113 protein-coding genes and 2 pseudogenes (1 of these 115 running past the window's edge) are annotated in these 115343 nt (G+C 39.6%); 56 read left to right on the forward strand and 59 right to left on the reverse strand.

The window, feature by feature from the left end; all coding sequences use genetic code 11:
- Positions 1-460 precede the first annotated feature (460 nt).
- The 7 genes from FTU70_RS03500 (at position 461) to FTU70_RS03530 (ending at position 5926) form a co-directional block, all read left to right on the forward strand.
- On the forward strand, positions 461-2053 hold the full coding sequence (locus tag FTU70_RS03500) for a Na/Pi cotransporter family protein (RefSeq protein WP_167845994.1): 1593 nt from the start codon (positions 461-463) through the stop codon (positions 2051-2053).
- 117 nt (positions 2054-2170) lie between these two features.
- Positions 2171-2638 (forward strand): Cys-tRNA(Pro) deacylase, encoded by a 468-nt coding sequence (gene ybaK / locus FTU70_RS03505; RefSeq protein WP_004973860.1) that lies wholly within the window; start codon positions 2171-2173, stop codon positions 2636-2638.
- Positions 2639-2877: 239 nt separating this feature from the next.
- The gene (locus FTU70_RS03510; protein ID WP_004973856.1) at positions 2878-3051 is read left to right on the forward strand and encodes a hypothetical protein; all 174 of its coding nucleotides are present in this window, start codon (positions 2878-2880) and stop codon (positions 3049-3051) included.
- A 248-nt stretch (positions 3052-3299) separates the two neighbouring features.
- Entirely contained in the window at positions 3300-3716 is a 417-nt protein-coding gene (locus FTU70_RS03515; RefSeq protein WP_004973854.1) for a YeeE/YedE family protein, read from the forward strand.
- On the forward strand, positions 3717-4133 hold the full coding sequence (locus FTU70_RS03520; protein WP_004973852.1) for a DUF6691 family protein: 417 nt from the start codon (positions 3717-3719) through the stop codon (positions 4131-4133).
- A 1-nt stretch (position 4134) separates the two neighbouring features.
- Entirely contained in the window at positions 4135-5001 is an 867-nt protein-coding gene (locus FTU70_RS03525; RefSeq protein WP_004973849.1) for an MBL fold metallo-hydrolase, read from the forward strand.
- A 163-nt stretch (positions 5002-5164) separates the two neighbouring features.
- Positions 5165-5926, forward strand: coding sequence for an alpha/beta fold hydrolase (locus FTU70_RS03530; RefSeq protein WP_180060040.1), 762 nt, complete (start codon positions 5165-5167; stop codon positions 5924-5926).
- 206 nt (positions 5927-6132) lie between these two features.
- Here the strand turns inward: FTU70_RS03530 and accC are convergent, their stop codons facing one another.
- From accC to FTU70_RS03555, 5 genes are all read right to left on the reverse strand, one after another.
- Complete coding sequence (accC, locus tag FTU70_RS03535) at positions 6133-7500, reverse strand: acetyl-CoA carboxylase biotin carboxylase subunit (protein WP_004973841.1); 1368 nt, start codon at positions 7498-7500, stop codon at positions 6133-6135.
- A gap of 17 nt (positions 7501-7517) precedes the next feature.
- A complete protein-coding gene (gene accB, locus FTU70_RS03540) occupies positions 7518-7940 on the reverse strand; it encodes an acetyl-CoA carboxylase biotin carboxyl carrier protein (protein ID WP_004973838.1) in 423 nt (140 codons plus the stop codon).
- Positions 7941-7956: 16 nt separating this feature from the next.
- Positions 7957-8412: a type II 3-dehydroquinate dehydratase gene (aroQ, locus tag FTU70_RS03545; protein WP_179994446.1), complete on the reverse strand. Its 456-nt coding sequence runs from the start codon at positions 8410-8412 to the stop codon at positions 7957-7959.
- A gap of 966 nt (positions 8413-9378) precedes the next feature.
- Positions 9379-10785 (reverse strand): ATP-binding protein, encoded by a 1407-nt coding sequence (locus tag FTU70_RS03550; RefSeq protein WP_104851943.1) that lies wholly within the window; start codon positions 10783-10785, stop codon positions 9379-9381.
- A complete protein-coding gene (locus tag FTU70_RS03555; RefSeq protein ID WP_104851944.1) occupies positions 10782-11450 on the reverse strand; it encodes a response regulator transcription factor in 669 nt (222 codons plus the stop codon). Before FTU70_RS03555 ends, FTU70_RS03550 begins: the two co-directional genes overlap by 4 nt.
- A 170-nt stretch (positions 11451-11620) precedes the next feature.
- On the opposite strand from FTU70_RS03555, the gene dsbD reads away from it, so the two are divergent.
- The 3 genes from dsbD to dsbG are packed head-to-tail and all read left to right on the forward strand — an operon-like array spanning position 11621 to position 15330.
- On the forward strand, positions 11621-13684 hold the full coding sequence (dsbD, locus tag FTU70_RS03560; RefSeq protein ID WP_180060042.1) for a protein-disulfide reductase DsbD: 2064 nt from the start codon (positions 11621-11623) through the stop codon (positions 13682-13684).
- Complete coding sequence (locus FTU70_RS03565; protein ID WP_104851946.1) at positions 13681-14511, forward strand: TlpA disulfide reductase family protein; 831 nt, start codon at positions 13681-13683, stop codon at positions 14509-14511. The genes dsbD and FTU70_RS03565 overlap by 4 nt, the downstream gene beginning before the upstream one ends.
- A gap of 60 nt (positions 14512-14571) precedes the next feature.
- Positions 14572-15330, forward strand: a complete 759-nt coding sequence (gene dsbG / locus FTU70_RS03570; RefSeq protein ID WP_004973828.1) for a thiol:disulfide interchange protein DsbG — start codon at positions 14572-14574, stop codon at positions 15328-15330.
- A 109-nt stretch (positions 15331-15439) separates the two neighbouring features.
- Here dsbG and FTU70_RS03575 read toward each other — a convergent pair whose 3' ends face one another.
- Positions 15440-16069: a class I SAM-dependent methyltransferase gene (locus FTU70_RS03575; protein ID WP_180060044.1), complete on the reverse strand. Its 630-nt coding sequence runs from the start codon at positions 16067-16069 to the stop codon at positions 15440-15442.
- A 30-nt stretch (positions 16070-16099) separates the two neighbouring features.
- A complete protein-coding gene (locus FTU70_RS03580) occupies positions 16100-16447 on the reverse strand; it encodes a carboxymuconolactone decarboxylase family protein (RefSeq protein ID WP_004973824.1) in 348 nt (115 codons plus the stop codon).
- 294 nt (positions 16448-16741) lie between these two features.
- On the opposite strand from FTU70_RS03580, the gene FTU70_RS03585 reads away from it, so the two are divergent.
- Positions 16742-18949: an OsmC domain/YcaO domain-containing protein gene (locus FTU70_RS03585; protein WP_179990440.1), complete on the forward strand. Its 2208-nt coding sequence runs from the start codon at positions 16742-16744 to the stop codon at positions 18947-18949.
- A gap of 185 nt (positions 18950-19134) precedes the next feature.
- On the opposite strand, the gene FTU70_RS03590 is transcribed toward FTU70_RS03585, so the two are convergent.
- From FTU70_RS03590 to FTU70_RS03605, 4 genes are all read right to left on the reverse strand, one after another.
- Complete coding sequence (locus FTU70_RS03590) at positions 19135-19449, reverse strand: DNA-binding transcriptional regulator (protein ID WP_004973819.1); 315 nt, start codon at positions 19447-19449, stop codon at positions 19135-19137.
- On the reverse strand, positions 19446-19754 hold the full coding sequence (locus tag FTU70_RS03595; protein ID WP_096902348.1) for a transcriptional regulator: 309 nt from the start codon (positions 19752-19754) through the stop codon (positions 19446-19448). Before FTU70_RS03595 ends, FTU70_RS03590 begins: the two co-directional genes overlap by 4 nt.
- A 112-nt stretch (positions 19755-19866) precedes the next feature.
- Complete coding sequence (locus FTU70_RS03600) at positions 19867-21162, reverse strand: Y-family DNA polymerase (protein ID WP_180060046.1); 1296 nt, start codon at positions 21160-21162, stop codon at positions 19867-19869.
- 43 nt (positions 21163-21205) lie between these two features.
- Positions 21206-21820: a LexA family transcriptional regulator gene (locus tag FTU70_RS03605; protein ID WP_179990444.1), complete on the reverse strand. Its 615-nt coding sequence runs from the start codon at positions 21818-21820 to the stop codon at positions 21206-21208.
- Between the two features lie 198 nt (positions 21821-22018).
- Here FTU70_RS03605 and FTU70_RS03610 point away from each other — a divergent pair, with 198 nt between their 5' ends.
- The 3 genes from FTU70_RS03610 to FTU70_RS03620 all read left to right on the forward strand — a co-directional run bounded on the left by FTU70_RS03610 (position 22019) and on the right by FTU70_RS03620 (position 25309).
- Positions 22019-22600, forward strand: coding sequence for a hypothetical protein (locus FTU70_RS03610; protein ID WP_004973810.1), 582 nt, complete (start codon positions 22019-22021; stop codon positions 22598-22600).
- A gap of 92 nt (positions 22601-22692) precedes the next feature.
- Positions 22693-23880: a phosphotransferase enzyme family protein gene (locus tag FTU70_RS03615; RefSeq protein WP_179994440.1), complete on the forward strand. Its 1188-nt coding sequence runs from the start codon at positions 22693-22695 to the stop codon at positions 23878-23880.
- A gap of 181 nt (positions 23881-24061) precedes the next feature.
- Positions 24062-25309: an ISNCY family transposase gene (locus FTU70_RS03620; protein WP_179988969.1), complete on the forward strand. Its 1248-nt coding sequence runs from the start codon at positions 24062-24064 to the stop codon at positions 25307-25309.
- A 190-nt stretch (positions 25310-25499) separates the two neighbouring features.
- On the opposite strand, the gene FTU70_RS03625 is transcribed toward FTU70_RS03620, so the two are convergent.
- Positions 25500-25958, reverse strand: coding sequence for a DUF2147 domain-containing protein (locus tag FTU70_RS03625; protein ID WP_004973733.1), 459 nt, complete (start codon positions 25956-25958; stop codon positions 25500-25502).
- 422 nt (positions 25959-26380) lie between these two features.
- Between FTU70_RS03625 and FTU70_RS03630 the strand changes: the two genes are divergently transcribed.
- From FTU70_RS03630 to FTU70_RS03645, 4 genes are all read left to right on the forward strand, one after another.
- The gene (locus FTU70_RS03630) at positions 26381-28240 is read left to right on the forward strand and encodes an ABC transporter ATP-binding protein (RefSeq protein WP_167846013.1); all 1860 of its coding nucleotides are present in this window, start codon (positions 26381-26383) and stop codon (positions 28238-28240) included.
- Positions 28241-28467: 227 nt separating this feature from the next.
- A complete protein-coding gene (locus tag FTU70_RS03635; protein ID WP_096902549.1) occupies positions 28468-29496 on the forward strand; it encodes an AraC family transcriptional regulator in 1029 nt (342 codons plus the stop codon).
- 71 nt (positions 29497-29567) lie between these two features.
- Positions 29568-29942, forward strand: coding sequence for a glycine cleavage system protein GcvH (gene gcvH / locus FTU70_RS03640; protein ID WP_104851960.1), 375 nt, complete (start codon positions 29568-29570; stop codon positions 29940-29942).
- A 293-nt stretch (positions 29943-30235) separates the two neighbouring features.
- Positions 30236-31426 (forward strand): MFS transporter, encoded by a 1191-nt coding sequence (locus tag FTU70_RS03645; protein ID WP_179994186.1) that lies wholly within the window; start codon positions 30236-30238, stop codon positions 31424-31426.
- A gap of 123 nt (positions 31427-31549) precedes the next feature.
- Here the strand turns inward: FTU70_RS03645 and FTU70_RS03650 are convergent, their stop codons facing one another.
- Positions 31550-32608 carry a 3-deoxy-7-phosphoheptulonate synthase gene (locus FTU70_RS03650; RefSeq protein ID WP_104851962.1) on the reverse strand — a complete coding sequence of 353 codons (1059 nt, stop codon included), beginning with the start codon at positions 32606-32608 and terminating at the stop codon, positions 31550-31552.
- Positions 32609-33125: 517 nt separating this feature from the next.
- Positions 33126-34241, reverse strand: a complete 1116-nt coding sequence (locus FTU70_RS03655; RefSeq protein ID WP_004973720.1) for an S-(hydroxymethyl)glutathione dehydrogenase/class III alcohol dehydrogenase — start codon at positions 34239-34241, stop codon at positions 33126-33128.
- Positions 34242-34478: 237 nt separating this feature from the next.
- Here FTU70_RS03655 and FTU70_RS03660 point away from each other — a divergent pair, with 237 nt between their 5' ends.
- Complete coding sequence (locus tag FTU70_RS03660) at positions 34479-36002, forward strand: phospholipase D family protein (protein ID WP_180060048.1); 1524 nt, start codon at positions 34479-34481, stop codon at positions 36000-36002.
- A 77-nt stretch (positions 36003-36079) separates the two neighbouring features.
- Here FTU70_RS03660 and FTU70_RS03665 read toward each other — a convergent pair whose 3' ends face one another.
- The 8 genes from FTU70_RS03665 to FTU70_RS03700 form a co-directional block, all read right to left on the reverse strand.
- Entirely contained in the window at positions 36080-36670 is a 591-nt protein-coding gene (locus FTU70_RS03665; protein WP_104851964.1) for a uracil-DNA glycosylase family protein, read from the reverse strand.
- A gap of 32 nt (positions 36671-36702) precedes the next feature.
- The gene (locus tag FTU70_RS03670; protein ID WP_154320746.1) at positions 36703-37155 is read right to left on the reverse strand and encodes an XRE family transcriptional regulator; all 453 of its coding nucleotides are present in this window, start codon (positions 37153-37155) and stop codon (positions 36703-36705) included.
- Entirely contained in the window at positions 37152-37295 is a 144-nt protein-coding gene (locus FTU70_RS03675) for a hypothetical protein (protein ID WP_004973580.1), read from the reverse strand. The genes FTU70_RS03670 and FTU70_RS03675 overlap by 4 nt, the downstream gene beginning before the upstream one ends.
- 80 nt (positions 37296-37375) lie before the next feature.
- Positions 37376-38086, reverse strand: coding sequence for an SGNH/GDSL hydrolase family protein (locus tag FTU70_RS03680; RefSeq protein ID WP_180060091.1), 711 nt, complete (start codon positions 38084-38086; stop codon positions 37376-37378).
- A 162-nt stretch (positions 38087-38248) separates the two neighbouring features.
- On the reverse strand, positions 38249-38992 hold the full coding sequence (locus tag FTU70_RS03685; RefSeq protein ID WP_004973576.1) for an SDR family oxidoreductase: 744 nt from the start codon (positions 38990-38992) through the stop codon (positions 38249-38251).
- Positions 38993-39002: 10 nt separating this feature from the next.
- Complete coding sequence (locus FTU70_RS03690) at positions 39003-39701, reverse strand: histidine phosphatase family protein (RefSeq protein ID WP_004973573.1); 699 nt, start codon at positions 39699-39701, stop codon at positions 39003-39005.
- Positions 39698-40819, reverse strand: coding sequence for a phosphotransferase family protein (locus FTU70_RS03695; RefSeq protein WP_179994188.1), 1122 nt, complete (start codon positions 40817-40819; stop codon positions 39698-39700). Before FTU70_RS03695 ends, FTU70_RS03690 begins: the two co-directional genes overlap by 4 nt.
- Before the next feature lie 130 nt (positions 40820-40949).
- The gene (locus tag FTU70_RS03700) at positions 40950-42191 is read right to left on the reverse strand and encodes an acyl-CoA dehydrogenase family protein (RefSeq protein WP_180060049.1); all 1242 of its coding nucleotides are present in this window, start codon (positions 42189-42191) and stop codon (positions 40950-40952) included.
- A 93-nt stretch (positions 42192-42284) separates the two neighbouring features.
- On the opposite strand from FTU70_RS03700, the gene FTU70_RS03705 reads away from it, so the two are divergent.
- Positions 42285-43202, forward strand: a complete 918-nt coding sequence (locus FTU70_RS03705) for a LysR family transcriptional regulator (RefSeq protein ID WP_104851971.1) — start codon at positions 42285-42287, stop codon at positions 43200-43202.
- A gap of 104 nt (positions 43203-43306) precedes the next feature.
- Here FTU70_RS03705 and FTU70_RS03710 read toward each other — a convergent pair whose 3' ends face one another.
- The 5 genes from FTU70_RS03710 to FTU70_RS03730 form a co-directional block, all read right to left on the reverse strand.
- Positions 43307-43798: a hypothetical protein gene (locus tag FTU70_RS03710; protein ID WP_004973565.1), complete on the reverse strand. Its 492-nt coding sequence runs from the start codon at positions 43796-43798 to the stop codon at positions 43307-43309.
- A gap of 375 nt (positions 43799-44173) precedes the next feature.
- Positions 44174-44557: a type II toxin-antitoxin system HicB family antitoxin gene (locus FTU70_RS03715; protein ID WP_004973564.1), complete on the reverse strand. Its 384-nt coding sequence runs from the start codon at positions 44555-44557 to the stop codon at positions 44174-44176.
- 2 nt (positions 44558-44559) lie between these two features.
- Positions 44560-44748: a type II toxin-antitoxin system HicA family toxin gene (locus FTU70_RS03720; RefSeq protein ID WP_004973562.1), complete on the reverse strand. Its 189-nt coding sequence runs from the start codon at positions 44746-44748 to the stop codon at positions 44560-44562.
- 133 nt (positions 44749-44881) lie between these two features.
- Positions 44882-46276: a class II fumarate hydratase gene (fumC, locus tag FTU70_RS03725; protein ID WP_096902814.1), complete on the reverse strand. Its 1395-nt coding sequence runs from the start codon at positions 46274-46276 to the stop codon at positions 44882-44884.
- Between the two features lie 173 nt (positions 46277-46449).
- The gene (locus tag FTU70_RS03730) at positions 46450-47454 is read right to left on the reverse strand and encodes an SDR family NAD(P)-dependent oxidoreductase (protein ID WP_096902815.1); all 1005 of its coding nucleotides are present in this window, start codon (positions 47452-47454) and stop codon (positions 46450-46452) included.
- A 61-nt stretch (positions 47455-47515) separates the two neighbouring features.
- Between FTU70_RS03730 and tusD the strand changes: the two genes are divergently transcribed.
- From tusD to FTU70_RS03750, 4 genes are all read left to right on the forward strand, one after another.
- Positions 47516-47884, forward strand: coding sequence for a sulfurtransferase complex subunit TusD (gene tusD, locus FTU70_RS03735; RefSeq protein WP_104851975.1), 369 nt, complete (start codon positions 47516-47518; stop codon positions 47882-47884).
- Positions 47885-47927: 43 nt separating this feature from the next.
- The gene (locus FTU70_RS03740) at positions 47928-48278 is read left to right on the forward strand and encodes a hypothetical protein (RefSeq protein ID WP_004973555.1); all 351 of its coding nucleotides are present in this window, start codon (positions 47928-47930) and stop codon (positions 48276-48278) included.
- Between the two features lie 65 nt (positions 48279-48343).
- Positions 48344-48628 (forward strand): DsrH/TusB family sulfur metabolism protein, encoded by a 285-nt coding sequence (locus FTU70_RS03745; protein WP_004973553.1) that lies wholly within the window; start codon positions 48344-48346, stop codon positions 48626-48628.
- A gap of 58 nt (positions 48629-48686) precedes the next feature.
- Positions 48687-48998 carry a TusE/DsrC/DsvC family sulfur relay protein gene (locus FTU70_RS03750; RefSeq protein WP_026438386.1) on the forward strand — a complete coding sequence of 104 codons (312 nt, stop codon included), beginning with the start codon at positions 48687-48689 and terminating at the stop codon, positions 48996-48998.
- 31 nt (positions 48999-49029) lie between these two features.
- On the opposite strand, the gene FTU70_RS03755 is transcribed toward FTU70_RS03750, so the two are convergent.
- From FTU70_RS03755 to FTU70_RS03775, 5 genes are all read right to left on the reverse strand, one after another.
- On the reverse strand, positions 49030-49518 hold the full coding sequence (locus tag FTU70_RS03755; RefSeq protein ID WP_179990623.1) for a helix-turn-helix domain-containing protein: 489 nt from the start codon (positions 49516-49518) through the stop codon (positions 49030-49032).
- 197 nt (positions 49519-49715) lie between these two features.
- Positions 49716-50174 (reverse strand): hypothetical protein, encoded by a 459-nt coding sequence (locus FTU70_RS03760; RefSeq protein WP_225530225.1) that lies wholly within the window; start codon positions 50172-50174, stop codon positions 49716-49718.
- Positions 50164-50541 carry a hypothetical protein gene (locus tag FTU70_RS03765; RefSeq protein ID WP_180060051.1) on the reverse strand — a complete coding sequence of 126 codons (378 nt, stop codon included), beginning with the start codon at positions 50539-50541 and terminating at the stop codon, positions 50164-50166. The genes FTU70_RS03760 and FTU70_RS03765 overlap by 11 nt, the downstream gene beginning before the upstream one ends.
- A 140-nt stretch (positions 50542-50681) precedes the next feature.
- Positions 50682-51569: a DMT family transporter gene (locus FTU70_RS03770; protein ID WP_167846019.1), complete on the reverse strand. Its 888-nt coding sequence runs from the start codon at positions 51567-51569 to the stop codon at positions 50682-50684.
- Positions 51570-51755: 186 nt separating this feature from the next.
- The gene (locus FTU70_RS03775) at positions 51756-51905 is read right to left on the reverse strand and encodes a hypothetical protein (protein ID WP_004973540.1); all 150 of its coding nucleotides are present in this window, start codon (positions 51903-51905) and stop codon (positions 51756-51758) included.
- Positions 51906-52112: 207 nt separating this feature from the next.
- Between FTU70_RS03775 and FTU70_RS03780 the strand changes: the two genes are divergently transcribed.
- Positions 52113-53537 (forward strand): PLP-dependent aminotransferase family protein, encoded by a 1425-nt coding sequence (locus tag FTU70_RS03780; protein WP_179988976.1) that lies wholly within the window; start codon positions 52113-52115, stop codon positions 53535-53537.
- 76 nt (positions 53538-53613) lie between these two features.
- On the opposite strand, the gene FTU70_RS03785 is transcribed toward FTU70_RS03780, so the two are convergent.
- The 3 genes from FTU70_RS03785 to FTU70_RS03795 form a co-directional block, all read right to left on the reverse strand.
- Entirely contained in the window at positions 53614-54972 is a 1359-nt protein-coding gene (locus tag FTU70_RS03785) for a DcaP family trimeric outer membrane transporter (RefSeq protein WP_179988977.1), read from the reverse strand.
- 108 nt (positions 54973-55080) lie between these two features.
- Positions 55081-56454, reverse strand: a complete 1374-nt coding sequence (locus FTU70_RS03790) for an MFS transporter (protein ID WP_163145796.1) — start codon at positions 56452-56454, stop codon at positions 55081-55083.
- A 288-nt stretch (positions 56455-56742) separates the two neighbouring features.
- Positions 56743-57657, reverse strand: a complete 915-nt coding sequence (locus FTU70_RS03795) for a LysR family transcriptional regulator (protein ID WP_179988978.1) — start codon at positions 57655-57657, stop codon at positions 56743-56745.
- Between the two features lie 116 nt (positions 57658-57773).
- Here FTU70_RS03795 and FTU70_RS03800 point away from each other — a divergent pair, with 116 nt between their 5' ends.
- The 12 genes from FTU70_RS03800 to pcaD all read left to right on the forward strand — a co-directional run bounded on the left by FTU70_RS03800 (position 57774) and on the right by pcaD (position 69008).
- The gene (locus tag FTU70_RS03800; RefSeq protein ID WP_180060053.1) at positions 57774-58883 is read left to right on the forward strand and encodes a muconate/chloromuconate family cycloisomerase; all 1110 of its coding nucleotides are present in this window, start codon (positions 57774-57776) and stop codon (positions 58881-58883) included.
- 13 nt (positions 58884-58896) lie between these two features.
- Positions 58897-59187, forward strand: coding sequence for a muconolactone Delta-isomerase (gene catC, locus FTU70_RS03805; protein ID WP_096901615.1), 291 nt, complete (start codon positions 58897-58899; stop codon positions 59185-59187).
- 149 nt (positions 59188-59336) lie between these two features.
- Positions 59337-60257: a catechol 1,2-dioxygenase gene (catA, locus tag FTU70_RS03810; protein ID WP_180060056.1), complete on the forward strand. Its 921-nt coding sequence runs from the start codon at positions 59337-59339 to the stop codon at positions 60255-60257.
- A gap of 74 nt (positions 60258-60331) precedes the next feature.
- Positions 60332-61720 (forward strand): benzoate 1,2-dioxygenase large subunit, encoded by a 1389-nt coding sequence (gene benA / locus FTU70_RS03815; protein ID WP_180005949.1) that lies wholly within the window; start codon positions 60332-60334, stop codon positions 61718-61720.
- A complete protein-coding gene (gene benB / locus FTU70_RS03820) occupies positions 61717-62208 on the forward strand; it encodes a benzoate 1,2-dioxygenase small subunit (protein ID WP_131261937.1) in 492 nt (163 codons plus the stop codon). Before benA ends, benB begins: the two co-directional genes overlap by 4 nt.
- A 95-nt stretch (positions 62209-62303) precedes the next feature.
- Positions 62304-63320: a benzoate 1,2-dioxygenase electron transfer component BenC gene (benC, locus tag FTU70_RS03825; protein WP_180060058.1), complete on the forward strand. Its 1017-nt coding sequence runs from the start codon at positions 62304-62306 to the stop codon at positions 63318-63320.
- Positions 63321-63358: 38 nt separating this feature from the next.
- Complete coding sequence (gene benD, locus FTU70_RS03830; RefSeq protein ID WP_180060060.1) at positions 63359-64144, forward strand: benzoate diol dehydrogenase BenD; 786 nt, start codon at positions 63359-63361, stop codon at positions 64142-64144.
- Between the two features lie 59 nt (positions 64145-64203).
- Entirely contained in the window at positions 64204-65424 is a 1221-nt protein-coding gene (gene benE, locus FTU70_RS03835) for a benzoate/H(+) symporter BenE (protein WP_004973520.1), read from the forward strand.
- A gap of 27 nt (positions 65425-65451) precedes the next feature.
- Positions 65452-66138: a 3-oxoacid CoA-transferase subunit A gene (locus FTU70_RS03840; RefSeq protein ID WP_104851986.1), complete on the forward strand. Its 687-nt coding sequence runs from the start codon at positions 65452-65454 to the stop codon at positions 66136-66138.
- Between the two features lie 22 nt (positions 66139-66160).
- Complete coding sequence (locus FTU70_RS03845) at positions 66161-66814, forward strand: 3-oxoacid CoA-transferase subunit B (RefSeq protein WP_104851987.1); 654 nt, start codon at positions 66161-66163, stop codon at positions 66812-66814.
- Positions 66815-66952: 138 nt separating this feature from the next.
- Positions 66953-68158: a 3-oxoadipyl-CoA thiolase gene (gene pcaF / locus FTU70_RS03850; RefSeq protein WP_070155120.1), complete on the forward strand. Its 1206-nt coding sequence runs from the start codon at positions 66953-66955 to the stop codon at positions 68156-68158.
- Between the two features lie 70 nt (positions 68159-68228).
- Entirely contained in the window at positions 68229-69008 is a 780-nt protein-coding gene (pcaD, locus tag FTU70_RS03855) for a 3-oxoadipate enol-lactonase (protein ID WP_180060062.1), read from the forward strand.
- Between the two features lie 92 nt (positions 69009-69100).
- Here pcaD and FTU70_RS03860 read toward each other — a convergent pair whose 3' ends face one another.
- The gene (locus FTU70_RS03860) at positions 69101-70270 is read right to left on the reverse strand and encodes a thiolase family protein (protein ID WP_004973508.1); all 1170 of its coding nucleotides are present in this window, start codon (positions 70268-70270) and stop codon (positions 69101-69103) included.
- Positions 70271-70708: 438 nt separating this feature from the next.
- Here FTU70_RS03860 and FTU70_RS03865 point away from each other — a divergent pair, with 438 nt between their 5' ends.
- On the forward strand, positions 70709-71317 hold the full coding sequence (locus tag FTU70_RS03865; protein WP_004973506.1) for a TetR/AcrR family transcriptional regulator: 609 nt from the start codon (positions 70709-70711) through the stop codon (positions 71315-71317).
- A 180-nt stretch (positions 71318-71497) separates the two neighbouring features.
- Here FTU70_RS03865 and cysK read toward each other — a convergent pair whose 3' ends face one another.
- Positions 71498-72496, reverse strand: coding sequence for a cysteine synthase A (cysK, locus tag FTU70_RS03870; protein WP_180060064.1), 999 nt, complete (start codon positions 72494-72496; stop codon positions 71498-71500).
- A gap of 242 nt (positions 72497-72738) precedes the next feature.
- On the opposite strand from cysK, the gene plsB reads away from it, so the two are divergent.
- From plsB to FTU70_RS03905, 7 genes are all read left to right on the forward strand, one after another.
- Positions 72739-75243 carry a glycerol-3-phosphate 1-O-acyltransferase PlsB gene (gene plsB / locus FTU70_RS03875; RefSeq protein WP_096901604.1) on the forward strand — a complete coding sequence of 835 codons (2505 nt, stop codon included), beginning with the start codon at positions 72739-72741 and terminating at the stop codon, positions 75241-75243.
- 191 nt (positions 75244-75434) lie between these two features.
- Positions 75435-75746: a metalloregulator ArsR/SmtB family transcription factor gene (locus FTU70_RS03880; protein ID WP_154320733.1), complete on the forward strand. Its 312-nt coding sequence runs from the start codon at positions 75435-75437 to the stop codon at positions 75744-75746.
- Positions 75747-75864: 118 nt separating this feature from the next.
- Complete coding sequence (locus tag FTU70_RS03885; protein ID WP_179995730.1) at positions 75865-77589, forward strand: SulP family inorganic anion transporter; 1725 nt, start codon at positions 75865-75867, stop codon at positions 77587-77589.
- 212 nt (positions 77590-77801) lie between these two features.
- Positions 77802-78998, forward strand: a complete 1197-nt coding sequence (gene sstT / locus FTU70_RS03890) for a serine/threonine transporter SstT (protein WP_179994194.1) — start codon at positions 77802-77804, stop codon at positions 78996-78998.
- A 37-nt stretch (positions 78999-79035) separates the two neighbouring features.
- Positions 79036-79710 (forward strand): YoaK family protein, encoded by a 675-nt coding sequence (locus FTU70_RS03895; RefSeq protein WP_180060067.1) that lies wholly within the window; start codon positions 79036-79038, stop codon positions 79708-79710.
- 15 nt (positions 79711-79725) lie between these two features.
- On the forward strand, positions 79726-80259 hold the full coding sequence (locus FTU70_RS03900) for a DUF2058 domain-containing protein (RefSeq protein WP_004973493.1): 534 nt from the start codon (positions 79726-79728) through the stop codon (positions 80257-80259).
- A gap of 273 nt (positions 80260-80532) precedes the next feature.
- Complete coding sequence (locus FTU70_RS03905; protein ID WP_096901601.1) at positions 80533-81819, forward strand: mechanosensitive ion channel family protein; 1287 nt, start codon at positions 80533-80535, stop codon at positions 81817-81819.
- Positions 81820-82306: 487 nt separating this feature from the next.
- Here the strand turns inward: FTU70_RS03905 and FTU70_RS03910 are convergent, their stop codons facing one another.
- Positions 82307-82789 (reverse strand): hypothetical protein, encoded by a 483-nt coding sequence (locus FTU70_RS03910; protein WP_004973490.1) that lies wholly within the window; start codon positions 82787-82789, stop codon positions 82307-82309.
- Between the two features lie 230 nt (positions 82790-83019).
- On the opposite strand from FTU70_RS03910, the gene FTU70_RS03915 reads away from it, so the two are divergent.
- Positions 83020-84453 carry a GGDEF domain-containing protein gene (locus FTU70_RS03915; protein WP_207973578.1) on the forward strand — a complete coding sequence of 478 codons (1434 nt, stop codon included), beginning with the start codon at positions 83020-83022 and terminating at the stop codon, positions 84451-84453.
- Positions 84454-84504: 51 nt separating this feature from the next.
- The gene (locus FTU70_RS03920; protein WP_180005956.1) at positions 84505-85995 is read left to right on the forward strand and encodes an amidase; all 1491 of its coding nucleotides are present in this window, start codon (positions 84505-84507) and stop codon (positions 85993-85995) included.
- A gap of 99 nt (positions 85996-86094) precedes the next feature.
- Here FTU70_RS03920 and FTU70_RS03925 read toward each other — a convergent pair whose 3' ends face one another.
- The 3 genes and pseudogenes from FTU70_RS03925 to FTU70_RS03935 all read right to left on the reverse strand — a co-directional run bounded on the left by FTU70_RS03925 (position 86095) and on the right by FTU70_RS03935 (position 88207).
- A complete protein-coding gene (locus FTU70_RS03925; RefSeq protein WP_180060093.1) occupies positions 86095-87276 on the reverse strand; it encodes an MFS transporter in 1182 nt (393 codons plus the stop codon).
- Positions 87277-87464: 188 nt separating this feature from the next.
- Positions 87465-87665 (reverse strand): annotated as a pseudogene (locus FTU70_RS03930) (I78 family peptidase inhibitor); the annotation flags it as partial.
- A 236-nt stretch (positions 87666-87901) separates the two neighbouring features.
- Positions 87902-88207 carry a DUF4298 domain-containing protein gene (locus FTU70_RS03935; protein ID WP_096901595.1) on the reverse strand — a complete coding sequence of 102 codons (306 nt, stop codon included), beginning with the start codon at positions 88205-88207 and terminating at the stop codon, positions 87902-87904.
- A gap of 263 nt (positions 88208-88470) precedes the next feature.
- Between FTU70_RS03935 and FTU70_RS03940 the strand changes: the two genes are divergently transcribed.
- Positions 88471-88824: a hypothetical protein gene (locus tag FTU70_RS03940; RefSeq protein WP_096901594.1), complete on the forward strand. Its 354-nt coding sequence runs from the start codon at positions 88471-88473 to the stop codon at positions 88822-88824.
- A 196-nt stretch (positions 88825-89020) separates the two neighbouring features.
- Here the strand turns inward: FTU70_RS03940 and FTU70_RS03945 are convergent, their stop codons facing one another.
- The 4 genes and pseudogenes from FTU70_RS03945 to FTU70_RS03960 all read right to left on the reverse strand — a co-directional run bounded on the left by FTU70_RS03945 (position 89021) and on the right by FTU70_RS03960 (position 93222).
- Entirely contained in the window at positions 89021-89494 is a 474-nt protein-coding gene (locus FTU70_RS03945; RefSeq protein WP_180060069.1) for a hypothetical protein, read from the reverse strand.
- A 25-nt stretch (positions 89495-89519) separates the two neighbouring features.
- Positions 89520-91888: pseudogene (locus tag FTU70_RS14450) on the reverse strand (TonB-dependent receptor domain-containing protein).
- Between the two features lie 409 nt (positions 91889-92297).
- Positions 92298-92459 carry a hypothetical protein gene (locus tag FTU70_RS03955; RefSeq protein WP_004973471.1) on the reverse strand — a complete coding sequence of 54 codons (162 nt, stop codon included), beginning with the start codon at positions 92457-92459 and terminating at the stop codon, positions 92298-92300.
- A 532-nt stretch (positions 92460-92991) separates the two neighbouring features.
- Positions 92992-93222: a hypothetical protein gene (locus FTU70_RS03960; RefSeq protein ID WP_026438431.1), complete on the reverse strand. Its 231-nt coding sequence runs from the start codon at positions 93220-93222 to the stop codon at positions 92992-92994.
- Between the two features lie 212 nt (positions 93223-93434).
- Here FTU70_RS03960 and FTU70_RS03965 point away from each other — a divergent pair, with 212 nt between their 5' ends.
- The gene (locus FTU70_RS03965) at positions 93435-93929 is read left to right on the forward strand and encodes a CinA family protein (RefSeq protein ID WP_096901591.1); all 495 of its coding nucleotides are present in this window, start codon (positions 93435-93437) and stop codon (positions 93927-93929) included.
- Between the two features lie 7 nt (positions 93930-93936).
- Here the strand turns inward: FTU70_RS03965 and FTU70_RS03970 are convergent, their stop codons facing one another.
- The 4 genes from FTU70_RS03970 to prpB all read right to left on the reverse strand — a co-directional run bounded on the left by FTU70_RS03970 (position 93937) and on the right by prpB (position 96765).
- Entirely contained in the window at positions 93937-94212 is a 276-nt protein-coding gene (locus tag FTU70_RS03970; RefSeq protein ID WP_004973465.1) for a type II toxin-antitoxin system RelE/ParE family toxin, read from the reverse strand.
- 5 nt (positions 94213-94217) lie between these two features.
- Entirely contained in the window at positions 94218-94439 is a 222-nt protein-coding gene (locus FTU70_RS03975) for a hypothetical protein (RefSeq protein WP_004973462.1), read from the reverse strand.
- Positions 94440-94739: 300 nt separating this feature from the next.
- Positions 94740-95876 carry a 2-methylcitrate synthase gene (gene prpC / locus FTU70_RS03980; protein WP_004973461.1) on the reverse strand — a complete coding sequence of 379 codons (1137 nt, stop codon included), beginning with the start codon at positions 95874-95876 and terminating at the stop codon, positions 94740-94742.
- Positions 95877-95880: 4 nt separating this feature from the next.
- A complete protein-coding gene (gene prpB, locus FTU70_RS03985; protein WP_004973459.1) occupies positions 95881-96765 on the reverse strand; it encodes a methylisocitrate lyase in 885 nt (294 codons plus the stop codon).
- 337 nt (positions 96766-97102) lie between these two features.
- On the opposite strand from prpB, the gene FTU70_RS03990 reads away from it, so the two are divergent.
- The 3 genes from FTU70_RS03990 to FTU70_RS04000 all read left to right on the forward strand — a co-directional run bounded on the left by FTU70_RS03990 (position 97103) and on the right by FTU70_RS04000 (position 99423).
- Positions 97103-97753, forward strand: coding sequence for a TetR/AcrR family transcriptional regulator (locus FTU70_RS03990; protein WP_096901590.1), 651 nt, complete (start codon positions 97103-97105; stop codon positions 97751-97753).
- 112 nt (positions 97754-97865) lie between these two features.
- The gene (gene argF / locus FTU70_RS03995; protein WP_004973455.1) at positions 97866-98786 is read left to right on the forward strand and encodes an ornithine carbamoyltransferase; all 921 of its coding nucleotides are present in this window, start codon (positions 97866-97868) and stop codon (positions 98784-98786) included.
- Positions 98787-98934: 148 nt separating this feature from the next.
- Positions 98935-99423 carry a hypothetical protein gene (locus FTU70_RS04000; protein WP_004973445.1) on the forward strand — a complete coding sequence of 163 codons (489 nt, stop codon included), beginning with the start codon at positions 98935-98937 and terminating at the stop codon, positions 99421-99423.
- Between the two features lie 75 nt (positions 99424-99498).
- On the opposite strand, the gene FTU70_RS04005 is transcribed toward FTU70_RS04000, so the two are convergent.
- The 7 genes from FTU70_RS04005 to rpiA all read right to left on the reverse strand — a co-directional run bounded on the left by FTU70_RS04005 (position 99499) and on the right by rpiA (position 106229).
- Positions 99499-99852 carry a YnfA family protein gene (locus FTU70_RS04005; RefSeq protein ID WP_004973443.1) on the reverse strand — a complete coding sequence of 118 codons (354 nt, stop codon included), beginning with the start codon at positions 99850-99852 and terminating at the stop codon, positions 99499-99501.
- A gap of 115 nt (positions 99853-99967) precedes the next feature.
- Complete coding sequence (gene clpA, locus FTU70_RS04010; protein WP_004973441.1) at positions 99968-102244, reverse strand: ATP-dependent Clp protease ATP-binding subunit ClpA; 2277 nt, start codon at positions 102242-102244, stop codon at positions 99968-99970.
- A 9-nt stretch (positions 102245-102253) separates the two neighbouring features.
- Positions 102254-102670 (reverse strand): ATP-dependent Clp protease adapter ClpS, encoded by a 417-nt coding sequence (clpS, locus tag FTU70_RS04015; RefSeq protein WP_004973438.1) that lies wholly within the window; start codon positions 102668-102670, stop codon positions 102254-102256.
- A 19-nt stretch (positions 102671-102689) separates the two neighbouring features.
- Complete coding sequence (locus FTU70_RS04020) at positions 102690-103463, reverse strand: DUF6776 family protein (protein ID WP_096901621.1); 774 nt, start codon at positions 103461-103463, stop codon at positions 102690-102692.
- Positions 103464-103542: 79 nt separating this feature from the next.
- On the reverse strand, positions 103543-104598 hold the full coding sequence (argC, locus tag FTU70_RS04025; protein ID WP_171287379.1) for an N-acetyl-gamma-glutamyl-phosphate reductase: 1056 nt from the start codon (positions 104596-104598) through the stop codon (positions 103543-103545).
- A gap of 187 nt (positions 104599-104785) precedes the next feature.
- A complete protein-coding gene (locus FTU70_RS04030; protein WP_180060071.1) occupies positions 104786-105466 on the reverse strand; it encodes a M48 family metallopeptidase in 681 nt (226 codons plus the stop codon).
- Between the two features lie 91 nt (positions 105467-105557).
- Positions 105558-106229 (reverse strand): ribose-5-phosphate isomerase RpiA, encoded by a 672-nt coding sequence (gene rpiA / locus FTU70_RS04035; protein ID WP_179995374.1) that lies wholly within the window; start codon positions 106227-106229, stop codon positions 105558-105560.
- 106 nt (positions 106230-106335) lie between these two features.
- Between rpiA and ilvA the strand changes: the two genes are divergently transcribed.
- From ilvA to FTU70_RS04050, 3 genes are all read left to right on the forward strand, one after another.
- Entirely contained in the window at positions 106336-107874 is a 1539-nt protein-coding gene (ilvA, locus tag FTU70_RS04040) for a threonine ammonia-lyase, biosynthetic (RefSeq protein WP_019837302.1), read from the forward strand.
- 129 nt (positions 107875-108003) lie between these two features.
- Positions 108004-108660, forward strand: coding sequence for a TrkA family potassium uptake protein (locus tag FTU70_RS04045; RefSeq protein WP_004973425.1), 657 nt, complete (start codon positions 108004-108006; stop codon positions 108658-108660).
- Positions 108657-109997, forward strand: a complete 1341-nt coding sequence (locus FTU70_RS04050) for a TrkH family potassium uptake protein (RefSeq protein WP_004973423.1) — start codon at positions 108657-108659, stop codon at positions 109995-109997. The genes FTU70_RS04045 and FTU70_RS04050 overlap by 4 nt, the downstream gene beginning before the upstream one ends.
- 96 nt (positions 109998-110093) lie before the next feature.
- Here the strand turns inward: FTU70_RS04050 and FTU70_RS04055 are convergent, their stop codons facing one another.
- The 3 genes from FTU70_RS04055 to FTU70_RS04065 form a co-directional block, all read right to left on the reverse strand.
- Positions 110094-111236, reverse strand: a complete 1143-nt coding sequence (locus tag FTU70_RS04055) for a phospholipase A (RefSeq protein WP_180060073.1) — start codon at positions 111234-111236, stop codon at positions 110094-110096.
- A 34-nt stretch (positions 111237-111270) separates the two neighbouring features.
- The gene (locus FTU70_RS04060; RefSeq protein WP_180060076.1) at positions 111271-114210 is read right to left on the reverse strand and encodes an insulinase family protein; all 2940 of its coding nucleotides are present in this window, start codon (positions 114208-114210) and stop codon (positions 111271-111273) included.
- Between the two features lie 148 nt (positions 114211-114358).
- Positions 114359-114808 carry a GNAT family N-acetyltransferase gene (locus FTU70_RS04065; protein ID WP_004973417.1) on the reverse strand — a complete coding sequence of 150 codons (450 nt, stop codon included), beginning with the start codon at positions 114806-114808 and terminating at the stop codon, positions 114359-114361.
- Positions 114809-114947: 139 nt separating this feature from the next.
- Here FTU70_RS04065 and FTU70_RS04070 point away from each other — a divergent pair, with 139 nt between their 5' ends.
- Positions 114948-115343 carry the 5' portion of an adenosine kinase gene (locus tag FTU70_RS04070; RefSeq protein ID WP_180060079.1) on the forward strand. It continues 609 nt past the right edge of the window, so only the first 396 of its 1005 coding nucleotides appear in the window; the start codon lies at positions 114948-114950; its stop codon lies off the right edge, out of view.

Consider the following 115343-nt stretch of genomic DNA (forward strand, 5'->3'; position numbering starts at 1 on the left):
TGTTCAAATGGCGATTCAGCGTTTAATTGGTTTTGGGAAAAAAGAAGAGTTTAAGGAAATTTTGGCAATTTTAAGAAAGCAGAATCCTGATAGGATAAGGGTTCTGTGAAATTTGTCGTGTACAGAGAAAAATCATATTAAAACTATATCTGTCATTTTGGCGTATGTGAGTATATATACTGATTTTGAGGTGAGCGATTGACCTAGTCAAGCCATTCACAGATTTGAATTGTATCGTGTCAGCATAATACAGAGGTTTCGTTTTGTTTTATCGAATGATTGGATAAACCAATGGAGTCCGATCTATCCTTAGGTTTAATAATATGTCAAATTGATGACAAGTTTTTTATTTAATATAAACTATTGGAATAGAACAAATAAACTGCAATTTTAAGATAAAAGTACGTACAATATCGGCTTTTTAGCACTTTGAAAATTGCTTATTGCACAGGGAGTAAGTGTGTTAGAAGTCTTTGTACAATTATGTGGTGGTATTGGTCTATTTTTGATTGGTATGACCATGATGACAGACAGCTTAAAAAATATGGCAGGGGAAACTTTGCGTATTTGGTTGTCTAAATTTACAGGCTCACCCATTAAAGCTGTGCTTTCAGGCATCGGTTTAACCTTAATTGTACAATCTTCTACAGCAACGACTTTAGCCACAATTGGTTTTGTCAGTGCGGGTATTCTTACTTTTGCTCAGGCAATTGGTGTCATTATTGGCGCGAATATTGGCACAACCAGTACGGGTTGGATGGTGGCATTTTTAGGTGTTAAATTTTCCATCACCAGTTTTGCATTACCTTTGCTGGGTTTGGGTGCAATGCTCAAATTATTTAGTCAGGGGCGAGTTGCATTATTTGGAATGACATTGGCAGGTTTTAGTCTGATTTTCCTTGGCATTGATATGTTGCAAGTTGCCATGTCAGGTTTTGCTGAACGTGTCGATTTATCAGTATTTTCAAGTAGATCTTTGATTGCGCAACTCAGTTTGGTTTTGGTCGGTATTATCATGACCATTCTGTTGCAATCTTCAAGTGCTGCAATTACCGCGACCTTAGCAGCATTGGCCAGTGGTGCGATTGATTTGCAACAGGCTTTAGGTTTGGTGATTGGACAGAATATTGGTACGGTGGCGACAGCCATTATTGCTGTAATTGGTTCAACTGCAAATGCCAAACGTACTGCAGCGGTTCATGTGATTTTTAACATCATTTCAGCCATTTTTGCTTTTATTATTTTAAAACCGTTATTTCTTGAGCTAACACAAAATCAACGTCTTATGGCAACATGGGACAATGTGGTGATTGTTGCTGCATTTCATACAGCATTCAGTATTTCTGGTACTTTGATTATTTTGCCTTTTATCCGTCAGTTCGAAAAACTGATTATGAAAATTATCCCAGATCAAACTCAATCGGTTTTATGTTATCTCGATCAAGCGAGTTTATCTGTGCCCGCCTTGGCTATTCATGCTGCATCAAAGGTGATTTACCATAGTTTGTATGACGTTTTGGTGATGCTAAAACTGGCTATCCAAGAGGGAAGATTACCTTCAAAAGTACGTTTATTACAGCTAGATGAAGTACTCATTCAAGTCCAACGCTATTTGGAAGAAATGTCGATTTCAGAAAATGAAGCCGATCAACAGCGTTTAATGGCGATGCTTCGTTTGATGGTGTATTTACGTGTTTTACGAAGTGATTTGGAAAATATTACTTTAGCAAAAGAAATACGCACCCAACCTGCAATTTATCAAGTTGGCTTAGATTTTGTACAAATTCTTGATGAACATCTAAAAGAAATGGATGATTTTGATGTGCATAAACATGTACTAAGTCTAAATACCGAATTATCTAATTTGAAAAAATGGACAGAAGATCAACGTGCCGAAAACCGTGAAAAAGTGCTGCAATATATTGCCGTGAATCAGCTCAATGCTGCGACAGGTTTAGAGTTGTTGGCGGCACAACGTTGGTTGGATCGCGTGATTGCGCATGCACAGCGCTTAGCTAACGTGTTGGTTGAAAATTCACGTAAACCAAGTTAATGATTTTAGGCTATTTTTTCGATAGTTACTTCTATATTTAAAAATGGCCTAAGCGAATTCACTTTTAATCTCAATCAAGCGTATAATTTGAGCATCGTTTTTTACAGTATTTTTTCAATGACTCCAGCAGCTAAACTTTTAAAAGCCAAGAAAATTCAATTTTCTATGCATGAATATGAACATGATCATAATGCTAAAAGTTTTGGTTTAGAAGCTGCGGAGAAGTTAGGCTTAGATGTCACAGAAGTATTTAAAACTTTATTGGTCAGTGATGATAAGCATTATTTTGTGGCGATTTTACCTGTCCATTACCAATTAAATCTTAAAAAAGTTGCGGCTGCTTTTCAGTGTAAAAAAGTACACATGGCTGATCCTAAAGATGCTGAGCGTTTGACAGGTTATTTGGTTGGGGGCATTAGTCCAATTGGGCAGAAGAAACAACTGAAAACAGTGATTGATGCATCCGCTCAACAGCTTGCAACTATGTATGTGAGTGGAGGGAAGCGGGGATTAGATATTGGTTTAACACCAAGCGATTTGGCAAAAGTTTTAAATGCTAATTTTGTAGATATTGTAGATGCATGATATGTTGAACTTTATATTGTTTTGAGTCCAAAGCACACAGATGCTTGTTCTTGTATGAATGTAGCAACTATTCCTATTCGTTTCATCTCAGTGATTCTTGTTCCAAGCGACCATTTAATAACAAAAAAAGTTATCTTTAAGCAATAAATAGGGTAATTAAAAACTCGTATTGATGATTTTTTAACAAACTAAATTTTATGTTATATTAGTGAAAGTTAAGAAATTCTGAGAGGTGCAGTATGGGTAAGCGTCTTAAAGACTACACAATCGAAGATCGAAAAGCTCGTCCAATGTGTCCAGCTAAACCTATTGACTTTGGTGATGATGAGACTACCAATCGCATTATGTTAGATGCTGCTAAACGTGTAATTCGTCGGCATAAAAAAGAACTTATTGCGCTTGCTCACAAATGAGTCTAATGCCCTCAACTTTTGTCGTTGCTGTCTATTTTGATATATCTTTATTACGTTATGAGGCAGTCATTTAGAATGACTAAATTTTCTGCCTTATGACTTAATATCAGCCAAAAACTTGCGAAATCTCTCTCACATCGCAAACATAGACGAATAGTCAGATGAAGTTTACAAAACTTACAAGAGAATAGTTGAATAATAATTACAATAATATATTATAAAAACATATATTGTTTTGGGTGTTCAAAATGCATGATTATCTGCTGGCATTAATCGGTGGTGGATTGCTTGGTCTTGCAGTCGTGGGCTATTTATATGTTCATGGTCGTATTGCAGGCATTAGTGGTTTACTGGCTCAAGTATTAAATCCGCAAACGCTGTTCAAAACGCCTGCATTGTGGTTTGTGTTAGGTATTTTCATTGTGCCTTTTTTCTATGGCATCGTGGCTCAACCTAAAGTTGAATTGAATGCAAGCCCATTGATGATGATTGTGGCGGGATTGTTGGTTGGTTTCGGTACTCGTTTGGGTTCGGGTTGTACCAGTGGACATGGTATTTGTGGCATGAGTCGTTTATCTAAGCGCTCCATTGCAGCAACAGCTACCTTTATGTTAGCTGGCTTTATTACCGTTTATGTTATCCGCCATATCACAGGAGCATTCTAAATGAAAAATTTCTTAGCCTTTGTTTTCGGTGGTATTTTTTCAGCTGGATTGATTCTTTCTGGTATGTCGAATCCTGAAAAAGTTTTAAACTTCCTCGATCTTTTCGGTACATGGGATGCAAGTCTGGCATTTGTTATGATGGGTGCAATTGCGGTTGCCTTTATTCCATTCCAAAGAATTATGCGCCAAGCTGAACCAAAAACCATTTTAAATGAACCAATTGATTTGCCTAAACAAACTCAAATTGACTCTAAACTGATCACAGGTAGTTTTATTTTTGGTATCGGTTGGGGCGTTGCAGGAATTTGTCCAGCGCCAAGTCTAACCTTGATTGGTTTAGGTTATTATCAAGCAATCTATTTCATTGTTGCAATGTTGGTGGGGATTCTCATTCATCGTAAGGTTGCAGGAGCATAAGATGCACGCAGATATTCAGCATTTTTTTGATGAAAATACTAATACATTCAGTTATGTGGTAAGTGATCCTGTAACGCGTCAATGTGCCATTATTGACAGCGTGTTGGATTATGACCCTGCATCTGCGACTACTTCAACAATTCATGCCGATGAAATCATTGCTTACATCCAAAAAAATGAATTAACGGTTGAATGGATTTTAGAAACGCATGTGCATGCCGATCACCTGACAGCTTCTCAATATTTAAAAGAGCAGTTGGGTGGTAAAATTGCCATGAGCCATAAAATTTCGATTGTGCAAGAAACATTTAGTGCTATCTATAACTTGGATATCAAGTATTTCAATTCACATCAATCATTTGATTATCTGTTTGACGATCATGAAACTTTTACGATTGGTGAATTACAAGCCTATAACATCCCTACACCGGGGCATACGCCTGCTTGTTTAAGCTATGTGATCGGTGATGCTGTATTTGTAGGTGATACTTTGTTTATGCCTGATTATGGTACGGCACGTTGTGATTTCCCGAAAGGCAGTGCAGGGCAGTTGTACGATTCTGTGCAAACGCTATACGCATTGCCTGAAGAAACACGAGTGTTCTTATGCCATGATTATCTACCAGAATCACGTGAACAATATGAACATGAAACACTGCTCAAAACTCAAAAAGAGCAGAATATTCATATTCATACAGGGGTAAGCAAAGCTGAATTTATTGAGATGAGAACTCAGCGTGATGCTACTTTAACGATGCCTAAATTGATTCTGCCATCAATTCAAATCAATATGGACGCAGGTAAGTTCCCACAACCTGAGGCCAACGGCATTCGTTATTTGAAGTTGCCTTTGAATTATTTTAAATAAAATTTTAAGAAAAGTTCATCTTGTATGTTATTGCTTAGGCTCACACAAATAGCCTAAGCAATATTATAAGTTTCACCGTAAAAAGCACATATAAAATTTGATTTATAAACTCAAAACTCATTAAATAGATCAATCATTTGAATTCAAGTTTAGAGTCTATTTTATGTTGTTAAATTATCAAATCACGCAAAATCAGCCTGAATCTACATTGCCACCTTTGGTTTTTATTCATGGTTTATTTGGTAGTTTGAGTAATTTAGGCATGCTCGCACGTGCATTTCAAGAACAGCGCACCGTAATTCAATTAGATGTGCGCAATCATGGTAAGTCTGCGCATTGTGATGACATGAATTATGCAGCAATGGCACAAGATGTTTTAGAAACGTTGAACAGCTTGAATATCGAACAGCTTTCTGTGGTTGGGCATTCAATGGGCGGTAAAGTTGCAATGACTTTAGCTCCTCTGGCTGCTGGGCGTTTACAGCAATTGGTTTTATTGGATATTTGTCCTTTTGCTTATCCTGAAAATCGTCACGATCAAATTTTTACAGCCTTGTTTGCTGTGCAAGATGCACAAGTTGAAAGTCGCCAAGCGGCAATGGAAATTATGCGTGAGCATCTTCAAGAAGAAATGGTTGTGCAATTTTTGATGAAGTCATTTAGCAAAGGGCAATGGTTATTTAACTTAAATGCGCTACATGAACATTATGCCGAAATTTTGTCATGGCAGACGGTGCATAGTGATGTCAATACTTTGTTTATTCGTGGCGGTAATTCACCTTATATTGAGTTACCTGAGCATTATGCCGCTATTCAAGCACAGTTTCCTCACGCAAAAGTTGAAACAGTTGCTCATGCAGGGCATTGGTTGCATGCTGAAAAAACCGCAGAAGTATTGGCATTAATGACTGAGTTTTTAGATTAATCTTGTCTAGTATTTTGCATCATTCGATGATCTAAAATGATCTCAGTTTTTAAATCAATTTTTAAACCAATACTCCATTTGGAGTATTGGTTTTTTATTCATACTGATCTGCATAGATTAACGGTTTAGCTTTTATTCTCAACAATAAAAAAGAGCTGACGTTGAATCATCAGCTCTTTATTTTAAACTTAAGCAACCTTAATTACTTATGCTTTTTCTTCTTCATTGCCAGCAAGTTGCTTTAGCAAATGCTTTTCAAGATAGTGAATATCCATTGCTTGTTTGCAGAAGTTTTTATCTTGCAGAATCAAGTCTTTGTGCAAAGGAATGTTGGTTTTAATTCCTGTTAAGATAGTTTCATCCAAGGCTTGACGCATACGCGCAATACTGGTTTCACGATCTTTACCATGCACAATCAGTTTAGCAATCATTGAGTCGTAATACGGCGGAATGCTATAACCTTCGTAGATGTGTGAATCTACACGAACACCTGCACCACCTGGGGCATAGAAGTGTTCAATTTTACCCGGTGAAGGTACGAAGGTGGTTGGGTCTTCTGCGTTAATACGACATTCGATTGCGTGACCACGAATTTCAACCTGATCTTGCTCAATGTCTAAACCTAGACCTGCAGCAATACGCAATTGTTGTTCAATGATGTCAATGCCTGTCACCATTTCAGTTACAGGATGCTCAACCTGAACACGTGTATTCATTTCAATGAAGAAGTATTCATCATCTTCAAATAAGAATTCGAAAGTACCTGCACCACGGTATTGCATTAATTTACATGCATTAACACACGCTTCTAAAATATCGGCACGTGCTTGTTCTGGTAAGTTAGGTGCAGGCGCTTCTTCAAGAACTTTTTGGTGACGACGTTGTAAAGAACAGTCGCGGTCATAAAGGTGAATCGCGTGACCATTACCATCAGCCAATACTTGTACTTCTACGTGACGTGGCTTTTGTAAGAAACGTTCCATATAGACCGTGTCATCACCAAACCACATTTCTGCATCACGTTGAGCCGCTTGAACTGATTCAAGCAGGGTGTCTACGCGCTCTACAATACGCATACCACGACCACCACCACCAGCAGCCGCTTTTACAATGAGCGGGAAACCAATTTCTTTGGCTTCAGCTAAAGCATTGTGTGGTGTAACGGCGTGTGCTGAACCCGGTACAGTTGGTACGCCAGCTTTACGCATTGCAGTAATTGCAGAAACTTTGTTACCCATTAAGCGAATATGCTCAGGGCGTGGACCAATGAAAATGAAACCTGAACTTTCTACAATTTCAGCAAATTCGGCATTTTCGGCAAGGAAACCATAACCAGGGTGAATGGCATCTGCACCTGTAATTTCTGCTGCAGTAATAATTGCAGGAATATTCAGGTAACTTTCACTGCTCGCACCCGGACCAATACACACGGCTTCATCACAAAAGCGTAAGTGCATCAGGTCTTTATCGGCATCTGAATAGATACCCACGGTTTTGATCCCTAAAGTTTTGCAAGCTCGGGTGATGCGCAGGGCAATCTCACCACGGTTTGCAATTAAAACTTTTTGCAACATTGTGAATCCCCGAGGTCTTAAGCGCGGTAGCGGAAGAGTGGTTGACCAAATTGAATCACTTCGCCATTTTTAACTAGAATTTCTTCAATCACGCCACTTTGAGTTGCTTCAATTGGGTTCATGATTTTCATTGCTTCGATAATGCCAAGCGTTTCACCAGCAGAAACAGTTTGACCCACTTTAATAAATGGTGCTTCACCTGGGCTTGGTGCTGCATAGAACACGCCAACCATTGGAGAAGTTTCAACAGCACCACGTGGTGAAGATTTAGGTGCAGATGGTACTTCTGCAGAAGGTGCAGGCATTGCAGGAACTGCTGCCGCTACTACTGGACTGCGACGAGTTAATGCAATCGACTGATCGCCTTCTTTAACTTCAATCGCTTGTAAGTCAGATTCAATCATCAAGTCGATGAGTTTCTTGATTTTACGAATATCCATGGACAGTATTCCTAGTTTAAGATTGTGTAGTAGGTTGAATTTTTTCAAGAACAAAGTCGAGTGCTGCGGCATAGCCTTTTGCGCCTAAACCGCAAATCACACCAATGGCTTTGTCTGATAAATATGAATGATGTCTAAACGCCTCACGTGCATGCACATTCGACAAATGGACTTCAAGAAATGGAATAGCGACCCCTAACAAGGCATCACGTACCGCAACAGAGGTATGCGTTAATGCAGCAGGGTTAATAATGATATATTGTGTGCCATCTAACGCGGCTTGATGAATTCGGTCTACAATTGCGCCTTCCCAATTACTTTGGAAAGTATCTATAGAAATTGATGCTTTTTGCGCTTGTGAAATGAGCTGTTGATTTATATCCTCAAGAGTGAGGTAACCATAAACTTCGGGTTCACGCTTTCCTAGCAAATTTAGATTCGGTCCATGAATAACCAAAATGGTCGAAATCATTCCGCTTGCTCCAATAAATAATTGCAATAATACTTTGCAAGATGTCTGCAAAGTTTGCTAATTATGGCATAAAATTCCACATTTTTTTTGTAATTTGTTTAATTTGACGTAGAAAGCGTGTGCCAAAATGAGGCTCTATAATGAAAACTTTGCAGGGAATTCGCAATGTTAAAAAATTACATTTTTAGTTTTTTTTGCTGATTTTTATATTCTAAAACAACTGACCAAATCTATTCATTTGTTTTCTGTAACGACTGATCAAGCGAGTGACTTGAACTGGTTTGATTCGGAATGTCAAAGCCAGAAAACAACCAACATCAATATCGCATTTCTTTATAGTATGTAATTCCTTGCTGTTTATAAAAAATGGCGATTCCATTTTTTCAGTTCATTCAAAGTAGATGACCACACAAACTGCAGTGGATCATCTAATACGTTTTGTGATCATCGTTCAAGTGGTTATGGATTCGATAGAAAGATCATTTCGATAATAAGATATTTTAAAAATTCAACTTTATTTAAATAAAACATGAGCTTAAATGGAATGCTTTGATTGATATATTTATCTATATTTTAGTCTGGAATAGATGCTCCTACGCTGCGTATTATATTTTGAGTGGGGTGCTGTTGGTTTTATGTACACTTTAATTAAGTTGTAGATTGATCACAAGACCAAGCACATGCACGATCTGCACGGATATCTACCTCATTTAAAAATATGACGTGGTATCGAACAAAAAAACGGTGATGAAAGTTTCAGCAATTTTTTTCTAGCCAATGTTCTTCTACTCAATAGCCCGCAGCATCTACATCATAGATAAAATTTTAGAACGCATTGACCTTTTATTTCAAAAATCACCTTAAAAATGGCGTTATCGTAAAGTAGAGCAATATGTTCGGTATTGGCAAAAGTTAAGTGATCTTGTTCTGAATCTTGCTTTATTTGCTGTTAAAGCTCAGAAAAGCTTAATCCGTCTGTTGTTTCTCTGTTGCAGAAGGTGCTGCATCAAAACTGACAATCACTTTTAAACCTTGCGGTTGGTTAGCCTGAAATTGAAGTAGGTAGCCATATTGCTCTAATAATACTTTGACTAGAGTTAGACCTAAGCCATAGCCTTGTTTATGCGCAGATTTACGCCAAAAACGCTGAGTCAGAATGGTAAAATCATCTTCATTCAGGCTTTTGCCTTGGTCTGCAATGATCAATTGCAGGTCTTGCATATAAATTTGAATGTTTGGCGCATCCTCTGCATGCAAATAAGCATTTTGAATCAAGTTTTTCAGTACCATGTGCAACGCAGGCGCTGGAATATTAATGTGTTGTGCTACCAAACTCGCCCAATCAATCTGTAATTTCGCTGATAAATTGGGATATTCCACAGTCAGTTCCGACAAGACTGTTTCTAATACGCTACGCATATCTGCATGGCTATGTGCCGCTTGAATACCTGCTTCAGTTTGACTGAGCAATAACAGTTGTTCCAAAAGTTGTTGATAACGTTGGATGCTGCGTTCTGCGTGTTTTAAATTGTCGATGACTTTGGCTGTATCTTGGGCAGATGCGGTTTGATTCAACATCAATTGGCTCAGTTGCACATGCGTTTTAATAGCCGTTAACGGCGTGCGCAGTTCATGCGCAGCAAATGCACTAAAGTTTTTTTCGTGTTCCAGACTTTTATGTAGGCGTTCAATCAGCATCAATAAGTTATCGACAAAAGGCTGAATTTCTTTAGGAATTTTTTGTGATCTCAGTTCAATTAAATAACGAGAAGCTTCATCTAAAGATTGTTTTTTCTGAATTAAGTGGCGGGTGATGTGATCGAGCGGTAAAAACTCCAGACGGATAATCCACAAAATTAGCAAAATACAAATAATCAAAGTAAGCAGTAAAGGAATCAGTACCGACTGTAAAATTTGTTTAAGTAGGTTTTGCCGTAACTGAATTTTTTCAGCCACCACCACCTGAACTTCACCTTCACGCAGTACATAACTACGCCATTGCAGTCCATTTTCTGTCCATGTGCTGAAACCGACTTGTTGGTTTTTTAAATTTTTCGGTGCGCCTTGAGTGCGTGCAATCACATGCTGTGGTAATGAAACATCGGCACGGAAAATAGAGACTTCACAAGCAATTAAACTATGTAGCAAGGCATTTTCTGATTCGGCATGCAAACTTTCTGTGAGTTGTTCTAGGGGCAGTTGCTGAATCAGGCGGGCGACCATACGGGCTGAGGTAGAAAGTCGTTCATCCAGCGTATTTTGTAAGCGTTGTTCCAAGTCATGGTAGAGCCATGCAAAGACAATCACCCACAGCAAAATAAATGCACAGCTGATGGTCGATACCAAACGCCATTTCAGACTGTAGTTTTTCATGTCAGCAGCTCAGGTTTAAAGATGTAGCCGACACCACGCACCGTTTGAATAAAATCGGGGTGGATTTTATGCCGTAAATGGTAGATATGCACATTTAAGGCATTGCTTTCGATACTGTCTTGAAAGCCATACACTTTATCTATCAGTTCTTCATTTTTTAAGATTTGGTTCGGATGCCGTAAAAAGGTTTCCAATAGGCTATATTCACGGCGTGAAAGCTGAATGTTTTGTGAATGCCAACTGACTTCTTGTGTATCGAGGTTCATGTGTAACTGACCACTTTGCAGTTGGTTCGATGAATAACCACGATGACGGCGGCTTAATGCATATACACGGGCAATCAGTTCATTTAATTCAAAAGGTTTAGTTAGGTAGTCATCTGCTCCTAAGTTGAGCGCCTGTACGCAGTCTTGAGTATGATTCCGCGCGGTTAATACCAATACTGGAATATGAATGGCATCTTTACGCCAGTTTTCGAGTAACTGTAAACCATCTTGGTCAGGCAGACCTAAATCGAGCAGGCACAGATCTACCGCACTATGACGTATGAAGTAATCGGCATCGCGCGCGTTATTCACGTGTTCGACTGAAATACTTAAAAATTCGAGTGCTGCCACAATACTTTGGGCAATATAAGGATCATCTTCCACCAAAACGACGAACATATTTGCTCCTATACCACAGTCAGCCCAATATATGACACATCTCGATCACGCCACAAATTTAGATTAGGCACCTACAATGCTCAAGTTTACAAAGAAAAATCTTTATTAATGTTCTCTTAATCTACACTTACCGATAATACAGTCAGTTTTTTAATTTTTAGTATAAATACATGATTTTTATTCGCGTCATTGCTTATTTTGTGTTGAGTCTGTGTGCGGTGTGGGTCAATGCTGCCAATGAATTTTTAGCGTCCGATCAAGCTTTTAAGTTTCAGGCGACGTCATTGTCTGAACAAACGGTTGAACTGAAATGGGATGTCGCACCGCATTACTATTTATATCACGATCAATTCAAAGTCAGTCAGGCTCAAAAGCCGCTTGCTTTTAAATTGCCTGCAGGGCAGGAAAAAGATGATCCGACTTTCGGGCTGACACGTGTGCATTATGGGCAAGTGACAACACAGATTCAGGTGAAGCCTAATCAGCAATATCAAATTACTTGGCAAGGCTGCGCTGAAGATGGTTTGTGTTATCCCGTACAGCGTAAAACGATTCAAACCGATGCCGATGGTTTATTGCCACAGCATAATTTAAGTGCGGGCAAAGGTAATTTACTTCAGCAACTCAATCAGAATAATCAGGCTGCTTTAAACACTAACTTAAATGATGCAGATAAGCATCAAGCCAATGGTTCTAGTACACAAAAACAAGTTACGACAACTGCAAATACTGTAACGACAAAAGAACTCAAACTTGAACAGCAAACGCTAGAAAACAAAGCACAGCTTGCTGAAAATGCGGTTGCTGTAACACAAGCTGATCCTAAACTTACCCCTGAATCAGTAGAAAACGTTGATTTAGCAAATTCCTTAGAGATTGAAAATACAGATACGGCATTGACAGACAATACATTCGCTGCATCAGCCAATTCAAGCAATACGGAAACAGCCAGTAGTACGAGTCTGAATCAGCAATGGAACAATGATCAATTTTTCCTGAATTTATTGTCTGGGCAAGGGTTGTTACTGAATGCGTTTATCTTTTTAGGTTTTGGGGTATTACTGGCTTTTTTACCGTGTTCATTGCCGCTGATTCCAATTCTTTCTGGCATTTTGGTGCAGCTCAATACAGGCTATAAAGCGGCAGCAATTGCGATCACCTTTATCGTCAGTATGGCGCTAGTCTATGGCTTGATGGGCGTTGTTGCGTCACACATTGGTTATAGCGTACAGCGTTGGTTCCAAAATCCCGTAGTGATTGCAGTTTTTGCTATGTTGTTTGTGCTCTTTGCTTTAAACCTGTTTGGACTGTATCAGTTGTCATTACCACAAGCAGTGTTACAGCGTTTAGATCGTATTCAGCAATATCAAAAAGGCGGTACTTTATTGGGTGCGGGCGTTATGGGGGTGATTTCTGCACTGATTGTCGGGCCATGTATGAGTGCGCCTTTAGCGGGAGCATTGCTGTACGTCTCACATTTGGATCAAGCAGCATTGGGTGGTTTATATTTATTCCTGCTCGGTTTAGGTATGGGAATTCCTTTACTTATTGCCAGCGTGTTTGGCGCGAAATATTTGCCAAAGCCAGGTTTGTGGATGGAACGGCTAAAATTTAGCTTTGGTTTTATCATGTTGGCAATGGCTTTGTATTTTGCTCGTCCGCTATTTTCTGTGACTTGGTACTATGTTGCTTTTGCTGTGGTGTTATTTGCCTTCGCTGCATATTTAATTGCAATTTTGCGCCACGTGTTACATCGTCCACAGCGTTTTTCGTTATTGGCTTTGGTGGCAGTAATCGCCAGTAGTGGAATTTGGCATGTCAATCAGAGTATTGCCAGTGTCAATGCGCAGGTACAAGCAGACCAATTACAGCCATGGATCAAAGTACGCACAGAACAAGAGTTGAATGCAGCTTTGGCCGCACATGCTCATCAAAAGATTGTGATTGATGTCTATGCCGATTGGTGTGTGGCGTGTCAGCCGATTGAGCGTGATGTGATTCCTCGTACCGATGTGCAAGATGCTTTAAAGCATGTGGTGCGGATTAAACTCGACTTAACCGAACAGCATCCTTCACAAGATGCCTTATTGAAAAAATGGCAGATTTTAGGGCCGCCAACGTTGTTATTTTTGGCAGATCCACAACGGGAACAACGTGAATTGCGTCTAACAGGTGCTTATAACGCAGCGCAATTGATTCAAAATATTCATCAACTGCAAGAGGCTGCGCCATGATTCAATCCGCAGTCTTGCAGTTAGGCATGTTGATGATTCCATGGCCATTGGTGTTTTTATTGCTAGGACTGATTGTCGTCTTTGCAATGGGTAAATTTTTTCAGCGTCGTTATACATGGAATGCACAGACTTGGACAGGTTATCAGGATGCATTATGGAATGCGCTGTGGATTGGTGCTTTAGTTGGGCGGGCAGTTTTTGTGTTGCAGCATTATGAGCTGTACTTTGCCAACCCGATTGATATTTTAAAAATTCAGGACAAAGGCTTTCATCTGATTGCCGCAGTTATGGCAGGTGTGGCGTGGTTTGTCTGGAAAAATCGCGCTATTCAACGTGTTGTTCTGGCATGGGCAGTTGCGCTCTTTATTACAGTACAAGTTGTAGGTTGGAGTCTTATCCAACCTTTGCAGACGCAGCATGCCTATCCCAATCTAGTATTGCACAACCTAGCGCAACAACCTCAAGATTTAGCTCAATTTTCAGGGCAGCCCACGGTGATTAATCTCTGGGCGACTTGGTGTCCAGTTTGTCATCGTGAAATGCCTGTTATGCAACAAGCACAGCAAGATTTCCCTGAGGTCAATTTTGTATTTGCCAATCAAGGCGAATTTGCAGCAGAGATTCAAGCCTATTTACAGAAACATCGATTTCAGTTTGAACACGTGTTATTAGACCCTGCAGCTCGTTTAGGACAACACTTCAATATGTTCGGTTTGCCAAGTACTTTGTTTTTTAATGCACAAGGAGAATTGGTCGATCATCACATGGGTGAATTGACCAAGCCGATGCTGCAGCATTATCTGAAAAAAATACAAGCGAATCCATAAACGCGCTCTTAACGATTTGAAAGAAAACCCGCCGTGAAGCCAAAATTAAGGACAATCAATATGACATCAAACATCAAAAATAACATGCTGAAACTGGCGATAGGTATGAGTCTTGCCAGTAGTGTGAGTATGCTGCAAGCACAGGACAACCTCAAACAGCACATTGAAAAAGAAGGTTTTAAGTTTGTGCAACAAATTCAAGCACCTGCACAAATGACAGGTTGGGCAGGGCATATTGAACAAAGTCCTGCGACAGTGTTTATTTCCAATGATCAGAAATACTATATTGTAGGCACTTTGTTTGATGCACAAGGCAATAATTTAACCGTCGATGCTTTAGACCGTTATGTGAAAAAGTCGGTACTTGAAGATGTGTGGCAAAGTCTGGAACACGCTACTTGGATTCAGGATGGGCAAACCAGTGCTGAAAAAATTGTCTACGTGTTTTCAGACCCGAATTGTCCGTATTGCCATACCTTTTGGAAGCAGGCACGTCCGTGGGTAGAATCTGGCAAAGTTCAGTTAAGACATATTATTGTGGCGGTGATCCGACCTGAAAGCAAAGGGCAGGCCGCGACTTTATTAATGGCGAAAAACCCACAGCAGACCTTTAATGCGTTCCATCGTCAATACGGACAAAAAAAGCTGATCGAGCAAAAAACTGTGCCTGTACATGTAGAAAAAACCTTAGAACAGAATCAGGCACTGATGGATAAATACGAGTTCTTTGCCACACCTGTTGTGCTTTGGAAAAATAAACAGGGCGAATTACAGTCGGTACAAGGAATGCCAAAATCTATGAAAGATGTGTTTGAGTGATTTTAAAAATTTCCGAGCAAATATCTAACTGAATATTCAAATCTAAAGCGCAAAAAAGCTTGCTCTAATTGCATTGGAGCAAGCTTTTTGATGTAAAAGATTCAGTCTTTTATTTCTGAATACGAATCGCAAATTGAATGACGTGGGATTTGCCCTGATGCAGTTTGCCTTCTGAGCGTTCTACATCGCCCACAAAGAAATGAATCAGATGATCGTGTTTAAAATGGCTTAAAAACTCGATAGGATCGTACAGCATTTCTACTGCACGTGGGCCGCCCGTTTTATATTCTAGCTGACGAGTAGAATACAGCTCACCAACAAATAAACCGCCGTTGACCAAAGTTTCGCGCACGCCATTTAACACTTTTTGCTGTGTTTCAGGGTTAAAGTGACCAAATACGCAAATCACGTTGTCATATTGATTCGCTGGCCAATTCACCTGACTTAAATCTTGCTTTCGTGTATTTAGACTTAAACCACGTTGCTGTGCATAGCCTTGGGCCTTATCTAAAGCAACTTGCGAGTAGTCCCATAAATCTGCTTCAAATGCTTGCTCATTGGCTTGTGCCACAGCTGCCAAATATAACAAGTTACGACCTTCACCTTCGGCCAAGCCCAAAGTTTTGCCGTGAATAGACAGTTTTTGCGTAATGTCCTGAATGAACGCATTGGCTTGTTCACCATAAATATGGTCATGTTGGCTGTAGCGTTCATCCCATTCATTATGGATATTTAACATAGTTTCGACTCGGTAAATAATTTGATGCTGTTATTCGGCTGTAGATGGAGAAAACTCTTTAAATGCTGCCACGGCGTTTGCGGCATACATGAGTGATGGGCCACCGCCCATATAAACAGCAATACCTAAAATTTCATTCAATTCTTCAAAAGTCATGCCCATTTTGACCAAAGTTCTGACGTGAAAACCGATACAACCATCACAGCGTTGTGCCACACCAATTGCAAGCGCAATAAACTCTTTGGTTTTGGCATCAATTACGCCGTCTTTCATCGCAACTTGTGATAGGGCATTAAAGCTTTTAAGTAAATCGGGAGATTGTTCTTTAATGGATTTGATATTAGACGAAATTTCAGCAGTGAGTTCGGTATATTTCATGTTGTTTCACCATCAAGCAGATTAGAACCTAAAGACAATATACCATACATTTAAATATATTATGTTTGTATATATTAATTAGCAACTTTGCTTAAATTCAGTAAATCTGTATTTATAGCATTATCAATTCACCCAAATCACTTTATAATGTTGCCGCATATTCTGGAGTCGCTGTTAAATAGTTGCGATGACTTCAAACCTCATTTTTTAAGTCTTATTCTCCCTCTTGATTCGGCTTATAAATCAATATTTTATAATTTTGTGTCTGAGTAGGCACATACAATAGGTGCCTGCATGGAAATTAAAGTCAATTATTTAGACAACTTGCGTCTTGAAGCTAAATTTGACGATTTTACCGTCATTGCCGATCAGCCCATCCGTTATAAAGGCGATGGTTCTGCGCCAGGCCCATTTGATTATTTCCTTGCGTCATCTGCATTGTGTGCTGCGTATTTCGTGAAGGTTTATTGCCAATCACGTGATATTCCAACCGATAATATCCGCTTATCTCAAAACAATATTGTCGATCCTGAAAACCGTTATAAACAGATTTTTAAAATTCAGGTGGAATTGCCTGCAGATATTTCTGAAAAAGACCGTCAGGGGATTTTACGTTCTATTGACCGTTGTACCGTAAAGAAAGTCGTGCAAACAGGCCCTGAGTTTGTGATTGAGCAAGTCGAAAGCATTGATGCCGATGCACAAGCTTTGCTGATGCCGAACTTGACTTCATCTCAAGCGACTTTTATTGCTGGTAAAGATTTACCGCTTGAAGAAACTATTGCCAATATGTCGGGTATTTTGGCAGGTTTGGGCATGAAAATTGAGATTGCCTCATGGCGTAATATCGTGCCAAATGTCTGGTCATTACATATTCGTGATGCGCAATCGCCAATGTGTTTTACCAATGGTAAAGGCGCAACCAAAGAAAGTGCATTAGCATCTGCTTTGGGTGAATTCATTGAACGTTTGAACTGTAACTTCTTCTATAACGATCAGTTTTGGGGTGAAGAGATTGCCAATGCCGAATTTGTGCATTATCCAAATGAAAAATGGTTTAAGCCTGGCCCAAATGGTGAATTGCCTAAAGAAATTTTAGATGAATATTGCTTAGAAATTTATGATCCTGAAGATGAGTTGCTGGGCACACATTTATATGACACCAACTCAGGCAATACTGAACGTGGTATTTGTTCATTGCCATTTGTGCGTCAATCCGATGGTGAAACGGTATATTTCCCATCAAATTTAATTGAAAACTTATATTTAAGTAACGGGATGAGTGCAGGTAACACGCTTGCAGAAGCTCAAGTGCAGTGTTTATCTGAAATTTTTGAACGTGCAGTGAAGCGTGAAATTATTCAGGAAGAAATGAGCCTGCCTGATGTACCGCAAGAAGTTTTGGCAAAATATCCAAGTATTGTGGCAGGTATTCAGGCTTTAGAAGAACAAGGTTTCCCAGTATTGGTGAAAGATGCGTCTTTAGGCGGTCAATTCCCTGTCATGTGTGTGACCTTAATGAACCCGCGTACAGGCGGTGTTTTTGCTTCGTTTGGTGCACATCCAAACTTTAAAGTCGCTTTAGAGCGCAGCTTAACTGAACTATTGCAAGGGCGTAGTTTTGAAGGTTTAAATGATTTACCACAGCCGACCTTTAGCACGAATGCGGTAACTGAGCCGAATAACTATGTTGAACACTTTATTGATTCTAGTGGTGTAGTGTCTTGGCGTTTCTTTAGCGCGCAGGCAGACCATGAATTTGTAGAGTGGGATTTCACCAACAATGGTCAATATAGCAATGTCGAAGAAGCTGAGGCTTTATTTGCGATTTTAGAAGAAATGGGCAAAGAATCTTATATGGCGATTTATGAACATTTAGGTGCGATTGCTTGCCGAATTTTAGTCCCTGATTATTCAGAAGTGTATTTGGTAGAAGACCTGATTTGGGATAATACCAATAAAGCTTTGCTGTACCGTGAAGACATTTTAAATCTGCACCGTTTGGATGATGAGCAACTTGAAGCTTTAGTTGAGCGTTTGGAAGAATGTGAGCTAGATGACTATACCGAAATCAAAACCTTAATTGGCATTGAATTTGATGACAATACCGTTTGGGGGCAGCTCACCATCCTCGAATTAAAATTGTTGATTTATTTGGCATTAGAACAGTTTGAAGAAGCTAAAGATTTAGTCGAAGCATTCTTACAATACAACACCAATACCGTAGAACGTGGCTTGTTCTATCAATGTATGAATGTCGTGCTTGAAGTTATTTTAGATGATGAAATGGATATTGCCGATTATGCTGTCAATTTCCGCCGTATGTTTGGCAATGAACGTATGGATGCAGTCATGGGTTCTGTTGAAGGCACAGTACGTTTCTATGGTCTAGCCGAAACCAATATGCAGCTTGAAGGTTTAGATCGTCATTTACGTTTAATCGACAGCTACAAAAAACTGCATAAAGCACGTGCCAAGTTTGTTGGGCTGAATAAAGACTAATCTTGCAGAAGTAGAACGCTGTTCTGATTTGAATCACCGTCCAAGAAAAAGACTCGGCTTTAAAAGTCCGAGTCAGGTATTATGGCAACAACATGGTGTTGCATTTCAAATGCTAATCTAAGATTTGCTGTTATTATTGAAAAGGCAAAATAATAAATAGCCCTTGTTGTTGAGGGCTATTTTATTTAAGCGAGATGGTCACGAACAAATTGAGGATCTAAAATAAACAATTTAATCAGTGATTGAGCTGCTCCTGAAGGTCTTCTAACACCTTGCTCCCAAGATTCTAATGTACGTTTAGAGATACCTAAAATTTTAGCAAATTGATCTTGAGTGAGTTCAGACTTTCTTCGTGCTAGAGCAACATCTGTTTCATTGATCACAGTTTTTCTTGCTGCGTTATTAGCAAGCATTTGTTTAACGCCTTCTAATAATTCAACATTTAAGTCTCGTTTTGCTTCTCGAGCTTCCAATTCTTTGTCACTTAATAAACGACTCATTTCAGTAACTCCGCTAATTGTCTAAGTGTCTTTTTCTCAAGTTGGGTAATTGTGTCTTTACTATATAAGGTCAATAACCAAATTTCGCCATTTGCTAAACGGTTATAGTAAATTACACGAACACCACCTTGTTTACCTTTACTCTTTCCACCCCATCGAATTTTACGAACGCCGCCAGTACCAGGTTCTACATCTCCTGCTGTAGGGTTCTCAGCAATGAAAATTTTAAAGTCATTGTATTGTTCTTCAGTCCAATAGTAGGGATATTCATTGGTAAAAAAAGTAGTCTCACAGATGGTATACATCGAACACCTTTATACTACTTTGTAGTGTTTAATTGTATACTACTTTGTAGTACTTTCAAGCATTAAATTAGGTCTCATATTGTGAGCTTTTTTTAACCCAATCAAATCACTGCTAATCGCCAAGTGCCAATAAACCTTCCCAACTAAAATAATTCGGGCTTAAATGACTGCGCTGCATCGCCCAAGTTCGATCTTGCAATTTACATGCACCAATGGCGAGTTTTTGCATACCAAATTTACTTTTCACCGTATCTAATACTTGCTGTAATTGTTCCTGTTTTTCAATGGCGTCAGTATCTGCAAGCAGGTCGTGAATATAACTTTGTTTAGGTTCAAGTCCCGTTAAAATCACACCACATTTTTTAAAGGCAACACCTTCTTGAAAAAGCGTTGTCACATGCTTCATTATGGCCTTATTCATGAGCAAAGCAGAATCTGTTGGCTCATTGAAAGCAATAGTGACCGATTGATTGTAAAAAACTTGGCGCGGATCAAAACGGTTAGATTGCGCAAAAATGATCATACAACCACATAAACTTTTTTCAGCTCTGAGCCTTTGCACAGCAGATTGTAAATAATCGCTCAAAGCTTCTGAAAGCGCATGAATATCTGTTACACGCTGCCCAAAAGAACGTGAGCTGATGATTTGCTGCTTACTTACGGTATTGTGCTCCAGTTCAATACATGCTGTACCTGTGAGTTCAAGAATGGTTTTTTTCATCAAAATAGAAAATTGGCGCTCCATTTGGTCTGGATTGCTTGTTGCTAGATCAAATACAGAACGGATACCCAATGATTGTAATTTTTTAGCGTTTTTGCGTCCCACACCCCAAACTTCAGCGGCATCAATGTGTTGAAACAAGGCTTCTTTGCTGCATAAATCCATATCCAGTAAATTACATACGCCGTTGAAATAGCGGTTTCGCTTAGCAAGATGATTGGCTAGTTTGGCTTCAGTTTTACTTTGACCAATACCAACACAAACAGGAAGAGCCAGCCATTTCCACAAGGTTGTTTTAATTTCCTGTGCAAGTGCGTTTAAATCGCGCTGAGAATATGAACTCAACTCAATAAAAGTTTCATCAATCGAATAAATTTCAACATCTTTGGCACTGACAAATTCTTGAATAATATTATTAAAACGTCTGGACATTTCTGCATAGAGCGCATAATTACTTGAAAAGACCGCAACATCATGTTGTTGAATTAATTCTTGAACTTGGTAAAAGGGCACAGCCATTTTAATGCCAAGTCGTTTGGCTTCTTCGGAACGTGACACCACGCAGCCATCGTTATTGGAAAGCACCACCACAGGACGATGATTCAGGTGTGGTTGAAACAACCGCTCACAGCTCACATAACAATTATTAATGTCAATGAGCGCAAAAACTTGCTCTAAAGCTTTCATGACTATTTTACTTATTCGGCTTTTTTATGCATTATTGTGGTGTTTAAACCATCAGGTTTTTCAAATTCCACGTGACCACAGCAAACACTTCAAAAGTTTGCCCATCTTTCAGGTAAATGCTGTCGTAGTCGGGGCTTTCTGCCTTGAGCCAAGCTTCGGGCAAAGTGGCAGGGTCGTAGTCTTCACCAAAATGTTCGGCCAATTCACTTTTGGACATTTTGGCTGTAATCATCAGGCGTTTAATAGTCAGGTCTTTTTGGTCGATTAATGCAACCACAATGCTGCGGTGTTTGGCTTCTTTACTGCGATCTACCAGTACAATATCGCCGTATTCAAGCCCTGCATTCACCATAGAGGTAGTGCGTACCACATTTAAAAAGGTCGCATTTTCATTAGAAATAAGATATTCATTCAGATCAATATTTTTATCAATATAGTCTTGAGCAGGCGAAGGAAAACCTGCAGGAATGGATTCTATTGTTACGGGAAGATGCAGCGTTTTTCTTTTAGCAAGCGCTTGAAAATCATGCTGATTCAGCAATTCAATTTGTTCAAGCAGGGCATTCAGGCTAGGGCTGGGTTTACCATCCGCACCCATGATTTTTTGTAATGACGCCCAAGCAGCGTCAGAGAAGTAAATAGGTAACTTCTTAGACATGAGATTACTCCTACGCAACGAGGCGTGTTTGAAGTGAAATTTGATGTGTTGATAGCATAGCTGAAAACATGATTAAGATTCAATCTACGTGGATAATTGATTGCTAGATATAGATCACACTCTACGATTGCATAGCTATACAAACACAAGCCTTTCCGTTAGGATTTTTCTATCGCAGCAGCATATTTAGAGATTGGCATGCATATTGTTGAAGACATTTATTTAACGAAAGAAGAAGTTGAATCTTTACTGTTGGGATTAATCAATTCACAACTTGAACCTGAGTTTTTAATGCAGGATTTCATTAAACATCAGGTCTGGTCTTTGGCTGAATATTTTAAGCAAAATACTGAACATGAAATTGATTTTGCGCAAATCAGTTGCCCGATTAAAGTCAAAGCGGAATATCAAAATCATCGTTTAAAACGTCATTTTCTGGTTGAGTTTCATCTGACCACCACACCTTTTTTTAATTATGAGCCAGAAGAAAATAGCGTGGCTTACTCCTACATGATGAAAGATTTTTATCTGACCGATATTATTTTTTATGATGCCTATACGGGTGAAAATTTGCAGGCTTGGATGCAAAAAAGATTCGTGATTTTGCAGGGTGAACGTGAAATAGAAGTGAATTCATTGTCATGGTATGCAGATTACAATTTGCCGCAAGTTACACAAAATATGGTGTCTTTTGTGAGTGAAGCTGCTTATGACACAGGTTTAGATCAGATTGTAGATGAAGTGAATTTGCGTTTACGACAAGCCAAGACCGTTAATTAAATAGCTATCATCTATCTAAAAAATGATTATTTGAAATGGATGGCAGGGAATATACGATTACACAATGCTGATCAGGTTAAGGAATATCGAAAATGACCACAATCACACATGATTTAGGTCATGGCATGGGGAATGACTGGGAATATAAAGATTGGGCACATCTGACTGTCTCAGAATTACACAACCTGCAACCGTATTACCCATGCTTGCAAGGGGGTATTCAAATTCTGTGGTGCAGTCCGCGCCCATTTTCATCAGCCGCAGTGATTGAAGTCACGCAGGATGCAGTCAGTACAGATAAAATAGGAAGTCGCTCGTATTTCATTAAACGCAGTCATCGTTCATTTCGTAATGCGCAAGATATTTTGCAAGAGCATGCTTTTTTGCGACATTTAGCCAGTAAAAACATTCCTGTTGCGACATTAATTGCCTCGAATTGCGGACTGACCGCTTTAGAAATGGGCGACTGGACTTATGAAGTCTACGAAAAAGCAGCAGGTTTTGACTTATATGTCGATCAGCAATCTTGGACGCCGTTTTTCTATACAGAACATGCTGCAAAAGTGGGAAGTTTGCTTGCCAAATTGCATGTCGCCATGCAGGATTTTCCTGAGTTACATGGCAGATCGGCGCGTTATTTAGTATCAAATCAGCAGCTTTTAGAAAGTGAAAATATTGTAACGGCTATTCAGCAACGTATTCAAAATAGCCCTGAATTGAGCCGTTATTTTGCCGATAAAAACTTAGACGCCGTTTTTTTAGAGCGTGTATCTCAGACGCATCATAAAATTAAGCATATATTGCAGCAGACCACTAAAATTTGGACGCATAATGATTTGCATGCTTCCAATCTGTTTTGGTCTGCGCAAAGTGCCGATGCCAATATTACAGCGGTAATTGATTTTGGCTTATCAGATCGAAATTCAGCGCTTTATGACCTTGCGGTCACGATTGAGCGTAACTTTATAGATTGGTTAGCTTTAGAACATACATTACAAATCAATATTGACGAAGCGGGTTTAAGCGCGTTTTTACAGGCGTATTTTGCAGAGATACATCCACAACAAGACTTTAGCATTTTGCCCGAATTGCTAAAAATTGTGCATTTGGATTTCGCATTTTCAGAGCTTGAATATTTTGTCGGAATTACCCAAAACCTGAAACATGCCGATGCTGCTTATTATGATTGGATTGTTGGGCATGTAAATTGGTTTTTTGCAGAGCAAGGACAGCAATTTACCCAGACTTTTACTCGATTAATTCAACGCGAATTGTCATAATCTGCACAGCTAAATGCAGGGTGCTGTCTTCAGATATCTTATTTAACATAATATAGATTATACGCAATTGAATTGTAACTCCAAAATAGAAATGTCCGGTTTCTCCAAAGTAAAAATGTCCGCTTTTAGAATACGCACTTTTTGCGATTTTCTTAGCGGACGGTTTGTTATGTTGGTATCTATGTCGGATAAAGAACTTAAAAGATTGTCGGTCTTGCAGGAAATCTGTGATCAACGCATAACCCAGTCCCAGGCTGCTCAGTTATTACATATCTCAGAACGTCAGATCAGACGCTTATTGCAAAAATATAAAGCTCAAGGTCCTGCTGCATTAGCACATGCTGCTCGTGGTTTCGGTCCCACTTTAGCACATGAAAAGCTGACTACCATTCATGGATTTGATATTTCGGTAGAAACCCTGCGTTCTTGGATGATTGCAGCCAATTTATGGATTCCTCGTCATAAACGTCTGAAACGCCCGTATCAGCCTCGTTATAATCGAGACTGTTATGGTGAATTGGTCCAAATCGATGGCTCACATCATGACTGGTTTGAAGGACGAGCACCTAAGTGCTGTTTGCTGGTATTTATCGATGATGCAACTGGTAAATTGCAGCATTTACGCTTCTGTGAATCAGAATCAGCCTTTGACTATATGATTTCAACACGCCTGTATGTCGAACAGCATGGTAAACCTTTAGCATTTTACAGTGATAAGCACTCAGTTTTTAGAGTCAATCAAAGCAGCAAGAAAGACACCAAGATTACGCAATTTGGACGCGTACTCAGTAGTCTCACTATTGATATTATCTTTGCCAACTCACCACAGGCCAAAGGACGTGTGGAACGCGCCAACAGAACTCTGCAGGATCGCCTGATCAAGGAAATGCGTTTGGAAGGCATCTGCTCAATTACCGAGGCCAATGCTTGGCTGCCCTGCTTCATTGAGCAGTTCAATCAGAAGTTTGCCAAGTGTGCGAGAAACTCGAAGAACTTGCATCGACCTTTAACGGAATCTGATGCTGAGCTAGAGGATATTTTTACCTGGCAGGAACCGCGTAAGGTCACGAAGAATCTGACTATCACGTATGACAAGTGTATTTATATGCTTGAGCCAACACCACTGAACCACAAACTTGTTGGGCAATACATAACATTTTTAGAGTATCCAGATGGTACTGTGGCCATCATGCACGAAGGACGGAAGATCAACTACAGTATTTTCAATAAACTGGCTAGACTGCAGCAGAATGAAGTAGTTAAGAATAAAAGATTAGGTGCGGTTCTGGCCCATATCCAGCAACAACATGAAGAGTTGGAAAAACAAAATAAAAGTTCCCGTGCCAAGAAAAGTATGCCGAGTCGTAAAGCTCAGAAAGTTGTTATTGAACAAAGAAATTTAAATCCTGTTCTTGACTCTTGCAGTTAAAAACAGGCCATTTTAAATGGTTTATCGCATAGACATTTTAATTGGTGAATAACATGAATATATTAAGCAATTGATATATATGGGTTTATTTTGAGTGTTCGGTGTCTCAATTTATCTTATCATTCACAAAAAGATAAAAAGCTACTCAATCTTTCAATCAAGTAGCTTCAAAAATACGCCGTACAATCTGTTAAAGTTTTTTCCAAGTCATCGTGCTAATCGCATTCGCGCTCTTGGCTTTGCCATATACTTTCATTTGATTATTCGCCGCATTTAATTGAGCATCAATTTTATAGACATAACCATCTTTCGGGTTAATCCATTGTCCTTGCGAAAATTGTTTTGGATTTGAATTTGCTACCAAGCCTTCTAATGCCTGCATGCCTTTTATGGGCTGATTCTTTAAGTTGCCTTGGCATTTACTGCATACCTCTAATTGAATTGTGCCTACCGATAACAAATTTCGAGTAATTACAGCACTATATTCCGAAGTTTTAGAGTTCTTACGAATCACAATTTCTGCAACATAATGCCCTGTATGATCATCAATGACTTTCCATGTACCAATCAATGGATCAAATGGCATGGCTTGAGCAGGAAAAATAAATCCCAAATATAGTGCAATTGCACCTAAAAAATTACGCATCATAAAAATATCAACTTAAAACCAATTTACAGCACGGTTGTGCTAAAAATGGGCGTGATTATAGCAATCAATGTTGAATTTAAATTAATTTTTTCATTAAAATTAAATGTTTATATGCTATTGGCTCGATGAAATATCATTAAAAATGTGAACCAATACGCTTTTTGTGGATGGATAATTTTTGATGTGTTGCAGCTTTATGTATAAAAGTGAATCTATAACGTGATTTTGTATGCAAATTAATCATCTATATTTCTATTTTCAACATTTGCTGTGTTATGGCGTAAACTAGACCTACAAGCTGTATCACTATAAGTTAAGAAATATTCACAGGAATGCTCTTAACTTTATCCTAAGTTTTTTGTTTTTACTGTCTTAAATTTATCTATCTTTAAATTTAGGTTTAGTCATCAAGGTAACATCGTATGCTCAAGTGGTTCGAGAAACTTATAGATCCTTATCCAAATAAAGGTTTGACCGAACCCTTGCCAACCACGTTTTTTGCCTTTGTTTGGCAAGCAGCTTCAGGTGTACGTCCATATTTATTGTTATTGGTTTTATGTACTGCAGGCGCTGCCAGCTTTGAAGCTTTGCTATATGCAAAAATTGGCGATTTAGTCACATGGCTTAGTCAAAGTCAGCCAGATACTTTCCTTGCGCAACATCAGCAGAACCTTACTTTGCTGTTTTGTATTTTATTGGCCAATATCTTTTTTGCCAGTGCGCAGTCAATTGTGAAGCATCAAATGTTATACAGTGGTTTTCCAATGCGTTTGCGTTGGCGTTTCCACAATTTAATGTTGCAACAAAGTCTGGATTTTTTCCATAATGATTTTGCAGGAAGACTCTCTGCCAAAGTCATGCAAACCGCCTTAGCAGTACGTGAGTTTTGGGTCATTTTGGGCGATATGCTTGCCTATGTATTCATTTACTTTATTACGATTAGTCTGGTATTGGGCGCAATTTCTCCAATGCTCATTTTGCCGTTATTGCTATGGTTGGCTTTATTTATTCTTGCAGCAGCTTATTTTATTCCGCGTTTGAGCAAAGTATCTAATGAACAAGCCGATGCACGTGCGGTGATGACAGGACGCGTGACCGATGCTTATACCAATATTCAAACCGTAAAATTATTTGCGCATGCAGGTCGCGAAAGCCAATATGCCAAAGCGTCGATGCAAGAATTTATGTTGACGGTTTATAAACAAATGCGTTTGGGCGCTCAATATGAAATCAGCATCAATTTATTAAGCGTGGTGTTGTATGTGGGCGTTTTAGGTACAGCAATTTGGCTCTGGTTAAATGGCCGTGCAGAATTGGGGATTATTGCTGCCACTACAGCCATGATTCTTAAACTCAACAGTATTGCCGAGTTTATGATGTGGCAAACCTCTGCCCTGTTTGAAAATGTCGGCACCATTCAAGATGGTATGAAAACTCTCGGACGTCCAATTGCGATTCAAGACAAAGCCGATGCAAAACCATTACAAGTTGCTCAGGGCGAAATTCAGTTTAAAGATGTCAGTTTTGCTTATAACAGTAAAAACGTGATTGATCAGTTTAATCTGCATATTCGTGCAGGCGAAAAAATTGGTATCGTGGGACGTTCAGGCGCAGGTAAATCGACCTTAATTCAATTGCTTTTACATTTTTATGAGCTTAAACACGGCTCAATTATGATTGATGGGCAAAATATTGAAGATGTGACCCAAGACAGTTTGCGTAAAAATATTGCACTTGTGACTCAAGATACTTCGCTATTACACCGTACTGTGGCTGAAAATATTAAATATGGTCGTCCTGACGCGACTGATGCAGAAATGTTTGAAGCTGTACGCAAAGCCAAAGCCGAAGAATTTATTCCACAATTGACCGATTTACGTGGCAAAAAAGGCTATGAAGCCTACGTGGGCGAACGGGGTGTTAAACTTTCAGGTGGACAACGTCAACGTATTGCCATTGCCCGTGTTTTCTTAAAAGATGCGCCTATTTTAATTTTAGATGAAGCCACCAGTGCGCTCGACTCTGAGGTTGAAGCGGCAATTCAATCGAGCCTCGATGAACTCATGCAAGGTAAAACTGTAATCGCGATTGCACACAGACTATCTACCATTGCACAAATGGATCGTTTAATTGTGCTCGATCAAGGACGTATTGCAGAACAAGGTACGCATGATGAACTGGTGGCTATGAACGGAATTTATGCACAACTTTGGCAGCGTCAAACAGGTGGTTTTTTAATTGAACAAGATAAAATCGTAAAACCATCGACTGATAAAAATTAGCATCTCCAGCAACTTTGCTGTAACTCAGGCTTTGATGAAATGCAGATTTATCGCATATAGTCAAAGCCTGTTTTGTCTAACAATTTCCATAGAATTTCTTTAATTTTCATGCCAAGATGCAATATGTCATCTACGTTCTTATGTCGCCGTTTGGCAAACTAAGATATGCATAGATGACAGTCGCTAAGGCAAATTAAAATAAAATTAGCAAATGCAATGGAACATGCATGAAAACAATATCAGCACGTCAGGAACAAGGTGTTCCAGGGGTTTATGGCTTATTGGTTTTGGATGTTGTATCCCGTTGGGGTTATAACGCAGATACCTTATTTGCACCATTTCAACTCAATAGCGAAATGTTGGCAGACCCAGAATGTCGTATTCCTACACCTATTGCCAATGAGTTGGTTAAACATGCTTTAAAACTTACAGGCGAATCGACGCTCGGTTATCATCTTGGTACGCAAATGCGCATTTCTATTCATGGCTTTATTGGCTATGCGATTATGACTGCGCATGAAATTAGTGATGCGCTGATTTTAGCCAATCGTTTTATTCAACTGCGTATGCCCTTTTTACAATTGTTTTTCTCGACTTTTGGCGAAAAAGCCAGTCTGCAATTGCAGTGTGATATTCACATGGAACCTTTACGCACAGAAATCGCCATCGCTTTAATTATTGGCATGATCACCATGAGTAAAGCCATGACAGGTACAGAACACTTTACGGGCGAAGTCGATTTTGACTTCCCAAAACCTGCGGGTTTTGATCAATATTTTGCGAAATTTCCTTATCATCAATTCCGTTTTGATCAGCCGTATTTAGGTTTAAGTTTTGATAAGCAATATCTGGGCTTAAAAATGATTAATGCCGATCCTATTGCCAGTCAAATTGCGATTAATCAATGTGAAGCTGAGCTTTCAGCTTTAGGTGAACGTCGCCGAATTTCTATGCGGGTGCGTGATATTTTAACTCATGCAGAACAGCATTATTTAAGCATTGAAAATGTTGCCGACTATCTACACATGTCCGACCGCACACTCAAACGTCAACTGGCTGCAGAAGGTACTTCATTTTCAAACTTGGTCGATGAAGTCCGTTATCGACATGCGACTTCCCTGCTTTCCCGTACCGACTACACGCTAGAACAAATTGCCGATGAATTGGGTTATAGCGATGTGGCTAATTTTAGTCGTGCTTTTAAACGCTGGAGTGGACGCAGTCCGAGCAATTGGCGTAAAGATCCGTATTTATAAACTTTTGTTTTTGGCAAAAAGCATGTATAAAACATGGCAAAAAGATTCGATACAATTTAAGGAGTTATCAAATGAATCACCCTGCTGAATTAAAATATGCAAGAACACATGAATGGGTGCGTATTGAAGGTGATTTGATCGTCACAGGTATTTCAGACCATGCACAAGATGCTTTAGGCGATTTGGTCTATGTAGAAGCACCTGAAGTTGGTCAAAAAGTAATTGCGGGTGAACAAGCAGGTGTGGTTGAGTCTGTTAAAACAGCTTCAGATATTCACGCCCCTGTTTCAGGCGAAGTAGTTGAAGTGAATAGCAATTTAGAAGATGACCCTGATTTTGTGAATGATGAACCGTATGGCAAAGGCTGGATTTATAAAATCAAACCAGACAATATGGCAGATGTAGAACAGCTTTTATCAAGTGCAGACTATGAATCTGGCTTATAAGCCTTAAATTTGCAGCGTTTAATCGCTCAAATTCAAAGAAATCAGCTTCGGCTGATTTTTTTTGTATTGCAACTTTAGAAAATAAACCTAATTATCTTTATTTGATAAAATAATTAAAATAATTGCATTAAAATCTAATTTTAAGTTCAATTTTATTGAATAGCTGTACTTTTCACATAAATGGGTTTATTATTTTTTGCATGATCTCGCGGTGTGATGATTTCCAATAACAAAGCATCTGTATAACAAAGTACACATTACACGCTGCTCCACTCACCATATAGGTTTAAATTATGTCTGCTATAAATGCTGAACATTTATGGAATAAGTCGTTTATTCTCTGCTTATTCAATAACTTGTTCTTATTCATATTTTATTTTGCGCAAACGACAGTTTTGCCTATTTATATTGTGAATGAGTTGGGTGGTAGCTTGTCACAGGCAGGTTTAGCCATGACTTTGTTTATGTTATCTGCAATCGCGATTCGCCCATTTAGCGGTTTGATTATTGAAAAATTTGGTGTAAAGAAAACCTTATATGTTTCTGAAATCATGTTTTGTCTGTGTAGCGTGGCATACATTTTTGTAGATAGTTTACTGTTTCTACTCGTACTGCGTTTTTTACATGGGATTTGGTTCAGCATTGTCACCACAGTTACCGTCCCTATTGCCAATAACTTTATTCCAGACAGTCGCAAAGGTGAAGGTATGGGCTATTTTTTGGTGTCAGTAAATTTAGGGATTGTATTGGGACCTTTAATTGGTTTAAGTCTGATTCAAAGTGTTTCTTATGCCAGTATTTCTACCTTACTATCCGTCAGTGTTTGGGTAGGTTTCGCCTTCTGTTTAATGATTCCAATTGCGACCCAAAAAGTAAAAACTGAAACAACACCTAAACGTAAATTAGGGCTTCAAGATTTTGTAGAGAAAAAAGCAATTCCTGTATCACTCATGGCGATGATGGTTTCTTTCGCGTATGCCAGTATTATGTCATTTATTTCCACCTTTGCAGAATCACGCAATATGCTGTCTTATGCGAGTTTATTCTTCGTGATATTTGCAGTTTCGATGATGATTTTGCGCCCAATTACAGGCAAAATTTATGATCGTAAAGGGGCGAGTTATGTGATTTATCCTGCAATTATATTATTTGCTTTAGGATTAATTGTCTTGAGTCAGGTACACAGTGTATTCGGTTTTATGTTGGCTGCTGCATTAATTGGTGTAGGGTTCGGGTCTGCCCAACCTTGCCTGCAAACCATTTCAATTCAACGCTCCCCTAAAGATCGTATTGGTCATGCCACATCTACGTATTTTTGTTGTTACGATATTGGTATCGCCTTAGGCGCGTTAATTCTAGGTTGGATTATTGCGGGTTATGACTATACCGCAGCGTATTTGCTCTGTGCTGTTGTGACCTTAATCAGTTTAATTTTCTATAAATTTGTTGTGGCTAAACAACCTAATGCAGATATTCAGGCTTAGTTTTTAATAGCAGCAAAAGAATTGTTATTTTAAAAACTAATCTAAGAAGAGTTGATTTTTAAATACTCTCCCACCCAAAAAACCTGAAATTTCAGGTTTTTTGGGTTTCTGGAGTTTTATTTTTTATGCAGTTTTAGCCAAAACCTGACGATTTAAGCTTTCAGCGACCTCAATAAGCAGTTGTTCAGTCTTATCCCAACCCAAGCAGCCATCGGTAACAGATTGACCATAAGTCATCTCGCAAGAAATCTTTTGATTTCCATCCACCAAATGACTTTCTAACATGATGCCACGGACTTGCGTCTGTTCACGTTCTGCCACAATGGTACGCAAGACTTGCGGTTGTTGTTGTGGGTCTTTATGGCTGTTACCGTGACTACAGTCAATAATCAATGCAGGCAACTGCCCTTTGGCTTTGTGCTGAATTTTCTCAATTTCTGCCAATTGATAATTTGGCCCTGAATTTGCGCCACGTAAAATTAAATGCGCGTGTGGATTACCTTGTGATGACAAAATAGCAGGTAAACCCGACTGGCTCATTCCCATGAATTGATGTGGATGACTTGCCGATTGAATTGCATCTAATGCAATTTGAATTGAGCCATCAGTTCCGTTTTTGAAACCAATGCTATACGGCATGGCGCTAGAAATTTCACGGTGAATTTGTGATTCACTGGTACGTGCGCCAATTGCACCCCAAGCCAGTACATCATCAAAATATCCCGTTGCCATTGGGCTTAAAATTTCAGAAGCAATTGGTAAACCCATTTCTATAATTTGTAGATACAGTTCACGTGATTTTTCTAAGCCTAATTGCATGTTTGCAGAGCCATCTAAGTCTGGGTCATACAAAAAGCCTTTCCAGCCTACCGTAGTACGTGGCTTTTCGATATAGGCGCGCATCACCAAGAAAATTTGATCTGAAACTTGGCTTTGTAATTGTTTTAATTTTTCTGCGTATTCGAGTGCTGCTTGCGGATCATGAATTGAACAAGGTCCTGTAATGACCAATAAGCGAGGGTCTGTGCCCGCTAAAATGTTCTGAATAATCTGTCGATGTTGTGCGATTTGTTGTTTTAGCGCAGATGAAAGTGGGAGTTGCGCTTTGAGTTGATGCGGTAAACTTAAACTAATTTCAGTATTGTTGGTCTGTTGTTGTAAAGCAGTATTTAAAGCATTCATTGGTCTGTTCCTTTGGACTGTTTCTCTTTTTTACAGTCCGATCATTTATTTCAGCGTTATGGGTCTAATGGATTGCAAGGTTTGAGTCATAGATTGACTAAAGTAAAACCAATAAAAGTTGCTAAAGTATGAATAATTAACGTTGTACATGATTAAATCTCCGAAAAACCTATAAAATTCAAAACACCAGACATAAAAAAACCTGATCAGGGTTGCCGATCAGGTATTAACTGGTGGGCAACCTTTTGCCCGAACGCGACTCAGGCAATCATTGAAACTGCCAAAAGTAATAGTAAGCGTTTGCGATTAAAGGTTGCTTTAACATCTTGTTTTCATCAAAAAATGAGCTGTTAAAATTAAAATACGCCGTATTGTTCCGTTTGGCAATCCTTTTTGTAAAATAATTTTTATTGGATGTATTTATTAAAATTAAGCTGCTGTTTTAGCGAATCCAGGGGTTAAAAAAACCAAGCCGAAGCTTGGTTTTTGTTGGGTCTTTATTTAAGCGCGTTACTCATCATTGATCAAAATGAATCACACTACGAATAGATTTACCCTCATGCATTAAATCAAAGGCTTCATTAATTTGGTCTAGCCCCATGGTGTGCGTTACAAATGGTTCGAGTTGAATATCACCCTTCATGGCTTCTTCAACCATGCCTGGCAATTGCGAACGACCTTTTACACCACCAAACGCAGTTCCTTTCCAAGTACGACCTGTCACCAATTGGAATGGACGAGTTGAAATTTCCTGACCTGCACCTGCAACACCAATAATAATGGATTGTCCCCAACCACGATGCGCACATTCCAAAGCGGAACGCATCACATTGGTATTTCCAATACATTCAAAAGAATGATCTACGCCCCAACCTGTTTTTTCCACAATGACTTCCTGAATTGGGCGGTCATAATCTTTTGGATTTAAGAATTCGGTTGCACCAAATTGTTCTGCCAATTTGAATTTCTCTGGGTTGGTATCAATGGCGATAATACGGCTGGCTTTGGCTTTATGCGCACCTTGCACAACTGCTAAACCAATACCACCTAAGCCAAATACCGCAACGGTATCGCCTTCTTGGACTTTTGCAGTATTTTTAACTGCACCTAAACCAGTTGTAACACCGCAACCTAATAAGCAAACTTGCTCATGATTGGCTTCAGGATTAATTTTTGCTAAAGATACTTCAGCAACTACCGTATATTCACTAAAGGTTGAACAGCCCATGTAGTGATAAATCGGTTGTCCATTATAAGAAAAACGTGTCGTGCCATCAGGCATTAAACCTTTACCTTGTGTCGCACGTACGGAAACGCATAGGTTGGTTTTACCAGATTTACAGAATAAACATTCGCCACATTCTGCTGTGTAAAGCGGAATCACATGATCGCCTGGTTGAACACTGGTCACACCCTCACCAACTTCAACCACAATACCTGCACCTTCATGGCCAAGAACTGCAGGGAAAACACCTTCAGGATCTTCACCCGATAAGGTAAATGCATCGGTATGGCATACCCCTGTGTGGGTAATTTTGACCAAGACTTCTCCAGCCTGCGGCGGTGCAACATCAATTTCAACAATTTCAAGCGGCTGACCTGGGCCGAATGCGACGGCTGCACGTGATTTCATGAGCAAATTATCCCTAAAAAATACATTAACAGATGATAAGGGGCTGCTGACAATTCGTCTATGTTTGCGATGTGAGAGAGATATCTCGCAAGCTATTTATAAAATATCAACAGACTCTCACAATACCCTCTTTCTATTCAGAGTTTCAAGCATTAACATGAGGATAATCTCCATGTATAAATACAGAATGACTTAAGAATAATCATGAAGATCCAAAGACCTTGTTGCTGGCTTGGAATGTTGGCTTTTTTCGCTATTTTACTGACAGGATGCAGTTTACCGATGAATCAAGCGAGCAAAGATAGCCCTGTTGAGCATTATGTAGATCATTGGCTGAATGGTCAGGAAATTGATGCACATTTATCCCAAAATTTAACAGCGTATCTTTCTCTAAATGATGCCTTTAGTAGCATCGCCTCGCGTTTATATTTGATTCAAAAAGCACAGCACCATTTAGATTTACAATATTACATTTGGGAAGATGATTTAATTGGTCAGTTGATGTTGGCTGAACTGCTCAAAGCAGCAGATCGTGGTGTAAAAGTTCGTTTATTAATTGATGATCAAAATGGTACGCAACTTGATCCAACCTTAAAACGGCTTGCTCAGCATCCTAATTTTGAAATAAAAATTTTCAATCCGTACAAATATCGGCATTTTCGTGTGATGGATTATTTGTTTCGTTTTAAACAAATCAATCGCCGTATGCACAATAAACTAATTATTGCCGATGGGGCGATTGCCGTGACAGGTGGGCGTAATATTAGCCGTGAATATTTTGATGCCAGTGAAAATTTTCAATTTACTGATATGGATATTCTATTCTATGGCAGTGCTGTCCCCCAAACCAATGCCGTGTTTTTAGAGTTTTGGAATGACGAACTAAGCTATTCAGTAAAGCAATTATTAGGCACAGGCAACGCGTTGCAATTGAGAGAATTGCGTAATCGCTATGAATTAAATGCCAAATATAAAGATAAAATTCGTGAACGTGTGGCTAACGCGCAAGAAGAAGTCAGCATCAAATTAGAACAACATCCTGTACAGTGGGTATGTGCGCATTTTGTGGCAGATTCTCCGAATAAAATTCGGGGTACAGCTCAAGGCGAGCAACTGATTTACAAACAAATGTTAAAGTTAATGGGTGAGCCCAAACAACATTTAGAACTGGTTTCTGCCTATTTTGTCCCAACAGAAGATGGTCTTAAAACACTCACTCAACTGGCTGAAAAAGGAATACAGATACGTGTATTGACCAATTCATTTTTAGCCAATGATGTGCCTTTGGTACATGCATTTTATCAGCAGTATCGCGTAGATTTACTTAAATCAGGTATTCGTTTATATGAATTTAAGCCTTATATTGAACGAAAAAAGCGTACTTGGTATGAAGTTGCAACGGGTAACGTAATTCCTGCCAAAGGCAAAAACGCCTCGAGTTTACATGCCAAATTCTTTGATATAGATGGCATGGTCTTTGTAGGTTCTTTTAACCTTGATCCTCGTTCTGCAAAATTAAATACCGAAGTTGGCTTGGTGTTAGAGTCTGAACAATTGCAAAACGATGTTTCTCAATCTTTAGACCGCTATTTGCCACAAATTGCGTATGAACTGCAATTAGACGAAAACGGTCAAATTATTTGGTTAGATCATCAGGCAGATGGCAGTATTCAAACGTATCATCATGATCCTGAAACCACACAGTTTCAGCGTTTTATGATGAAAACAGTTTCATTATTCCCTATTGAATGGATGATGTAATGACAATAGATAGACATTAATTATGGAAGCGTATTTTTCTTTCTCTGCCATCACTGTCTACAATTATTTAAAGTTACTTATAGTAAGCCTATTTCTTTAAATAAGTTAAAATACGCTTCTGCCTTTTTCTCTAAAGCTAAAGGATAGGCTCGTGAAGATGAAGGCATCCGATATAAATGCAGCTCACGCTTGGCAAAATAGCAATGTGTCGCCTGCCCAATTTGAGGTTTTTCGGCAGATTCAGGCATAGATAACATGAGTGTATCAGTCGCTTTATCGCCTGTGGTCATAATGCTTTGACATAAAGGTATCTTGCTTAAAAGTGCTGCAATATCCATTGGTTTTTCAATCTGTAAAAATTTGTCTGATGCATTGCCTTTTAAGCGAATCACCTGCTGCGCCGTATCTGAAATAGCAATGCCAGTGGTGTTTAAAAAATCAATAATTTTATGAAGATGAAAATTTTTAGCTTCTAAATCTAAAAAGTAGTTTTTATCTTGAAAAAAGCATAAGCCCAAAATTCGCCACATATCATTTTGATAATTCGGATAATAAAAATCCATTTTCCAACGGCTTTTAGGTGGTGGAAAACTCCCAAGCATTAACAGCTTGGCATTGGCTGGTAAAAAGGGTTCGAGTGGATGGGTTTCTATTTTAGAATCAGACATTTATAGATTGAACCTTTGGTCTTTAAATTAAGCTAAGACATTGCAGTACGAGCAACTTCATAATGATTTTTATGTAACTTCCCTTGATTGAATAACCATGTCGCAACTTCTGGCCAAAAATACATTGCAGATCTAGATGCAAGTCCATACATCGGACGTGGAAAGTTTCCGTCACCACGTTTATTTTGCGCATATAAAGATAATGCTTGACGAGTCATTCCAGCACGTTCAGCCATTACTGCCAAAGTTGAATAACCTTGCTCTTCTACTATCAGATCATGAAATCCTAATGAGCGAATATTGTCTAATGCTGAGTGAATCGCTTGTTCTGCATTTTCAGCTTCACGGTCAAACTCAAGATAAATTGTATCGTTATAACTGCAAACTAATGCATCATCACAACCCGCTTCAAAGAACTTATCTTCTAGCACAGACAGATCAGAACGTGCGTCACGTACCACAACAGTAAAGTGATAGTTATTCATAGTTCATCTCCATGACATTGCTTTACTTTACGCAAGATTTGTTTTGCATGTGCTGATTTACCTGAATCGACAACATCCCAGCCGTTTTCAATCGCATATTCAATTGCTTCGCGAATATGTTTATTGGGATGTTTCTTCATATTTTCATTCTGCTTGATGATTTAATTATAATTTAGTGTTGACGATTGTTAACACTATACCATTATTTAAGTTAATTTACCTAAAACCACTCCAAAATCCTATCCGAGACTTCTTTCCCCCAAATCTGGTAAATTTCTTTACTTGGATGAAAACCATCTTTTGCCATTTCTAAATTCATGGATTGATATTTTCGAATATCATATTCAATCCACTGCATATCTTCTTGTTGTGCAATCATTTTTTCTAATTGTAAGTTCATTTGTTTTACGTATTGTCCAAATAGCCAAGATAATGGATTGGGCAATGCGGGAAATAAATGCATTGGTGGAACCCCCGTAGCAATGATTAATTCAGGTTGGAATTTCGCTTGAATAAGTTGATAAAAATGTTGCTGTTGTTTAATCCAAGTCTGTGCCGACATTAAGCGTGTTACATCGTTGACACCAAAAGAAGTAACCACAACATCATATTTTTGATTTACCAGTTTTTTCGTTTTTTGAATGACTTGTGAGGTAGTATCTCCAGACTGCGCCTCTAAACGCCAATGTACTTGGTACTGATGCTGCAAAGCAGAAATCACCGCACCTAAAAGCGCATCATTTTGATGTGCTACCCCAACGCCTGCAGCGGCAGAATCGCCTAAAATCAATAATGACAGCGTTTGCCCTTGCCCTGTAATACCTTCTCGTGCGCCTTCGGCTTCAGGCAATCGGATCGTGTTCTTTTTAACACGACTTCCCTGAATCACCAAAGCGGGAATTAAGGCAAGGGTTGCTGTTCTAAGCCACATCACATTTCACTCTTAAATACGAAAACCGAAAATACAAATTTTAAACCCAAACAAAAGTAGAGACTCAAATATAAAAATAGCATCGTGTCATTTAAAGTGATTGCATTCATCATCAGCTTTAAATTTCAGGATGCTATTCAAATACTATGATATCGCTGCTATTTAGCCGAGTTTATTGACCAATTTTAATGGTAAAACTTTCATAGCTAAGCCCAATGGCAACCATGGCCATTTAGGTACATAGGCTTTAATTGGCGCTTTTTCAATTTCTGCAGCAAGTAAGCGTGAACCTGTTTTTTCATCAACTTCAAAAGGCAGTTTTTTTGCACCTTCGTTGATTTCGGTACGAATATAACCAGGGAAAATAGTCGTAACTTGAATAGGTGTATCAATTAATTCTGCACGAATTCCTTCTGCTAAATGTGCTACTGCAGCTTTACTTGCACCGTAAGCAGTAAGATGTTTTGGCATACCACGAATGGCACTCATAGATGAAATCATCACCAAATGCCCTGAGTTTTGCTCACGGAAAATTTCAACCGCGGCTTCACACTGCGCCAAAGCTGAAATAAAGTTGGTTTCTACTGTGGCTTTGTTGATGGCAAAATTACCTTTACCAATGCGACGTCCTTCGCCCACGCCTGCATTGACAATAATGCGGTCAATTTGTCCAAAATCTTGTTTAAATTCACGAAACACCTGAAACACCTGATCATAATTGGTGACATCCAGCGTTTTTGCAATAACACGAATACCAAACTGGCTTTCCAGTTCTTGTTTCAGCGTTTCCAAACGCTCTAAACGTCGGGCGCAAATTGCAAGGTTATAACCCATTTGAGCAAATTCACGTGCCATACCCGCACCAATACCTGAACTTGCACCTGTAATTAGAATTGTTTTTGTCATGGTTTGATCCTTAAATCCAAGTCAATAAATTTGAGTTTTCAGCTTTAATAAAATGATGTTCATTCAAGCTTAACAGTTGTGGTTCACTGCCGACCAAACGTAAAGTGGTGATACTTGAGTTAGTAATTGCCCAGTTCAATGCAAAGGTTTTATTGGGCGTTAAGCCTAAAATTTTACCTGCAGCCACAGAAATCACACCACCAGAAGTAAATACCACAGCATATCGTGGTTGTTTTTGGGCTAAGTCATCACATAAATGCTGCAATGCATCTTCGACACGCTGTTTAAAATGCGGCCAAGATTCTTCATATTCATGGTGATATTCACCGCCCGTCCAGCGTTCTATCGCACCTTCAAAAATTTTTGCCAAATATGCACGAGGATTGACCTCTTTGGCGACATCTTCTTTCATCAATTCAGGTTGATTAAAACGCGGTTCATACTGCGCGAAAACCTGTTGATGATTAAACTCGTTCCATGCGCTGTCGGTATGAATTTCGACCTCAGGAAAACATTCTGCCAAAGCCAGTTGTGCAGTTTGCTGATGGCGCTGCATTGAACCAGCCACCACATAGGGTGCTTCTTTTAAAATGCGATCAAAATAACGTCCGAGCAATTTGGCTTGTAACTCACCATTAGGCGAAAGTTGATCATAACTTTCTGCCCCAAAAGATGCTTGCCCATGACGAATTAAATAAATGGTGGTCATTTCGGCATCAATTCCTTAAATTTGGCGATATATTTTTGTGCTAGTTCATTTGCTTCCAGTTTTTGTAAACCAATTAACTTTAAGGCACGAATATGCAAAGCATGAATGACAATCCAGAAATCCTTAAATGCAGGATTATTGGTTTGCTTGTGGAAATAACGATAATAAATTTGCTGGGCGATCACCGCTAAACGGAAAATTCCAAACACTTCATAGAATGTCCAGTTATCGGTGCTCAAGCCTGTTTTTTGCAAATAATAGTCCACCACTTGCTGACGTGTGAACATGCCTTTTAAGTGCGTTGGTTGACGACGGGTGGCTTTAAAAATTTGATTATCGGTATCTTCAACCCAATATGCCAAAGCCGAGCCTAAATCCATGAGTGGATCGCCCAGTGTTGCCATTTCCCAGTCCAAAACGCCAATCACTTGAGTCGGATGTTTCGGGTCTAAAATCACATTATCAAAACGCCAGTCGTTATGAATAATGCAGGTTTTTGAATCTACAGGAATATGGTCTAACAACCATTTACGCACATATTTAAAAGATGGCACGTTGATGGTATGTGCTTTGGCATAGCGTGCATCCCAACCTTCTACCTGACGTCGGCAATAACCATCACCTTTCCCTAATTTTTCTAGCTCAGTTCCTGCATAAGGTACTTGATGCAGCTCAATCAGTTTATCAATGACATTTACACAAAGTTCATGTACTTGAGTTTCGCTAAAATCAAGCTCTGGTGGCAATTTTGCACGTGGGATAATGCCTTCAATACGTTGCATCACGTAAAAATCGCAGCCAATTACAGCTTCATCCTGACACAACGCCACCATTTCAGGTAACACAGGATAAAACGGGGCTAAATTCTTTTGCACATGATATTCACGCGCCATGTCATGTGCAGATTTAGCTTTAGTACCTTTGGGCGGACGACGCAAAATTAAATCAGCATTGCTGTACTTAAGGCGATATGTCCAGTTCGATGCACCGCCTGAATATTGTGTGACTTCTACAGGTTCTACGACATCGACATTTTGTTGTTTTAACCATGCTGTCACTGCCTGAATATCGAGTTCTTCGCCTTCGCGTACTGTGCCGCCTACATCAATAACTGACATTATTTTTCCCTAATTTTCCAATTTTTTTAATCTAACATAGATTTTCCGTGTTCTCTTGAGATGTATCGGCAATATCAGAAATATTGCCGAATACACTACCAAGCGACACAATAAAAAATTCGCAACTGACTTATTTTTTGCGGCTGCTACGATAACCACGTTTAGCCAACTCAAGTTTGGCAATCATGCCTTTGTGTACTTCGTCTGGTCCATCGGCAAGACGTAAACTACGCGCTTGGGCAAAGAAACCTGTCAACGGTGTATCTCTAGATACGCCTGCACCACCATGAATCTGCATCGCCATATCAACTACTTTTTCCAAGACACTTGGTGCAACCACTTTAATGGCAGAAATTTCGGTAAGTGCTGCCATATTGCCTAAAGTATCCATTTTATAGGCTGCATAGAGAGTTAATAAACGTGCTTGATCAATCGCCACACGCGCTTCCGCTACGCGCTCCAAATTGCCACCGAGTTTCAGAATTTCCTTGCCAAATGCGGTACGGCTCATGCCACGGTCAATCATCAATTCCAAAGATTTTTCTGCTGCGCCAATACAACGCATACAATGGTGAATACGCCCCGGCCCTAAACGACCTTGTGCAATTTCAAAACCTTGTCCTGCACCGCCAATAAAGTTGGCAACAGGCACACGCACGTTATCAAAACTAACTTCGCCATGACCGTGTGGCGCATCGTAATCACCAAATACAGGTAACATACGTTCAATTTTAACGCCCGCAGTATCTACAGGGACTAAAACCATAGAGTGTTGATGATGACGGTCTTTAGTTTCATCGGGCGTATGCGCCATAAAAATAATAATTTTGGCATTTGGATCGCCCAAACCTGAAGACCACCATTTACGACCATTCAAGACAATTTCATCGCCGTCTACGACTGCTGTTGCCTGCATATTGGTCGCATCACTTGAAGCCACTGCAGGTTCAGTCATACAAAACACAGAACGAATTTTACCTTCAAGCAGCGGTGTCAGCCATTCTGCCTTTTGTGCTTCAGAACCATAGCGCCATAAAACTTCCATGTTGCCGCTGTCGGGTGCATTACAGTTAAATACGGTTGGCGCAATCAAACTGCGTCCACTCAACTCTGCAATGTGTGCATATTCTTGTACCGACAAACCTTGTCCTAATTCTGGACAAGGTAAAAACATATTCCATAAACCTGCAGCTTTGGCTTTGGCTTTTAATTGTTCTAATTGTGCTGGCCATTGCCATTTAGTCCAGTCACCACCCTGATTTAATTCGTGAACTTCTGCCCAGAATTCAGCTTCAATCGGCTCAATTTCTTTGGCAATAAAGGCTTTGGTACGTTCTATATAGTCTTTGGCGCGTGCAGATAGCTCAAACATGGTTCAAATCCCTTAAAATATTGTATTCATTGCTTTACAACACCTTAACTTGAAAAGTAATATGAACAAAATGATTTAATTCAATAAAACACTATGAATCATGTTCATAACAATGCAAAAGTTGATCTTACCGTTTTTCATCGTTTAGACATCAATTTATACCCGATGTTTGTTGCAATTTATGAGCAGCGCAGTATTTCCAAAGCTGCACAAATTTTGTGTATTAGCCAATCTGCCGCCAGTCATGCTTTGCAGCGTTTAAGACAACATTTACAAGATGATTTACTGGTGCGAAGTGGCAATAAAATGCTGCCTACGCCTTTTGCCGAGCAAATTTATCCGACTATTAAAAATGCCTTGTTGGCGATTCAAAGTATTGCAATACAGAAACAGCAATTTGAGCCGAATATGTTGCAATCGCTCAAAATTGCTATCCATGATGAAATTGAACCGATTATTTTTCCTAAATTGGTGGCGCATTTTCAAAAGTTGAACTTGGATATTCAATTTCTGAGCCACAAATTAGACCGCAAAACGGTTTTGGCAGATTTAGCAACACAACAAATTGATTTTGTAATTGATTTAGAACAAAACTTTGGCGATAAAATTCAGTTTCAATCCTTAGTTCAAGACCAATTTGTGGTCTGTAGTTCACAACAAGAAATGAATACTGCACTTTATTTATCTTCTGCACATATTGGGGTTTCATCACGGCGTACTGGTATGTTGCTAGAAGATATTTATTTGCATCAAAAGCAATTATCACGGCAGGTTTTTTTACGTTGTCAGCACTATTCTACGGCGTTACAGATTTTACAGCAGCATCCTCAAGCCATACTAACTATTCCTAAAATGATTTTAAAGCATTTGAATATGAGCCAAAAATTGAATATTTTTGATGTGCCTGTAGACTTGCCTGTAATTAATATGGGGATGTATTGGCATAAAGATTTACAGGAAAATTCAAGGCATTATTTCTTAAGAGAGGAAATTTCTAAAATCTTTGCTTAGGCTATTTTGAATTAATCTTGAATTTGCAAGTGGTTGCTAATCGTCTTGTATGATTCTATAAAAAATAAAAGCCGCCGAGACAGCTTTTTAATATGGGTTTGTTCTTAAAACTTCGCTTCCAATACTTTTGTAGATACTTTGCCTTTCCATAAATCACGCAAAATTGGCAAATAGAACTTTTCACCTACTTCTACCAATTCAGCATCAATTAAGGCATGTGTTTCATGCATAAATAAGTAATCTAGCTCCACAGTTTGTAATTGTTGTTGTGCTTTGGCGAAATCTTTACGTTTTTGTTGGGCTTGTTTCACTAACTGATCTGCAAATGTCTTGCCCTTGAACTGACTGAGCGCATTTAAACGTAATTCAATCACGCCCCACCCACTGAGCAGCAATTTAAATAACTCTAAATCTGCAGTGGTTGATTCCCACGTCATTTCTTCCAGATTTTCATTTTCAGGCAATACAGGTAGTAAAAGCTCCATTACACTTGGAAAAATCTTTTTAAAATTCAAGATAAATTTAACAGGCTGCTCACCCGGGTAATCTTTAAATTGCACGTGTTGCTGAACATCTGTTAAATAAATTGAGAGCATTGAAAATTTCCGTAGTTAAGATATTGAGTTGCTTATAAAAAAATTAAATTTTGCAAAATAAATGCAAAACTTTAGCAAAACAGTATTTTGAAGTATTGCGTATTCTAGCAATTATGGCAGCTTAATCAATGTAAGTTGAATAAGGAACGGACATAAAAGAAAGCATCTAAAAGTGGTTAATGCGACTAAATGACGGGTTTTTAACTATTACATTTAGATAGCACCTTGTAGCAGCCTATTCTGCCGTTATGCAAATTATGTCTTTAAACCAACACATAAATTTAAAATCGTATTAGGATGAATTACCCCTCTACATTCAAATTAGGTGCAATAGAAAACCCAGCATTTAGGCTGGGTTTAGTATATTTTACTTGATTAATGCAACGCCATTTCCGCGCTTTTAGCTAAGAATGCCGAACGGCTTAAATGTTGTTTTTTTGCAACAGCATCAATACGTTTCACTAAAGCTTCTGGCATGCTGATATTAATACGAATAGACTTTGTATTTACTTTTGTTGTATCAATATCAACTAACAACCAAAAACCCCCCTCAAATCGCTCATCACCTAACCATTGCTCTGGGCTTGATGGTTCTGGTAACGGAATATCTTCACCATCAAAGTGAACTTCAACCGCTTCCTGTGCCATGCGCTGAATATCTTGCATCTCATCTGCTGCGCTAAAGCATCCATCAAAGTCAGGAAAGGTTAAACCGTATGCGCTATCTTCATCTTTGTGAACATATACTGGATATAACATTTTTACCTCCACTCCCAACCAGCCTGTTTATATATATTGCGTAGAGTTCCTATTGGCATATCTTTACGTGGATGTGGTACCACAACATGTCCAGGCTTTTCAGGATGCTTATACTTTTCATGGTCGCCTTTACCACCCACTTTGTACCAGCCTTCCTGCTCAAGACGCTTAATAATGTCTTTGCTGTTCATTGTGTAATTATACACAACATAATTTTAATAAGAAAGAATACTTCAAAGTTTCACTGATTTTTATAAACAAAGTCTGTGTTTATCTGTCATCTTGAGCAGACAAACACAGACCTCTCAATTTACTTAAAACTGACTATTTGGTATTCGGAGCAATCATCTGTTCAGGACGTACCACTTCATCAAACTGCTCTGCTGTGACCAAATTCAGCTCTACTGCAACTTGCTTTAAGGTTTTATTTTCCTTATAAGCTGTTTTTGCCACCTCCGCTGCATTCTCATAACCAATTACAGGATTCAAAGCGGTCACTAACATGAGTGAATCATGCAAAAAGTGATCTATTTTTTCACGGTTTGCTTGAATGCCAACGGCGCAATGCTCATTAAAGCTATTACATGCATCGCCCAAGAGTTGAATAGATTGCAATAAGTTATATGCAATTACTGGCATAAATACATTCAGCTCAAAATTGCCCGATGCACCAGCCACGTTAATTGTGGTGTCATTGCCCAATACCTGTGCAACTACCATGGTCATTGCTTCGCTTTGTGTTGGATTAACCTTGCCCGGCATAATACTTGAACCAGGTTCATTTTCTGGAATACGCAGCTCACCAAAACCACAACGCGGGCCACTGGCTAACCAGCGAATATCATTCGCAATTTTATTTAAACTCACCGCCAAAGTTTTTAATGCACCTGAAGCAAATACCGCAGCATCACGCCCCGCCAAAGCCTCAAACTTATTTGGTGCAGTCACAAATGCTAAGCCTGTTAGCTGTGCCAATTGCTCCGCTGCCTGTACCGCATAATCAGGATGTGCATTTAAGCCTGTACCGACTGCTGTACCGCCCAATGGCAACTCATACAAGCCTGTTAAAGCCTGTTCTAGACGTTTTAAACCATGATCTAGCTGCGATACATAGCCACTAAATTCCTGCCCTAAAGTTAATGGTGTCGCATCTTGTAAATGTGTACGTCCAATTTTGACAATTTCAGAAAATTCTTCACTTTTCGCATGCAACGTATCGCGCAAACTCTTTACTGCAGGAATGAGCAGTTCATTAATTTGCAAACTCGCTGCCACATGAATTGCAGTTGGAAAAGAATCATTGGTCGATTGGGCGCGGTTGACATGATCATTCGGATGTACAGGCTTTTGTGCACCTAAAGGATTCCCCAGTTTTTGATTGGCGATATTGGCAATCACTTCATTACAGTTCATGTTACTTTGCGTACCCGAACCTGTTTGCCACACCACCAAAGGAAATTGACTGTCCCACTGCCCTGCAATGACTTCATCTGCTGCACCGACAATGTACTGCGCCAACTCTTGAGGGATTTGCCCTAAGTTTGCATTGGTTATTGCCGCAGCTTTTTTAACCAAACCCATAGCGCGAATCATGGCGCGTGGTAAACGCTCATTGCCGATTTTAAAATTTTGTAAGCTGCGCTGAGTTTGTGCGCCCCAAAGCGCGTCATTCGGAACTTCAACCTCACCCATGGTGTCATGTTCAATACGTGTTTGCATGTTCAGCCTCATTCCTTCGTGATTTCAATGATGTCATGTGCTCTTATCTCGATCTTATAAAAAACAGACAGCCTAGTAAATGATAATTATTATCAATAATTCCGTTGCATTGTATCTGTTTCAGCTATGAGGCTTCGTGAATCGCATCTCAACGAATTTTATAGCGCTTACTTTTAATGCTTAAGCGTATTTTGATAAAAACGCCATTCATCCTCTAGCATTTTTTCCAGACTACGTTTTGGCTGCCAGTGTAAATATTGTTGTGCCTTATCTACGACTGCACCTAACTGATCTAACTCAGGATATTCATAATGAATTGCAGGAACTGTAGCAATTTCAGTGTCAGTGACTTCACTAATACGTGCAAGTAATTGTTGAATTGAAACCACTTCTCCCGCAATATTAAAAGCTTCACAGCTATGCGTTTGCTCAAATAACCAATGCAGGCTTGCAATCACAGCATCACAGGCATCGAGTACGTGCACAAAGCTACGTTCTACAGTTTGATCTGCAGTATTAGCTTGCTGACGTAATTCAATCGCTTCACGCTGCTGTACTGCGACTTGCATCGCCAAAGGAATAATATTTTTAGGTAACGGAGCAACGACTTCACCTAAAATGCCGTGTTCAAATGCACCTGCTATATTACTCAAGCGCAAAATAGCAATATTCCATTCATTATCGGTTCTAAAAGTATCGCGGATGATTTCTTCAACCATCTGCTGAGATTTCACATACGGATTGGCATAGGTGTAATTAAAACTCTGGCTTTCTTCCAGATTCAATCCTGACTTGCCATAGACCGCTATACTTGAAAGATGCACTAAACGACGCACACCTGTACGTTGCATGGAACGCAATAAACTCATAATACAACTGACGTTATCGTTATAATATTCCAGTGGTTTAAGCACCGATTCTTCTAAAGATTTAAACCCTGCACAATGCACCACCGCAATAATCGAATATTGTTCAAAAACTTTGTTCAGCGCAGGCGTATTTCTTACATCCAGTTTGGCAAAAGGCACATAACGCCCTGCAATATATTCAAGTCGCTCTAAAGTCTGCATACTTGCATTGGATAAATTATCTACAATAATGACCTCTTGCCCTTGAGCCATTAGGCTTAATGCAATGTGTGAGCCTATAAAGCCTAAACCACCAGTCACTAAAATCATTTATACTACCTTTTTTTATAAAGTCTGAATGCGCCTTGGCACATTGCATTAGTGAATTTTGATGAGCACCTTATTACTAATAACCTCCGCACCAACCTCTATTCATGCATGGCATGCACTCGGTCTTGCTCAAGCCTTACAACAGAAAAATGAGGCTTTTCGTGTGTTTTTTTATCAAGATGGCGTTGCTGTAGCGAATGAGTTGCAATGGGTACCCGATGATCAACGCAACCTCAAAACAGAATGGCAAAAATTGTCTATTCGTTTACCCGTATGTGTAAGTGCCGCACTGGCACGTGGTATTAGCGATGCAGACAATGCCAAACGCCATCAACTGAGCCAACACAATTTAGCCGCAGGCTTTGAATTGGTTGGCTTGGGCGAACTGGCCGATGCAGTGCAAAGCACAAAACGCCTGATTCAATTTTAAGCGATTCATTTTGTAAATCTGTTGCATTTAAAAGGTAAATTGTGTGAAAACTGTACTCGTGGTTTTACGTCAGGCCAATTTAAACAGCTTACAAGTGCATGAAAGCTTGTCTGCAACAATGGTACTGGCAACTTTTGGTTGTGAAGTCAAAGTGTTATTACAAGATGCGGCATTAAGCCTATTACAGTCGGAACTGGCATTTGATTCACTAAAACATGCTTTTAAAGTGGCATCCAATTTGGTCGATAGCTTTGAGTTTTATGACCTCAGCCCAATTTTGATTGAAAATAAACATGCTAACTCGCCGTTTATCAAAAATACGGTACATGAAATTGAATGGGTGGAACTGAATCGGGAGCTGATTCAAACCTTTGATCGAGTTTTATATTGGTAGGTTGATCGGTGGTTTAACAATCTGATTGATCATTTGACCATATCTAAACATCTAAAGAGAAAAGCATGTCTGACGCAAATTTATATTTAATCCAAGCGAGCTTTGATAGCACCGCAACAATTTTAGCAGAGCTAAATGCCTTGTATGCTCCGCAAGACAGCGTTGTACTTATGGGTGATGCGGTATTGCATCAGCAACATCCACTCTGTGCCCAGCTAGACAAAATATATGTACTGGAAAATGATGCAGAAATATTGAATGGTCATTTGGCGGAAAATGTACAGCCGATTAATTATGCAGCTTTTGCAACGCTGTGTTTAGCACATCAGCGCTGTATCAGCTTAAAATAGCAAGCCGTAATGATATGAAACCAATGCAAAGCATTTTTAAGGGTGAATGAAACAAGAGATGACACTAGAATTAGATCAAGATGGACATTTGCTGGATTACACTGTCTGGAATGAACAAGTGGCGCAAGAATTGGCGCAAAGTTTAGAGCTTGAACTCACAGCTTGGCATTTTGAAGTTTTGCACGCTGTACGCCAATTTTATCAGCAATTTGGACACTCACCTGCAACCCGTCCTTTAATCAAATTTTTAATGAAAACTGTAAGCCCAGAGATTAACAACGCTGTTTTGCAGGAAAAATTTAATACAGGTTTGGTGGCACGGCATTTAAGTCGTTTAGCGGGTATTCCTAAACCAGCCAACTGCTTATAGACAAACTGTTGCTGATTAATACGGCACTGATTTAGGTTTGTTTTAAATTTTGCTGTGCTTGGATGTACTGATAATACACTGGGGTAAAATGTGGTTTTACTTGCTTGGCATGCAGTTCTTCACCACATTCCGAACATACCACCACAGGCTGAAACGTCTTAGCACAATTTTTATGGATGTATTCCACAGGCTTACCTAAACCTTGATCCATCCATTTATCTGCCCAATTTGCCATAGACAGCATTAAGGGATAAAGCTCCAAGCCTTTCTCAGTCAATTTATATTCAAAACGTTCTTGGCGCTCTACATAAGGCACTTTGACTAAAATTTCATGTTCCACCAAACGCTTTAAACGATCTGACAATACATGCCGCGTTACGCCTAAATGTTGTTGAAAATCATCAAAGCGACGCATACCCATAAAGGCATTACGAATAATCAGCATCGTCCAACGGTCACCAATCACCGACAAGGTTCGTGCAATCGAACAAGGCTGCTCGCCAATTTCATCCCATTTCATCTATGTCGCCTATCCCTCAGTTCACTACCTGCAAGTTAAAAGATTCTACAGTCTTTGCAAAGTCAGTTTTGCATGAAAATTGATAAAAAATGAAGTATGACTTCACAATCTGCTTAAAAGGGATCCCCAGTTTTGGGGTTTTATATGTCTGCATCTTCAATCTTCAGATTTGCTATTCACTTATAAGGCAGATCACACTATTTAGATGTAGCTCCTGCACAAAAAACTTGTTCAGTCATACCTGAAGCCGTGAAACTGTTGTGCTGCTGCTCTAAATAACGCCTTGCCACCATTAACATCACAGGTGCAGGATACAAGTTTGGATTGTGCTCGGAAATTTCAGCAATATTTTTATAGGCGTGATAGCGTGCACAAAATGCCTGTTTTTGTTGTTCTGCCGTTGCTTGGCTAGCTGGGTCATCCAGTATTTTTTTGCTGTCATTCACAATTTGCGTGTATTGATTTAACAAATATTGATATTGCGTTTGGGTCAATCCATCGACTGCGTGTTGGATTGTAATAGGCATCGATGATGCTTCAAGTGCCAACTGCTGCGCTTGAATACCTTGTGCCATTACGCTCAGACTTTGCAGTCCAAGCATAATGCTCACCGATATTTTTGCCATGTTCGACATGCGCATAGGCTTAAGACTCATCGCCTTCTTTCCAGACATCTTCATAGTCATCAGCATCAATCATAAAGCGGTAGCCTTGTTCTAAAGCCAAGTATGGAAGCACATCGGGCAAAATATCTTGTAGCTCGCGTACAGGCATGGTTTCAAAGTTCACGTCATCTTCACCCAATTCACCGCCATAAATGTACCACGCGACTTTTTCTTCACCTTCTGGCGCTTTACGCAAGCCCACAAGTGGATCTTTATTTAAGGTCTGGACTACAACTGCGACAACATCATCGCCACTCACAGCAATATAGGCTGAACCAAATTCTTCACAGAGCAGTTTTTGTTCTTCTATCAATTCTGCCAAGGCTGAGTTTTTTTGCTTTTGCTGTGGTTTAGACATGACAATTCTCTAAGATAAGCTGTGAGTATTCTAACGAGATTGTACGGATAGAGAATCTTTATTTTTATATTTCTGAGATGCTCAAATGAAGTCAACGGATTTGACATAAGTTTGAAACTACATAGCTGTGAAATATAACACTATGCCCAAATGACCAACATTGCTGCAAGCACGACCAATCCCAATCCCCAATGATCGGTACGGGCAAGTTTTTCTTTAAAGAAATACGCTGAAATAAGTAAGCTGAATAATATTTCAATTTGTCCGAGTGTTTTCACAATCGCCACAGTTTGCATACTCATGGCACTAAACCAGCCCAGTGATGCTAAAAAACTGCAGACGCTCACTTTAAAAGTTAATCCAACCCGCTGCCACATGGCATATAAGGTATGTCGTTTAAATATACCTAAAAAAGCCAATAAGATAAAACATTGTAAGCCAATGACCCACACCAAAACCCATGCAGCACGGTGAATAAACGGTAAGAAATCCAGCTCTAGACTGGCTTCACGCACCAATAAAGAAGTCACCGCAAAGCTGAGTCCACTACCGATTCCAATGGCTAAAGTTGTGAATGAAAAATCACTACGTTGATTGCCTTTACTCAGTAGAAATACCGCAATACCGCCTATCGCAACACCTAACCAAGCCAATGCGCTTAAATGTTCTTGTAGGAAAATCACGCCTACAATTGCGGCTAAAACTGCTTCACTTTTGGCAAGTCCGACACCCACCGCATAATTTTTCTGTTGAAACAGTTTTACCATTAAAGCTGTGGCTAAAATCTGACACACTGCTGCAATAATGATATACAGCCAAAACATCGAACTAAAATGCAGTTTTGCTTGTACAGGCTGCTGCCATTGTAAAATGCTTAAATACGCCAGTGCAAAAGGCAAGGCAAAAATAAAACGTGCCAAAGTCACGCCATAAACATCTACACTTGTGCTGAGTTGTTTTTGAAAGGCATTGCGCCATGCCTGCATAAATGCAGCCATTAAGGTAAAGAGCACCCAACTCGAAATCATTGCAACCACAAATGCTTTACTGATAAAGTTATAATTTACGCCTATTCCGTTATTTTTGCGATCTTTATTGCTTTTGAGTTATGCGCTTACGATCTCTTTTATAAACAAAAAAACATTCATTAAAATTCAAATGAATGTTTTTCATATCTTGAAGCGATTATAGGTGTGCTGTTATTCAAAAACTGTTTAGAACTTATCTAAATTCACCACAACAGCCACTCCGATACAAAATAAAGCTACATACACGGTAAACCAAATAATCATGTGCTTAAATGCTTTGTCTGAAATACTGCTATCGGCATATTTCTGTGGTTTGCGTGAGTTATCTTCTTGCATATCGACTCCAATCTAGCCAGATTATGGGGATATACAGATTATGTAAAATTCTAAAGCATTGCTGTAGATACAAAATATTCATTAAAAACTATAACAGTTGATTTTAGATACATGCCAATCTGTTATAAAAACAGAAATTATTTAATGTTTTAAACCTAAAAATAGATCAAAATAAGTAACAGCTGCAAAAAATGCTTGAGTCATACCATGTATAAATCTGAACAATTGGCGTTGAACATTCGGCAACTCATTGAAAATGGTGCATGGAAAGCACATAGCAAGTTACCTTCGTTAAGAGAACAATCACAAATCAGTGGTTATAGCTTAATGACCGTGCTAAACGCTTATCAAGAACTTGAAGCTCAGGGATTGGTTTACGCTAAACAAAAGTCGGGGTTTTATGTCGCAGAACGTCTCAATCAAACTGAACGACCTGTACCAAGCAGTTTGAGTTTAAATGCACATATTCAAATGAACTCTTTGGTCTTTGGCTATTTAAAATCAATTCAGTCTGCAGATGTCAGTCCTTTAGGCTCTGCCTTTCCCAATGCAGAATTACTGTTTAACCCAAAGTTAATGCAAATTTTAGCGCAGCACGCCAAGCGAAAAAGCAGTTATTTTAGCCACGACCACATGCCACCGGGCAATTATGAATTAAGAACCATAATTGCAAATCGCTACTGTTTACAAGGCATACCCACCCATGCAAATGACATTGTCATTACATCTGGCGCATTAGATGCGCTCAATTTGTCATTACAAGCTTTGACCAAACCTGGAGATTTTATTCTATTACAAGAAACTATTTTTTATGGTGCATGGCAAGCGGCTGAACGTCTTGGTTTACAGGTGATTACCATTCCAGAACACCCTGTTTCAGGTTTCGATTTAGACTCATTTGAACAAGCCTTAAAACAATACCCAATTAAAGTCTGCTGGTTGATGTTGAATATTCATAACCCTATTGGCTTTAGTGTCAGAGATGAAATTAAGCAACGTATTGCGAGTTTGCTTGAAGAATATCAAGTGTATTTAATTGAAGATGATGTCTATCAAGAATTGTATTACGGAACGCAAAAACCGCTACCCATGAAGTATTTTGACCGACAACAACGGGTACTGCACTGCGCTTCTTTTTCTAAAACTTTGGGTTCTGCTGTGCGGGTTGGTTGGGTTTATGCAGGACAATTTTCCAATGCTATTCAGCATTTGCAACTCATGAGCACGGTTTCTGCAAGTCCCTTACTGCAAAACACTTTGGTCGATTTTCTGTCACATCATCATTATGAAAAACATTTGCGTCAATTACGCAAGCAATTAGAAAAACACAAAAAAGTGTTTTATCAGCAGTTGAAACAACGCTTAAACCCAACCTGCAAAATTCACTACTATTCTAGTGGATACTTTTTATGGATTGAACTGCCTGCATATATAGATGGCTATACGATTTATCAGCTATTGATTCAAAACAAGATTGGCATTGCGCCAAGTCAGTTATTCCGTTCTGAACAGGTCAGCCAGAACTTTATCCGTTTAAACTGCTCTTTTGCTTGGAACAGTGATATTGCTGCTGCATTGGATGTTTTGTCTGAGGTGATACAACAGCACATCACGCAATATACTCATGCCTAATTGCCAAGCCGATCACCCGACAATAAAAAAAGAGCTGAGTTTTTGGCTCAGCTCTTTTGTGGTTTACAGTACAATTTTAGAAGTTATAAATTGCGACTGCATTGATTCGGTTATCTTCACCTGTTTTGCTGCCATTTGCTGCTTCACCAAATGCTTCACGCTCACCATAAACATATTCTAAACCAAAGCTTAACGGTTTACGTGGGCTATAGAATACGTTTGCCCAAGCTTGCCATAAGTCTTTGTTAATCGTGGTTGTGTCTTTCGTTGCTGCAATGTAGTTAGGGTCTTTGTCAAAACTCATATAACCATAACCCAAAGTGCCATGCACTTTGTCACCAAACTTTTGTGTAATACCGACCATAATTGAATCGAATTCACTTTGCGCTGCGATAGCACTCGTTGCAGTAATCGCACCTTTGTCATCAAGGTTAGTAACAGCAACACCTTTGTTGGTAAATGATACAAAGCTGCTATCACCTTTTACATGGTAATAATCGGCTTTTAAAGTCGTGCCCGGTACAACATCGTATTTAGCACCTACACCGACACCCCATGCCATTTCTTCATCAGAATTGACACGTTTTTCATGTCCCATCGCACGTACGCTGACATTTAAATTATCTGCAAATTGATGATTTAAACGCGCAGTTAATGCAGGTAAACGCTGGTTGATTGAACTGTCTTTAGGGTCTTCAGCTGCAACCACCAAATTGGTTTGTGGGCTAAACTTTGTTGTATAGCGTACTTGTGGTGTACGTTTCACCGCACCACCAACATACGCCAAAGCATCAATGGTTTCTGGCATATAGTCTGGAATCGCAAAGTTTGACCAAGTTTGACCAATTAACCAGTTGCCGTAGTTCAAGTAAGCATGACGAATACGTAAGTTATCAAGATTTGCTCCACCCAAGAAGTCAACTTCAAGTTTACCTTTTACGTCTTGTTCACCCACAGGGCTTTTAAAATCTAAACCTAAACGGGTTGCAGAAAGTGTTGATCTTAAACGATCACTTTGTTCTTTATTGCCTTCAAGTGGTACACCGTTAATTTGGTTATACGGCATATCTTTAGCGCCACCTTCTACCTGATAAGAAGCATCTAAACGCACATTACCATATAGATTAAATTCGGCACCTTTGGCAGTTTTTAACACAGGATTAGCAACTGGCGCTGCTGCAGTACGTTGCACATTGGCAATTGCTGTTGCAGTTTGTGCATTTTGTACTTTTTGCTGCTCAATCAAACCACGTAAAGCCTGAACTTCTTGTCTAAGTTGTTCAATTTCTTTTTGCTGTTGAGTTTGCGCTTGTGCTGCAACACTCATACCGCCCATGCTCAATGCAATCATGCTCATCATGAGCGTACGCTGCATTGTTGGTCGAACCGTTGTAGATTGAAAATGTGTAGATTGGGTTAATATTTTCGCGTTCATCCTAAACTCGCTTGTTATTGTGCCATCAAATTCTAGCAACAGATCACCATCTCTTACGATGGCGATCTATATCATTGATGACTGTAGATTAATGGAAAGGTAAAGAAATTATTGGGTTGCTTTTTGTGCGACTGGATTGCTTTCTACAGCAGGCTCCGCAGCGGCTTTAGCTTCTACAGACGTTTTTAAATTCACCATGAAGATTGCTAAGGCAGCAATTACACCTGGAATCGCAATAGCAAAGAAGTTCATTTGGTGCGGTAAATTCATGGTTAATAGTGCACCTGTGAGTACTGGCCCAACGATTGCACCGATGCGACCAATACCTGACGCCCAGCCCATACCTGTAGAACGTACAGTAGATGGGTAATATTGTGCGACGAAAGTATAAAGCAAGATTTGTGAACCAATTGTCGCTGCACCTGCAACTGCAATTAAGGTGTACAACACAATTTGTGGACTGTTAAAGCCAAGCAGAATTAATGCTGCTGCACCACAGATAAACATAATGGTGAGTACTTTTTTGATATGGAAGCGGTCAGCCAATGCACCACCACCAATTGCGCCAATCATGCCACCAATATTCAGTGCGAATAGGAAGATCATACTTGCACCCAATGAATAACCCGCTTGGATCATTAATTTTGGTAACCAGCTGCCCAAAGCATAAACCATTAACAAGCACATGAAGAATGCGATCCAGAACATGAACGTACTGAACATACGGCCTTGCTGGAACAATGCTTTTACAGGTGCTTCATCGCCTTTAGTCACTTCATTCAGTACAAACTCAGTGTCACCATTTAATTGTTGGCTTGGTGAAATTTTTTGCACAATACTACGGGTTTGCTCAATTTCTTTCTTGTTGGTCAAATACATGAGTGACTCAGGCAAGAATTTCCAAATTAATGGTAAAGCCACCAATGGAATAATTGCGATGTAAAACATGATTTTCCAACCAAACTCTGGCACTAACCATGCACCCAACAATGCTGATGTCATACCACCAATCGCATAACCACTGAACATAAGTGCAACTAAAGTACTACGAATACGCTTTGGCGCATATTCAGTCATTAATGCCACTACGTTTGGCATTACACCGCCAATACCTAAGCCTGCAAGGAAACGTAAAATACCAAATTCAACAGGGTTAGTCGCAAATGCGCCAAAGAAGGTAAAGCCACTAAAAATAGCCACACAGATCATAATGGTTTTTTTACGACCCAACTTGTCCGATAACGTACCGAAGGTCATGGCACCAAACATCATGCCAAACAATGCCGTACTGGCCAGTAAACCTGCTTGTACCGCACTGAGCGCCCACTCTTGCATAAGTAATGGTAATGCAACCCCATAAATGACCAAATCGTAACCGTCAAAAATAATGATCATCAAACACCAAAACAATACGCCCCAATGGAATGGCGTGAACTTGGCCTCGTCAATCAAGGTATTAATATTAATTTTATTGCTTTGCATCTTGCTTCACCTCCTAATTGTGAAGTCCGTTACTCCAACTCAGATGCACACAATGAATAATAAGTTAAAATTTGTCCAAAACTGAATAGGCATGGATACATACCTAAAAAGTCTATAATTTGTAAGATATTGATTTTAAAATAGATAAAAATAACAAGGCGAAAAAAATACTGTAATGTGATGCTTAAAAAAGTTTTTTCAGGCAATTCACATAACAGTATTTTGTTAAAAATATCTGTGCTTTTATATAAAAAATATAGTTATAAATATTTGTTTTATATGGCTTTACTAGAATACATTGCGATCATAAGTAAATGCTTCCAAATCATAAACTTGATAAATGCAGTCAAACAAAGATCGAATGTCTTCACTTTCATCCATATTACGAATTGCCATAAACACAGGACTTACAGCCGAGTCATCTAATAAAGGTATAAAGTGCAAATGTGCCAAATGAATACTTTGTGCGCTTTCTGGCACGATACACAAGCCCTCACCTGCAGCAACAAAACCCAACGCCAATTGTAATTCACGCACTTCACGAATTTTGCGAGGTTCTAAACCATACTCAGAAAACACGCCACGAATTTGGGTAGAGAAGTTTGGCTTGTTGTGATTTGGATATAAAAATACTTGTTGATCAACAACATCCGCCAAATATACACCTTCTTTTTGTGCCGCAAATGGGTGGCTCGAATGTACTGCAACCATCAAGCGTTCTTCACGTAATAAGATACGTTTAACTGCAGGATCAGAAATTCTTAAGCGTCCAAATCCAACATCTATGCGCCCTTCTTTAAGTGCCTGAATTTGGTCATTGGTGGTCATTTCCACCATTTCTATTTTTAAATGCGGATGCTGCTGCTTAAACAAATACACAATTCTTGACAATAATCCGAACAATAAAGAACCAACGAAGCCAATAGTCACAGTACGACCAGCAATACCGACACGTTTTGTCATCGACTTGATTTCTTCCGCATTAGACAAAAGTTTAACGGCATGTTGGTAAAAGAATTGGCCTGCTTCGGTGGTCTTAAGCGGTCTACTTCCACGCTCAAATAGTTGAATTCCAAGCTCTTGTTCTAAATTTTGGATCTGTCTGCTCAAAGGTGGTTGAGCAATAAAGAGTTTTTCTGCTGCCTTGGTGAAACTTTGCTCTTCTACAACAGCAACAAAATAACGTAAATGTCTGAGTTCCATAGCTCAAAATACCTTTTAAGTATAAAAAAATGCATATTTGATCTTCGACCAATGCAATTTATTCTTTTAAGGTATATCACATAACTGTAATAAAGCAATGATATGAAGGGCAAACCATGTATAAGTCAGTAGAAACTTTGCTGGTGGAAATACCAACCATCCGTCCACACAAGATGGCGGTTGCAACCATGCAAACCCAAACCCTTGTATTAGTCAAAATCACCACTGAAGATGGTTTTATTGGCTGGGGCGAAGCAACCACGATTGGCGGCTTGGGCTATGGTGAAGAAAGCCCAGAAAGCGTAAAAACCAATATCGAAACATATTTCGCATCATTGCTAAAAACTTTAGCTGGCTTGAATGTTGCGCAAACTTTACAGGTCATTAAAAAGAATATCAATGGCAACCGTTTCGCGAAATGTGCCATTCAAACTGCTTTATTAGATATTCAAGCGCAGCGCTTAAACCAACCTTTAAGTGAAATTTTAGGTGGTCGCCTACGCAACTCGGTTCCTGTGTTATGGGTACTTGCATCTGGCGATACAGAAAAAGACATCGCTGAAGCACAAAAAATGATTGCGGCTAAACGCCACAACACATTCAAGCTCAAAATCGGTTCACGCCCAGTAGAGCAAGATGTAGAACACGTATTGGCAATCAAACAAGCATTGGGTAAAGACGTTTCTATTCGTGTAGACGTAAACCGTGCTTGGTCAGAACTTGAAGCAATTAAAGGCATCCAGCTTTTACAAGATGGTGGTGTCGATTTAATTGAACAACCATGTGCAATTGACAACATTGATGCCATGGAGCGTTTAACACGTAAATTTGATATTGCCATCATGGCAGATGAATCATTGATGGGCCCACAAAGCGCTTATCAATTGGCAAAACGTAATGCTGCATCTGTATTTGCAGTTAAAGTTGCCCAATCTGCGGGTCTAATCGAAGGTTGTGAAGTTGCAACAATTGCACAGTTGGCAGGCATCGACCTATATGGCGGCACAATGCTTGAAGGCCCTGTCGGCACGATTGCATCTGCGCATGTGTTCTCGACCTTCCAGAATTTAGCTTATGGCACAGAATTATTTGGTCCGTTATTGCTGACCGAAGAAATTTTAAAAACTCCACTTCAGTACCAAGACTTTGAATTACACCTTCCAACAGGTGCAGGTTTAGGTATTGAGTTGGATGAAGACAAAATTGACAACTTGCGTCGTCAGTAATTAGGAGAAACCCATGCTTTTCCACGTACGTATGGATGTAAACATTCCATTGGATATGCCAGCAGAAACTGCTAACGAAATTAAAGCCGTTGAAAAAGCATATTCGCAGGAATTACAGCGTCAAGGTAAATGGCGTCATATTTGGCGTATTACTGGCCAGTATTCAAACATCAGTATTTTTGATGTTGAGAGCAATGAAGAACTGCACAACATTCTGCAAGGTCTTCCGCTCTACCCTTACATGAATATTGAAGTGATGGCATTGAACCGCCACCCTTCATCAATTCGTGAAGATGACACCTGATTTAATTCGGAAACTGGAGTAAGCACCTTACTCCAGCACCAAAGTAAACATTTAGCAAACCAAGTAAACAAGGAAAGTGGCAGCCAATTATCTCGTTTTTAGTCCAGAGATATTCGCCACCACAGCGCACACCCCTAAGGAGTAACAAAATGGATCGTCAAACCATTGAAAATGTAGTTAAAGCTTGTAACGTGGACACTTCAGAAGGTCCAGTAAATGCACGTGTACAACAGGTACTTGTTCGTTTAGTTACAGATTTATTCCAAGCGATTGAAGACTTAGATTTAAGCCAATCAGAAGTTTGGAAAGGTATTGAAACTATCATTGATATTGCAAAAGCTGATGAGTTTGCATTGATGGGTTCTGCTGTAGGTCTTGAACACTTCCTAGACTTACGTGCTGACGAAGCTGACGCGAAAGCAGGCTTGACTGGTGGTACGCCACGTACAATTGAAGGTCCATTGTATGTTGCAGGTGCGCCTGAATCTACTGGTTTTGCTCGTATGGACGATGGTTCTGAAGAAGGCAAAATCCCGACTTTAATCATTGACGGTACAGTAACTGACACTGACGGCAACATCATTCCTGGTGCTAAAGTTGAAGTATGGCATGCAAACAGCCACGGTAACTATTCATTCTTTGATAAGTCACAAAGCCACTTCAACCTACGTCGCTCAATCTTAGCTGACGAAAAAGGTCAATATGTTGCTCAAACAACTATGCCTGTAGGTTATGGCTTAAACCCTGAAGGTCCACTTCAAGGTGTATTGAACCAAATCTCTCGTCACGGTCAACGTCCAGCTCACGTGCACTACTTCATCTCTGCACCTGGCTACCGTAAGCTTACGACTCAGTTCAACATCGAAGGTGATAAATACCTTTGGGACGACTTCGCATTCGGTACTCGTGAAGGTCTAGTTGCTGAAGCTGTAGACGTAACTGACGAAGCTGAAATCGCACGTCGTGGTTTGAAAGGTCCTTTCAAATACATCCAATTCAACGTTATTCTTCAGAAAGATAAAGAAGGCGCTCCTTCTACTGAAGTTGAACGTCGCCGCGCAAGCGCATAATTTGAATGGAATCGGGATGTAATCATTAGATTCATCCCGATGACTTCCCCTCCTTGGAAAGTCGGAGAAAGGACATGCCTCGTATTCCTGTAATTAACACCAGCCACTTAGACCGCATTGATGAGCTATTGGTTGATGATTTTGAATCTGGTGAATTTAAACTACACCGTTCAGTATTCACAGACCAAGCCCTGTTTGACCTAGAAATGAAATACATTTTTGAAGGCAACTGGGTTTATTTGGCACACGAAAGCCAAATTCCAAACAACAATGACTACTACACCACTTACATTGGCCGTCAGCCAATCATCATTGCACGTAACCGTAATGGCGAATTAAATGCCATGATTAATGCGTGTTCACACCGTGGTGCACAGTTATGTCGTTACAAGCGTGGTAACAAAGCAACTTATACTTGCCCATTCCACGGTTGGACTTTCAACAACTCTGGTAAGTTGTTAAAAGTGAAAGACCCTGCCGATGCGGGTTATTCAGATTGCTTCAACAAAGACGGTTCACACGACTTGAAAAAAGTTGCCCGTTTTGAAAGCTATAAAGGTTTCTTGTTTGGTAGCTTAAACCCAGATGTTCCTTCTTTAGAAGAATACCTAGGTGAAGCAACTAAAATCATTGACATGATTGTGGGTCAATCACAACAAGGTCTTGAAGTTTTACGTGGTTCTTCTACTTACACTTATGAAGGTAACTGGAAGTTAACTGCTGAAAACGGTGCCGATGGTTACCACGTATCTGCAGTACACTGGAACTACGCTGCAACAACTCAGCAACGTAAAGAAAAAGAAGCTGGCGACAATATTCGTGCTATGAGTGCAGGTTCATGGGGCAAACAAGGCGGTGGTTCTTACGGCTTTGAAAATGGTCACATGCTACTTTGGACACAATGGGCAAACCCTGAAGACCGTCCTAACTTTGCCAAGAAAGATGAATACACCGAGCAATACGGTGAAGCGATGGCGAAATGGATGATCGAACGTTCACGTAACTTGTGCATCTATCCAAACGTGTACTTCATGGATCAGTTCGGTTCACAAATTCGTGTGTTACGTCCGCTGTCTGTAGATAAGACTGAAGTGACTATTTACTGTATCGCACCTGTGGGTGAAGAGCCAGAAGCACGCGCACGCCGTATCCGTCAATACGAAGATTTCTTTAACGCATCAGGTATGGCAACCCCAGACGATCTTGAAGAATTCCGTGCATGTCAGGCAGGTTACGCAGGTATCGCACTTGAGTGGAACGATATGTGCCGTGGCTCTAAGCACTGGATCCAAGGTCCAGACGATGCAGCCAACGAAATTGGTTTAAAACCAAAACTTTCAGGTATTAAAACTGAAGACGAAGGTTTATACCTTGCTCAGCACCAACACTGGTTAGAACTCATCAAACAAGGCATCGCAACTGAAAAAGAAATTGCGGCATCTACTGAAGGAGAAAACGCATGAGCGACATCACTTTAGAAAAAGTTGCACAGTTCCTTTATCAAGAAGCTCGCTTTTTAGATGATGAACAATGGGATGAGTGGTTACAGTGCTACGCTCCCACTGCTTCTTTCTGGATGCCAGCTTGGGATGACGATGACCAATTAACTACAGATCCACAGTCTGAAATCTCTTTGATTTACTACCCAGACCGTCAAGGTTTGGAAGACCGTGTGTTCCGTATCAAAACTGAACGTTCGTCTGCAACCATGCCAGACACACGTACGAGCCACAACATCAACAACATCGAAATTGTTGAACGTGATGGCGATAAAGTGACTGTACGTTTTAACTGGAACACCTTGAGTTTTCGTTACAAAACCAACTACAGCTACTTTGGTATGTCACGCTACGAAATCGACTTTTCTGGCGACAAACCACAAATTTTAAGCAAGTACGTGGTGCTGAAAAACGATTACATCAACCAAGTAATCGACATTTATCACCTCTAAGACTGTATTCATTTACAGCAAGGTAAAAACCTTTCAGCCAGATGGAATCTTGGCTGAAAGGTCTAGTTTCAAAGATTTATATAGGATATTCAGCCATGTCAAACCACAATGTTGCACTTCAATTTGAAGATGGCGTTACACGTTTTATTTCTGTTACAGATGGTGAAACACTGTCAGACGCAGCTTACCGTCAAAAGATCAATATTCCTTTGGACTGCCGTGACGGTGCATGTGGAACGTGCCGTGCGTTTTGTGAATCAGGTTCGTATGACATGCCTGAAGAAACTTATATTGAAGATGCATTGACACCAGAAGAAGCTGAACAAGGCTACATTCTTGCATGCCAATGTAAACCAACTTCTGACGCAGTATTCCAAATTCAAGCAACTTCTGATGTATGTAAAACTGAAATTCATGCATTTGAAGGTACTTTGGCTCGTGTCGAAAACTTATCTGACTCGACCATTACTTTTGACATTCAGTTAGATGAAGGTCAACCAGACATTCACTTCCTTGCAGGTCAATACGTGAATGTGGGTATTCCTGGTACAACAGAAACCCGTTCATATTCTTTCAGCTCTAAGCCTGGTAACCGCTTAACTAGTTTTGTAGTACGTAACGTACCAAACGGCAAAATGAGCGAATTATTAAGCCAAAATGCCAAAGCTGGCGACAAAATGACCTTTACGGGTCCATTTGGTAGCTTCTACTTACGTAATGTAGCACGCCCTGTAGTGATGTTAGCAGGTGGTACAGGTATTGCACCATTTATGTCTATGCTGCAAGTACTTGAAGAAAAAGGTTCTGAGCACCCTGTACGTTTAGTTTTTGGTGTGACCAATGACTTTGACTTGGTTGCAATTGAAAAATTAAACGAACTACAAGAAAAATTCTCTTGGTTCGAGTACCGCACTGTAGTGGCAAATCCAGAATCTGCACACGAGCGTAAAGGTTACGTGACTGGCCATATCGAAAACGAATGGCTCAACGGTGGTGATGTAGACATCTACCTATGTGGTCCAGTGCCAATGGTAGAAGCGGTACGTGGCTGGTTAGATGCAGAAGGTGTTAAACCTGCAAGCTTCCTATTTGAAAAATTCTCTGCCAACTAAGTTTGTTATACAGTCTAGAAACATAGTCGGAGAATACAATGAATCGCACAAAAAGATTTGAAAACAAAGTTGTAATCGTGACTGGTGCCGCTCAAGGCATTGGTCGCGGTGTGGCTTTACAAGTGGCAAGTGAAGGTGCCCAAGTGGTTATGGCAGACCTTTCTCCCTATGTAGAAGAAGTGTTGGCCGAAATTGAAGAACACGGTGGCGATGCAGTAACCGTAAAAGCCAACCTTGAAACTTTTGCAGGTGCAGAATCTGTGGTTGCTAAAGCACTTGAAACCTATGGTCGTGTTGATGTGCTCATCAACAACGTAGGCGGTGCAATTTGGATGAAACCTTTTGAAGAATTTTCTGAAGAAGAAATTATCAAAGAAGTGAATCGTTCATTGTTCCCTACTATGTGGTGCTGCCGCGCAGTATTGCCTGAAATGGTGAAAAACCAGAAAGGTACCATTGTAAACGTATCTTCAATTGCAACACGTGGTATTAACCGCGTGCCATATTCGGCGTCTAAAGGTGGTGTAAACGGTTTAACCGCTTCCCTCGCCTTTGAACATGCCAAAGATGGTATTCGTGTGAATGCTATTGCAACTGGCGGTACAGAAGCGCCACCACGTAAAGTGCCACGTAATGCCAACCCACTTTCAGAATCTGAAAAAGAGTGGATGAAACAAGTGGTAGATCAAACCATTGATCGTACCTTCTTGGGTCGCTATGGCACCATTCAGGAACAAGTGAATGCGATTCTGTTCCTTGCTTCTGATGAGTCATCGTACATGACAGGTACCGTTGTACCTGTAGGTGGTGGTGATCAGGGCTAAGCCAAGATCATGACCAACTTCAACAGGATCATTGCTTGACGCAAGGAGGCAAATCGTCAATGAGTCACCTGTTCCAAACTTTAAAAAATGACTGGTCAATTTCAGCCACTGTTGCAGGATTCTTAGCAGTGCTGATCTCCTATTCAGGGCCATTGATCATCTTTTTCCAAGCGGCACAGCAAGCCCAAGTTTCCCCAGACATGATGATTTCATGGATTTGGGGAATTTCTATTGGTGCTGCTGTCGCAGGTATCTTTTTGTCCATTAAATACAAAGTGCCTGTGGTCACCGCTTGGTCTGCACCCGGTACCGCATTGCTGGTCACACTGTTTCCCGATATTACCCTGAATGAAGCAGTTGCAGCCTACATCACCTCTGCTGTGGTGATTTTTTTGATTGGAATCACAGGTTATTTTGACAAACTCCTGTCTTGGATTCCGCAAGAAGTCGCAGCAGGCATGATGGCAGGTATTTTGGTTCAATTTGGCTTAGGCTTATTTACTGCAACCGATACCCTGCCATACATTGTATTTGGGATGCTAGCGGTATTTTTATTGGCAAAGCGTTTTAGTCCACGTTATGCCATGATTTGGGTGCTTGCTGCAGGCATTATACTCAGCTTAATGCTCGGTAAAATTAACCCTGTCACCACCAATTTTAGTTTGGCAATTCCACAGTTTATTGCACCTGAATGGACGTGGAATTCAACCTTAAACTTGGCATTACCTTTAATTTTAGTCAGCTTGTCTGGGCAGTTTTTACCGGGTATGGCAATTATTAAAATTAGCGGTTATGACATGCCTGCTAAGCCTATTATTAGTGCGACCAGTATCGCTTCTCTTGCCGTTGCGTGTGTGGGAGGAATTACCATTGTACTTGCCTCTATTACTGCAGCATTATGCTTAGGTAAAGATGCGCACGAACTGAAAGAAAAGCGATATATTGCAGGTGTTGCAAACGGTATTTTCTATATTTTAGGTGGGTTATTTGCGGGTAGCATCGTCATGCTATTTAGCCTATTGCCCAAAGAACTGATTGCAGCTTTGGCTGGACTTGCACTTTTGGGTGCAATTGCCACCAATATTTCAGTTGCAATGAGTAAAGAATCACAGCGTGATGCAGCCCTCATCACCTTTTTAGCAACTGCCTCTGGCATGCAGTTTTTAGGGCTAAGTTCTGTATTTTGGGGCATCTGTATTGGTTTGATCGCACATTGGGTATTAACCAAACGCGACAACTCAGCAGCACCCCTACCTTCAACTCAAAGTTCCAAAAGTTAATGGACAGGCAATTGTCTAGGACACATTATGATTGATAAAAGTCAAACTTCTTTAACAGAAGTCCTTTCGCAAATTAAAGATGGTTCAACCATCATGATTGGTGGTTTTGGTACCGCAGGTCAGCCAGCGGAACTCATTGATGGTTTGATTGAACTTGGCATCAAAGATTTAATTATTGTAAACAACAACGCAGGTAATGGTGACTACGGTTTAGCGAAACTGCTAAAAGCTGGCGCGGTACGTAAAATTATCTGTTCATTCCCACGTCAGTCTGACTCTTGGGTATTTGATGAACTTTACCGCGCAGGCAAAATCGAGCTTGAACTGGTGCCGCAAGGTAACTTAGCATGCCGTATTCAGGCTGCAGGTATGGGTCTAGGTCCAATCTATACCCCTACAGGTTTTGGTACTTTACTTGCAGAAGGCAAACCAACCTTAAATTATGAAGGTAAAGACTACGTACTAGAAAACCCAATCCGCGCAGACTTTGCTTTAATTAAAGCACAGCAAGGCGACCGTTGGGGTAACTTGGTGTACCGTAAATCTGCACGTAACTTTGGCCCAATCATGGCGATGGCTGCCGATGTGACAATTGCACAGGTTTCTGAAGTGGTTGAGTTAGGCGCGTTAGATCCTGAACACATCATCACTCCGGGTATTTTCGTTCAGCACGTTGTTGCCGTTGGCGCAAAACAACCTGAACAATCTGCATAACTGTCACGTGAAGGAGAACATCATGAGCTATACCAAATTAACACGTGATCAAATCGCTGAACGTGTGGCACAAGACATTCCAGACGGTGCTTATGTCAACCTCGGCATTGGCTTACCAACTAAAATTTCAAACTACCTGCCTTCAGACAAAGACGTATTCTTACACTCTGAAAACGGTTTATTGGCTTTCGGTCCACCACCTCCTGCAGGTGAAGAAGACCCTGAGTTAATCAACGCAGGTAAAGAATTCGTGACCATGCTAACAGGCGGCTCATTCTTCCATCATGGTGACTCTTTTGCCATGATGCGTGGCGGTCACTTAGACATCGCAGTATTGGGTGCATTCCAAGTGGCTGAAAATGGCGACTTGGCAAACTGGCACACAGGTGCGCCAGATGCGATTCCTGCTGTTGGTGGCGCAATGGACTTAGCCGTTGGTGCGAAAAAAGTCTTTATCACAACCGATCACGTCACCAAAAAAGGTGAACCAAAAATCGTGGCTGAATTGACTTACCCAGCAACTGGCTTGAAATGTGTAGACCGCATTTACACTGACTTATGTGTGATTGACGTAACTCCTGAAGGCATGAAAGTTCTTGAAAAAGTTGAAGGCTTGAGCTTTGAAGAATTACAGTCATTGACTGGTGCAAAGCTGATTGATGCGACTCAGGCTTAATCGTCTTTAAATATAATTTTTAATCCCCCTAAATCCCCCTTTTTCAAAGGGGGACTTCCATCAAGTAATTTTAGGTGGGAATCTCCTCCCTTTTTTAAAGGGAGGTTGGGAGAGATTAAGATATTTGGAAAATAAAATATGAAAAACGCATATATCGTCGATGCCATCCGTACCCCATTTGGTCGTTATGCAGGTGGTTTAGCTCCAGTCCGTGCTGATGACTTAGGCGCATTACCGATCAAAGCACTTATGCAACGCAATCCATCTGTAAACTGGGAACAAGTTGATGACGTGATTTACGGCTGTGCCAACCAAGCAGGTGAAGACAACCGTAACGTGGGTCGTATGTCTGCACTTTTAGCAGGTTTACCGTACCAAGTGCCAGCAACCACTGTAAACCGTTTATGTGGTTCATCGCTAGACGCAATTGCAATGGCCGCACGTGCAATTAAAGCAGGTGAAGCAAACCTGATTATTGCAGGTGGTGTTGAATCAATGAGCCGCGCTCCATTTGTGATGGGTAAATCAGAATCTGCTTATGGTCGTAGTCAAAAAATTGAAGACACCACAATGGGCTGGCGTTTCATTAACCCGAAACTCAAAGAAATGTACGGCGTAGAAACTATGCCGCAAACTGCTGAAAATGTAGCGGAACAGTTCAATATTAACCGTGCCGATCAAGACTTGTTTGCTCTAACCAGCCAACAACGTACTGCTGCTGCACAAGCACGCGGTTTCTTTGACAAAGAAATTATTGCAGTGGAAATTCCACAACGTAAAGGCGAGCCTGTCGTTGTTGCTGCAGACGAACATCCACGTGCATCAACCACAGCAGAAGCATTGGCAAAATTAAAGCCAGTGGTAAAAGCAGACGGTACTGTGACTGCAGGTAACGCGTCAGGTATTAACGATGGTGCGGCTGCCCTACTGATTGCTTCTGAAGAAGCGGTTGCACAACACGGCTTAAAACCACGTGCCAAAATCATTGCTTCAACTGTTGTTGGTGTTGAACCACGTATTATGGGCTTTGGTCCTGCGCCTGCAATCAAAAAATTGTTGGCACAAACAGGTTTGACCATTGAACAAATGGACGTGATTGAACTGAACGAAGCCTTTGCTGCACAAGCATTAGCATGTACTCGTGACTTAGGCATTGAAGATGGTTCAGAGAAAGTCAATCCAAACGGTGGTGCAATTGCTTTAGGTCACCCACTTGGTGCATCTGGTGCGCGTTTAGTCACTACAGCACTGAACCAACTTGAACAAACTGGCGGTAAATACGGTTTATGTTCAATGTGTATCGGTGTTGGTCAAGGTATTGCTTTGATTATTGAACGTGTTTAATCCTCATTAAAAGTTCCCCTTTCATAAAGGGGGATTTAGGGGGATTTATAAGATTAAGGATTTAAAAAAAATGCCAACTTTTACCTCAAATGATGCGCAAATCAATTACCAAACTTTTGGTGATGCTACAAAACCTGCACTGATTTTTTCAAACTCGCTGGGTACAAACTTCAAAATGTGGCAAGCACAGATTGATTTTTTCCAGCAAGACTTTTTTGTAATTTGCTACGACACACGTGGTCACGGTGCATCATCAGCTCCGCAAGGTCCATATAGCATTGATCAATTGGGTCAAGATGTTGTAAATCTACTCGATCACTTAAATGTTGAAAAAGCGGCATTCTGTGGTATTTCTATGGGCGGTTTAACAGGTCAATGGTTAGCGATTCATCGCCCTGAACGTTTTAATCAGGTGGTGGTGTGTAATACTGCGGCAAAAATTGGTCAAGAACAGGCTTGGAATGACCGTGCCGCATTGGTACGTGAACAAGGTTTACAACCGATTGCTTCGACTGCAGCATCACGCTGGTTTACTAAACCCTTTATCCAAAGCAACGCGACAGTGGTCAACAATCTTCAAAACGACTTGGCAGCTGGCAGCGCCGAAGGTTATGCGAGCTGTTGCGAAGCTTTGGCTAAAGCGGATGTACGTGAACAACTTAAAGACATCACTGTGCCTGTTTTAGTGGTTGCAGGTCAGCAAGACCCTGTGACAACAGTTGTCGATGGTCAATTTATGGTTGAACGTATTGCCAATAGCCAATTGTTTGAAATCAATGCATCGCACATTTCTAACGTAGAATTGCCAAATGAATTTAACCAAGCAGTGAAGCAGTTTATCCAAGCATAAAACTTCATTGTTATTGTTAATAAGTTAAAAAAATAGAGTTCTTTCGAGAACTCTATTTTTTATAGATGAATCTGCAGTTAGACGAGCTGGACTTAAACTAACTCCACCGCAATCGCTGTGGCTTCACCACCGCCAATACATAAAGATGCCACGCCTTTTTTCGCGCCTATACGTTGCAATGCATGAATGAGCGTCACAATAATACGTGAACCTGAAGAACCTAGAGGATGCCCCAAAGCACATGCACCACCCTGAATATTCACTTTGGCAGGGTCTAAATCAAAAGCATCTATCGCAAGCATGGTTACCATGGCAAAGGCTTCATTAATTTCCCACAAATCTACATCGGCAACCGACCACCCTGCTTTATCTAGCACTTTTTGAATCGCCCCTACAGGAGCAAGAGTAAACTCAGAAGGATGTTGTGAATGTGTCGCGTATGCCACAACTTTTGCAAGCGGTTTTAAGCCACGCTCTGCCGCAACCACATCTGATGTAATCACCAGAGCAGATGCGCCATCTGAAATAGAGCTGGCATTGGCGGCTGTAATCGTGCCATCTTTTTTAAATGCGGGACGCAAACTGCTAATTTTATCGACTTTGGCATTTAACGGTTGTTCATCCTGATCGACAATCACATCACCTTTACGTGAATGAACAGTGACAGGCACGATTTCATTTTTAAAATAACCGTTTTGAATGGCTTCTACCGCGCGGTTTAAAGAGCGAATTGCGTATTCATCCTGCTGCTCACGGGTATAGTTTTTCTTGTCTGCCATGTCTTGCGCCAGCACGCCCATCGACAAGCCTGTTTCAGCATCTTCTAAACCTTCCTGAAACATGTGGTCTGTGACTTTGCCGTGTCCCATACGGAAACCTGCACGTGCTTTATCTAGCAAATACGGCGCATTCGACATAGATTCCATACCGCCAGCGACCACAATCTGCGCTGAACCTGCCTGAATAGCATCGGCTGCCTGCATAACAGCTTTCATGCCAGAGCCACAAATTTTATTGATGGTGGTTGCACCTGTACTATCGGGTAAACCCGCTTGACGCATCGCCTGACGTGCAGGGCCTTGCTTCAAACCTGCAGGCAATACACAACCAAAAATTACTTCATCAATGTCAGTCCCACTTAAACCTGCACGTGCAACTGCGTGTTGAATTGCAACCGCGCCTAAATCGGGTGCTATACAACTTGCCAGTGAACCTTGAAAGCCGCCCATTGCGGTACGTACAGCATCTACAATTACAATCATTTTTAGTCCCTTATTACCGTCTTTTTAAAGTGATTACCGTAAAAGCCATGCTTTTTAAAATTACAAATAACATCCCTGTGAGTTAGCAAGTAATTCACGTTAAATGTAAATCAAAAGATGAGCATTGCAATCTCGCAAAGTGCTGAATTGCTATGCTTGATTGATCTTAGACTTTTAGGCCTTGCTTATGAAAAATAGAATAAAAGTTTTAGAAATCCAATTTTATTTCACTAAAATGACCTGTTTGGTTCAGTTTTATTGACAACCGATTTGGCTTATGGATTGTGCTATTTTTCACATGATATTTTTTAAATTCATTGGTTCACTGATGAACATACGTTAAAACTTACCTTTTCAAGACCTTGGTGCTATTTTCAAGTTGCTCAAACTGCACTAGACTCCAACATGCTTAATTGGTTGTAATTGGAATATTGATTGATGACGACTCTACGCCAAGAAAATTTCCGACGTCGTAAAGAGAAAATTTTGGCAATGGCTGAGGTTTTATTACTGGAAAATCATAATGATATTACATTAAGTGAGTTGGCTGCAGAGTTAGATATTGCCAAAGGCACAATTTATAAATATTTCAAAAGTAAAAATCAGCTCTATTTAGAGTTAATTATTTTAAATGAACAGCGTTTATTGGATATTTCCAAACAGTATCACCATAACTTTCAAACTTATGTTTCGCAGTACATGCTGTATAACATGCTTAATTCCAACCGTACGATTTTGCTGCACTCGATTGAAGAACGCTTAACCAATAATGAACGTAAACTAAATGAATTGTTTGAACAGTTATACGATATTCGTGAGCAGCGTATTTTAGAAATTAAGGACATCACCCAAGCCTATTTAGAGTCCTTTAACAGCGCGATGTCGATCCGTGATTATCTGTCTTATATTTGGACAGTAACTTATGGTGCGTCGTTATTACTCAATTCTACCCATTATCAAAAAGCTATTGGGTCACGTGAACGCTTAATCAAGCTATATATTAATCAAGCACTGATGACGCCAGATAAAGTATCTGCGATTGTTTGATTTTTACATAGTTAGCTTCGTTGGATTCATTGCTGATCCCGCTAAATATTAGCGTCTAAGTAGAAAGAAATTTGCTTTTCAGAACGTATTAACTCACCTCATAAATTTATTCTCTAAATAAAAAATCCCAAAGTTCAAACTTTGGGATTTTTCAAATTCTTTTGACTGTCTAAAGACACATCATTCTGCACTAATATCTTCAAATAATACTGAAGATAAATAACGCTCACCACTGTCAGGTAAAATCACCACAATATTTTTATCTGCATTTTCAGGACGTGCCGCCAATTTTGCAGCAGCAGCCATTGCTGCACCACTTGAAATACCGACTAAAATACCTTCTTGGGTTGCTGTTTTACGCGCCCAGTCAATTGCTTCAGCACTTTCAATCGCAATCACTTCATCCACCAAATCTAAATCTAGGTTTTTTGGAATAAAGTTAGCGCCAATCCCCTGAATTTTATGTGGTGCAGGCGTAATGGCTTCACCACGCTTGGCCTGAGCGATAATTGGAGATTCAGCAGGCTCGACTGCAACAGTATGCAATGCCTGACCTTTTACCTTTTTGAAATAACGCGAAATACCAGAAATCGTACCGCCTGTACCTACACCTGCAACAAGAATATCGACCTTGCCGCCTGTTGCTGCCCAAATTTCTGGGCCTGTGGTTTCTTCATGAATTTGCGGATTGGCAGGGTTATTAAACTGCTGCGGCAAATAATAAGTTTCAGGATGTTCGGTTGCCAAACGCTCTGCTTCATCCACCGCGCCTTTCATACCTTTTGCAGGCCCAGTCAGCACCAAATTTGCACCCAACGCTTTCAACACCTTACGGCGCTCAATACTCATGCTTGCAGGCATCGTTAGTGTAATCTCATAACCTTTTGCTGCAGCTACAAATGCCAAAGCGATTCCTGTATTACCACTGGTTGGTTCTACAATATGCATACCTGCTTTTAACACGCCACGTTTTTCAGCATCGGCAATTAAAGCAGCACCAATACGGCATTTCACAGAAAATGCAGGGTTACGGCTTTCCACTTTGGCTAAAACCGTTGCATCGCCAGAAATTAAACGGTTAATGCGTACCAATGGCGTGTTACCAATCGCTTCTGCATTATTGCTATATACGGCAATCCCTAAATTTGCTGGTGTTGAAAAAGCTGCATCTGTGGTCATGATTATTCCCTAAGTTATATCTATATAAACAAAATTTAAATTATCATACCTTTTTATAAAATTTTTGCCGATGTTTCACGAAAATTGTTTTATACAAAAATATGATTAGCTTTCAACAAAATGCGAATTAGAATAAAGAGATGACGACCTCAGTTTAATTGTCGATTTTCTCGGCACTTGGGTTTGAAATTTGCTATTTATTTTTTGACAATAGCAACACATAACAAAATGTAGGGAATGCAATGTCTAATAAACGTTACAGTCAGCTTTATCGTAATTTCACTAAAAAAATCTTAGATAAGATTGTGACGCCACAAGTATTAGGCACGACTGCAGAATTAGAACATCGTGTTGCACAAAGCTCTGAAAAAACACAATTTTGTTATGTGCTGCAAGATGCCTCTCTCAGCAATACCGTATTGATTGATCAGCAGACGCAATCTCGTGGTTTACCTTCTGTGTATGCGCCTTTAAACATTGCCGAGCATCAGGAAGACGATTCCATTTTGGTCTTGCGTGAGAAAAACCCACAGCACAGTGCTTATCACTACTCTGCTAAATTGATTCGACTCATTGAAACCTTAGAGCAACATCCTGAACATGATGTGTTGTTAGTTCCCGTAACTGTACTTTGGGGACGTTCACCCGAATACGAAGACTCTTGGTTTAAAGCATTATTTGCCGATGCATGGTCTACGCCAAACAAGCTTAAACAAACCATTAATATTTCGCTCTATTCACGTGATAACTACATCGAGTTTCATAAAGCAATTTCCTTACGTCAGCTTATTGAACAAGCCACACAACAACAACCACACTTATCGCCTGCGCACTTTATTGAGCAACATCTGGAACACAATTTTAATCAACACAAAGAAGCGATTTTAGGCCCAGACTTATCTGACCGCCGTAATTTGATTCATGCGTTGATGAAAAGTGAAGCAGTACAACAAGCTATTCGTAAAGAAAGTATCGAACAAAAAGTCAGTATGTTTGAAGCAGAAAACCGTGCTAAAAGCTATTTAACTGAAATTGTATCGGACTTTTCTTATTCGACTTTGCGTTTTGCTGAACTGGCACTGACCAAGCTTTGGACACAGCTCTATGATGGCATTGAAGTGCATCACTTTGACACGGTACGCGAACTCGCCAAAGACTATGAAATCGTCTATACCCCTTGTCATCGTAGCCACATCGACTATTTGTTGCTGTCTTATGTGATTTTTAATCGTGGCTTGATGGTGCCGCATATTGCAGCAGGTATTAATTTAAATTTACCAATTGTGGGTCAATTAATGCGTGGTGCAGGTGCGTATTTTATTCGCCGTACTTTCAGCGGCAATGAATTATACACCTCGGTATTTAAAGAATATTTACACAGTTTATTGTCACGCAACACCCCACTCGAATACTTCATTGAAGGTGGACGCTCACGTACAGGTTTATTGTTACCGCCGAAAAAAGGCATGTTGTCGATGACCATTCAAAGCCATTTACGCGGAGCAACCAAACCAATTGCATTTATTCCAACGTATTTTGGTTATGAAAAACTGATTGAAGGCACATCTTATTTAAATGAATTAAACGGCAAACCGAAAGAAGCCGAATCTTTATGGGGTATTTTAAACTCTGCCCGTAAAATTGAAAAAGTCTTTGGTCAGGTCTATGTCAACTTTGGCGAACCTGTATTTTTAGATGATGTTTTAACTGCCAACCAAGCACGCGATGTAAAACTGAACATAAATGATGAACTACCGACCTCTGTGATTCACACGGTAGATCATACTGCGCATGCAATCTTGGAAAATATCAATAAAGCGGTGGTGATTAACCCAATCGCCCTCATCTCTCTGATTTTATTAAATGCCGATCAGCATGCATTGAAACAAGATGAGCTGCTCGCCCGAATTGAACAATATCGACGTTTGCTCAAACAATTGTGCTACGACCCACGTATGATTATTACGGGTTTAAATCCACAAGAAATTATTGAATATGCGCTAAAACTTAAACAAGTTGAGCGTTATAACCAAGATGGTGTAGAACAGATTCGAGTCGCAGAAAGCCAAAAAATCTTATTGAGCTATTTTAGCAATAATATTTTGCACTGCTTTATTTTGCCTGCGTGTGTAGCATTAATTGTGCAGCAGTTTAATGAACAAAATTTAGCATTATCATGCGCAGATTTAATGCAAAAACTGCAGGCGATTTATCCATATTTGAAGCAAGAGTTTTTCTTGGCATGGACGGCGCAAGAACTTTCTCAAGAAATCGAAAAAATTGTGGCGTACTTTATTCAGCAAAATTGGGTTACAGAAGCAAATCTGCAATTACAGCCGAACCCAGCTACACAGCATGAACTCTATGCCTTAGCTGAACTGGCAAAACCAAGTTTAAATAATTTCGTATTGATTCAAGGGCTTTTGCAGCGTTATAGCGCACACATCCCTTTAAATCTGAAAGTTTTGGAAAAAATGACCAAAACCGTATTACAACGCGCTGCAGATTCTGCACAATTTAAGTCTGCATATTATTTTGATAGTGCCACCTTAAAAAGTTTTATCAGCAGTTTAGATCAGCAAGCCTTGTTGCAACACAATGCTGCGCAGATAAGCCTAGATGATACTTTTAGTGCCAAAATGTCTGAATACTTTGCTTGGTATAACCCAGAAATTCACGAGTTATTAGCTGCATCGAGTGAATTTAGTGAGAAAGAATTAAAAAGTTTTGAACAGGTGAAAAAATAGGTTTTATTGTAACTCAGCCACTTTTTTATCAATTTTTTGATTAGAATATCAGGCCATTATTTATGATTGGCTGATATCTTTTCTTAAATGATACTTGTTCTCATATATAAATAATGATTTATGTTATATAATTTATCTTCCACTCCCGCCTAATATATATTGGGTTAGCTGTAAATTAAGAGAATAAAACAATGAACGATGGTCTTGAAATCACATCAATGCGTGAATCTGCGGATACCGTTGTTGGAATTTTAAAATCTTTGGCGAATAGTGACCGTCTTTTAATTCTTTGTCATTTATCTCAACAAGAATTAAACGTATCGCAAATTGAAGAAATAACTCAAATTCATCAGCCTACTTTATCGCAACAATTAATGATGCTGCGTAAAAGTGATGTGGTGAATACCCGCCGTGATGGCAAGCAAATTTTTTATTCAATTAAAGATGAAAAAATGGTGCAGGTACTTAATACCCTATATGCACTTTATTGCCCGCAGGACTAAATGATAATGCCTGTATTATCAGGCATCACCATAAAACTTGAATACTCTCCTGCTATTTCAAAGACTTCTTAGCATTTTTTGTTCATAATATATCTAAATTTATGATTTAGATTTCAGTATGTCAGATTTCAATTCACGTTTGGCTCGTGTACTGCCTGCTTGGCAATGGCTGCGAAAATACAATGCAGAAACATTGAAATCTGATCTGCTGTCTGCGTTTATCGTCATTGCCATGCTTGTACCTCAAGGGATGGCTTATGCCATGCTTGCAGGTTTACCTCCTGTCATGGGTTTATATGCCAGCGTGATCCCCATGATCATGTACGCCTTGGTTGGTGGCAGTCCAACCTTGTCCATTGGCCCAGTCGCCATTATTTCCATGATGACCTTTGCGACGCTCAATCCATTATTTGAAGTCGGCTCGGCAGCTTATATTCAAGCAGCCTGTTTACTTGCTGTGATGGTCGGCATTATTTCGCTACTTTTAGGGATTTTTCGCTTCGGTTTTTTAATTCAACTCATTAGCCATCCTGTTATTAAAAGCTTCATTATTGCCTCTGCATTAATGATTGCGATTGGACAGCTTAAATTTGTGTTAGACATCCCCCTTAAAGCCAATAACTTACCTGAGTTCTTATACAGCTTTTGGAAATATATGGGACAAACCCATTTTTATAGCGTGCTCTTGGGTGTTGCTGCCATTTTATTTCTAATTTATGCCCCTAAAATCATCAACAGTAATGCCATTCGTGAGCGTGTTCGAGGTAGCGGCTTTATCTTAAAAGCCTTGCCATTGGTATTGGTGATCGGTTCAATTGCTTTGGTTTATTCATTGCATTTGCAACAAATCGGCATTAAAACAGTCGGAGAAATTCCTTCAGGATTTCCGCCTATTCAATTCCCTGAATGGAATGCACAACTTGTTCTACAACTCCTTCCTGGCGCAGCCATGATTGCCATGATCAGTTTTGTGGAATCTCTGTCTATTGCGCAAGCCACCGCCTTACAACAACGTAGTCACTTAAATAGCAATCAGGAACTGATTGCACTCGGTTTAGCCAATTTTGGCGCAGGTGTTAGCTCCTCTTTTCCCGTCACAGGCAGTTTGTCGCGTACCGTGGTCAATGCCGATGCAGGTGCAAAAACACCAATGGCAGGTGTATTTACCTCCATCGTGATTGTTATTGTCAGTTTATACTTCACGGGATTTTTCCAAGACTTACCACTGGCTGTTTTGGCTGCAACCATTATTGTTTCAATTTGGAAACTGGTCGAGTTCCAATCTTTTAAAGAAACTTGGCGTTATTCCAAAGCCGATGGTCTGGCCATGTGGGTGACGTTCTTTGGTGTTGTATTCATTGATATTTCGACAGGTTTAATTATTGGGATTGTGTCCACCTTTATTCTAATGTTGTGGCGTATTAGCCGACCACATATTGCGGTAATTGGTTTACTTGAAGGCACACAACATTTTCGTAATATTCAGCGGCATCAAGTGCGTACCGCGCCACACGTGCTATCCATGCGAATTGATGAAAATCTAACCTTTTTAAATGCCAATACTTTAAAAGGCTTTTTTATTAATCAAGTCAGCCAAAACCCTCAGTTAAAGCATGTAGTGGTGAATTGTTCGAGTATTAGCAGTATTGATTTAAGCGCACTCGAAATGCTGGAAGATTTAAATCTTGAACTAAAAAAATTGAATATTTGTCTGCATTTTTCTGAAATTAAAGGCCCGGTAATGGACAAATTACAACACTCAAAACTTTTGCAGCATTTAAATGGAAAAGTTTTTTTTTCACATTATTTAGCCATGCAAGAGCTTGCGCCTGAACTGACTTAAAGATCAAGAAATTGATCTTTAATTTTATCTTTAAAACTGGATGTTCAACACACATACTTTTTGATCAATGAGTACTTTTATCTTGCTGAAATTTAAACAGTTTAATAAATATCACTTTTAAAAATATAGACTTAACTTTTATATCAAAATTATTTTTAAGCACATGGACATTTCAGTATAAAATAGCCGCTTTTCTTTTACCTTATTTTCGTATGTTTTCAGCTTTTTTGCGTTTGAGTTTAGTCTCCCGAATTATGATTGCAATTGTACTCGGTGTGGCTGTTGCAATTTTATTTCCAGAATCTGCGCCCTATTTAAGCCTTTTGGGTGATATATTTATTAAAGCCCTGAAGTCTGTTGCGCCAATTTTAGTCTTTATTTTGGTCATGGCATCGATTGCCAATTTTAAAATTGGAAGCAGCAATGCTTATATCAAACCGATTATGCTGATGTATGCGATTGGTATGTTCTTGGCTGCGCTCAGTGCAGTTATTGCAAGTACGCTTTTCCCAAGTACATTATTTTTAGATGTTGCAACACAGTCAGAATTAACCCCGCCGGGCAGTCTTGCTGAAATTTTGAAAAATCTTTTACTTAGTTTTGTTGCTAACCCTGTAGTTGCCATTGCCGAAGCCAACTTTATTGGTATTTTGGCTTGGGCTGTGGCTTTAGGGATTGCCTTCCGCCATGCTACAGAGTCCACCAAAGCATTGTTGAATGATGCAGCCAATGCAGTCAATCGCGTTATTCGCTTGGTGATTAACTTTGCGCCTTTCGGTATTTTTGGCTTGGTTGCCGTGACATTTGCCGATGCAGGCTTGAGCACCTTAGCCAGTTATGCTCAATTATTGGCAGTCTTGTTAGGTACGATGTTCTTTGTCGCGTTGGTCATCAACCCAATCATGGTGGCATTTGTGACCCGCAGCAATCCTTATCCTTTAGTTTTTCAATGCTTACGCGAAAGTGGCATTACTGCTTTCTTTACCCGTAGTTCTGCAGCCAATATCCCTGTCAATTTAGACTTAGCCAAGCGTTTAGGCGTACAGGAATCAACCGCGAGTGTTGCAATTCCGTTAGGTGCAGTAATTAACATGGCAGGCGCATCGGTCACCATTACCGTTTTGACCTTAGCTGCGGTAAATACTTTAGGAATTTCTGTCGATTTTAGCACCATGCTGATTTTATCTGTGGTTGCAACGGTGTCGGCCTGTGGTGCTTCAGGCGTTGCGGGCGGCTCGTTACTGCTGATTCCTGTAGCGTGTGGCTTATTTGGTATTTCTTCAGATATTGCCATGCAAGTTGTTGCAATTGGTATGGTCATTAGCGTATTGCAAGATTCAACCGAAACTGCACTTAACTCATCTACCGATGTGCTATTTACTACTGCGGTTGACCGTGGTTTGAGTTAAGATACAATGCGTTAGGAAACTTACGCAATCATCCATTATGCCTTTTCAAACTTTACCCCTTTGGGTGCAATTTGGTGCTTTTTTTCTAGCCGTCAATGCTGGAATTATTAACGTACTCGGATTGGTGACCGTATTGCACCAGTCCGTTTCGCACATGACTGGTAACGTTAGTATCTTGGCGATGGCGCTAATCGACTGGAAACCAGAAGCCATGATTTTCTTGTTTCTGGTGATTTTGTGCTATGTGATTGGCTCATTTTATAGCGGCGTCATTTTAGGAAATAGCAATTTTCGCTTAGGGCGTCGTTATGGTTTGCCCATGAGTTTGGTGGCATTTTTTATTTTAATCTGCTGGGTATTATTGCCTTATTTCCCACGTTATGCCCTGCTTTGGGCGTCAGTTGCCATGGGCATACAAAATGCCATGATCAGCTACTATAAAGGCACCATCATCCGCACCACACATTTATCTGGGGTATTGACCGATTTAGGCTTAGCTCTCGGTTATCGAGTGCGGGGCTTACAAGTTGAAAAAAGGCGTATTGTTTTACACCTACTGATTTTAATTGGTTTCTTTGTGGGTGGATTACTCGCTGCAGCCATTTATCCTACATTTAAACTGAATTCTTTTCTGGTACCTGCAGGACTCAGCCTAAGTTTGAGTTTGGTGTATTGGATTATTTATTTTCGCTATCGACATCTTCAACATTAAGTTTCGGAAATTATCATGGTTAAAAATGCACTACAGGCACAATTGCTCAAAGCGGGTTTAGTGGATAATAAAAAAGCAAAAAAACTGTCTAAACAAACCTTACACGAACAGCGCACAGGTGAAAGTAAAGATGCTGAAGTGAAAGCCAAAATTGCACAGGCACAGCAAGAAAAACTCGCCAAAGACCAAGCTATTGAGCAAGAAAAGAAAGCCGCTTTACAGGAAAAAGAACTGAAAGCAGCAATTATGCAAATGATTCAGCAGCATAAAATTCGTGATACCGATGGTGAAGTGGCTTATCAGTTTTTAGATGGCAAGATTAAAAAAGTGTATATCAATCAACAAATTTACAATGCACTCGTGGCAGGTAGTTTGGTGATTGCCAAAGAAAATGACAGTTATGCGTTCCTGCCTAAAGCTTTAGCTGAACGTATTAATAGCAAAATGGAAGGCTTTATTATTGTCAATAATGCCGAGAAAAATGAAGCCACGACAGATGAAGAAGATCCATACGCAGCCTATGTGATTCCAGATGATTTAATGTGGTAGATCACGCAAGTATTTATGCAAATATTTATGCTAGGTATCTATTCAAAGCCAGTATCTGTACTGGCTTTTTTATTATGACTGCAACTTGATTGAAAACTTTCAGTAAAAACAAATAATTGAAATGTAGCAAAAAGTTACTCAGCCTTCAAATTTAAACTTTAGTCGATACACTATCTAACAATTTCATACATCAATGAAGAATTAAGGTGAATTGCAGGCCAAAATTCTAAGTGCCGTGCAGACGAAAATCAGCAACCTTAAAGCGAGGACCTTTTGCAAGAATTTAATTTTATTCAAAATATTCAGGAATGGTATAACCAATACCCTTGGTTAGAAATGCTGACCTCACTCAGTATTGTGATTCTACTGGCAATTTTAGCCAACTTTATTGCCAAGCAAATTGTAGTGCGCGGGATTCGCAAACTGATTTCTAAAATGACCTTTGCCAATAGTGAAATTATTTCACAGCATAGTGTCATCCGACGTATTGCCAACATTGTCCCAGCTGTCGTGATTATGAACGGCATCACCACCGTACCGCATTTGTCAGATAAAGTAGAAAGCTTTGTGCAAATGGGTGCGCAAGCCTTTATATTCCTGACCATTGCATTGGCAATTTCTGAATTTTTAAATATTTTTAACCTGTTCTATCAACGCAACCCTAAGTCACGCAACAAGCCAATTAAGGGCTATTTGCAGTTAGTTAAACTCATTATTTATGTGGTCTGTGCCCTCATGATTTTAGGCACTTTCCTGAAAAAAGATGTGTTTACCTTACTCGCAGGTTTTGGTGCGATGGCTGCTGTTTTGATGTTGGTTTTCCAAAATACCATTTTATCTCTAGTGGCTTCGGTACAAATTTCTTCCTACGATATGGTACGGATTGGTGACTGGATTGAAATGCCTTCTTTAAATGCCGATGGTGATGTCATTGATATGTCATTACATACTGTCACCGTGCAAAACTGGGATAAAACCCTGACCACTATTCCAACCAATAAACTCATTACCGATACCTTTAAAAACTGGCGTGGCATGCAGGAAGCTGGTGCCCGACGTATTAAACGTGCCATTTTAATTGATCAAAGTTCTGTGCACTTTATGACTGAACATGAACAAAGCAAACTTAAAGAGTTTTTGTTATTGGATCAATATTTACATAGCAAAAATGAAGAAATTGAGCAGTTTAATCAGCAGTTAGCAAATCAATCACAATACAACCAACGCCGTTTAACCAATTTAGGGACTTTCCGCGCCTATGTTGAGTTTTATCTGAAACAACATCCAGGTATTAATCAATCTCAGTCATTGATTATTCGTCAACTACAGCCAAGCAGTGAAGGTTTACCGCTAGAAATTTATGCCTTTACCAAAACCACTGCATGGAAAGAATATGAAAGTATTCAATCCGATATTTTTGATCATTTGCTGGCAATTATTCCGGAGTTTGGCTTAAAAGTGTATCAAGCCCCATCGGGTTCAGATTTAAAGCAAATTGCTGCACCATTTAAAGCAAGTTCTGTCCAAAGTCTAAATCCTTTAGAAATTGACGAGGCATAATTATGGATTTATTGCTGAGCCATGTGTCGCAAAATGCTTGCATGGCTCAGTAGCCGTTTTTATTTTCAGCAAGACGATAAAATTTTCATTAAATTAAAATGCACTCGTACACTCGTATATGAATAAGAGAAAATAAAGTCTTATTTGTAAGAGTTTTGTTGAAACAAATATCTAACACTATGTTTTAATTATATTTAAATTTCCTCAAACCTTTAAATCACAGCTTGCTCCAAATTTATGTAATAAGGTCATTGCCGGTTGAAAAAGTCTAATGATTCTAAGAATTCACCTAACTTTTCAACTCACTAAAATGTGTCGCTCTTGTTAATTGATTCTGGATTCGAAAAATGATCATCAATAATTCGTCTAATGAAAGATTGAAATTCACTACTTTTGTGCTTTAGCGCTCTAGATGATCAATACACGCGCTACAGGATGAGGGGTACGAGTTTATAAAAGATCTCTAATAGACCAAATAATGAAAAGTTTAAGGCAGGACGCGGTACAACGTCGCAAAACATTGTTCTGCTTTTTCATTACTACAGAAATTAATGGTGTGCGCATTTTTCCATTTTACAAAATATTGTGAAATGTCCCCTGTTTGGTCTTCCTGATATCCAGAACAATCCACTTCATTATTGTCATATTTAACTTGCAAAATTAAAGCCGGTAACGAATTTGCAGGGTCTTGTGAAGGTTGATAATCATATACACCTGCAGACCATTCTTGACCGCTTTTAATCACCACATCGCTATTACTTTTAAAGTTGTAATATTCAATACATTTACGATTATTTGGGATTTGCATGCCCCACAGCCCCACAATTTCTGGACGGGTCACCACACGAAATTTATTGGTCGTTTCTGCTGCTACTGGCGTTAACTTGGCTGAATCTATTGTTGTATTTTCATTCGCAATCGCGCAGACAGAACATAAGCTTAAAACTGTGGTTAGATATATTTTTTTCATACATTTATTTAAAGATATAAACCGTTTAGACAACTTAGCATATTTTTAATCCAAATCTGCAAGCATAAACATAAGACAACAATTTTATTTAACGAAAATGTGACTTAGTTTACATTTAATCGACTTTGTAGGTAATGGTTATTTGATATGATCGCCTTTCTGTTGTGAACGTCACACTCATTCAAGTTTTTTTCTTAATTATCAACCCATTGCAAAAGTGAGTTTAGTACTTGCAAAACTTTAGCATACCGCAAACTATATCTTCGACTCAAAAGCAAATATTTGCCTTTGGACTGCTAGCCGTTGTGGTATTTTTTTCTTGTTTATTGGGTATTTTTACTCGCCCACTTAGCTACTTTTCTTTTTTTTGGCCAAGCAACGCCCTCTTGTTGGGGCTACTCATTCGCTTTCCATCTTTAAAAAGTTTTGGTGGAATTTTGGGTGCTTTTTTTGGCTATATGGGCGCCGATTTGGTCACAGACAATACTTTCCTGATGACGCTAGGTTTAACGCTTTCCAACTTTGTAGCTGTTTTTAGTGGGTTGTTTTTCTTTAATTTTGCCCGCGCTAAACTTCCAGCGAGCAATAATAATGTGTCAGAGCTATATCCACATATTATTGCTGTAACTTTAGGCTGTTTCTTTGGGGCTTTATTTGCCATTCTTCTGCTGCCAAATTTGCCGCACACCTTTATGTTAAAAGAAAATCGTTGGATTGATTTTTTTACTTGGTGGTCTGGTGAAATTTTAAATGCGGTAATTGTCTTACCTTTAATTTTGGCTGCCCCAGGCTGGTCTAAATTCAAAAAACTTATAAATAATCAATATGCTAAAGAAACTCAAATTCAGGATATCTTGCCCTTTTTTGCATTACTGATCTCTATCGCCTGCACCCATATTTTTTATGGACCAGGTGCATTGTTGTATCCATTGGCTGCATTAATTTGGGCAGCTGCCAGCTATCAACTTTTTAATTTGGCACTGATTAATAGCTTGGTCTGTTTAACTCTGTATCACAGCGTCACAGGCTTGTTTATAGATCAAGTGAATTCGAGTTATTTAACTACCATTATTTCTATTCGTGTGGGTTTAATTATTTTAGGTCTTGCCACGTTAATTTTATGTGTGATTAGCCAAAACCGAAATCAGTTGTATAGAGAAGTATTGTATTTGGCAAATCATGACAGTTTAACCGAAACACTGAACCGCCGTAGTTTTACTCAGTTAAGTGAAAAAGCTTTAAAGCATAAAAACAATCATTCATTGTCTTTAATTATGTTAGATATCGACGATTTTAAAAAAATGAATGATCAATATGGGCATTATGTCGGTGACCGTGCTTTGCAACATCTCTCTAACATCGTTAAAAGCAATTTACGTGATCACGATTTATTTTGTCGCATTGGTGGTGAAGAGTTCATTATTTTGCTGAACAATAATAACTTAAATAAAACTCAACGCATTGCAGAACGTATTCGTATGTGTATTGAACATCAAGCGTTAAATTTAGAAAACCTTGAACCCATTCATTTTACAGTAAGCATGGGCGTGTCACATACACACTTACCCACCAATCTCCCTTTACAAGATTTAATTATTCAGGCAGATCAGGCGCTATATCAGGCAAAAATGCAAGGTCGTAATCGGGTCATTCTTGCTTCTTAAACAAAAATAGCATACAACATCAATTTGACAATACAGATTTTCAGGATTGAAATGAAACTTGCAGAATACCTCCAATATGATGCTTTAGGCTTGGCAGAGCTCGTTGCCAAAAAGGATGTTCAGGCCTCAGAATTATTAGATATTGCGTTACAACGTGCTGAACAAACCAATCCACAATTAAATGCCATTATTATTCCTATGCATGAACATGCACGGCAGCGCACACAAACAAAATTAACAGGCCCATTTGCAGGTGTGCCCTTTTTAGTCAAAGACTTATTTCAACAATATGCAGGCTATCCGACTTCATTTGGTTGTCAGGGTTTAAAACGTGCGCATCATCTTGCAGAACAAAATGCAGAAATTGTAAATCGTTGGGAAAATAGCGGAATCGTTACCTTTGGACGTACCAACACGCCTGAATTTGGGATTAAAGGGATAACCGAGCCAGATGCTTGGGGTGCATGTAAAAATCCATGGAATTTGAAACACAATAGTGGTGGTTCTTCTGGTGGTTCTGCGTCTGCAGTTGCGGCAGGTATTGTGCCGATTGCAGGGGCAAGTGATGGCGGTGGTTCAATTCGTATTCCTGCGTCTTACTGTGGTTTGTTTGGTTTAAAACCAAGTCGTGGACGCACCCCGTGGGGGCCACAACTCAGTGAAGCCATGCATGGTGCAGCGATGCAACATATTTTAAGTAAAAGTGTACGTGACAGTGCGGCAATGCTCGATGCAACGCATGGCGCAGATGGTCATTCACTTTTCAAAATTGAAGCTCCTGAACGCAGTTATTTAGATGCAATTCAGCAAGCGCCAAAAAAATTAAGAATCGCATATTCGACCCAATCTCCGATTGGTACAGCTGTTTCACAAGATGCCATCAATGCCATTCAAAAAACCGTACAGCTTTTAGAATCTTTAGGGCATGAAGTGGTTGAAGACCGTCCTGCTATTGATGGCATGCAATTGGCCAAAGATTTCATTACCACATGGTTTAGCCAATTTGCTTATTTAATTGCTGAAATTCAAACTCGCCTGCCAAATCATTCCGATAATTTTGAGCTAGACTCTTTGGCTTTGGCTGCCTTTGGCGCAAAAACCACGTCAGTAGATTACATTCGCAATTTGAATAATTGGGGGGTATATGTCGCACAAATGAATCAATTCTTTGAGCGTTATGATTTATACCTCATTCCTGCAACAGCTTCAGTTGCACCAAAAAATGGCGAAGTGAAAACCCCTGCATGGCAAAAACCAATTTTAAAAACACTATTACATGCAGGTAAAGCACATTGGTTAGCGCAAGGTAAATTGGTCGACCGCATTGTCAAAGAAAACCTAAAATGGGTGCCATTTACTCAACTTGCCAATATTACAGGGCTGCCTGCAATGTCTGTGCCTTTGTATTGGAATAAAGATAACTTACCATTGGGTTCGCAGTTTATTGCGCCTTTTGCACGTGAAGATGTGCTTTTACAACTGGCTGTACAACTCGAAGCAGCTCAACCGTGGTGGCAGCAATACGCTAAAATCCGTATTTAATGTAGCAATCAATTAGTAAGAAGCAAGCAAACTATACCCATCCAACTTTGCTTGCTTCTATTTTTGATAAAAGAACGGTATCACTGCAAAATCACCAATCTAGGCTTTCGTATCGCTCAACATTAACTGCGATTCTAATTGCTTTGGCAATCCCCAAATAAAACACAGACCAATCAGTGTAGATAATCCTGCAAAAATAAAAATCCATTCGCCTGAAACAATATCCCAATAATGCCCTGCCAAAATACTCCCCAGTGCAACCCCTAACCCCCACATGGTACTGTAAAGTGCTTGCCCGCGACCTTGTTGCCCTGCAGAAAAGTTTTGAAAAATCACCCGCATGGCAATGATATGAAATAAGCCAAAACTAAAGGCATGAACACTTTGTGCAAAAAATTGCGCAAAAAATATGGATGGAAATAAACCGACAATTACCCAGCGTAAGCCTGTCAAAATTAAACATACAGCAACCAGTGAACGCCAAGACCAACGCTTTAAAAACAAACTTGCGTAGGCAAACATAATAATTTCAGCAATCACTCCGACAGACCACAAGAAACCGATCTGACTTGTGCTAAAGCCTGCCTGACTTAAAAAATTACTGTAGAAACTATAAAATGGCGCATGCGAAAACAGTAAAATCAATTCAATTATAAAAAATGAATAGACTACTGGGCGCTTTAAAATAGGCAATAAGGGTTCAAGTTGTTTTTGTGCAATGGGTGCGGAGCTTGGTTCTTGAATACTGAATGACCATAGAAATGCCAGTAAAGAAATACTGAGTAGCAACATCGGTAACATGGAGATTGGTATAATTTCCAAAATAGCACCTATGCCAAAAACCCCGACAATAAAACCTATAGAGCCCCATTTACGCACTTTGCCATAGAGTTCCGCACGTTTCTCGCCCAACCAAAACAAAGTCACGCCTTCAAATTGTGCCAAAATTGCGTTTTGGAAAAAGCTAAAAATTAGCATGAGTAATGCAACAGACTGAAAGCTATTCGGAACAATAAAAATCAGTAACCAAATACTGGCTTCCATCCAAGTTGCGATGCGCACCAAAAGCATCCGTTTGCCTGATTTATCGGCAATCCATCCCCAAATAAAAGGCGCGAAAAAGCGCGTTAAAATGGCAATAGAAGATAAAACACCAATTTCCTGATAATTAAAGCCCTGATCTTCTAAATACAGGCTCCAAAAAGGCAAAAACGTCCCAACAATTGCGTAGTAGAAAAAGTAGAATCCACCTAAGCGTGTCGATATATTCAAGGCTTGCATCAATGTGTATTTCCTTGATTTTTCAAACACATAAATAAGTGCATTATCTGACCTGATCTAAAATTTTAAGACAACCGATATATTAACACTGTAGTCCTTTAATTTTGAGTGATTGGCTGATTAAAACGCAAAACCCTGAAAATCAGAGCAAATTTTCAGGGTAATATTGAGAAAATTTCTTAAAATTTTTAGCCGCAAGAAGCTTGTATAATAATTTTAGTTTTCGGATCGACCACCACAGTGACTCGATTCATACGATAATCCATTGTTACAGGCTGACCTGGTGTAACCATTCTCACAATTTCAGCTCGGGTAAGCGCTTTAATTTGTGTTTCAGTCAAACCTGTTTTACCAACTAACTGCGCAGCAGATTCTGGGACACAATTTTGCATGGTCTGTGGCACCTGAGTTTGTTCATTGATAGGCTGATTACTACACGCAGCTAAAGTTGCCACACTTAAAACAGCCAAAACACTATATAACTTTTTCATGTTGATACTCGTTTTAATTTCTTCAAACCAACTCAAAATAACATAACTGATTAAATATGCAGTAAATTTACTGAATAAAACTGTGATGATAGTTTTATTGATCAAAATAAATTAGATGTAAGTTTGAATTAAGTTTAATTCTCAATCACACTTAAACTCAGTTTCATCCAATCAATTGCCTGTTGGCGACGCTCTTCTAAAGCATTCCATAGCGTATCTTGCGATAATATAGAATATTCCCCTTCGCGGCAGCTAAGTTCAGGCGCATTTTCATAGTCCTCAAGCCATTGTTCACTTTGATAATAGGCCTGTAATTCTTGCCAGAGCTTTTCTGCAGCTTGCCATTTTTGCTGCGCTTCTCGCATCTGTCGATGTAAATCATGCCATTGCTCATATTGTTGCTGTAAAACCTGAGCATCGTACATTTTATTTTTACTCATAGCTGAAATTCAAAAATTAAGATGACATGAGCGTACAATAATTCAAGATCAAGGAATGTGAGTGTATGTAGGTTTTATTTAAAGAAACATATATTGCTATATTTTTTGCATTAATTTTTAAAGAAGACAATTCCTGATTTATTTAGTCAACTTTAGCTTCATTACTTTCAGTAAAATTTAGTATAAAAGTGTAATTCTATCTTTTTATCAAAAGTTAAAGTCATTAGTATAAGTTTGCTTCAATTTTTTAGAAAAGGTACAAAATGAAATATTTTTTAGGGGCAACATTACTTGCATTCGGTTTAATGGGATGTAACTCAAATTCGAATAATGAAGTGAGCCAAGAAAAAGTACAAAGTAATGCACCTGCAGAAACACAAGTTATTTATTTTAATGGCCCACAAGACTTAACCATTGAATTAAAATCTTCAGATAATTTTGAAACTGCAGAAATGGTAGATAATTCTGACACAGTGTATCATTTAAAACGTGCTGTATCTGGTAGCGGTATTTTACTGAGCAATGATGATGGTGTATCTATTCATTTTAAAGGTGGTGAAGGTGTACTTGAGTTAGTCAAAGATCAGCCTATTAATATTACTGAATTTAAAAAATAGATTTTTGCTGATCTATACTTAAAAACATCATTCATATTATTTATGATTGATAAATCATTCTATTTGTTATATTGATGATGCTTTTATTTATACAAGCAAGCTTTAAAATAAATACTGAATTAAAAAACCACCTTTTGAGCGATATGCCGAAAGGTGGTTTTTTCTATACTTTTTTAGGGCTTAAATTCTAAGAAAATTAGGTATCTGCTGTTGGAACAATACCTGCAACAGCACAGCCTTTGAAAACTTGATCGCCATAATCTAAGGTCACAGAAAATTCAGCCATTGTACCATCTGCATCTTTACACGGTGTCGAATTAATATTCACATTCACCGCTTTATTGTCATGTTGCCCCATAAACTCAACCCCTTTTGCATACGCTGAACGTTCAACTGGAATTTTAAAGTTTGGCAACGCTGTTCCTTCAACCTCAATCTGGTCGCCATCTACAAGTACACGCCATGATTGTGTTACACCATAAGCTGTAAATTGTTGGATTGGACCATCATTTACAACCTCAGAGGCTGCTGCGTCATTCGTGGTATTTTGCACAGCAGGCTGTTGAGTTTCTACTTTTTCAGCTGGATTTTCAGGTGCTTTAGATTGATTACATGCACTAAGTAATATTGCTGAACACACTACTGAAAGAACTAAATAATTTTTTTTCATGTTTGCTTCCTTCTAAGCGTAAAAACTACAAATGTATATTGATGCCAATTTGAAATCCGCGACCAGGTAATGGTGCAATATATTTCAATGGTAAATTTTGTGGGCGTGCCTCTTCATTTAATAAATTTGAGCCATGTAAGAAAAAGTCAAAACTGGCATTTTTTAATGCAACTTTCTTTTTAATAGACATATCTAACAACTGATAACTTGGTAAAGCAACCTCATCAAAAATATTTTTACCTAAATATTTAGGCTGATCATAATAGGTACTCGTCACATTTACAGACCAATCTAACCAATCCCAAGTTAAGCTCGCCCCATAACGATTTGTTGGCATATTGGAAAAATACTGCCCTTCATTATTAGAGTCTGTATTGTCTGTATTTAATTGGGTCTTATTCTTCACTAAATCAGCGAAAGCTGAAACACTTAAATCACCGTATTTTTGTAGTGAAAATGTATGTGCTGCATCCACCTCAAAACCAGTAATTGTCGTATCTGTTTGCGTCCAATATTTTAACGGTAAACGATTACGCATCGACATTCCTGTATTGCGTAAATATAAATAATTATCAAAATTCATTTCATACACTGTGGTTTGTAAACGTGATGCAGAATTAGAAAAAATTGCCGTTAATTCTTTCGCTTTTAGTTTCTCAACTTTTAAATCTTGATTGCCTTCTTCTTGAGCTAAAACCGAATAATGCGGCTGACTACTATATAACTCATTAATTTCAGGTGCACGTTTAGCTGCACTATATTTTGCTTTTAATTCTAAATAATCTGTTAATCTAGTCCCCACACCAACAGAAAAACTGTTTAAATCAAAATCTCTATTTTCTAATGTTGTATTTTGTGCATTCCGTGCCAATTTAAAGCTTTGATCCTGAATTTTATGCTGCAATCGCTCGGCGCGATAACCTGCATCCAAGTAAAAACGATTAAAATCCAGCTTTTGTTGAATAAAATACGCAAAAGTTTCACTTTTGACATTCGGTAAATACTTTAAATCCCCTGCTCCTGTTACATCACTGTTAAAGTAAATCGTTCCTATTTCACCACTCAAGGTATAATTATTCAACAACTTCAATGGCGTTGTTGAATACTTAATTCAGCCTGTTGAGTATTAAATTGATACTGATTGGCATTTTCCGCCGCAATATATTCACCCGAACTATTATTGAGTTTTGCTGCTTTAACTTGTATCGACTCTACAAAATTTGCAGGCTGCTCCCATAGTGCATCTAGCGCAAAACGGTTCTGCTTGGTGTGTACACTAACTGGTAACAACTCAGTATAGCTACTTTGAAATGACTCATTTTCTAAAGAAAAACCCGGCACACCATATTGACTGCTTTTATGATCTGCACTGAAACCAATATAGCCTTGCACCATAAAATAAGTTGTGCCAATCGCATAATGATCTTGTGTTGAGGCTGAATTGGCCAATTTTTTATAATAATTGGGTGTAACATCCTGGTTTATTTTTTGAATTGCTTCCTTACTCTCACCTGCAACATAGTCGGGATTTGGTGTATTGACATAATCTACATATCTGCCATTTACATACCAAGTTGATACAGGTTTATCGGTATATTTAGCCGACTCCTGACTATCATAATAATCTGATAAATTACTTGGATTTTGTTGAATATGTTCAAGCACATAATTATTTAAATAAGGTTGATAACGCGTATTAAATATTTTTTCGATACGAGTATCTTTTTGACACTGGCTGGCTAAACCTGTGTTTACCCCACCACGCTCACCAAATACTTGCGTTTCACACACAGCCGCCTTACTTGCGCCAGGAATATCATACACATCTATTTCCTGCTGTGAAAATTGCAACGTGGTTGCCCAGTTTTTTTGATTATTCAATTCTATACGCATGTCTTTTGCATCAAACTGATTGAATCCTTTACGCAAAACAACTTCCATATAATCTAATTTGTTGGCAATTTCTTTGGGTATTAAACCTGTATCAATATCAACACTCCCACCAATTGCCTGCCCACCATGTCTCACTACATCCGACCATTTATTTACAGTGATGTTTTGGCTGAATAAAGAATCAAACGGAATGGCTATATCACCACTCATGGTATTTAAACCTTGAATACTTAATCCATTTTCCATTACACCAACACGATGCCCGCTCAAACTACGAATGACTGGCGTACCTGCATGTGGCCCAAAAGCACTGCTTTGTACACCCGATAAATGCTTTAAAGCATCTCCCAAAGTATTTGCCGTTTGAATTTTTTCTTTTCCCACAACATGGTCTGAGTTTTCTTGTTGTGCCTGCAAGCTTATGATTTCAAGTACAGTTGTTTCAGCATGAGCTGTATGCATCATATAAAAAATGGATAAGCCGAGTAGCGTCAAACGCATTTAAAAATCCCCCAATACAATCTATTGTTATGTTATAACATTTCTACAAAGTGGTGTGATTTTTTTATCAACGGTAAATTTTTTATGCATCTAAATGCTGAAAAACAAATCGAATTTTAATAGTTTTTTTATACAATTCGCCTTATTTTGATCTTTATAATAAAGGTCACTTTTGTACATAAAAATAATGACTTATCTTAATAAATACTGCGCTAGTCTAAATTTTAGACAAAAAAAATCCCACATGGGAATGTGGGAAAACTAAGAAACTACAGCTATGTTTCGTTCATTTATTTTATCGTCATCTGACCGACAAACAGTGGCATAAAATTACTTTTTTAAGTCTATTTTTCACCTTTAACATATCCCATTGGATCCGCATCGAAGTATACGATTTACACCTAGATTATTATTTCCGATCTAACTCTACTAGACCCTGTCTTGCTTCTGTAATGATCAGCTGAATTTCTTCATTTTGCTTTCTCTTTTGTTCAAAATACACATAAATGCCTAGAGAAAATCCCACAGCTAAAATGATCAGCGTCATCATGATAATTGCATTATGATTCATTATATTTAGCCCCTTTAAACTTCCTCACTATTGTGAGATGCAAGGACTATACACAGCAATAACAAAAATGCTCAATTCCAATAAAGAAAATACACTGTTTTTTTTAATTTTATCTAAGAAAAACACTTTATTATTTAACAATATAATAAAAACCAAAATGTAACACGCATTCAAAAAATACGTTAAAATTCAATTATATTTTGTTCTATCTGTCATGATTATATTTTTAAGATATTTTAATTAATTTTCTCTCTATCTCAATTATCAGTCTGTTAAAATAAAAATTGATCTAAAAAACATAAGCTTATTTAAGCCATTACAGCCCGTTTGAAAAATGCTAATCTACAAAAATACCAACACAAATATGTGACGTAGTTAGCATTTTTAATCAATTCTTCAATTTTTTCTTGTAATGTGAAATACAATTTTTTGCATCCAGTGACTAAAAAAACACCAACTTCGATACGCTCCACTGATGCTCAATCATTCTGCTGTTATATTGAAGCTCTGACTAATCTAGATTGAAATGACTTTAAATCACCAAAACTCTGACAATGATGGTTTGATGTTCTTCATTTTCCTCAATCAACTGTAAACGCTTTTGTTCTTTACTCACCACTTTAAAGCGCAAGTTTTGATATTCAATAATGCTTGGAATTTGGTCAAAATATTGTGCATCAGCATCAATTTCATCCTCAAATAATGATGTACCAAGTTGATAGTCCAAACTTTTTAAAACGATATATTTCACCGTTGTTTTCATCACAGCATCCTTTTTATTACTTTTTGCTTTACTTTTATTTGTATCACCGTTCATGCCACGATTAAACCTATAATTGTAAATTTTGCTGTATTTATAGGCAGTTAAATCGTGAACATTCTTATTTTAACATTGCACTTTTTGATGTTTTTTCGCACAAGTCGACAAAATTCAGTACACTTGAGCAACTTATTCTATTCACTTGCAGATTTATCATGCTCAAACAATGCTGTGCCATACTTGAACAACGCCAACAGACTGTGGCTTTTATTGAAAGTGCCAGCTCAGGTTACTTATGTAGTCAGTTTTCTATTTATAAAAATAGCGGTGCCAATATTTTACTTGGTGGATTAGTCAGTTACGACCCAAGCATTAAACGTGAGATTTTGCATGTGAATAGTGACTTAATTGCCACCTATACCGCTGAATCCGCAGAAGTCACACAAGCCATGGCAGTTCAAGGCAAAAAACTATTTCAACATGCAGATTTTATTGTGGCATGCACAGGGTTACTGAAACCAGGCGGCAGTGCCACACCAGAAAAACCTGTAGGGACATTTTTTATCGCCATTCATTATCAGCAGCAAACTTTTCAGTACAAATATTTTTTAGATGGCAATCCATTACAACGACTAGAACAGCTCACTCTGTTAGTCGCTCAAGACCTGATTGATCTAATGCAAGATACAAACACTTGTACTGCACCCTGAAGTAAACCTATCTTTTTAAGTCTCTATAAAAATTCTCATGACTGCCCAATTTTAAAAGATAGAGTGTCATGATTTCGTCATCACTCACAGAGTAAGCCAGTAGCACAAGCTGTTTGTCCATTTTAAATTTATAAACAAATACTCCTGCTAAATCCCCCACTTTAGCTTCTCCGATATCAGGATTATTCCAAACGGTTATTACGGCATTATCAACATCTTTTTTCTGCTGCTTGGTTAGTTTTTTCACTGTCCGTTCAAATAAGGGAGTTTGTTGTATATTCATTGAACTCAACCAAAGCTATATGGTGTTGTATTCCCTGCTTTGACATGCGCCATACTAAGCAACAAATCTGCTATATCTTGAAAAGTTAAATCGGGATTGTCTTGTGCGATTTTTCCAATTTTAGCCCAGTACTCAATTTGTTTAGTTGCACTTCTACTTTCAGCCATCCCGTAAATCTTTGCTGATTCAACAATATCGCTGTCGATTTTAACTGCTACATGTGACATTGCTTTTTCCTCATATTAATTGTGGAATAAATTTTAGCCAATCATGCAACAATTTACAACCTTAAGAAACAAAATACAACAACCTTCTTTTATGATCAAATACTTAAAAATGCGCTATCGTACGCCCGATCTTTTTTAATTCTCTAACGCTTCAATAATTACTCATTGTATTTTTGACTACCCTCATCCAAACCTCAAAAAAAAAATAAGGTTCCATTGCTTAACAATGAAACCTTATCTTCAGCCTAAACTGCTGCATCACATGATGTTCATGCACGGTACAGCTTTTTAGACAACCAATTAAGCAGCCGAACGCTCTGCAATTGGTACAACTTTACGCAATTCTGGGCCTGTATAATCTGCACTTGGGCGGATAATACGGTTATCTGCACGCTGTTCCATCACGTGTGCTGCCCAACCTGTTACACGGCTCATCACAAAGATTGGTGTAAATAGTTTGGTCGCAATACCCATAAAGTGATACGCAGACGCATGGAAGAAGTCAGCATTACAGAATAATTTCTTCTCACGCCACATCACTTCTTCACAACGCACCGATACAGGATAAAGTACTGTATCACCTACATCTTGCGCTAAACGCTCAGACCAGATTTTGATGATGCCGTTACGTGGATCATTGTCTTTATAAATCGCATGACCAAAGCCCATGATCTTTTCTTTACGTTCCAACTTGCCTAGCATTTCACGTTCAGCTTCTTCTGGCGATGTCCAATTTTCAATCATTTCCATCGCTGCTTCATTCGCGCCACCGTGTAATGGGCCACGTAATGAACCAATCGCGCCTGTAATACATGAATGCATGTCAGACAAAGTTGATGCGCAAACACGTGCTGTAAATGTTGATGCGTTGAACTCATGCTCTGCATACAAAATTAATGACACATTCATGACTTGTTCATGCAATTCATTTGGTTTTTCACCACGTAATAAATGCAGGAATTGTGCGCCAATTGAATCATCATCCGTATTTTCTTCAATACGCACGCCATCGTGGCTATAACGATACCAGTAGCAAATAATAGCTGGCAAAGTCGCCAAGATGCGGTCTGCTACATCTTGTTGCTGTTCAAATGACTGTTCGGTTTCTAAGTTACCTAGCATTGAAACACCTGTACGCATCACATCCATTGGGTGTGAATCTGCAGGAATACGCTCAAGCACTTCTTTGAGTGCTTGAGGCAATGCACGTAAAGATTTCAATTTTGCTTTATAGGCAGCCAATTGCTCTGAAGTCGGCAATTCACCAAAGAAAATCAAGTATGCAACTTCTTCAAACTGACAGTTTTCTGCCAAGTCTTGCACATCATAACCACGGTAAGTTAAGCCTGCGCCACTTTTACCAACAGTTGAGAGTGAGGTTTTACCTGCCACTTGTCCACGCAATCCTGCGCCTGTGAGTACTTTTCCTTCAGCCATTTTTTTAATTCTCCTGTTTGAACAGCTTGTCTAATGTATTTTCAAAAGTATGATAATCAAGGAATTCGTATAATTCTTTACGTTGTTGCATTTTGTCTAAGACATTCACTTGCGTGCCATCTTTACGAATGGATTGCATCACTTCAAGTGCTGCTTTTTGCATAGCACGAGTTGGTGAAAGTGGATACAACACCATGCGAATGCCCTGCTCAGCCAATTCTTCAGTGGTGTAATAAGGGGTATCACCAAACTCGGTAATGTTTGCCAATACAGGTACACCTACGGCATCACATACAGTTTTATACATGGTAATATCAGTCATAGCTTCTGCAAAAATTGCATCTGCACCCGCTTCCACACATGCGCAAGCACGGTCAATAACCGCCTGTAAACCTTCTTTTTGCAAGGCATCAGTACGTGCCATGACTACAAAGTTTGAATCGGTTTTCGCATCAACAGCCGCTTTAATACGATCAACCATTTCTTGCTGGGTTACAATTTCTTTGTTTGGACGATGTCCACAACGCTTTTGTGCAACCTGATCTTCAATATGAACTGCAGCAGCACCCGCAGCAATCATTTGTTTAATACTGCGGGCAATATTGAATGCACCGCCCCAACCTGTGTCAATATCCACCAATAATGGTGTATCAACACGCTCAGTAATACGACGTACATCTTCCAAGACGTTGTCTAAACTGGTCATGCCCAAGTCAGGTAAACCGTAAGAATAGTTGGCAACACCTGCACCAGATAAATAAATGGCTTTATAGCCCACTTGTTTTGCCATCATGGCAGCATAAGCATTTACCGTGCCGATAATTTGTAATGGCTTTTCGACTTCCAAGGCTTGTCTGAATCTTAAGCCCGCAGATGTTTGTTCTGTCATCTTCCTTTCCGCTTTTCTTACTATATTTTTCGAGATTCGAGTATATCGAGAATGCGAGATCACGCCATGGCTTTTTAGAATCTATACTCTAAAACTTTAGTCAAATAATTTTCAAATTTATTGCACAATAAATTTTCGTGATGTTGGTTATTCTTTATTTTTGATAAACACAGCTTTTTAGTACACTAAATAAGCAAAATTTAAACTATTTTCTAAAAATATGGCTTTTTCAGCTCAAATCATGCCATGTGCAAGTACACTTCGACACAGCACGCTGTACATATATTTGTTATAATGACAATCTCCCTTCTATTTAATTGATGATTTTTTACTCAACATGCACGAACTCGCCCATTTCGCTCCTTTAGGTAAAGATATACCACCAACCAAGCGTGGTCATGAGCGATGTGTAGCGTTATTAGTCAGTGCAACTGAGCTATTTTTAGAGCGTGGTTACGATGCCGTATCCTTAGATGATATTGTGCAACACGCAGGCGGTTCTAAAGCGTCGATCTATAAATACTTTGGCAATAAAGAAGGGTTATTCAAAGCTATTTGTGATTATCGCCGTGATAAATTTTTTCAGGATATTCACATTCCCTTTGAACAAATTGATTCAAATTTACGTGGTTATTTGATTCAAACCTTATTGAATTTTTATCATCATATTTTGGAACCAGAAAATGCAGCCTTTATGCGTCTGGTATTAGAGCAAAGTCAGCGCAATCCTGATATTGCCTTACACATACATGAGCGCGGCCCTTTGCATGTGCAACTTTGTATTGCCAAAGTATTGGAACATGCCAGTCAGCAAGGTTTAATTTGCTGTGAACAGCCTATTTATTCTGCACAACTGTATTTCGGTATTTTAAGAAATTTTGAATGGCGTATCATCATGGGTATTCCAAAACAAGAAACAGAACAAGAAACAACCAATTATGTAAGTTATTGTGTAGATCGCTTTCTAGACGCTCATCAAAAAGCTTAGATTTTTTGCAATTTCTGCATCCTATAGTATATTAGCCGATTCCCTTTTTCACTTAACCAACCAACAACTAATTGTTGTTTTTTCTCATTCAGCAATTATTGTGGAGTAACGAATGGCTCTACGTCACTTTCTAACATTACGCGATTTATCGACTTTAGAACTGAATCAAATTTTGCAACGCGCCATTGAGCTCAAGCGTAAACAGCATAACAATGAAGTTTTCCAGCCTTTTCCTGGCAAAGTCATGGGTATGATTTTTGAAAAATCCAGCACCCGAACCCGTGTATCGTTTGAAGCTGGCATGAGTCAGTTTGGTGGTAGCGCGATCTTCTTATCATCACGTGACACACAATTAGGTCGCGGTGAGCCAATTGAAGATTCTGCACGCGTCATTTCAAGTATGCTTGACATTGTGATGATTCGTACCTTTGGTCACGACATTGTAGAACGCTTTGCTTCTTACTCTAAAGTTCCTGTGATCAATGCCTTAACTGACGATCATCACCCATGCCAACTCCTTGCAGACATGCAAACCTATGTTGAACACCGTGGTTCAATTGAAGGTAAAACTGTGGCGTGGATTGGTGATGGCAACAATATGTGTAACTCATATATTGAAGCAGCACACATGTGGGGCTTTAATTTAAAAATTGCGACACCGAAAGGTTATGAGCCAGAACAGCGCTTCCTGTCTGAATTTGCACACTGCGTAGAATTGGTCGATTCTGCTGAGGATGCAGCAGTGAATGCTGATCTGATTGTGACCGATGTTTGGGCAAGCATGGGACAGGAAGAAGAACAAAAAATTCGTGAAAAAGCGTTTGCAGACTATCAAGTGAATGAACGCCTGATGGATTTAGCACATCCTGATTGTTTATTTATGCACTGCTTACCTGCGCACCGTGGTGAAGAAATTTCTGAAAATATGCTCGATCACAAAAATGCTGTAGTGTGGGATGAAGCAGAAAATCGCTTACATGCTCAAAAAGCATTGGTTGAGTTTTTATTGAATGAAAATCTTAAAAAAGACTAAGCTTTAAAACCCGTCTTAAATATTCGCAAAACTTTGATGAGTTTTGTTACAAACAGCACCAAAAGGTGCTGTTTTTTTATTTGGCTCGCTATAATCTTGAGTTATGGTCTATTTTTCTAAAATTTCTAAAAGAGCCTAGATAAACAATATGATTGATAAAACACTTGCCACAATTACGCTGTGCACTACTACACTGATCGCGAGTGCTTCACTCTATGCCAAAGCCAGTGAATTAGATCAATATTTAGTCCAACAAAAGATTCTAAGTGCAGATTATAAAATTCAAAATATCGTCGCTTTAAATGAAATTTTAGATGTCATTAGTGATGAAGATTCTCGTACTATGCCTTATCAGGTCGATCAAAATACAGTGATTGAACAAAGTACGGCGACAGACAAACAAATCAATATTCGTGGCATGATTATTTCACCTGACTTCACGCAGTTTGTAGAAAGTACGGGTTATAACAATGTCAAAAATATGATTAAACAAAACTTAATTCATAATTGTGAATCTATTTTTGAGCATCAGTTCCAACGGGTAAATCCCTATGTATTGAACTTAAAACTCAGTGCAGAAAAAACCCAGTTTAATGTGCAATTGGCAAATAGCGAGTGCCAATTTAAAGCAGACTGAACTGTATTTAAAACTAAAACAACCTCAGCTTTAAGATTTAATGCCTAAGGTTTAATGCGTAAACCCAAATATAACCTAACGTATTAAACCTTGCGGTTGTAAAATAATGATCAATGCGCCTAAAACTACTATCATTCCACCGAACATATCCCAACGTGTTAAATTGACTTGATCTACATACTTTAACCAAATCAAGGCTGTACAAATATAAATACCACCATAAGCCGCATAAATTCGCCCCGATGCCGCAGGATGTAGAGTCAATAACCACACAAAAGCCGCTAAGGCTAAAATTGTTGGCAGCCATAACCACTGTGATTTCCCCTGATTTAAAATCAAATAAGGAAAATAACAGCCTAATATTTCCATAACTGCCGTAACAAAAAACAAGAACGTTGTGCTGGCAATTTTAGTGATCTGAAAATCCATAAATCCTGTGTGGTCTCTCTTTTAGCAGTAACGATTCAAGTTCACGTATCTGCGAATTCATAAAAAATAACCCATGTTCAACATGGGTTATTTTCAAAATTCAAATAAGGATTGATTAGGCTGGTTCAGCCGTTTGATCTTCAAAGACTTCAAGTTTCAAACCGACTGCCTTACCGTTCTCTTTCTTCACAGAAACAGCCACATTACCGCCCTGTTCTGCAAGTTCACCAAACAGAATCATTTCTGCCAATGGCTTTTTCAAGTGTTCCTGAATCAGACGTTGCATTGGACGTGCGCCCATTAAGCGATCATATCCATGCTCAGCCATCCATTCACGCGCATCTTGATCAACCTCAAGAATGACTTTTTTATCATCCAACTGCGCTTGTAATTCAGTCAAGAATTTATCCACTACATTTTCAATTACTGTAGTAGGTAAAGCTTTAAATTGAATCACACCATCTAAACGGTTACGGAATTCTGGCGAGAAGGCTTTTTTCATCGCTTCTTGGTTGTCATTACTGTTGTCTTGATCCATGAAACCAATGCTCACGCGGGAAATACTTTCCGCACCAATATTAGTGGTCAGAACCAAAATCACATTACGGAAGTCTGATTTACGACCATTATTATCGGTCAATGAACCATGATCCATAATTTGCAGCAATAGGTTAAATACATCAGGATGCGCTTTTTCAATTTCATCCAACAACAACACACAATGCGGATTTTTATGAATCGCATCGGTGAGTAAGCCACCCTGATCAAAACCGACATAGCCTGGAGGTGCACCAATTAAACGTGAAACGGCATGGCGCTCCATGTACTCAGACATATCAAAGCGAACCAATTCCACACCCAACAGTTTTGCCAACTGCTTGGTAACTTCGGTTTTACCAACGCCTGTCGGGCCAGCAAATACAAAACTACCCACTGGTTTGTCTGGTGTTTTTAAACCAGCACGTGACAGTTTAATTGCTGATGCTAACGCTTCAATAGCTTCATCTTGACCAAAGACCACACGTTTTAAATCACGCTCAAGATGTTCAAGTACAGTCTTGTCATCTTTCGATACGGTTTTAGGTGGAATACGTGCAATTTTAGAGACGATATCTTCAATGTTTTCTACTGTGATTAAAGTATCATCTTGCTCAGCTCTTAAACGGCGCTGCGCACCTGCTTCATCAATCACATCAATGGCTTTGTCTGGCAAGAAACGGTCATTGATAAATTTGGCCGATAACTCTACCGCAGACACCAATGCTTTATCATCATATTTAACATGGTGAAATTCTTCAAATTTCGATTTTAAACCACGTAAAATATCAATCGTTTCTGAAATTGAAGGCTCATTCACATCAATTTTTTGGAAACGGCGTGAAAGTGCATGGTCTTTTTCAAATACCTGACGATATTCTTGGAATGTCGTCGAGCCAATGCAACGCAAAGTACCATTTGCCAACGCAGGTTTAATTAAATTTGATGCATCCATCGTGCTACCCATGCTTGAGCCTGCACCAATAATCATGTGGATTTCGTCAATAAATAAAATGGCATCAGGTTTCTTTTTCAAGGCATTTAACAGTTGTTTTAAACGCTTTTCAAAGTCACCACGGTATTTTGTACCCGCTACCAACGCACCGATATCCAAACTATATACTTCGGCATTTTCGAGTGGTTTTGGCGCTTTACCATTCACAATCAGCCACGCCAGACCTTCGGCAATAGAGGTTTTACCCACGCCTGGATCACCCACCAACAATGGGTTGTTCTTACGACGACGGCATAGAATTTGTGCAGCACGCTCAATTTCTTTTTCACGCCCAATTAACGGATCGGTTTTACCCTTTTGCGCTTCAGTATTCAAATTTAGCGTGTAAAGCTCTAACGGGCCAGCATTGGCAGAGCTTGAACTTTCGCTATCTAATTCTTCAACCTCTTCTTCCGCTTGCGTTTCGTCTTTACGTGTACCGTGCGATAAGTATTGCGTTAAGGTCAAACGGTTAATTTGATGACGCTTGAGTAGATACACGGCAAATGAATCACGTTCAGAGTACATTGCCACTAAAATATCTGCGCCTTCAACCGTACGGTCACCACCGCTAGATTGCACATGAAAAATACCACGCTGCAAAATGCGGTCAAAACTTTCGGTCGGGTGCGGTGCCTGATCGTTATTTTCAGCAAGTTTAGGGGTATGTTGTTCTACATATTCTTCGAGTTCTTTACGCAGCACAATAACATCTGCACCACACGCCTTGAGTGCATTGACTGCCGAATCATTGTCTAATAAAGCCAATAATAAATGTTCAACCGTTAGAAACTCGTGTCTCTTTTGACGAGCCATGCTAACAGCCAAACGTAGTGATACTTCTAATTGACGACTGAGCATGTAACCCCCTTAATCTTTAGGCTCAATCTGACAAAGTAATGGATGACCTTGTGATCGAGCGTAATTATTGACTTGGTTCGCTTTCGTTTCCGCAATATCCCGCGGATAGACCCCTGCGACACCTTTTCCTTCATAGTGTACAGTTAGCATTACTTGAGTCGCTTGGTCAAGATTCATTGCAAAGTATTGTTGTAAAATTTCAATTACAAAGTCCATTGGGGTGTAATCATCGTTCATTAAAACGACAACATATAAAGGTGGGCGTTTTAATTGTGGCGGCGCAGTTTGTACCGCAATATCACCATCATCTTCATGTCCTGCATCATCCACACTTAAACGCGGGGTTAAATGCCAATCGACATAGCCAGATTGATGAAAAGTGGTTTTAATTTCATTTAAACAGATGGATCTTTTTTGGGTTCGCATAAGTTTTACATATCACACATTATTGAGCGCTAGCTTCTGCTTGTGGAATTTCAGAAATAAAGGCAGAATCTGCCTCCACGGCTTTGCCTTTGCTCCAACTGAAGCGTTTAATCACAGGAGTTGCGCCATTTAAACGGACTTCAATAAAGTCTGGATTAAAGCCTTTAGGCATGCTCCAGCGCCCTGTTAAACGCTCATAATTATCAAAATTAAAATTGCTGTCTTCCATCGGAACAACCAGCACTTCTGTGCCTTGAATTAAACGCAGTTCTACCGTACCACTTGCACGTCGCTTGTTTGGACTCACTTGTACCAAATCGACCTGATATTCATAAGCATTGTCTGGTAATGGTTTCACCCCAAGATTTTGCACGGTCAGGCTTAAACCACCACGTTGACGCAAAACTTCACGATAAATCGCACTCATGCCTTCAGTACGTTGCTTATCTTCAGTTGCTTGAGTGAAAGCTTGATACAAATCATTGGAGTTACTGACCGCAACATCGCGTTCTTGAACCGCAGCATTTAAGCTCTTATTCAGACTTTCCAAACGCGTTTTTTGTTCTTGCACCACTTCAACCAGTTGTTCTGCATCGGCATCGTAACCAACCACAGTTAAGCCCTGACGATGCCCGACTGAATAGCCCAAAAAGCCACTACCTAAAATTAAAATGGCAGCACCAATTGCCAAAGGCGCATTGCTTTCAAGAAATGGCTTTTTTTCTGGCGGTGTAGATGAGGGTGTCATGCTTGAATTCGACTGTGACGTGGTTTCTGTATCGGTGTTATGCATCGTCATCTCTTGTTTTGATTCATTCAAAGCACACATTTAAATCGAAATCTAAATGTGTGTGAAGTTGAAAAACGTGTTCTTATGGTAATAAACCAATCACCTCAAGTCCTGCATGTTCTGCAAAACCAAACATGAGGTTCATATTTTGTACTGCTTGCCCTGCTGCACCTTTCACCAAGTTATCTTGTGCCACCAAAAGTACTAATTTTTTCGGTTGTGGCTTATACAATGCGATACGCAACTGGTTAGCGCCACGTACTGAGCGTGTTTCTGGTGAACTGTTGGCTGGCATGACATCTACAAACTGTTCATTGGCATAAAACTGCTCATACAGGCTTTGTAAATCTGCTGCATCACCTGCATCAGTTAAATCTACATAAATGGTGCTGAGCATACCGCGAATCATAGGTACTAAATGCGGTACAAACACAATGTGATTAAACACATCTTTTTGACCCGAAATATTTTCCAATGCTTCTACAATTTCTGGATGATGACGATGCCCCGCAACGCCATAAGCCTTAAAGTTGTCGGCATTTTCAGAGTAAATCATGCCCAAACTGGCTTTACGCCCTGCACCAGATACACCCGATTTTGCATCAATAATAATACTTTCAGGTTTCACTAAAGCTTCAGCTTGTTTAAATAATGGCGCTAAACCAAGTTGCACTGTGGTTGGATAACACCCTGGGTTACCAATCACCTGTGCTTGTTTAATTTGTTCCCGGTTGAGTTCAGACAAGCCATAAACTGAATCTTTTAAAATGTCTGGGCAAGCATGTTGCATGCCATACCATTTTTCAAACTGTGCTAAATCTTGCAAACGGAAGTCTGCTGCTAAATCGACCACTTTGGTGTTGGCTGCAACAAGCTCCGCAGCATGTTGCATTGCAACGCCGTGCGGTGTAGCAAAGAACACCACATCACACTGTTTTAATTCTTCGATGTTTAAATCTGAGTAGCACAGGTCTGTGTGTCCACGCAGGCTTGGGAACATATCATCTACACGGCGACCCGCTTCTGTACGTGAAGTCAGTACATTTACTTTCACATTTGGGTGTCGTAGCAAAAGACGCAATAATTCAACGCCTGTATAACCTGTACCACCGACAATACCAACTGAAATCACGTGCATTACCTCAATTCAAAAGCATGTTTAAGCTAACGCTATAGTATGACAGGAAGTTTTGGTTTTCTGAACTGTTTTACTAGGGTTTTGGGGCTTTTCTTTATTCTGTTGATTTTATAAAAGATGATTTGGATTGTAGTCAATACGTGCAACACCTTTGCATTGTAGTCTTATCATGTGGGTGTTGGCTTTTTTATTGATACCACCACCAAGGCAAAGACGTTGTTTTTAACTGCTTGCGATGCTGCAAATAGTGCGCATCATGCCGTTGTACTTCAACCCAAAATGCAGGACTATGATCAAAATGTCGTGTATGCGCCAACTCATGCACAGCAACATATCGCACAATTTGTTCAGGAAACAACACCAAGGCGCTATTGAGCATAATATGCTGTTGCGTACTGCAACTGCCCCAACGGGTTTTCGGTTGACGAATTGCGCACTGTTTAAATGGCAAAGCAATTTCACGGCTGACTGTTTGCAAATACATCGGCAACATTTGTTTGGCATAAGCAATAACAAAGGCTTTTAAATATGCTGCAGGTTGACGGTCACTGACCCAAAGACAATGCTGTTTTAAATCTAAAATAAAACTGTGTTTTTGTGTTTGATAATGAATATTTAAAGGCTCAGGCAAATTAAAAAGTGATAACTGATTTGGCAATTCACGCTGCACAAGTCCTTGCTGTGCTTGCTGTTTATGCCAAGTTTCAATCATCCACTGTTCAGATTGTTGCAAAAAATCCTGAATTTGTCGCTGAGTACAATATTTCGGTACAGTTAAGCGAATTTGATGCGGCTCGACACGCAAACGTAAACGTGTTGCTTTTGCATGTGGTGTGATTTGAATTTCAGGTAAGTCGGATAATGTCATTGTTGTTCTTTTATTAAATCCTCCCCGACCCCTCCTTTAATAAAGGAGGAAGAAAAGCCCCCCATTAAAAACAAGGGACTTGGGAGACGAATTAAACCGCAGTACGTTCTTCAATGCCGTTATTGGTCGCTACAATTGCAATATCTGCTTTATTGATGGCAAAAATACCATTGGTCACAACACCCGGAATATCATTCAAGGTTTTTTCTAATTCCAACGCATTTAAAATATTTAAATTATAAATATCTAAAATCACGTTACCGTTATCAGTTACCACACCTTCACGGTAAGCAGGATCGCCACCTAAAGCCACAATTTTACGTGCTACCGCAGAACGAGCCATTGGAATGACCTCGATTGGCAATGCAAACTCACGTCCTAACTGCTCTACCCATTTTGAATCATCGACAATACAGATAAACTTACGTGCAATAGAAGCCACAATTTTTTCACGGGTCAACGCTGCGCCGCCGCCTTTAATCATGTGCATGTGACGGTCAATTTCATCTGCACCATCAACATAAGCATCTAAACTGCCCACAGAGTTCATATCGACCACTTCAATACCAAGTTTCTTTAAGCGCTCCGCAGTCGCTTCAGAACTTGCCACAGCTGCTTCTAATTGTAATTCAGGCAATAAATCAATCAGGAAATTCACTGTACTGCCTGTACCTACCCCCAAAATCCCGCCTTTAGGCAAATGTTTTAATGCTGCTTTGGCAGCCGCTTGCTTCTTTTCATCTTGGGTAGCATACAGACTCATGACTTCACTCAACTATTTTTGACATTTGTTGCCGATTTTACAGCGCAAATGTGCAGGGGTTTGTTACAATAACCCCCTATTTTAAACTGTTAGATGGAAGATTAACATGCTGTCTCGTTTGGTTCGACAAATTTTACAAGCAACGGTCTACGATGTTGCAATCGAAACCCCACTCGACGCAGCGCCACGAATTAGTGAAAAACTGAACAATAACATTCGCTTTAAACGTGAAGACTTACAACCTGTATTCTCTTTTAAATTGCGTGGTGCGTATAACCGTATTAGCCAATTACCCAAAGACCAACTTGAACGTGGTGTAATTACTGCCTCTGCAGGCAACCATGCGCAAGGTGTAGCATTGTCTGGGCAAAAACTGGGCATTCGCGCCATTATCGTTATGCCTAAAACCACGCCAGATATTAAAGTACAAGCGGTAAAACGCTTGGGTGGCGAAGTGGTATTACATGGTGACTCATTTGATGTTGCCAACAAATATGCAATTCAACGTGCCCAAGATGAAGGCATGACTTTTATTCCACCGTATGACGATGAATTGGTCATGGCAGGTCAAGGTACGATTGCCAACGAAATTTTGCGTCAATGGCGCGATGTCGAATATGTTTTCGTTGCTGTTGGTGGTGGCGGTTTAATTGCAGGTGTTGCAGCCTACTTGGGCGATGTCGCACCGCATGTCAAAGTCATTCCTGTAGAATATGATGAATCGGCTTGCTTAAAAGCGGCTTTTGAAGCCAATGAACGGGTTATTTTGCCGCAAGTGGGTTTATTTGCCGATGGTACTGCTGTCGCACAAATTGGTGAGAAACCGTTTGAAGTTTTACAACTACAAAAATCAGATCAATCAGGCCCAATTGTTGAGCGCGATGTAGTTTTGGTGAATACCGATGAAATCTGTGCGGCAATTAAAGACACCTTTGATGAAAACCGCAGCATTGTAGAACCTTCAGGTGCAATGGCTTTGGCAGGCATCAAAAAATATGTCGAGCAACACCAATTGCAAAATAAAAATATTGTGTCAATTGTCTGTGGCGCAAACATGAACTTTGACCGTTTACGCTATATTGCGGAACGTACTGAACTCGGTGAACATAAAGAAGCAATTTTTGCCGTGACCATTCCAGAAGAAAAAGGTGCGTTCCTTAACTTCTGCCGTGCGCTGCAAGGTCGTAATATCACCGAGTTTAACTACCGCGCCAGCGATGCTACTGCTGCACAAGTCTTTGTCGGCATCAGCTTAAAATCTGGTGAAAAAGAACGCCACGATATTTATGAGTTACTCAAAACCCAGTACGATGTTGATGATTTGTCGGATGATGAAGTAGCAAAACTACACATTCGTTATTTGGTCGGTGGTCATGCCGATATTGAAAATGAACGTCTATTCCGTGTGGAATTTCCAGAGCGTCCGGGTGCATTACTGACTTTCTTGGAGCGCTTAGGCCCAACCCATAACATCACCCTGTTCCATTACCGTAACCACGGTGCAGCGGAAGGTCGTGTATTGGTCGGTTTAGAAGCTTCGGATGCCAAACAGAACCCAGATGGTTTAATTGAAACTTTGGAAAAGATCACTTATCCATACCAAGAGATTACTAATAACTTGGGTTATCAGCGTTTCTTAAAATAACCGATCACACATCTCAATAAGTGCAAAAAACCGCTGATTTCAGCGGTTTTTTAGTCATATTGCTACAGTATAGAGCCCTAAAATATTTTAGAATATTGGAAGAATAATATAATTTTTCAGGATGATGCTATGGCACAATTTGCTGTCATTGGTTTAGGTAGCTTTGGTGCAACTGTGGCGACACAATTGGTCAAACTCAACCATGATGTCATTGGGATTGATAGCAATAAAAAGTTTGTAGAAAACATTGCCGATCAAATTACCCATGCGGTGATTGCCGATGCAACCGATGAACACGTTTTGGAAGAACTGAATATTCAAAATTGTGATGCAGTGGTGGTCGCCATTGGTGAAGATATTGAAGCCAGTATTTTGTGTGTCTTAAATTTAAAGAATTTGGGTATTTCTAAAATTTACGTTAAAGCCAAAAGTAAAGCGCACACCATGATTTTGACCCATTTGGGCGTAAGTAAAATTATTCACCCTGAAGAAGATATGGGCGTTCGCATCGCGCAATCGCTGAGTTATCCGATGGTGAGTCGTTATATGAGCCTAAACGACAACCACTATATTGTAAAAGTAAAAATTAAAGACAACTTGCATGGCACGCGCATTCATAGTCTGATGTCACATGCACCCGAAGTTAAACTTTTACTGTTTAAACGTGCCGAAACGATTTTCTATACGCTTGAATCCAATTTAATGCTACAAACAGATGATATTTTGGTGGTTGAAGGACAACTTGAACCATTAAAACGCTTATCTAAACAATTTAAGTCAGAATGAAAAAAACAGCGAAACAACCAATCAAAACTGTCAATTTAAGCCCACCCAGTCTTTTGGCACTGGGCTTTTTAAGCTTTATTAGCATTGGCACAATCTTGCTGAAACTGCCCATTTCCCATCATGGCGAGATGAGTTGGATTAATGCCTTATTTACTGCTACATCTGCAGTGACGATCACTGGATTGTCTGTAGTGAATATTGGCGATGCTTATACCGTATTTGGGCAAATGGTCATTATGTTGTTGTTACAATGTGGTGGCTTAGGTTTTATGACTTTTGCGATTTTAGCGGTTTTAAGTTTGTCATCCAAAATTGGTTTAAAACAACAAATCATGGCGCAAGACACCATTGGGCAAACCAACCTGTCTAAAGTGTCGATGACCATTAAAAGCGTGTTGCTCTACTCATTGTTTTTTGAAGGGATTGGCACGGTTATTTTAACCTTGGCATGGATGCAGGATTATCCATTTAGCGATGCATTTTTCTATGCGGCTTTCTATAGTGTTTCAGCCTTTAACAATGGTGGATTTTCATTATTTCCCAATAGCTTAATGAGTTTTGCAGATCAATACCTGATTACCTTAACTATTAGTATGCTGTATATCATTGGCGGTATTGGTTTTGTGGTACTCATGGATATTAAACGTGCCAAACGCTGGAAAAAACTCTCACCCAATAGCAAGCTGATTTTATCGACCATTGCTGGTTTAAACTTTGTGGCCTTTCTGCTGATTTGGGCGATTGAAGCCAATAATCCACATACCCTTGCAGCCATGAGTATTGGCGATCAAGCCCTCAATGCATGGTTTCACGCTACCGTTCCTCGCTCATCAGGCTTTAATAGTCTAGATGTCGCAAGTATGCAAAATAGCTCGACCTTGCTCACCATGCTTCTGATGTTTATTGGTGGTGGTTCGCTCAGTACCGCAGGCGGTATTAAAGTTGGCACATTTATTATTGTCATTTTAAGTGTGATCAGTTTTTTAAGACGTTCAGATGAGGTGCGTGTGTTTAATCATGCTGTACCTGAACGTACCACCTTTAAAGCTTTGGCGGTGATCAGCATCACAGGTATGTTAATTTGCCTCGGTTTGTTTAGCTTACTTGCCCTTGAACCGAAACTGAATTTTTTAGACCTGTTGTTTGAGGCTGTATCTGCAGCGTGCACGGTGGGTTTATCCCGTGGTGTTACAGGTGAATTACAACCTGCCAGCTTAATTATTTTAATGTTGTTGATGTTTGCAGGTCGTTTAGGGCCGCTGACTTTGGCTTATTTAATCGCCACACCACAAAAAAGCCGACTTAAACATCCAACCGCAGATATTCAAGTTGGATAAAAGCTGGATACGATCCGACTTCAAAAACAAACGCCAATCTTCAAAATTGGCGTTTTATATTCAGCGAGTAATAATGAGAAATCAATCTTAATCTACTTAAAACCAATTCATTAAAGACACACCCAAACCAACATAGGTGGCGCGGTGGTTATAATCAATCAGGCTTTCACCATAACCATCAAACAATTGGAAATGACCGCGTAATTTTCCACTGATTGGGAAAACCCAGTCAAACTGTGCTGCACCGTGCGCGTCATCACCGCCTTTTAAGCTATGACGAAGCATCAAAGAAAAGTCATGCTCTTTCCAGCGATAAAATGCCAACATATCGCCACGCCCGATATAATTTTTAATATCTGGGTTGTTGTCATCAGCGCGGTCTTCTTCAATGCGATACCACGGACGTAACATCAAGGCAAAATTGTCTTTTTCAAAACCTAAATTAAAAATCACCCGATTCCAACTGCGTGATAATGGATCAGAACGACCATTGGATTGATGGTTCAACGTCACACCCAATAAACGACCATGCAGCCCCATAAGTGTATAGTTGGTGCGGAACATCAAACTGGCTTCAGGCTCATAATTGGTTTCACGAAATGGACGTGACTCATCACCATTATAAACCTGCCAACGTGATGACTGGGTATAACCTAGCCACACATCACCGTTATCACCCAACAGATTTTCTACCGCTTTGGTTTTTAAAGACAGCTGAAATTTGGTTTCCATTGAGGTCAGGTTTTGCTCCTTACCCACGGGAACGGTATTTTGCTCATTCAAGCTTTGTGGACGTTCATTTTTATCGGACGTCCAAAAAGTAGGCATCAAATACACAGGTTGATAAGCACGTAAATTCCATGTTCCTAATTTGCTATCGGGTGAAAGCTCCCAGCGCTTATCCAGTAAAGATACATTCGGATCAAGCTTTGGTACATCAAATGAAAATAAATTACTCACACCCACTGCAATTTTTTCTTTCACAGTTTCAGGTGCAAGTGCCTGAGCGGCTTGACGTTCGCTAATCAGCGCTGTTTTTTCTGCTTCAGGAATTTTAAACAGAGCATCGTAACACACCAAACGATCAGCATTTGACTCTAAAGCCACACAGGCTTCAGGTGTTGCAGGTGCAACTAAGCTAGCTGGGTCTTGTGCATAGGTTTTCGCCACAAACACAGTGCTGAGTGCGGCAACACTCAGCGACAGTCCTGTGCGTTCAAACAGTTTGAACGCGCTCATAAATCCCCCTAAGTTTTCGTTGTTATTTCACGTATCAGTTCACTTGTTTAATTTCAAAACCAAGTTCGAGCAATGCTTCACGTTTTGACACAGGTGCGACTACGGCTTTAGATGCTTGCTGCTGACGCAAATATTGCTCCGCAACACGTTTTAAATCGTCTAAAGTCACCGCCAATAAACGCTCACGTAATACTGTGCGGAATGAGGGTGTACGCGCGTGCAATAATGCATAACATGCAGTAATCGCTTCACCTGCAGGCGAACCTGGTTTATCCATACTAGCAATTAAACCTAAAATCGCTTCTTCTAGTTGATGCGGCAATTGCTCTGCATTAAATAACCAATCAATACTCGCTTCAAAGTCTGCGAAAGTTTCTGCCAAGCGTGGATCACGATAACTGTAAAAACGGAATGAACATGCATTGCCATCGTAGCTTGCACCGCCACCGTAAGCACCGCCTTTTTCACGGATTGCGCTGTGTAAGAAACCATTGCGCAAATATGCAGCCAATACCATCAAAGGTGCAGCATCAGGATGCGACACTTCCACCGCAGGATACGCAGCCGCACAGAATTGCACATTGGCTTGAATCAACCATGCCTGATCTTGCGTTGAATGATCTACAGGAACTTGAGTTAAAGCAGCAGGATTTTCTGCAACAATAAGTTTATCCCAAACTTCTTGAACTTCTTCGACCAAACGATCGGATTGATGTTCTTCACATACTAACAAAAATTGCTTAGGTGCTTGCAGTAATTTATGGTGAATCAATTGCAATTCAGCAATCAATTTCTCGTATTCCGCTGCATCTTTTTCAATTTTAGCAACCAAGTCTGCCAACCAATTTAATGCGCCCAAACCTGTGTTGTTGTAATCGCGCTGTGCCAAAGCACTGTGATGACGTCCTGCAATTTGCATGGCATAACTATGCCCCGAACCCGACAAACGCGACTGCCAACGGGTTTTACGTTGTTGTAATAGCTCAATAATACGGTCTTTTTCATCAAAACGTAATTGCTCAAATGCCAGTTTCAGCAAGCGGATGGCTTCAAGATTATTCACCAAAGACTTAGTGGTTAAAGTGAGCCATGCACTGATCTGATTTTTGTCATCGACTTTAGAGCGTAAAGATGCGCCCATGCCCAAACCACCGCTGACTGCGGTTTGTAGCTGTTGTAATTCTAAATAGTCGTATTCACCTGCACCCACTTCGCCCATCAAAATAGACAGCAAATTAAAATATGGCGATTGAACAATTTCATCAGGAATTTGAATCAATACTTGCTGATAGTAAATTCCATTGGTTCCTGCATGATATAAATTTAAAGGATAATCAATGCGGTTACTGATAATTTCACGCAACTCACCCTGCACAATATGCAAAGCTGCAGGCACATCTTCCAAACCAACTTTTGGCAATAAATTCAAATCATCTGGCGTATCTTGACGGACTTTTAAAGCTTCCGTTTGCGCGACGATTTCTGCTTTTTGCTCATCTGTGAGTTGTGCGCCTATCTCAGCCAGACGTGCTTTTTCAAGTGCAGCATCTTTGGCCGATTTTTCTGCATCTGGAACCAAAGTCATTTGAACACGGTGCGGGTTATCAATTAAATGCGTCTGAATTAGCCGTGATAACCACATTGGATCTTTAAGTTCTTCTTTGACTTGCTCAATCGCAGTATCTACATCCCACACCTGAATTGGGTCATTGTGGTGAATTGCACTGCTTAAACCATTTAAAATCAAGCTCAACCCGTATGGCATACCATCGCCATTAATTTCACGCTGATGCAATTCAATTTGATGCAAAATTGCATCGACCAATGCCGTATCCACAGGCTGTGCAGCCACGTCTTGTAAAACTTTTAAAACGCCCGCCTGAAATTCTGCTGCATGTTCAGGGTTAGAACCTTGCACACCACAGAAGAAGGTCATTTCAAAGTTGGAATCATCCACGCCCGTCAATGGCCCTGTAGATTGTGCATGCGCCCAAGTTTCCAAATAATGACGCAGTGGTGATGCAGAATTTTCAAGTAAAACACCTTCAACCAAACGCATACCTAAGCGTAATTTAATATCGCTTGCTTCAGGCAATAACCACGCCAAAACATGATAAGTTTTATCTTTCAGTTCTTCTGCATCGACTGCATAACTTTCAGTCACTGCCACTGGCGCAGCTAAACGACGCTCAGGCTTCGAATACAACGTTTCGCCCTGTTCAAATTTCGCCAAAGCCAACTGTTCAAACTGTTCTTGTAAATCGTATGCAGGCGTATTGCCAAAAGTCATAAATACCGCATTACTTGGGTGATAATGTGACTTATAAAAATCTACCAATTCTTGATAGGTTAAATCTGGAATATCTTTCGGGTCGCCACCTGAATTGTAGTGGTAAGTTGTTTCAGGGAATAAATGATAAGCCAATTGGTGATAAAGCTGATCGGATGGCGAACTCATCGCACCTTTCATTTCATTAAATACCACGCCTTTATAAACAGGCTCACCATTTTCCAACTCAATACGAATACCTTCCTGAGCAAAATCGAGAGGATTTAAATTGGCTGCAAAAGCCGCATCCATATATACCGCAAGCAGGTTTTGGAAATCTTTTTTGTTTTGTGTTGCAAATGGATAAGCTGTCCAATCTGCCGCGGTAAATGCGTTCATAAAAGTATTCAATGAACGACGAATCATTAAAAAGAACGGGTCACGGACAGGGAATTTTTCAGAACCACACAACGCAGTATGTTCTAAAATATGTGCCTCACCTTTGGAGTCCATCGGCTGAGTGCGAAATGCGACTAAAAATACATTTTCATCATGATCTGTCGCCAAATGATAATGCACCGCACCTGTAACTTTATGTTTATATTCAGACACTAAAATGTCTAAGGCTTCAACATGGTGTTGACGTACCAACTGAAACGCAGGATGTACAGTCTGGGAAATGGTTTCAGTGACATCTACAGTCATGTGATCTCCTAAAAATAAGCAAATAAAAAACTAAAGCCATTATAGCTTTAGTTCTTTAGATAATTCACGTTGAAAACCCGACTAAATTGATTGAAATTTGCAAAGTATCAACAAAATGCTGCCTACACTGCTTGTAGCAGAAGCAAAACTAGATCAGGTATTTAAAATAACTATAGTTTGGATGATTTTCGACATACACATAATTCTGTTTTTGATAAAAATGCGCTGCCGATTTGGTATCAGTGTTTAAACACAACGCCGAAAAATTAGCACGTGCTTTTTTCTCTAAATGTTGCAAGAGCTGTTTGCCTACGCCATGTTTACGATAATTTGGCAAAACATAAAAACGACGTACACGTCCAATACGACTTTCAATATCTTGCTCATTCCATTGCTGGTTTAAGCCACCACATGCAACCAATTGATCACCATCGTAAACAAACAATAAAAACTCACCAGGCTGATTAAAGCGGTTTTTACCACTTTCCCATTCTTCAATTAAACGATGGACAAAATCAAAGCCTTCTTGAGCAGCATGTTTGGCCAAAGTCTGAATTTGCGTTGGTAACTCTTGTGCTTCTTTAATTTCGATGTTCATCTAACCTTCCTGATAACTCTGCTAAACCCCTATTTTTCATCAATAACATTCATTCAGCTGAATTTTATTCATGAAACTACAGCAATCCTGAGCATTGGTGTAAACTTAGCGTTTTTAATTTTGACTGTGATTTAAAGACATGGCAACTGTTGACCTTTTTGCAATTGGTAATGCATTAATTGACCAAGAATTTCAAGTCTCGGATGACTTTCTCATTCAACATAGCTTGCAAAAAGGTACTATGCAATTAACCGATGGTGAAACACAAGCAAATTTATACAACAACTTAATTAAAACACAAAGACATAAAGGCCAAGCTTCGGGTGGTTCTGCCGCAAATACCACCGTTGCATTTAGTGCTTTAGGTGGTCAAGCCTTCTATGCCTGCCGTGTTGGTAACGATGAATTGGGTGATATTTACCTCAAAGGCTTAAATGAAGCAGGTATTCACACCACAACCAAATCGGTCAGTGAAGGCGTTACAGGGACCTGTATGGTACTTGTGAGTGATGACTCTGAACGTACCATGCACACT

The organism is Acinetobacter sp. YH12135 (genome assembly GCF_013418565.1).
Taxonomy (GTDB): Bacteria; Pseudomonadota; Gammaproteobacteria; order Pseudomonadales; family Moraxellaceae; genus Acinetobacter; species Acinetobacter towneri.

Coding starts and splice junctions, on each gene's coding strand:
- ybaK (WP_004973860.1), top strand. CDS start 2,171: ATGACTCCAGCAGCTAAACTTTTAAAAGCCAAGAAAATTCAATTTTCT.
- FTU70_RS03510 (WP_004973856.1), top strand. CDS start 2,878: ATGGGTAAGCGTCTTAAAGACTACACAATCGAAGATCGAAAAGCTCGT.
- FTU70_RS03515 (WP_004973854.1), top strand. CDS start 3,300: ATGCATGATTATCTGCTGGCATTAATCGGTGGTGGATTGCTTGGTCTT.
- FTU70_RS03520 (WP_004973852.1), top strand. CDS start 3,717: ATGAAAAATTTCTTAGCCTTTGTTTTCGGTGGTATTTTTTCAGCTGGA.
- FTU70_RS03525 (WP_004973849.1), top strand. CDS start 4,135: ATGCACGCAGATATTCAGCATTTTTTTGATGAAAATACTAATACATTC.
- FTU70_RS03530 (WP_180060040.1), top strand. CDS start 5,165: ATGTTGTTAAATTATCAAATCACGCAAAATCAGCCTGAATCTACATTG.
- accC (WP_004973841.1), bottom strand. CDS start 7,500: ATGTTGCAAAAAGTTTTAATTGCAAACCGTGGTGAGATTGCCCTGCGC.
- accB (WP_004973838.1), bottom strand. CDS start 7,940: ATGGATATTCGTAAAATCAAGAAACTCATCGACTTGATGATTGAATCT.
- aroQ (WP_179994446.1), bottom strand. CDS start 8,412: ATGATTTCGACCATTTTGGTTATTCATGGACCGAATCTAAATTTGCTA.
- FTU70_RS03550 (WP_104851943.1), bottom strand. CDS start 10,785: ATGAAAAACTACAGTCTGAAATGGCGTTTGGTATCGACCATCAGCTGT.
- FTU70_RS03555 (WP_104851944.1), bottom strand. CDS start 11,450: ATGTTCGTCGTTTTGGTGGAAGATGATCCTTATATTGCCCAAAGTATT.
- dsbD (WP_180060042.1), top strand. CDS start 11,621: ATGATTTTTATTCGCGTCATTGCTTATTTTGTGTTGAGTCTGTGTGCG.
- FTU70_RS03565 (WP_104851946.1), top strand. CDS start 13,681: ATGATTCAATCCGCAGTCTTGCAGTTAGGCATGTTGATGATTCCATGG.
- dsbG (WP_004973828.1), top strand. CDS start 14,572: ATGACATCAAACATCAAAAATAACATGCTGAAACTGGCGATAGGTATG.
- FTU70_RS03575 (WP_180060044.1), bottom strand. CDS start 16,069: ATGTTAAATATCCATAATGAATGGGATGAACGCTACAGCCAACATGAC.
- FTU70_RS03580 (WP_004973824.1), bottom strand. CDS start 16,447: ATGAAATATACCGAACTCACTGCTGAAATTTCGTCTAATATCAAATCC.
- FTU70_RS03585 (WP_179990440.1), top strand. CDS start 16,742: ATGGAAATTAAAGTCAATTATTTAGACAACTTGCGTCTTGAAGCTAAA.
- FTU70_RS03590 (WP_004973819.1), bottom strand. CDS start 19,449: ATGAGTCGTTTATTAAGTGACAAAGAATTGGAAGCTCGAGAAGCAAAA.
- FTU70_RS03595 (WP_096902348.1), bottom strand. CDS start 19,754: ATGTATACCATCTGTGAGACTACTTTTTTTACCAATGAATATCCCTAC.
- FTU70_RS03600 (WP_180060046.1), bottom strand. CDS start 21,162: ATGAAAGCTTTAGAGCAAGTTTTTGCGCTCATTGACATTAATAATTGT.
- FTU70_RS03605 (WP_179990444.1), bottom strand. CDS start 21,820: ATGTCTAAGAAGTTACCTATTTACTTCTCTGACGCTGCTTGGGCGTCA.
- FTU70_RS03610 (WP_004973810.1), top strand. CDS start 22,019: ATGCATATTGTTGAAGACATTTATTTAACGAAAGAAGAAGTTGAATCT.
- FTU70_RS03615 (WP_179994440.1), top strand. CDS start 22,693: ATGACCACAATCACACATGATTTAGGTCATGGCATGGGGAATGACTGG.
- FTU70_RS03620 (WP_179988969.1), top strand. CDS start 24,062: ATGTCGGATAAAGAACTTAAAAGATTGTCGGTCTTGCAGGAAATCTGT.
- FTU70_RS03625 (WP_004973733.1), bottom strand. CDS start 25,958: ATGATGCGTAATTTTTTAGGTGCAATTGCACTATATTTGGGATTTATT.
- FTU70_RS03630 (WP_167846013.1), top strand. CDS start 26,381: ATGCTCAAGTGGTTCGAGAAACTTATAGATCCTTATCCAAATAAAGGT.
- FTU70_RS03635 (WP_096902549.1), top strand. CDS start 28,468: ATGAAAACAATATCAGCACGTCAGGAACAAGGTGTTCCAGGGGTTTAT.
- gcvH (WP_104851960.1), top strand. CDS start 29,568: ATGAATCACCCTGCTGAATTAAAATATGCAAGAACACATGAATGGGTG.
- FTU70_RS03645 (WP_179994186.1), top strand. CDS start 30,236: ATGTCTGCTATAAATGCTGAACATTTATGGAATAAGTCGTTTATTCTC.
- FTU70_RS03650 (WP_104851962.1), bottom strand. CDS start 32,608: ATGAATGCTTTAAATACTGCTTTACAACAACAGACCAACAATACTGAA.
- FTU70_RS03655 (WP_004973720.1), bottom strand. CDS start 34,241: ATGAAATCACGTGCAGCCGTCGCATTCGGCCCAGGTCAGCCGCTTGAA.
- FTU70_RS03660 (WP_180060048.1), top strand. CDS start 34,479: ATGTTGGCTTTTTTCGCTATTTTACTGACAGGATGCAGTTTACCGATG.
- FTU70_RS03665 (WP_104851964.1), bottom strand. CDS start 36,670: ATGTCTGATTCTAAAATAGAAACCCATCCACTCGAACCCTTTTTACCA.
- FTU70_RS03670 (WP_154320746.1), bottom strand. CDS start 37,155: ATGAATAACTATCACTTTACTGTTGTGGTACGTGACGCACGTTCTGAT.
- FTU70_RS03675 (WP_004973580.1), bottom strand. CDS start 37,295: ATGAAGAAACATCCCAATAAACATATTCGCGAAGCAATTGAATATGCG.
- FTU70_RS03680 (WP_180060091.1), bottom strand. CDS start 38,086: ATGTGGCTTAGAACAGCAACCCTTGCCTTAATTCCCGCTTTGGTGATT.
- FTU70_RS03685 (WP_004973576.1), bottom strand. CDS start 38,992: ATGACAAAAACAATTCTAATTACAGGTGCAAGTTCAGGTATTGGTGCG.
- FTU70_RS03690 (WP_004973573.1), bottom strand. CDS start 39,701: ATGACCACCATTTATTTAATTCGTCATGGGCAAGCATCTTTTGGGGCA.
- FTU70_RS03695 (WP_179994188.1), bottom strand. CDS start 40,819: ATGTCAGTTATTGATGTAGGCGGCACAGTACGCGAAGGCGAAGAACTC.
- FTU70_RS03700 (WP_180060049.1), bottom strand. CDS start 42,191: ATGTTTGAGCTATCTGCACGCGCCAAAGACTATATAGAACGTACCAAA.
- FTU70_RS03705 (WP_104851971.1), top strand. CDS start 42,285: ATGAATCATGTTCATAACAATGCAAAAGTTGATCTTACCGTTTTTCAT.
- FTU70_RS03710 (WP_004973565.1), bottom strand. CDS start 43,798: ATGCTCTCAATTTATTTAACAGATGTTCAGCAACACGTGCAATTTAAA.
- FTU70_RS03715 (WP_004973564.1), bottom strand. CDS start 44,557: ATGTTATATCCAGTATATGTTCACAAAGATGAAGATAGCGCATACGGT.
- FTU70_RS03720 (WP_004973562.1), bottom strand. CDS start 44,748: ATGAACAGCAAAGACATTATTAAGCGTCTTGAGCAGGAAGGCTGGTAC.
- fumC (WP_096902814.1), bottom strand. CDS start 46,276: ATGCAAACACGTATTGAACATGACACCATGGGTGAGGTTGAAGTTCCG.
- FTU70_RS03730 (WP_096902815.1), bottom strand. CDS start 47,454: ATGATTTTAGTGACTGGTGGTTTAGGCTTTATAGGCTCACACATTGCA.
- tusD (WP_104851975.1), top strand. CDS start 47,516: ATGAGCACCTTATTACTAATAACCTCCGCACCAACCTCTATTCATGCA.
- FTU70_RS03745 (WP_004973553.1), top strand. CDS start 48,344: ATGTCTGACGCAAATTTATATTTAATCCAAGCGAGCTTTGATAGCACC.
- FTU70_RS03750 (WP_026438386.1), top strand. CDS start 48,687: ATGACACTAGAATTAGATCAAGATGGACATTTGCTGGATTACACTGTC.
- FTU70_RS03755 (WP_179990623.1), bottom strand. CDS start 49,518: ATGAAATGGGATGAAATTGGCGAGCAGCCTTGTTCGATTGCACGAACC.
- FTU70_RS03760 (WP_225530225.1), bottom strand. CDS start 50,174: ATGAGTCTTAAGCCTATGCGCATGTCGAACATGGCAAAAATATCGGTG.
- FTU70_RS03765 (WP_180060051.1), bottom strand. CDS start 50,541: ATGTCTAAACCACAGCAAAAGCAAAAAAACTCAGCCTTGGCAGAATTG.
- FTU70_RS03770 (WP_167846019.1), bottom strand. CDS start 51,569: ATGATTTCGAGTTGGGTGCTCTTTACCTTAATGGCTGCATTTATGCAG.
- FTU70_RS03775 (WP_004973540.1), bottom strand. CDS start 51,905: ATGCAAGAAGATAACTCACGCAAACCACAGAAATATGCCGATAGCAGT.
- FTU70_RS03780 (WP_179988976.1), top strand. CDS start 52,113: ATGTATAAATCTGAACAATTGGCGTTGAACATTCGGCAACTCATTGAA.
- FTU70_RS03785 (WP_179988977.1), bottom strand. CDS start 54,972: ATGAACGCGAAAATATTAACCCAATCTACACATTTTCAATCTACAACG.
- FTU70_RS03790 (WP_163145796.1), bottom strand. CDS start 56,454: ATGCAAAGCAATAAAATTAATATTAATACCTTGATTGACGAGGCCAAG.
- FTU70_RS03795 (WP_179988978.1), bottom strand. CDS start 57,657: ATGGAACTCAGACATTTACGTTATTTTGTTGCTGTTGTAGAAGAGCAA.
- FTU70_RS03800 (WP_180060053.1), top strand. CDS start 57,774: ATGTATAAGTCAGTAGAAACTTTGCTGGTGGAAATACCAACCATCCGT.
- catC (WP_096901615.1), top strand. CDS start 58,897: ATGCTTTTCCACGTACGTATGGATGTAAACATTCCATTGGATATGCCA.
- catA (WP_180060056.1), top strand. CDS start 59,337: ATGGATCGTCAAACCATTGAAAATGTAGTTAAAGCTTGTAACGTGGAC.
- benA (WP_180005949.1), top strand. CDS start 60,332: ATGCCTCGTATTCCTGTAATTAACACCAGCCACTTAGACCGCATTGAT.
- benB (WP_131261937.1), top strand. CDS start 61,717: ATGAGCGACATCACTTTAGAAAAAGTTGCACAGTTCCTTTATCAAGAA.
- benC (WP_180060058.1), top strand. CDS start 62,304: ATGTCAAACCACAATGTTGCACTTCAATTTGAAGATGGCGTTACACGT.
- benD (WP_180060060.1), top strand. CDS start 63,359: ATGAATCGCACAAAAAGATTTGAAAACAAAGTTGTAATCGTGACTGGT.
- benE (WP_004973520.1), top strand. CDS start 64,204: ATGAGTCACCTGTTCCAAACTTTAAAAAATGACTGGTCAATTTCAGCC.
- FTU70_RS03840 (WP_104851986.1), top strand. CDS start 65,452: ATGATTGATAAAAGTCAAACTTCTTTAACAGAAGTCCTTTCGCAAATT.
- FTU70_RS03845 (WP_104851987.1), top strand. CDS start 66,161: ATGAGCTATACCAAATTAACACGTGATCAAATCGCTGAACGTGTGGCA.
- pcaF (WP_070155120.1), top strand. CDS start 66,953: ATGAAAAACGCATATATCGTCGATGCCATCCGTACCCCATTTGGTCGT.
- pcaD (WP_180060062.1), top strand. CDS start 68,229: ATGCCAACTTTTACCTCAAATGATGCGCAAATCAATTACCAAACTTTT.
- FTU70_RS03860 (WP_004973508.1), bottom strand. CDS start 70,270: ATGATTGTAATTGTAGATGCTGTACGTACCGCAATGGGCGGCTTTCAA.
- FTU70_RS03865 (WP_004973506.1), top strand. CDS start 70,709: ATGACGACTCTACGCCAAGAAAATTTCCGACGTCGTAAAGAGAAAATT.
- cysK (WP_180060064.1), bottom strand. CDS start 72,496: ATGACCACAGATGCAGCTTTTTCAACACCAGCAAATTTAGGGATTGCC.
- plsB (WP_096901604.1), top strand. CDS start 72,739: ATGTCTAATAAACGTTACAGTCAGCTTTATCGTAATTTCACTAAAAAA.
- FTU70_RS03880 (WP_154320733.1), top strand. CDS start 75,435: ATGAACGATGGTCTTGAAATCACATCAATGCGTGAATCTGCGGATACC.
- FTU70_RS03885 (WP_179995730.1), top strand. CDS start 75,865: ATGTCAGATTTCAATTCACGTTTGGCTCGTGTACTGCCTGCTTGGCAA.
- sstT (WP_179994194.1), top strand. CDS start 77,802: ATGTTTTCAGCTTTTTTGCGTTTGAGTTTAGTCTCCCGAATTATGATT.
- FTU70_RS03895 (WP_180060067.1), top strand. CDS start 79,036: ATGCCTTTTCAAACTTTACCCCTTTGGGTGCAATTTGGTGCTTTTTTT.
- FTU70_RS03900 (WP_004973493.1), top strand. CDS start 79,726: ATGGTTAAAAATGCACTACAGGCACAATTGCTCAAAGCGGGTTTAGTG.
- FTU70_RS03910 (WP_004973490.1), bottom strand. CDS start 82,789: ATGAAAAAAATATATCTAACCACAGTTTTAAGCTTATGTTCTGTCTGC.
- FTU70_RS03920 (WP_180005956.1), top strand. CDS start 84,505: ATGAAACTTGCAGAATACCTCCAATATGATGCTTTAGGCTTGGCAGAG.
- FTU70_RS03925 (WP_180060093.1), bottom strand. CDS start 87,276: ATGCAAGCCTTGAATATATCGACACGCTTAGGTGGATTCTACTTTTTC.
- FTU70_RS03935 (WP_096901595.1), bottom strand. CDS start 88,207: ATGAGTAAAAATAAAATGTACGATGCTCAGGTTTTACAGCAACAATAT.
- FTU70_RS03940 (WP_096901594.1), top strand. CDS start 88,471: ATGAAATATTTTTTAGGGGCAACATTACTTGCATTCGGTTTAATGGGA.
- FTU70_RS03945 (WP_180060069.1), bottom strand. CDS start 89,494: ATGAAAAAAAATTATTTAGTTCTTTCAGTAGTGTGTTCAGCAATATTA.
- FTU70_RS03955 (WP_004973471.1), bottom strand. CDS start 92,459: ATGAATCATAATGCAATTATCATGATGACGCTGATCATTTTAGCTGTG.
- FTU70_RS03960 (WP_026438431.1), bottom strand. CDS start 93,222: ATGAAAACAACGGTGAAATATATCGTTTTAAAAAGTTTGGACTATCAA.
- FTU70_RS03965 (WP_096901591.1), top strand. CDS start 93,435: ATGCTCAAACAATGCTGTGCCATACTTGAACAACGCCAACAGACTGTG.
- FTU70_RS03970 (WP_004973465.1), bottom strand. CDS start 94,212: ATGAATATACAACAAACTCCCTTATTTGAACGGACAGTGAAAAAACTA.
- FTU70_RS03975 (WP_004973462.1), bottom strand. CDS start 94,439: ATGTCACATGTAGCAGTTAAAATCGACAGCGATATTGTTGAATCAGCA.
- prpC (WP_004973461.1), bottom strand. CDS start 95,876: ATGGCTGAAGGAAAAGTACTCACAGGCGCAGGATTGCGTGGACAAGTG.
- prpB (WP_004973459.1), bottom strand. CDS start 96,765: ATGACAGAACAAACATCTGCGGGCTTAAGATTCAGACAAGCCTTGGAA.
- FTU70_RS03990 (WP_096901590.1), top strand. CDS start 97,103: ATGCACGAACTCGCCCATTTCGCTCCTTTAGGTAAAGATATACCACCA.
- argF (WP_004973455.1), top strand. CDS start 97,866: ATGGCTCTACGTCACTTTCTAACATTACGCGATTTATCGACTTTAGAA.
- FTU70_RS04000 (WP_004973445.1), top strand. CDS start 98,935: ATGATTGATAAAACACTTGCCACAATTACGCTGTGCACTACTACACTG.
- FTU70_RS04005 (WP_004973443.1), bottom strand. CDS start 99,852: ATGGATTTTCAGATCACTAAAATTGCCAGCACAACGTTCTTGTTTTTT.
- clpA (WP_004973441.1), bottom strand. CDS start 102,244: ATGCTCAGTCGTCAATTAGAAGTATCACTACGTTTGGCTGTTAGCATG.
- clpS (WP_004973438.1), bottom strand. CDS start 102,670: ATGCGAACCCAAAAAAGATCCATCTGTTTAAATGAAATTAAAACCACT.
- FTU70_RS04020 (WP_096901621.1), bottom strand. CDS start 103,463: ATGCATAACACCGATACAGAAACCACGTCACAGTCGAATTCAAGCATG.
- argC (WP_171287379.1), bottom strand. CDS start 104,598: ATGCACGTGATTTCAGTTGGTATTGTCGGTGGTACAGGTTATACAGGC.
- FTU70_RS04030 (WP_180060071.1), bottom strand. CDS start 105,466: ATGACATTATCCGACTTACCTGAAATTCAAATCACACCACATGCAAAA.
- rpiA (WP_179995374.1), bottom strand. CDS start 106,229: ATGAGTCTGTATGCTACCCAAGATGAAAAGAAGCAAGCGGCTGCCAAA.
- ilvA (WP_019837302.1), top strand. CDS start 106,336: ATGCTGTCTCGTTTGGTTCGACAAATTTTACAAGCAACGGTCTACGAT.
- FTU70_RS04045 (WP_004973425.1), top strand. CDS start 108,004: ATGGCACAATTTGCTGTCATTGGTTTAGGTAGCTTTGGTGCAACTGTG.
- FTU70_RS04050 (WP_004973423.1), top strand. CDS start 108,657: ATGAAAAAAACAGCGAAACAACCAATCAAAACTGTCAATTTAAGCCCA.
- FTU70_RS04055 (WP_180060073.1), bottom strand. CDS start 111,236: ATGAGCGCGTTCAAACTGTTTGAACGCACAGGACTGTCGCTGAGTGTT.
- FTU70_RS04060 (WP_180060076.1), bottom strand. CDS start 114,210: ATGACTGTAGATGTCACTGAAACCATTTCCCAGACTGTACATCCTGCG.
- FTU70_RS04065 (WP_004973417.1), bottom strand. CDS start 114,808: ATGAACATCGAAATTAAAGAAGCACAAGAGTTACCAACGCAAATTCAG.